The sequence below is a fragment of the Acidobacteriota bacterium genome, from assembly GCA_019347945.1.
Classification (GTDB): Bacteria; Acidobacteriota; Thermoanaerobaculia; order Gp7-AA8; family JAHWKK01; genus JAHWKK01.
Genome location: JAHWKK010000012.1, coordinates 1 through 115,343 on the forward strand (window position 1 = coordinate 1; position 115,343 = coordinate 115,343).

Genomic DNA, 115,343 nt, shown 5'->3' on the forward strand with positions numbered 1-115,343 from the left:
GCTCAGCTCTTCTGTGTTGGTTGGTGGTAGCCTACCACAATTGGACCCCCCGCGGTTTTTGACGTTTTTTCGGAGCTGTCCCACTGGGGGGGCGCGGGGGGCTTGGTACCCAATTTCTACAATAAACCTCATCCAGCTCTTTCTGGGTATACTCGGTAATTTAAGGCAACCACGCCCCCCCCGACCCCGTCTTCGAAGTCCCGCCGCTACTTCCGGGCGGCTTCCCTTTTGAAGGGATTCTTCGCGAACCCCGTGATGATCCACGTTCCCGACTTCACATCCTTCTTCATCTTGATGAAGCCCTTCTTCTCGGCATCCTCGAGCAGTTCGCTGAACGTGTCGTAGCCGTAGTATCCCTCGTTGAATGTGGGCTTTTTGCGCTGCATCGTCTGCTTGATCATCGAGCCCCAGAGAATTTCCTTGTTCTCGCGCATCAATGCCTTGATCGACTCGAGCAGCAGTTCGAAGACCTCGTTCTCCTTGTCGTCGCCGCTTCCGACCTTCATCGTGTCCTGTTTGCCGCGCACCAGATCCTCGTAGAAGATGAACTCGTCGCAGTTGGCGATGAGCAGATCGCTCGAAGAATTCTTGACGCCGACTCCGATGACGAACTTGTTGTTTTCCTTCAGCTTCGAAACGAGGGGTGAGAAGTCGGAATCTCCCGACACGATGACGAAAACGTCGATGTGTTCCTTCGACCACGCCATGTCCATCGCATCGACGGCCATCCGGATGTCGGCGGAGTTTTTTCCGGAATAGGCTCGGGCGGGGATCTCGATCATCTCGATCGCGGCTTCGTGAATGGGTCGCTTGTACTCCTGGTAGCGCTCCCAGTCACAGTACGCCTTCTTGACGATGAGTTTTCCCTTTTCGAGGATGCGCTCGAGGACGAGGTCGATCTCGAACTTCTTGTGTTTGGCGTCGCGGACTCCGAGAGCGATGTTCTCGAAGTCCATGAATAGTGCAATTTTTGCTTCGTCGTTCATTGGGTTTCATGTCTCCTGAATGGTTGGCTGATGTGCCGATGATACGGAATACGGGCTCCGACCGGAGCGATTCTCTGCGGCGTCGTGATGGCGAGACTCGGAACCTGGGCAGATTTCTTTCGCCCCTTCACTCTCATACCGCCACTTCTGGGGATCATTTCCGGTGCCGTCTGTGCGTTCGGTTCGATTCACAATCCTGATCCCGAGAGGGCGGTCACCGTGCCGGTGGTGCTGACCGTCGCCCTCGGATCGCTCTGCGCATCGCTCATGAACGCCGCGTCGAACGGTGTGAATCAGATTTACGATCTCGAGATTGACCGGATCAACAAGCCCCGCCGCCATCTCGTGACCGGACGGATCGGGATCGATGACGCCTGGAAGGTATCGTGGGCCCTCTATGCGATGGCCCTGATTCCGACCTGGCTGGTCGTCGTCCACCCCTACAACACATTTCTCGCCAAGTTGTTCGCACCGCTCGAATGGCATCAGTGTTTCTTTCTCTATCTGGCCGGCCTCCTCTTCACTTTCGTCTACTCTGCTCCGGCCCTCGGCAGGACAAAAGCGAAGGGGATGTGGGCGAACTGGACGATCGCCATCCCCCGGGGCTGCCTTCTCAAGGTTGCCGGCTGGTCGATGGTGGCCTCGATCTGGGCGACCGAGCCATGGTACATCGGTTCGATATTCATGCTGTTTCTGGTGGGGGCGGCGTCGACCAAGGACTTTTCGGATATCGCGGGGGATCGCGCCGGAGGCTGCCGAACGCCTCCGATCATTCATGGCGTTCGAAAGGCAGCGTGGATGATCTCGCCGTTCTTCATCTTTCCCTGGCTGCTGATCTCGATCGGTGCGGTCGTCCGTGATCCCTTTTCGAGGAGTGTACATCCGATTCTGACAGGAAACGCTTCGATTCTTCACGCGCTCACGATCGTACTGGTCGCCTGGGGGTCGTACACGGTCTACCTCCTGCTGCGGGACCCGGACGAGCTTGCCAGAGTCGAGAACCATCCCTCGTGGAGGCACATGTACATGATGCTGATGACCGCGCAGGTCGGGTTCGCGGTCGCCTACGTCGTCTGAGGTTCAGCGCTTCCGGCCGGCCAGGCCGGGCTCACCGGTGTCGATGTCGATGACCGCTCGTTCCGGCTCCACCAGCGAGTCCTCGATCTCGCACCGCCACTTGTCGCCGTCGATCCCCAGAATCTCGTCTCCCGGCGAAATCACGGCGCCTTTTTTCCAGGCGTACTGCGACACGGAGTAGAGGTAGTTGCCGACGTCGTGAGGGTCGTACTCTCTGGTGTGGATCTGAAAGTCGTCCAGGCCGACGGCGGTGAGCCCCAGGGTATCCATGATGATCTCGGGGGTTGGGAGAGGGCGGTCGTTCTCGTCCCGGTCGATTCGGAACAGACGGACGTTGACTGCACCGTACAGCGACTCGGGCCCCTCGTGCTCGAGCGAGCCGATGAAGGCGTCCGGCTCGACCAGCTGTTCGGTCGTGACCCAGTGGATCGCGGCGGGACGCGAGAGATTCGTCGCAGCAACGACGAACTGGTTCATCAGCCTGAGCCGCAGTCTGAAGTCGAGAGTCGTCGCGCGCAGATCCCGGATCGTGACGCGATGCCGCAGCTCGCCGGCGACTCGTCTCGCCTCAGGCCAGCTCCACGACTGTCGTACGGCGGCTCGAAGATGTCCGTCGTCGAGTCGCGATCCCGGCAGCTCGACGACCCACCTCGATTCGGCGTTCCCGAGCTCGTGCGCGCTGAACGCCGCGACCGCTCCGCGATCAGTCTCCGCAAATGTTCCCTCGCCTGAGATGCGGCTCCAGTCCGCGACCGGTGGCTCCCGATAGAGCAGCTCGACCTCGATCGAATGGGCGAACCCTTCTTTGCTACCCGGTTGCTGCGATCGATTTCGAACAAGCGTAGGCACGAACCTGAATCCTCTCACAAAATCATGGCGTTTTGTCCAGCTCGGACGACACGAAACATCTCGAGGCTCGACCAGCGATCGAGCTGCGAATGAATTCGTGTTTCGTGCGGCTCGTACACTGGCAGAGGTGATGCACGATTCGTTCTCGTGAACGACTTTTTCCACGCCCGTATGCGACATCTCACGGCTGCAGCTGCCGGAACGGTCGTCATGATCGTCTACATCTATTTCGGCATGGTCGCCTGGAACTATCGGCAAATGTCCGACGTCCTGCTCAGCGAGCAGTGGCGAAATCCGACGAAGATATTCACGAAGACCGATCAGGAGGAACCAGTCGTCGAGGTCTACGGCGCCGACTGGCGGCAGTCGGAACCTGTGTTGATCGAACAGATTCCGGATCATGTCCAGAAGGCGTTCATCACCGCGGAAGACATTCGATTCGAGCGGCATCTCGGGATTGATCCGATCGGAATGCTGCGGGCTCTGATCGTCAATGTCCGCGCGGGAGCGGTCCGGCAGGGAGGAAGCACGATCACCCAGCAACTCGTCAAGACCAAGCTCCTTTCAAATGAACGTACGTTCGCGAGAAAGCTCGTCGAGGCACCGCTGGCCGTGCATCTCGATCGGAAGCTGTCTAAGAACGCCATCCTCGAGGCGTACCTGAACGAGGTCTACCTCGGGCATTCCGACGGCCGTGCGATTCGAGGGATCGACGAGGCGGCGCCGATCTATTTCTCGACCGGGGTCGAAGATCTGAGCGTGGCGGATGCGGCTCTTCTCGCTGCCATCGTGCGGGCACCGAATCGCGACAATCCCGACAGAAATCCGGAGCTTTCGAAGACGCGCCGCGACAGGGCTCTCGAAACGATGAAAGACGAGGGATTCATCGAAGAAGCCGAGCTCGAACGAGCGAAGGAAGCAGAGGCGAAATTCCGACGAGGCGCACGAACGGAATCGAGCCAGTACCGCTGGTACCTGCGGGGGCTTCGAACAGAGGTCGAGCAGCGCGTCGGAAGGAACGCGCTCGAGCGCGGAGGCCTTCGAATCATCGCCTCGATCGATCCGTCGGCCCAGCGAAGTGCCGAAATCGCGGTTCGCCAGGGCTCGGCGCGCCTGCGAAACCAATACTCCTGGATCCGGAACCCGGAGACGGGCGGACCTCTCCAGATCGCGCTTCTCTCGATCAATCCCTTCGACGGCGGCGTTCAGGCTCTGGTCGGTGGGATCGACGGCGAGTTCGATCGAACCAGACTGATGAGGCGTCAGCCGGGATCCGCGTTCAAGCCGTTCGTCTATTACCAGGCAATTGCTTCGAAGAGGATCTCCGCTTCGACTTTGATCGAGGATCTGCCGCTCGAGGTGGACATGGGAGGTGGCGAAGTCTGGACGCCCCACAACTACGATGAGAAATTTCATGGCCGGGTGACGGTCCGGACCGCGTTCGAGCACTCGCTCAACGTCCCTGCCGTGCGAATCGCGGAGGATACGGGACGGGGCGAAGTCATTCGGACGGCGCAGCGTTTCGGACTCGATTCGGATTTTTCCGCGGTTCCCGCGCTCGCTCTCGGCGTCGAGGAGGTTAGCCCGTGGGAGCTGACGTCCGCGTACACGACGTTTCCAAATCTCGGCACCCGGGTCGAGCCGCACTTTGCTGCGCGGATCGAGAATTCGGATGGACGCGTTCTCTGGGAGCACGAGCCGAGACCCGTGAAGGTGACCGATCCGGCCCCCGCATACGTGATGCACTCGCTCCTGCGAGGCGTAGTTCAGAGAGGAACCGCTCGCCGGCTCCAGCAATACGGACTCGGGTACGTCGCGGGTAAGACCGGCACGACAAGCGATTACCGCGACGCATGGTTCGTCGGCTACACCCCGGAGATGGTGACGACCGTGTGGGTCGGATTCGACGACGGCTCGCCACTGCGACTGTCGTCATCGGAGGCGGCGCTTCCGATCTGGGGTCGATATATGAACGACTTCGAGCCGAAGCGGAGAAATATCGAGCCACCGAATGGGGTGAACATCCTGCAGGTCGATCCGGAGACCGGCTACATCTGGCAGGAGGGATGTCCGGGACCGCGGGAGGAGGTATTTCTGCCGGATACCGAGCCTGCTCGAAAGTGTCCGCGCGGGATATTCGGAAAGTACGCTCGTGACCTGATGATCAATCCGGAACTGGCCGAGGAGCCCGCGGCGATTACGCTCGACAAGTTCAGACGGTGGTCCGACGAGGCGGAGCAGGGAAGGCGAACCTTTCAGCGAAGGCTGAAGAAGTGGCGCGACCGGATCGAAGAGATTTTCGACTGAGGGTTGCGTTGCGGTACGAATGGGCGTACATTCGTGAAGTAGCTGGATTGATTTGGGGTCGCTTGCAACCAGCCTAAAAAAAGCTAAAGAGCCGAACCGAAACAACGGATCGAGCAAGCCCCACGGATGTGGGGCTTTTTTCTTTTTGGGGAGAATGTGCAGGACTTTCTGAAAGCGCTTTCGGACTCGACCGCGTACCTGTTCGACGGTGCGATGGGGTCGATGCTCTACTCGCGCGGTTTCTACATCAACCGCTGCTGGGAGGAGCTGAATCTCCGCGAGCCGCAGGCGGTTCTCGATATCCACAGGGAGTACCTGGCGGCCGGATCGGACATTCTCGAGACCAATACTTTCGGGGCGAATCGATTGAAGCTTTCCGAGTTCGGCGCCGTCGAGCAGCTCGAAGAGATCAACCGGCGTGCGGTCGCACTGGCGCGGACCGCGGCGGGCGACGAGGCGTGGATTGCCGGAGCCATCGGGCCTCTGGGTGTCCGGATCGAGCCGTACGGTCCCACAGGGGTCGATGAAGCCGAGGAGATTTTCCGGGAACAGCTCAACCCGATGGTTTCCGAGGGGATCGATCTGGTCGTGCTCGAGACCTTCGGTTCGATCGACGAGCTGGCGGCCGCAATCACGGCAGTCCGTTCGGTGAGCTCGCTGCCGATCGTCGCACAGATGACGATCGGACCGGACATGCGAACCGCGTATGGCCACACGCTCCGGCAGATTGCGGCTGCGCTGGAACAGCTTCAGGTCGACGTGATCGGTCTCAATTGCTCGGTGGGACCGGATCTGATGCTCGACGCGGTCGAGGAACTCGCCGGCCTGACCTCCCGGCGGATCTCCTGCCAGCCAAACGCGGGATTCCCTCGTGAGGTTCACGGTCGGAAAATCTACATGGCGTCTCCCGACTACATGGGGAAGTACGCGAAGCGGCTGGTCCAGAAGGGTGTGAAGCTTCTCGGCGGTTGTTGCGGCACCACGCCGGACCACATTCGGATCATGGCGGAGGCGGTACGTCCGCTCACTCCCAGGCGGCGGCCGGTCATCGTCGAGCCGGCCGAAGAGAATGGCGGTCTCGACCCGCTTCCGCTGGCGGAGCGATCGGCGTGGGGCGAAAGGCTCGCGCAGGGAGAGTTCGTCACGACGATCGAGATCGTACCGCCGAAGGGAACCGATCCTGATCGCCTGCTCGAGAAGGTCGCTGCCATCCGCGATGCTGGTGTTCACGCCGTGAATGTTCCGGATGGGCCGCGGGCGCAGAATCGGATGGGTGCCCTCGCCACGGCTGTCCTGATCCAGCAGCGCACCGGGATCGAAGCCGTCCTGCATTACTGCTGTCGCGACCGGAACCTCCTCGGAATGCATTCGGACCTCCTGGGAGCCGCGGGGCTCGGTTTGAACAATCTTCTTCTGATCACCGGCGATCCTCCGAAGATGGGCCCCTATCCGGATGCGACCGCGGTCTTCGACATCGATGCGATCGGACTGACCAACATGGTGAGTCTGATGAATCGCGGTCTCGACCTGGCCGGCAACCCGTTTGGTGATCGGAGCCGGTTCGTGATCGGTGTCGGAGTCAACCCCGGACACGTCGACCTCGATTACGAGCTCCGCCGGTTCGACTGGAAGGTCAAGGCGGGTGCCGAGTACGCGATCACCCAGCCGGTTTTCGACGTCGAGCAGCTCGAGTGTTTCCTCGGAAAGGTGGAGCACTACGGTATCCCGATCGTTGCCGGAATCTGGCCTCTGCTCTCGTACCGGAACGCGATGTTCATGAACAACGAAGTCCCGGGAGTGTCGGTTCCGGAGGAGACGATCGATCGAATGCGGCGCGCCAGCGAAGCCGGCAAAGAGCATGGGGTTCGTGAGGGGGTCGCGATCGCCCGCGAGATTCTCACCGCGGTGAGGCAGAGGGTCGCCGGGGTTCAGGTGTCGGCCCCTCTCGGCCGGGTCGATCTCGCGATCGAGGTCTTCGAAGGTCTCGTGGAGTCGTCGCAGACGAAGATCCGGTGATCCGCGGCGGCAGCCGGGCGCTCTGCTATCCGCCTCCGCAGTAGACACCTGATGAATAATCCGGGTTAGGATATGAATCCGGAGGACGCATTCATGATGACCACGACCCTCGACGCGATCGTCGACAGCAGACGTTTACTCGACCACTCCTTCTATCGGCGCTGGAGCTGCGGCGAGCTTCCGCTCGACGAGCTGCAGACCTATGCGAAGGAGTACTTTCACTACGCGCTCGCCTTTCCGACGTTTCTGTCGGCCGCACACGCACAGAGCGAGGACATCGAAGTCCGGCAGCAGATACTCGAGAATCTCATCGAAGAAGAGCGAGGGCCGGGCAACCATCCCGAGCTGTGGCTGAGATTCTGCGAGTCTCTCGGACTCGACCGCGAGGAAGTTCTCAGCCACGAGCCATCCGCAGCGACACGGGAACTGATCAGGACGGTGCGTGAGCTGGCGCTTTCGAGCACGCATGAAGGACTCGCTGCTCTGTACGCTTACGAATCTCAGGTGCCGGACGTCGCTCGAGCGAAGATCGACGGCCTGGCGGAACATTACGGAATCTCGAGACCCCGCGACATCGCATTCTTCACCGTCCACATGACGGCCGACGTCGAGCACTCCGAGACCGCGCGGCGCCTGATCGAACAGCTCTGTGATGGCGACCGGAAGCGTGAGGATGCTGCGGAGGCAGTCGAAGCGACGACGCGCGCTCTTTACGGATTTCTCGATGGAGTCGAGCAGCAGGCTCGCGCTGCCTGACGGGCCCGAGGTCGACGCTGTTCGCGAGCTCGCGGCGATTTTCGCCAGTTCCCGAAGTGTCGCGGTTCTGACGGGCGCGGGCTGCAGCACCGAGTCCGGCATCCCCGATTACCGGGGAGACGACGGGGAGTGGAAGAGACCCCGGCCGATGCTCTTCGACGAGTTTCGGCGAAGCGCAGCCAACCGGCGGCGATACTGGGCTCGCAACTATGTCGGCTGGCCTCGCGTCAGAGACGCCAGGCCCAACGGCACGCACGCTTCGCTGGCGGTGCTCGAACGGGCCGGCATCGTTTCGGTCGTCGTGACACAGAATGTCGATGGACTCCATGGCAGCGCTGGTCACCAGAGGGTGATCGAGCTTCATGGAAACGCGAACCGAGTCGTGTGCCTGGCGTGCCTCGAGCGATTCGACCGGGCAGAAGTGCAGATCTGGCTGGAGAAGCGCAATCCCGACTGGAGCTACGGAGAGGCCGCGGTCGCTCCGGACGCGGACGCGATCGTGAGCGACGCCGATGTCGCGAGTTTCGAGGTCGTCGATTGTCCGCGGTGTGGCGGTGATCTGAAACCGGATGTCGTCTTTTTCGGAGAATCGGTTCGCCGATCGATCGTGGACGAGGCCTTCGCGGAGATCGACCGGTGCGACCTTCTCGTCGTTGCGGGTTCGTCGCTGAAGGTATGGTCGGGATTTCGCTTCGTGAAGAGGGCAGCGAGTCGGGGAACCCCGGTTGCAATCATCAACAGAGGGAAAACCCGCGGCGATGATCTGGCTTTGCTCAGGCTCGGCGGCAGTTGTGGAGCCGTGCTCGCCGACGTGACTCGGGAGCTCGGGCTGAGCGAGATGCGCTGAGCGTCAGCGGGCTTTCCGCTTCGCGGACGGCTTCTTCTTCGAGGCCGCCTTTTTCGCGGGCTTCCGCTTCCGGGACGTTTTCGAAGCGGAAGCGGCAGTGGCGCCCGATGTGGCGCCGGAGCGCTCGAGGCTCCGTTTGAGAGCCTCCATCAGATCGATGACTTCGCCCTTCGGCTTATCGGGTGCAAGCGATACGTCTTTTCCCTCGATCTTCTGGGCGATGACTTCTCTGATCCGTTCACTCTCTTCGTCGCGATAGTTCTCCGGCTCGAATCTCTCGGAGGTGACCTGGTCCGCGAGCGTAATCGCGAGGTCGAGCTCTTTCTGTCTGATCTCGACGTCGGTATCGATGTCGAGCTCGCTGAACTTGCGGATTTCCGAAGCGTAGCGAAGCTGCTGCATGAGCAACCCTTCCTGATACGGACGGATGGCCACGAGGTAGCTCTTTCCTCTGGTTGCGTACCGTGCCAACGCCCATCGTGACGTTTGCTCGAGCGCCTTCGACAACAGGGCATAAGGGCGTTGACCGTGTCGGTCCGGGCCGAGGTAGAAGGGGCGATCGAAGTAGATCGGATCGACGGATTCCTCGGGTACGAACTCGACGATGTCGATTGTCTGGGTCGCGGCACTTTCGAGGGCTTTCAGTTCTTCGGCGCTGAAGAGAACGTACTGCCCTCTGGAAAACTCGTAACCCTTGACCATTTCGGTCCGGTCGACGACGACGTCTTCCTGGGGACAGATGTACTGCTGACGGACCCTGGAGCCGCACGCTTCGTGAAGCAGATTGAACGAGATCTGTTCCGATGACTTGTTTGCAGAGTAGACCTTGACCGGAATCGTCACGAGTCCGAACGAGATCGTTCCTGTTCCTACGGGCCTGACCGCCATGACCTCTCCTCTCTCACCCACCGCAAGTCGGACGGGCATTCTAGCAGACGGAACCATCCGGCCAAACCGGTCATGACGAGCGGGTTCAGCACGGAATAGGGGTGAATTCGAGGCCGTTTTTTCGGATCGAGATCGAAGCGGTCTCAATGACAGAGCGTTGCGTTCGAAGAGACAGTCAGCCGCAGTCCGCAGCAGAGACTCTCCCGGAGCAAGGCTTCAAGGAAGGGGATTCCCAGAATGAGAAGTACCGGTAAGGTCAAGTGGTTCAACGATGCGAAGGGTTTCGGGTTCATTACCCTGGATTCGGGTGAGGATGTATTCGTCCATTACTCGGCGATCCAGGCCGAAGGGTTCAGGAGCCTCGCGGAGGGTACGGCTGTCGAGTTCGATCTCGTCCAGGGGCCGAAGGGCCTCCAGGCTTCGAACGTCACCCTCGTCTGAGACCTGGTGGACGGACTGAGAAACGGGGCGGCCTCCGGGCCGCCTTTTTTTCTCGAGCACGCTCTCTCCATGATGCGACGCGGTAATATGAGATTCCGATGCGCGGAGTGAAGGGTGAGTTGATCGGATTCAGAGCGGCTGACGGTGTGGCATTGTCGGGCCTGCTCTTCGAACCGTCTCGAAGGCGCGAAAAGCCTTCCGCAGTCGTTTATCTTCACGGCAACGGTGATGCGTCGATTTTTCGATCGAGCCGCACCAACGTTCTGGCCGACATTCTGACGCGTCGCGGCATCGCATTCTTTCCGTTCGACAATCGAGGAGCGGGTCTGTGGCGATGGCTCAAACGGAAGGACGGCGACACCACCGAATATCTCGACGGAGGCACCGCACACGAGCGGATCGGCGACTCCGTATCCGACATTGATGGAGCGCTCCGGACGGTGAGGAGCCGGGGATATCGCCGAGTCTTTCTCGCCGGCCACTCGACGGGAGCGAACAAGGTGGTGATCTACGACTCCCGGAAACCCGGAAACAGAGTCTCCGGGTACGCACTTCTGGCAGGTGGAGACGACACCGGGATTTATTATCGAGAGCTCGGAGATCGGCGCTTCCGGCAGGCGCTCGAGCGAGCGCGTGAAGCCGTCGCCTCCGGACGGTCGAAGCAGCTCGCTCCGCGGTCGTGGTCGCCGTTTCCGCTCAGCTATGGAGCTTTGTTCGATACGTTGAATCCCGATGGTGATTACAATGTTTTTCCCTTTGGTGAAGCGATCTCCGGAAAGCGAATCTCTTCCCGGCCGCTTTTCGAGCGCTTCTCGAGAATCCGGAAGCGAATGTTCATCTCTTATGGGAGCGAAGACGAGTACGCAGCCGCGGACATCCCTACGGTGATCGAGATCCTCAGACGACATCAGCATCCGAAAGCTCGTGCCCGGTACGAGATCGTGCCCGGCGCGGACCATGGCTTTTCCGGCGGGCAGGAGCAGCTGGCATCCTCGCTCGCGGACTGGATTCAGGCAGCGACACGATGAGAGTTCGGAACAGATGAATCTGGTCGTGGCCGGATACGTGCTCGCAGCGGTGATGGTGTTCGCCGCGGCGGTCAGGGTTGCATCAAGCGAGCGCGTGCGCGCGATTGTCCCTCAATTTCTCACGCTCAGCTGCCTGATGATCATCTGGCTGATGGGGACCGCGGCGATGCTCGGAGCAGACACGGCTGCGAGCGCAAGTCGCTGGAGCTCGGCCGCAATGATCGGCCTCTGTCTGATCCCACCTGCCTTCTGGTCGTTCTACACAGTACTGGGTGACTTTCGAGAGCGGCACTGGCTCCTTCCGTATATCTGGCTTCCGGGGCTCGCTCTGGCCGTTCTCTCGGTCGGAACATCGTTCTTTCTGGGGGAACCGCTCGATACCCCCTGGGGCTACTACCACGACGCGAACATCGGGGTTCTCCTTCCCGTGATGCACGTCTTCATCGTTGGTCTCGCAGCCTTTCGCGGTAATGCCAGAGTGCCACGCCGGTCGGAGAGCCTGAGGTACCGGCACGTCGCGCTTGCGGCGATCTTCGGTGCGGGATTTCTGCTCGACCTGCTCCCCTGGGCTGGCGTCGTCTTTCCGCCTTCCGGCTGGCTGTTCGCCGCGGTGTCGTGGTACGCACTGGACCGGGCGCTGCGGAAGTATCCGAGAGGAAGGTCCTCGCTGGCCTTCGCGAGCCGGAAGATTCTGACGACGATCCAGGATGCCGTGATCGTGATCGATCTCGAGGGACGGATCGAGATCGCGAATCCTGCAGCAGGGGAGCTCCTCGAGCTGCCTTCCGAGCGCCTCGTCGGTATGCGGATCAGCGATGTGATCGAAAGTCCTTTCAATGTCGGCCCGGCGTCCGACACGCTGATGAATGGCCGTTCCTTCACTGACCGGCCGATGATCTGGAGACGGAAGGGAGCCGAAACGATCGAGGTGAGCGTGTCCGGATCGATGCTGCGCGATGATGAGGGATTTCCGGCGGGTATGCTTTATGTCGCGCGCCCGATCAGCGATTCACGGCACGCCGAGCAGATCGAATACCAGGCGCATCATGACGCACTCACTGGTCTTCCCAATCGGCTTGCGCTGCGCCGACGGACCGCGCAGCTTCTGGCCGAGCTTCCCCGTAAGAGCCGTGTCGCCGCGATCATTGCCCTCAGCGTCGAAGGGTTCAGTCTCGTCAACGATTCGAAGGGGCAGGCGACGGGTGACCGGTTGATTCAGCTCGTCGCGGGTCGATTGAGGCGAGCCCTTCGCGGAGGCGACGTCGTGGCGAGGGTCGGTGGCGATGAGTTCTCATTTCTGGTCGACCTGCGCGACAACGAGGACATCGAGATCGTGGTCGAGAAACTTCATGCCGCGTTCGAGGGTCCGTTCGTCGTCGACGGAAATGAGATTTATCTCGGATCCCGCGTCGGGATCGCCTGCTGGCCGGATCACGGGCGAACCGCGGTGAACCTGATGCAGAACGCCGAGACGGCATTGCGTCGTGCGAGAAAGAGCGAGCGGAGAACTCACGAGGTCTATGGAACCGAGATCACGCAGGAGGCCACCGAACGGATGGATCTCGAGAGGAGACTTCGCAAGGCGGTCGACAATGGGGACTTCATTCTCGAATATCAGCCCGTCATGAGCCTCGGCACCAGCGAGATCGTCGGATGCGAAGCACTGGTCAGGTGGGTCGATGGAGAGAGAACGATTCCACCCGGGGGCTTCATCGGAATCGCCGAAGAGACCGGATTGATCCGACCGCTGGGCGATTGGGTTCTCGCCGAAGCGGGACGCCAGGCCTCGACCTGGGCAGGCCAGGGTCACGATCTCCGCGTCGCAGTCAACCTGTCGCTGACCCAGCTGACGAGTCCGACGGTGGTCGACGACATCACCCGGATTCTCGAGAGCTGTTCGGTCGACCCGTCGCTTCTCGAAATCGAGATCACGGAGTCCGCGGCGATGGACGACGTCGAACGCACGATTCGCATTCTCGAGGCGATTCGCGATATCGGGATGACTCTCTCCATCGATGACTTCGGCACCGGGTATGCCTCGCTCGCTTATCTTCACCGGCTCCCCATCGACAAGGTCAAGATCGACCAGTCGTTCATTCGGGAGCTTTCATCGGAACGGCGGGAATCCGCGATCGTCGCTGCGACCATCGCCATGGCCGGCGCGCTTGGACTTCAGGTGACGGCCGAAGGCGTCGAGAATCGCTATCAGTATGCGTTTCTCCACATGGCCAGGTGCGACTTCGCTCAGGGATTCGTCATCAGCGAGGCGCTTCCGGCGGCTTCATTTTCCAAATTCCTGCGGAAACCTCCCCAATTGCGCAACTACATCGCGTGAGTTTCGCGGAAAGTTTCAAATCTAATGCGGGATGTCGAATGTTCGCCGCCGTGTCCAACGTTTGTTTTACGACGAGCCTTGGGGCTCCGGCATCCATGTCCAGATCGGGAACCAGCGAATGAGGTCGCACCGGGAAGGGCGCGGCGAGGTCGAAGCAGTGACGACCGGTTGAGCCCTGGTGGTGTAGCATCCGGGCAATGGCGGACGAGCTCGTCTACGTGTACGGCATTCTCGCCGGACTGCCGGGGGAGCCCCCGAAGGACCTGAGTGGAGTCGACGGCGAGCCGATCGAATCGGTCGAAGAGGGAGGATTGCACGCGATCGTGAGTCGGGTATCGCATGCGGACTTCAACGAGGAAGCCCTCGAACAGAGGACGGCCGACACCGATTGGCTGGCGGATCTCGCTTTGAGGCACCAGGGAGTCGTTGCATGGTTGCACGAGAAGGGCGACGTCGTTCCGATGAGGCTCCTTGCAGTTTTCAACTCGGTCGACAGCGTTGAAGACTGGCTCAGATCGGATCGATCGAGGCTGCAGCGGATCGTGGGTGATCTGGCCGGGCGCGAAGAGTGGACGATCAGAATCCATTTCGACGACGAGCGATGGAAGGGATGGGTCGACGAGCGAGCGGCCGAGAAGGATGGGGCGCTCGCCGGGGGTGGGGAGGGCGGCCCGGGTCGTGAATTTCTCCTTCGCAGGAAGGTCGAGATGCGGAGAGCCGAGATGGCCGAAGAGGTAGAAAACGAAATGCTGGGCTCGATTGCCGCGTCGATGCCGGATTCGTGGAAAGTCCTGGTGGAGGACCGTGTGTCGCGTGGCGGCGCCGATCCCCAGATCACGGTACTCGTCGCGAGAGAAGCGGCCGACGGGATCGACGAGCAGATCCGATCCATCGAGGCGAACTGGCGCGAGCGAGGAGTCACCCTCGCGCTGAGCGGCCCATGGCCGCCGTATTCGTTCGTTTCGGGAGGTGAGGGTGTCTGAGAGGAGGGATCTTTCGCTGCTCGACACTCTCGACCATCTGCTCGACCGCGGTGTGGTGATCGCGGGGGAGGCGACGATCTCGATTGCCGAGGTCGATCTCATCGCTCTGAGTCTGAGCATCGTTCTCGGCAATGTCGATCGCGTTCTCGATCTCGGTACCGGGGAGAGGCGAGGTTAGCGTTGTCGCGTCTGATGCCGCTCGGCGTTCATCGTTCCGCAGATGAGATCAGTGCGGAAGGGATCGCCCGGATCGACGTCGGTCCGGTGGTCGTCAGCGCTCTGGAGATCGGAGAGGGGGAGAATCCGGCGACGACCTCGGTTCTCACGCGAGCGCTCGAGCTGCGAACGGCGCTCCTTCAAGGCGGCTCGTACATCGCGATCCGTTACGGCGTGGTGCTCGACTCGGCGGCCGAGGTCGTTCGCGTCTGCGAGCCGAAAGCTTCCGCGTGGGCGAAAACGCTCGACGAAACCCGGGGGCTCGTCGAGCTGACTCTGAAGATCGCACCCGATCAGAAGCCGGAACGTCCGGATCGGAGCTCGGTTTCGGGGGGGAGCGAATATCTGAGGAAGCTGAGGCTGATGCAGGGGTCCTCTCTCTCGCCGGAACGCAAGGGGGAGATCGAGGCGATTCTTGCAGAGGGCGCCAGCCGCACGGTCTGGCGCGATCGGGAGGGAGGAGGAACCGAGCTCGTGATGCTCGTTCCGGCCGAGCGTGTGGCGGAATTCCGAGAGAGAGGGCGGCGTCTGGCTCAGAGCGACCGCCGGCTTCCGTTCATTCTTTCCGGACCATGGCCGATCGAGGTGTTCGCCGATGAATGAGGATCGGGTTCTGGTCGTCAACGCCGAGGACGAGCTGAGGGAGCGGCTGGATTTCAGTGACACCGTGATCCCTGAACGCATCTCGGCCGATCCGGAGGCTGTTGAGAACGGGCTGGCAAAGCTCGTTCTGTCGATCATCGAGCTTGTCCGGAAACTGCTCGAGCGGCAGGCTTTGAGACGGATGGACCGGGGAACGCTCTCCGAGGAGGAAATCGAGCGGATCGGTCTGGCGCTGATGAAGCTGGAAGAGAAGATGGAAGAGCTGCGAAAGGTTTTCGGGCTGAGCGAAGAGGATCTCAATCTGACACTCGGGCCGATCCGCCTGCTTTGACACCGTACGGATTCGGTAGATAATCACGGCTCGATGACTGGTATAGAGCGAAGGCAATCCCAGGGACTGGTCGACATCCTGGACAAGATTCTCGACAAGGGGCTCGTTGTGGCAGGCGATGTGAAGGTTTCGCTCGCGAACGTCGAGCTGCTCACGATTCGGTTGAGACTGATCGTTTGTTCGATCGACAAGGCCGAGCAGATCGGTCTCGACTGGTGGCGTGGCGACAGGTATTTTTCAGCACCGTCCGAAGTCGCGACGGCGGGAGAGCTCGAGGCGATGCGGAAACGTCTCGAAGCGCTCGAACGCCGGTCGCTGCAGGGTGGGGAGTCTACGGTAAAGGGTGGGGCAAAAAAGAAAGCGGAAGACAGAGTGTCTCCCAGAAAAAGGAAGGGTTAGTGCATGGCCGTTGAAAGAGCACCGGGCGGAAGCAGTCTCATCGATGTGCTCGATCGGATCCTCGACAAGGGCATCGTGATCGACGCGTGGGTGCGCATCTCGCTGGTCGGAATCGATCTGATCACTGTTGAAGCGCGTGTCGTGATCGCATCGATCGATACCTACCTCAAGTACGCCGAGGCGGTGGGCAGCATCGGAGCGGTTGCACGTCCGGGTATCGAGGAAGGGAGCAGCGTGCCGATCTCGAGTCCGGCGTCTTCGACGAAATCGAAGGCTTGAGCTCCGCACCCGGTGGCGGCTGATCGGCTGACACGTCAGTGCAGCATGATCGAGGCGATCCCGATCATTGCCGATGCGACGAAGCCGATGAGCAGCGCGATGTAGGCGTATCGGATGTAGAGATATTTGCCCAGGAGATAGATGTCATTGGCCAGGGCGGCGTAGACGGCAGCGTCGGTCTCGAGTGTCCTTGCCACGTCGGCATCGAACACGTCCTTTTCGAGCGCCTGGAAGTGTCCGAAGAAAAGAAGGTTGTAACCCTCTCCCAGCCGTCCGTCCGTCAGCTCGACCCGCTGAAGCTTCGGAAGAATCGCGATGATTGCGAGCAACAGAGCGAGCAGCGAGAAGGCCGTGAGCGTGACGAAGGCCCCCTTCAGCTCGTCGTCGGTCAGCCGCGAAATGGCGAGAGTCAGAACGATCGAGGAAACGGTGATCAGGATGTTCGCCTTGGTGTCGGCCATCGCGCTGATCTGAACGTGGTGCTGCTGCACCGTCCGCATCAGATAGTCAGCGGTGTTTCTTCCTTCGATGCGCTGGAAAACGGATTCGTCTGGCACTGTCGGAAGTCTGCCTCCGCTCGGTCAAAAACGCAAACCTCTCCGGACGGCGCGGCTGGGATCGGGTGCGGACCCGGCTACCTCAGGTTTGGGGTGAATCCGCCGGGGCAGCGACCACCAGGCAGAAAGTGGACCCCTCCCCTGGCACCGCCTCGACTTCGATTCTCCCGCGGTGAATCTCCGCGATCCGCCTGGCGAGAAAGAGTCCGTATCCGGGGCCTTCGCCCACTTCTCGATCCAGCTTGATTCCGGGATTGAAGATCTGGTCGAAATAGCCCTCCTCGATTCCGATCCCGTCGTCGCTGACACAGATGTGAACCTCGTCGCCCTCACGCCGGGCGGTCAGCGAGATCCGGGTTTGATCCCCGTCCGGTTTACGAAAGGTCATCGCGTTGCTCAGAAGAGCTTCGAGCGCCGCAGAGATCTTCTCCCGATCGGCATTGATTGACGGCAGGTTCTCGGCGATCTCGACAGACACGCCATTCTCCTCGGCGTCGGCGCGCATCCTGAACCAGAGCTGGGAGACGACCTCATTGAGATCGGTCGGCTCGATCTGTGCGGGCTTGGTGAGAATTTTTACGATCCGGTTCATCCCGTCAATCGTCTGCTTCATGTGCCTGGCCGAGACGCGGATGCGCTCCAGAAAATCCCGATTTTCCTCGGAGAGAGATTTGCCGATGTCGTCGATCAGCAAAGTCGAAAACCCATCGATCGCGAAAAGCGGTGACCGGAGATCGTGGGTCAGGACCGAAAAAATCTTGCGAAGCTCATCGATCGAGAGAACCTCGGAACCGCTTGTCTCGGACGTCGCCATGTACTGGCGTCACCGTGCAAGAGTTCGGCCCGTGCCGCTCCTCTTTCGATGGTCGAAATCAGCCGAATCGCCAGGGAGCGTCCGGGTCGATCGCCCGGATCAGCCACTGGTCCCTGATATGCGTGTGATCTTCGGTTTCCTCCGCACCGGTCCGATGCGCAACAAGGACATTCTCGACGGCGGCACTTTCCGGCAGATGAACCCCATGCGAGAGAATGCTCGCTTTGACGTGACATCCAGCCGGTACAAGGCAGTCCTCCCACACGACCGCTTCGCTCAATGAGGCGCTCGAATCGATCGAGCATCCTGCGCCGATCACGCTCTTCGAAGTGATGCCGGCGGCCCGGGCCGTCTCGTGGACGAGCGAGTCCTCCTGCTGCAACCTGCATCGCGGTGTGACCGCGATCTCACCGCGATGCATCGCCGAAAGAAGTCCGGCGGTGGCTTCCATGTAGCGCTGCGGCGTTCCGACGTCGAACCAGATCCCGTCGTGAACGACCCCGGCCAGAACCTCCTCCTTCGTCTGCAGTACCGGAATGTAGACGTCCTCGGTCAGCCCGGAAAAATCGCGATCCGGCAGGCGCTCGAAAATTCGGTTCGACATCGCATGAGCGCCGGCGAACATGAGCGGCTCGCCATTTCCATCACTTCCGAAATGATTGATGAGGCCGTCGGCGTACCAGACGCGGGTGAAGGACTCGCCAACGGGGGGATGGCGAAGCAGAAGTGCCGCGAGCGAACCGGCATTCTGCTGAGCCGCGACCAGGTCGTCGAAGGGCGGGAACTGGATCGTATCTCCGTTCATCAGTACGAAGCTTTCGTCGCCTTCGAAAAAGGATCGCACTTTCCGGACCCCGCCCCCCGTCCCGAGAATTCGTTCCTCGTACGAGTAGCGGATCTCGGCGCGACCTCGTGTGAATTCGGACAGCCATCTCTCGATGGGCTCGGGCAGATGATGAAGATTGACGACGATTTCCCCGATCCCGGAGGCGATCATGGAATCGGTTGCCCATCCGATCAGCGGGAGGTTGCAGACCGGGATCACCGGCTTGGGTACCGACCAGGTAATCGGTCGGAATCGCGTGCCGAAACCCGCGGCGAGAATCATCCCCTTCACGGGGAGGGCATCTCCTCGGGACTGAACACCATGTTCTCGGTCAGGTCCGAGCGGACTCGCCGCTGTTGGCGGTATAGCTCCGCGTAGCTCATCCGGATTGCGTCTTCCATTCGAAGTCCCAGAATCCCGGCGATCCTCTCGATGACGTCCGTCTGACCCTCGATCTCGAGATAGTCGCCGATCGGGGTATGGTCGAGGACGATCTCCGCCTGATCGAGTCTCCAGACCTCACGCATCTTCTGATAGCGGAAGACCGGCTTGTAGCCGAGCATCTCGAACAGAGCGATGGCGGACTCGAAGCTTTCGATCCCGGTCTGCACTTCATCACGGGTCTTGACGCCGCCCGTAAACGTAACGGGACCTTTGGATGTGACCAGGACGTAGCGGCCGAATTTTCTGATCCGGAGAAGCGCTCCCCGCGTCTTCAGCTCTCCCCTCCGGTCGAGAATGATGTTGTCCTCGAAGGTCTCCGGATAGAGGCGCTCGGCCCCGGCGTTGAGAAGTTTCTCGGTGATGACCTTGCGGTCGAACAGGGGGAACTTTGCTTCGATCTCTCTCGGCATGATCAGTCGGTCAGTGCCGCCACGCCCGGGAGAACGGCACCCGAGATCAGCTCGAGCGACGCTCCGCCTCCTGTCGAGATGTGGGAGATCCGGGAGGCCACTCCGGCGGCTCCGACCGCTTCGACAGACTCGCCGCCTCCGACGATGGAAACGGCGTCGGATCCCGCAACGGCTTCAGCTGCCGCGAAGGTCCCTTTTGCGAACTCAGGGACCTCGAAGACTCCCATTGGCCCGTTCCAGAAGATCGTACCGGCACCGGCGAGGCGAAGTCCGTACTCGCTCGAGGTCGCGGATCCGATGTCGACGGCCATGAGCTCGTCGTCGACGCCCTCCTCGACCCGGATCTCGCGCATCTGCGAGGGCTCGTCGACCGACATTGAGACAATCAGATCTTTCGGTAGAACGATTTTCGAATCGAACCTTTCGAGAAGCTCCCCGGCAAAGTCGATCGAGTCCCGATCGACCAGAGACCGGCCCATCTTCACGCCCTTCGCGGCGAGAAAAGTATTTGCCATTCCGCCGCCGATGAGCAGCGTATCGGCTTTGGCAGCGAGAGCCTCGAGAGGCTCGATCTTCCCTTTGATCTTTGCTCCTCCGAGAAGGGCAACGAAGGGGCGCGCCTCTTCCCCGACGTCGATGACCTTCCCGAGATACTCCAGCTCGCGCAGGAGAAGAAGCCCCGCGGCGGAATTCCGGGACCCGAGGATGCGCGGGAGCGCGTCGATCGAGGCGTGAGCCCGGTGACTCGCGCCGAAGGCATCGTTGACGTAGAGGCCGGCCAGGCCGGCCAGCTCGCGCGCGAAATCCGAATCGTTTTGCTCCTCTCCATCGTGGAAGCGGAGATTTTCGAGCAGCAGCAATTCTCCGCCCTTCAGATTCCCGGATTGCTCCTTCGCCGACGCCCCGACGCAATCATCGGCGAACAATACCTTCGTCCCGATTTTCTCGGCGAGTGCATCGCGGACCGGCCCGAGCGAATATTGTGGATCGGGCGCGCCCTTTGGCCGGCCGAGGTGGCTGGCGAGGATCACCGCCGCATTCCGCTCGAGGAGGTGGCGAATCGTCGGAATGGTCGCGTCGATTCTGGTGGCGTCGGTGATTGAGCCATCGGCCATCGGAACATTCAGATCCGCGCGCAGAAAGACTCTGCTGCCTTCGACGTCGAGGTGCTCGACGGACCTCGGCAGCTTCACCCGAGCTTTCTCCCGATGAGAGCCACCAGGTCCACCATCCGGCTCGAGTAACCGAACTCGTTGTCGTACCAGGAGAGAACCTTGTGCATCGTAGGACTGATGGACCGCGTGAATACGGTGTCGACGATCGAAGAATGAGTCGTGTGATTGAAATCGACCGAAACGAGCTCTTCGTCGCTGAAAGAGAGAATTCCTTCGAGCTCGCCGGCAGACTTCGAACGGACCAGCTCGTTGATTTCCTCGGCGCTGGTCGGTTTTTCCGTGACGAACGTGAAATCGATGAGGGAGACATTCGGTGTCGGAACGCGTACCGAGATCCCGTCGAGCTTTCCCTCGAGCTCGGGCAGGACGACGCCGACCGCTTTGGCTGCACCGGTCGTCGTCGGAATGATCGACAGCGCGGCGGCTCGGCCTCTTCTGAAATCCTTCTGGTGGGGGAGGTCGAGGATCCGCTGATCGTTCGTGTAGGAATGGACCGTCGTCATCAGGCCCTGCTCGATTGTCCAGGCTTCGTGGAAGATCCTGGCCAGAGGAGCGAGACAGTTCGTCGTGCACGACGCGTTCGAAATGACCACATGGCGGTCGAGATCGAGCTCACTCTCGTTCACTCCGAGACAGACCGTGAGGTCGGCATCCTTGGAGGGAGCGGAGACCACCACGTGAGTGACCCCATCCCGGATGTGTGCCGACGCCTTTTCCTTGGAGGTAAACCGGCCGGTGGACTCGATGACGAGGTCGACTCCGTCGTCGCCCCACGGAATCTCGGCGGGATCCGGGCTCGAATGAATCCGGATCGAGTGCCCGTCCACCAGGATCGAATCCTCGGTGTGGCTGACTTCATGCCGGAGCACCCCGTGGATCGAGTCGTACTTGAGCATGTACGCAAGCACGTCCGAGTCGGACAGATCGTTGACCGCGACGATCTCGAACTGATCCTCCTTTTCGAGCACGGCGCGAAGGATGTTTCTTCCGATTCGACCAAATCCGTTGATTCCGACACGTAGCATTTCTTCCAGCTCCTCAGCTTTCTTCCAGCGGCGTTCCGTCGAGTTGATAATTCCGGACCGGCCGGCCCAATTGCTTCACGGCTTCTGCGAGTTCACTACCAGCACCGACGATGACGATGACCGATCCATCGGGATCGAGGTACTTCCGGGCCACCCTCTCGACGTCTTCCCGGGTCACTTCCATGATCCGCTCGCGATACGTGCGGAGAAAATCCCGAGGCAGCTCGTAGAGCTCCACTTCCTGCAACTGCACCGCCAGCCCCCCGGCGGTCTCGACAGTCGAAGGGAAGCTTCCTGCGATGTAACTCTTCGCATGCTCCAGCTCTTCCGGCGAGACCTGCGAGTTTCGCATCGTTCCGATCTCGGAGAGGAGCTCGCTCACCGCGGGAGCGGTCACGTCGTTTCTCACGGCGGTCGAGACCACGAACGGCCCCGCATGACGGCGAAAAAGAAACGACGATTGAGCTCCGTAGGTCCAGCCGTGCCGTTCGCGCAGGTTGATCATGATTCGCGAATTGAAGGCATCGCCCAGAATTCCGTTCATCACCAGCAGAGGAAAATAGTCTTCGGTGCGGCGGCTGACCCCGGGGTGACCGACGCGGATCTCCGACTGCACCGAACCCGGCCGGTCGATGACGTGAATGAAGCCGGAGGGAACCGGACCGGGCTGCAACGACACGGCGGGGCCCGTCGTCGAAGGTTTCCATCCGGCGAAGGCCCTCTCGGTTGCCTGATGAAGGCGCTCGCCCGCGCTCGCGCCGACGGCAACGACTGAAATGTTGGCGGGAACGTAATAGTCCGCGTGAAACTCTTCGAGTGTTTCCCGGCCGATCGAGCGAAGCGATCCTTCAGTCCCGATCGCGGGCGTTCCGTAACGGCCGGGACCATAGACGAATCGGGAGAAGAATCGGCTCGCGACGTGGGCCGGGTCGTCCAGCGACTGGTGAATCATCGTGATCCGTTCTTCCCGAACGCGCTCGAGATCGTCCGGATCGAAGTTCGGCTCGCACGTCACCTGTCGGAGGATCGTCATTGCCGGATCGAGATTCTCCGCCAACACATCGAGGTGAATCTGCGAAGAATCCCAGTCGGCTCCCGCATCGATCGAAGCTCCGAGCAACCCGAGCTGGTGATCGAGATCGGCACCCGACTGCCCGCCGGCACCTTCATCCAGAAGGCTGGCCGTCATCCCCGCGAGACCTTCGAGTCCCTCCGGATCATGGTCCGATCCCGCGCGCACCACGACTCGGACGGCGTCAATCGGCGCCGCTCCGTGTGACGCGGAGACGATCCGGATTCCGCTCTCGAGCGTCACGACCGAGATTTCGGGTAGGTCCCACGGCCTCGCCGTACGAGGTTCGGGTGCCGTGGTCCGCCAGCTCTTTGTCGTTCCGGTCATCGCTTCTGCTCCGGCTCGAATCCGACGGTGACGCGATTTCCGGGAGAAAAGATCCGTTGCGCGAGGCCGACGAGCTCGTCCGCGTCCAGGGCGTCATATCGCTCGGGCCAGAGATTGATCAGGTCGGGATCGCCGAAAAAGGTCTGCATGAGCCCGATTGCGTCGGCACGCGACTCGAGGGATTCGATCTGTCTCGCGTGATCGACTCGCAGCTGGCTTTGCACTCGGCGTTCCTCGTCCCGGGAGATCCCGTCCCCCACCCTTCGAAGTTCCTCGTCGATGGCGTCCTCGAGCTCGTCGAGCGTCACGCCGTCGCGAGGTGTGGACGTCAGGAGGAGCATCCCCGTCACCTCGGTGGGGAGAACGAAAAGCCCAACGTCCTGCGCGATCCGGGACTCGAGTGTGAGACTTCGAACGAGGCGGCTCGACTTTCCGGACGCGAAAAGCGTCGCGAGAAACTCTGCCCCGATCCATCCGGCGTCGCCCATCGGCGGAAGGTGGTAGAGGCGAAAGAGCCTCGGAGAGTGAACGTTTGCGCGGATGATTTTCCGGGCGTCCGGCTCTCCTCGGGCTGGGTCGAATGAAGGTCTCGATGGGCTCTGTCGTCCCGGAATCTCGGCGAAGTACGCTTCGACCAGCTCTCGTGCCTCACCGAAGTCGAAATCGCCAGCAATCGTCAGAACGGCATTCTGCGGTCCATACCAGTCGAGAAAGAACTCCCGCACGTCGTCGAGTGTGGCCGCCTCGATGTCATCCATCGATCCGATGGTCGGCCAGCTGTACGGAAAGTCGTGCCGGTACGCGAGTGCGAGAAGCTCCTCGAGCCAGGTTCCGTAGGGAGCGTTGTCGTAGCGGAGACGCCTTTCCTCCTTGACGACATTTTTCTGAACGTCGAGTTTTTCCTGCGTCAGGGCCGGAACGAACCAGCCCATCCGATCGGATTCGAGCCAGAGTGCGAGTGCGAGGTAATGCGACGGAAGGGTCTCGTAATAGTTTGTCCGATCGAAAAAGGTGCTCCCGTTGAGATTGCCGCCGACGGACTGGATGTAGCGAAAGTGCTCGTTGTTGCCTACGTGCAGCGAGCCGGAGAAAAGCATGTGCTCGAAGAGATGCGCAAACCCGGTTTTTCCAGGCACCTCGTCCTTCGATCCGACGTGATACCAGAGGTTGACGGCGACCAGTGGTGCGGTCTGATCCCGATTCAGGCAGACGCTCAGCCCGTTCGGCAGCGAATAGCGCTCGATCTCAAGCATGGAAGATTCCGGAGGTGGCCAAATCCCGTGCCCGTATCGAATCGCCCGTACAGAACACTTAGAATGTCGCCGTGATCCGGTCCGCAATCGTAACCCTGGAGATGATCAAGATCCAACATACGATTTTTGCCCTCCCGTTCGCCTTCCTTGCGGCCGTGGCGGCCGCCTGGGGGATTCCGGATTGGCGAACGATCATCTGGATTCTGGTCGCGATGGTGGGGGCACGGTCGGCCGCGATGGCGTTCAACCGGCTGGTCGACGCCGAGATCGACGGCCGCAATCCACGGACTCGAGGGCGGGCCCTCCCCGCCGGCCTCGTGAGCAGACGCTTCGTTGCGCTCTTCGCGATCGCCTCTTCGGGCCTTTTCCTCGTCGCGGCCTGGAATCTCAATCGGCTCGCCTTCCTCCTCGCTCCGGTTGCTCTCGCCATCATCCTCGGATATTCCTATACCAAGCGGTTTACGAGCTGGAGCCATCTCGTCCTGGGATTGGCTCTGGCGGTCGCCCCGGTGGGCGCTGCGATCGCCGTGACCGGTCGTTTCGAGCACGAGATCTGGTTCCTGGCGGGGGCCGTCCTTTGCTGGACCGCAGGATTCGACATTCTCTATTCGATGCAGGACGTCGAATTCGACCGGAGCGAGGGGCTGCATTCTCTCCCCTCCCGGCTCGGCGTCGGGAGAGCCCTCGCCCTCTCGCGGGTGCTGCATACCGCGACCGTGGGGCTTCTCGTGGCTTTCGGAATCGCAGCAGAGCTCGGCTGGATCTACTACGCCGGTGTGGGGGCAGCTGCCGCTCTCCTGATCTGGCAGCAGTCGCTGGTGTCTCCCGATGATCTGTCGAAGATCGACACGGCGTTTTTCACGGCCAACGGGATCCTTTCGATCATCGTTTTCGTCGCGGGGGCGTGTGATATTCTCCGCGGCGCCGGCGGACAGCTTTGAGAGCCGTCGACCCCCGGTGATGAGCGACTCTCCTCTGCCATTTCGATATATCGCCGTCGAAGGGCCGATCGGAGCCGGAAAGACATCCCTGGTCAAGAGGCTGGCCGAGCGATTCCGGGGGACCCGGGTGCTCGAGGACGTCGACAATCCTTTCCTTCCGGAGTTCTACAAGGACAAGAAGGGAGCGGCGTTCCAGTGCCAGCTCTTTTTTCTCCTCTCCCGGTACGACCAGCAGCGGAAGATCGCGCAGCGGGATCTCTTTTCCGATCTCGTCGTTGCTGATTACTCCTTCCAGAAGGACAAGATTTACGCCTATCTCACGCTCGACGACTCCGAGCTCCTGATCTACAACAAGCTTTTCGACGTACTGGCCGAGCAGGTCCCGGTGCCCGACCTGGTGATCTATCTCCAGGGAAACATCGACACCCTGATCAAGCGGCTCCGAAAACGGGGGAAAGACTACGAGAAATCAGTCACCACGGCCTACGTTCAGGAAGTCAGCGAGGCCTACGCTCACTATTTCTACCACTACGCGGGTACGCCCCTCCTGGTGGTGAATACATCTGAGATCGACTTTGTTCACGACGATGCCCATTTCGAAGACCTCGTCGATCAGATTCGACAGGTGACGAAGGGGACGAAGTATTACGTACCGCTTGGATCCTGAGCGTCGGACCGAGACGGAAGAGAGCCGCTGCACCGGACCGCGATCGTGATGCGGTCGGCCGGTTTCCGTCCCGACTTCAGGTGTTTGATGAAGGAGGGAGCCGGATGAGTGGAAAAACGGTCAGCGCGCCCGACGTCAGGGCGATGAAGGGCGTTCGTCCCATCGCCATGCTGACGGCCTACGACTATCCGAGCGCGAGGCTCGTGGACCGTTCCGGGGCCGACATCATCCTGGTTGGCGATTCGCTCGGAATGGTCATTCTCGGTTATCCCGACACCCTCTCGGTCACGATGGACACGATGATTCACCACACCGCCGCCGTCGCAAGGGGAGTCGAGCACGCCCTTCTGGTGGGTGACATGCCGTGGATGTCGTATCACACGTCTCCCGATGAGGCCGTCGAGAACGCCGCCCGCTTCATTCGAGCGGGTGCTCGCGGGGTCAAGATCGAAGGGGGACGACCTTCGCGCATCGAAGCCGTTCGTGCCATTCTCGACGCCGAGATTCCCGTCATGGGCCATGTCGGTCTGACCCCCCAGTCGGTCATGGCGATGGGGGGATTCAAAGTTCAGGGAAAGGGGGAGGCGCAGGCCCGGAAGCTCGTCGACGAAGCGAAGGCTCTCGACGAAGCGGGCTGCTTCTCGCTCGTTCTCGAATGTGTTCCGACCGAGCTCGCCGAGCTCATCACCGCGTCGGTATCGATACCGACCATCGGCATCGGCGCCGGTCCGGCGTGCGATGGTCAGGTCCTCGTCTTCCACGACCTTCTCGGACTTTACGACGGCCATCAGCCGAAATTCGTTCGAAGATATGCTGAGATCGGCAACGCCATTGGGGATGCCCTCAGCCGCTACGTCTCGGATGTCCGAGAGGGAAACTTCCCCGATGAGCTCACCGAGTCGTTCCATGTGTCTGCAGAGGCCGGGATGGGCGCGCTTTACGCGGGGCGGGAAGGCTGATGGAGAAGGCGACCACGATCGAAGCCGTGCGGAAGGCGGTCGATGCGGCCCGGAAGGAAGGGAAAACGATCGCCTTCGTGCCGACCATGGGCTACCTGCACGAGGGCCATCTCGCGCTGGTCGATGCGGCTCGCAGGGAGACGCAGGCCTTCGTGGTGATCTCGATTTTCGTCAATCCCCGGCAGTTCGGTGATGCCGGCGATCTCGAGGCGTATCCACGCGACGAGGCGCGGGATTGCCGGATGCTCGATGAACGAAAGGTCGACCTGGTCTTCCTTCCGGATGGCGCGACGATCTATCCCCCGGGATTCGTGACGCGCGTGTCCGTCGAAGGGGTGGCGGTGCCGCTCGAGGGCGAGCTCCGTCCGGGTCATTTCGATGGCGTGGCGACCGTGGTGACGAAACTCTTCAACATCGTCAGCCCCGATGTCGCGTTCTTCGGTGAAAAGGATGCGCAGCAGTGTGCGGTCGTCAGACGACTCGTCCGGGATCTCGATTTTCCCGTTCGGATCGAGACGATCCCGACTGTTCGTGACGACGACGGTCTGGCGATGTCATCGCGAAACGTCAGACTGAGCTCGGAATCGAGAGCGAGGTCGCTCTCCCTCTTCCGAGCTCTCCGCCATGGCCGCAGCCTTCTCGAGCAGGGTGCTTCCGAGGAAGACGTCGAGAACGGGATGCGAACGCTGGCCGAGAGCGGGGGTGCGGAGGTCGAGTATCTGAGAGTGGTCGATCCGGAGACATTCGAATCCCCGACAGACCGAAGCGACCTGCTGCTCGTCGGTGCTGTCCGGGTCGACGAAGTGCGGCTGATCGACAACATGCCGGCGGAACGGCAATTGAATTCAGGAATTTCATGATGCGGTCATTTCTTCGAAGCAAGATCCATCGTGCGACGGTGACGCACGCGGATGTCGACTATGAGGGATCGATCACGATTGATCGGCACCTGATGAATGCTGCTGATCTGCTCCCCTACGAGAGAGTCGAGATCTACAACGTGACCAACGGGGAGCGGTTCGCAACCTATGTGATCGAAGGAGCAGAGGGGTCGGGCACCATCGGGGTCAACGGAGCCGCCGCTCACCTCGCATCGCCCGGCGACAAGGTGATCATCGCGTGTTACGCGTGGCTGCACGAGGGTCAGATGCTGAACCATCAGCCGAAGCTGGTGTTCGTTGACGAAGCGAACCGCATCCACACGGTCAAACAGGCCGAAAAACCTCAAACGATTGCCGTCTGAAAAACAGGGGTCAGGAATCAGGGATCAGGGGTCAGGTTGAAAGCCCGGAAACATCAGACGTGTCGGACCTGTCGGACGTGTCGCCGCTCGCGTCCCGCGGCCGACTCACGCCCTGCCTTTCCTGACGCTGAATTCGGGCCTGCGCTTCCGTCAGCCGGTCGAATCCTTCCGGTAGTGAGCGCCGCGTGAGGTCGGATTCCGGATCGCGGCAGCCGCCACGATTGCGGCGGCTCGCTGTCCGTGAAAGAGCTCGAGAATCTCGCGCGTGATCGAGGTCTCGCGATAGAACTTCGCCAGACGATCCCCGAGATGCTGGATGTCAGCCATTGCCCGTTCGAGCCGCTCGCCGGAACGAATGATTCCGACGTAGTTCCACATCGTGTTCTGCAGCGTCGTCCAGTCCTGCAGAATCAGGGCTGGATCCTCGAGCGACTCGCCTTGCGGCTGTACCCAGTCGGGCATCGAGTTGTACATGGACCGCTCGAGAGGGCCGGCGCCTGGAGGGCGCGAGGAGCGGGCACGCCGGACGGCGGCGGAGGCTCTCGCCTCGAGCCGCTGAGGGCGTTTCGATTTCGACATTGTCCGCTCGACGGGTCCGGTCAGTCTCGAACGGATGGATTGAGCCGCAAAGAAGCCCCACGTGAGCCCTTCGAGCAGGGACGTCGAAGCAAGGCGGTTGGCTCCGTGAAGGCCGGAGCAGGCGGTCTCGCCGATCGCATAAAGCCGAGGCAGGGTGGTCTGGCCGAAGTTGTCGACCAGTACGCCGCCGCAGAAATAGTGCGCCGCAGGGACGACCGGGATCGGATCCTCCTCGATATTGATCCCGAGCTCGGCGCATTCCTTGTGAATCGTCGGAAATCGTTCCGCGATCGACTCTTCACCCTCGTAAAACCTCGCCAGGTCGAGGAACACGAAATCGTCGTGATTAACCGTCATCTCTTCGACGATCGCGCGGGTCACGACATCGCGCGGCGCCAGGTCGCGCAGCGGAGAGTACCGATCCATGAAGTACTCGCCCCGCTGGTTCATCAGGCGAGCGCCCTCGCCTCGAAGCGATTCAGAGATCAGAAAATGATTCGCCCTCTTGATCGCCAGGGCCGTCGGGTGAAACTGTATGAACTCGGAGTTCATGATCGTCGCGCCCGCCCGGAACGCCATGACGATGCCGTCTCCGACCGAGCTCCGAGTGTTCGTCGTATGGAGATAGAGCCTGCCGAGCCCACCGGTTGCGAGAACCGTGAAGTCGGAAAACACCGTATAGACCTCGTGGGTTCGGTTGTCGAGGAGGTACGCTCCTGCACATTCGTTCTCCAACCGGTATCGAATCTGGATGTCGCTGGGGTGATGATGCGTGGTCAGGAGATCGATGGCGGTGAAATCGGTGACCAGCCGGATGTTCTTCTCCGACTTCACGCGGTTCAGCATCGCGATCTCGATTGCCCTCCCGGTGGCGTCCGCCGCGTGAATGATCCGCGGAACCGAGTGAGCCCCCTCTCTCGTCAGATCGAGCTCACCCTCGTCATTGTGCGCGAATGGGACGCCGATCTCGTCGATGAGGATTCTCTTGACGACGTCGGGTCCTTCCTCCGCCAGAAATCGGACGGCCGACTCGTTGCATAGACCCCCGCCCGCGTCGAGAATGTCGTCGACGAGCTTGCGGGTGCTGTCCGATTCCCCCCGATAGATCACACCCCCCTGGGCCCAGAAGGTGTTGCAATCCGCAGGATCGCTCGTCTTCGTGACGAGCAGTACCTGCACCCCTGCTCGGGCGAGGGAAAAGGCGACCGTGAGTCCCGAGATCCCGGTGCCGAGTACGAGCACCTGATGGTGGGAGCGATTGCGCAGACGGCTCATCCGTACGGCTCAGTATCTGGCAAAAGCACCCTTCGTGTACTCCTCCGGGTTGGCGAGGAACGTGCGCCGATTGGCTTCCGAGCCGAAGTAATAGATCCTGTCGTCATACTCGGCGATCGGGGTCTCCCGGCGAATCTGAATCTTTTCCCCGTTCACCGGATCCATGGCGATGAGGGGAGAGAAGGGTAGATTCTCGGTAAAGCGGTACGGATCGGGCTCGGTGTTGCCCCGGCGATCCCGTTTCTCGACGGTCGATGAGTCGAACGCAAGGGTTTCGACCTCGCTGACGGGGCGGAGCTCCGTCGGGGTATTCTCGAGCGTCCTGACCTCGGTGGCCTCCACCGTCGTTTCCGCGTCACAGCCCGCTACCAGAAGGACGAGCAGAGTCAGAATCGTGATGTCAGTTCGAAAGGTCATGATCGGAGATGAATTCGGATATCGCATCGTTGAATAGAGCCGGTTCCTCGATTGCCGGGAGGTGACCGGTTCCCGGAATGACCGTCAGTTTCGCCTGAGGGAGGAGATGAGCCATCCGTTCCGCATCCTCCCTCGGAATCAGCTGATCATGCTCCCCTGCAAGAATCAGGGCGGGTTTCGAGAATGATCGCAGCACATCCGAAGAGTCCGGTCTCCGGGCCATGGCTCCGAGCGCAAACACGACCCCCGCGATCGACGAGGCCTGAATCATCCCCGAAACGAGCTCGATCATCGACTGGTCGGACTGCGATCCCGGCCCGAGGAGCTTCGGAATCATGTCGTTGGCGAGATCCGAAACATCGCCTGCTTCCTCGGTTGCGCGGATCGTTTCGGCTCGTGCGTTACGGCTCGACGGAGAATCCTCCGTCTCCCTCGTATTGGCGAGGATGACCGCGTCGACACGTTCCGGCGCGGAGCGAAGAATGTCGAACGCCACGTACCCTCCCATCGAGCATCCCGCCAGAATTGCAGACCCGATCTCGAGCTCATCCAGGAGCGCGAGCAGGTCGCTCCCGTAGCGTGCCATCGACGGCTCCGCCGGGTCGGGAAACGCATCCGACTGGCCGAATCCGGCGAGATCGGGAAGGAGGTGGAGAACACCGGGGAGATCGAGCTGCCACTTCCACATCTCGCCTGTCAGTGGAAACCCGTGAATCCAGAGGACCGTCTTTCCAGCGCCTTGCTGGAAGTAGTGCAGCTTTCGCTGATCGATGGTGATGAAACTCACACGATCTCCCTGTTCAGCACGTCCCGACACGCTTTGAGGCGCTCCCACACCAGGCCTTCGAGCGCTCCCGGCTCCGTGACGATCGAAAGAAAGTAGCCGTCCGCAAGCGAACAGTTGTAGAAGACGGAGTCTTCGAATCCGACCTTGAAAAGCCGAAGCTCGCCGAGGTTGCCCTTCGAGACCATTCGGCGGAACTGGTGAAGAAAGATTCCCTGATAGGCGCCCACCAGATGCAGATCGTATCGCGGCGGCTCGCCGACGATCTGAACTGCTTCACCATCCCAGTCGAGGAACATCGCTCCGACGGCGCCGTCGATCCCGTCGAGAAGGGAGTTGAGTGTCGATTCGAACGTCATCAGTTCGCGCCGATGCCGTCGTAATCCTCGGGAACGATGTCTCCGGCTTCCGACGCACCGAGAAATGCTTCCACGACGTTCGGGTCGAACCGGGTGTTCGCGAAGCTCCGGATCTTCTCCAGAACGTATTCGAGTGCCATTGCTTTCTGGTAGGGGCGGTTGGTCGTCATCGCGTCGAAGGTGTCGGCGACCGAGACGATTCGCGCCTGGAGTGGAATGTCTTCTCCTTTGAGACCTTCCGGATAACCGCCGCCCTCCCATCGTTCGTGGTGGTACTTCATCCCGGGAATCATGTCCATGAGTTGCGGAACGCCCGCCATGATGAACTCTCCCTTTTTCGGGTGGGTCTTCATCACCTCGAACTCCTCCTCGGTGAGGGCACCCGGCTTGCGAAGAATGCGGTCGTCGATGCCGATCTTGCCGACGTCGTGGAGGAGCGCGCCAACCCGGAGATCCGAAAGTTCCTTCTGGCCGAGATTCATGCGACGTCCGATGGCCAGAGAATAACGGGCGACGCGCTCGGAGTGGCCTCTGGTATACGTATCCTTCGCGTCGATTGCCGCGGCGAGCATGCGGACCGAGTTGATGAAGAGGAGATGATTCTCGTGAGCGGCCTTCTTCAGTCCTTCGACTGCTTTCTGAATCTCGGCCGACATCGTGTTGAAGCTCTGACCGAGATCGGCGACCTCGGCACTGCCTTTCACATCGACCCGCTGGGAGTAGTTTCCGGCGGCGATCTCCTTCGATCGTGTTGCCAGAGCGCGAATCGGTTTCGAGATCGACGTCGCGAAAAGCACACCGACGATTGATGCGAGAAGCGCCGCCCCGATCACCCAGTTGACCGTTGCTGCCTTCATGCTGTCGACCGAGGTGAATGCGAGTGAGGTTTCACGCTCGACTACGACGCCCCAGTCGACGGTTTGAACGGGAGCCACGGTGCCGAGCACTTCGATGGTCTTTCCCGTGATCTCTCGGTCGTAGGTCCGGGTGAGGCGCATCGGTTGCCTAGTGAACTCGGCGACCACGCCGACTCCCGAGAGGTCGGGCTGTCGCAGCGCGACCGCGGGCTCACTGTGCATGAGCACCTGCCCTTCGGCATTCACGACGAAAGCAGTCGCTTCGGCCGATTCCTCCTCCTCGAGTCGCGCCGCGATCGGACTCAGATCAGCGAGCTCGACCACCGCTCCGATCGTCTCGCCCCGGGTGTTGGTCACCGGCACGGCGATCACCATTGCCGGCCGGTTGACCTGTTGAAGGTAGAGAAAGTGACCCATGTAGGGCTCGCCTGCGATGGCCGAGCGGACTCCGGCGTTCATGGCCTGCAGCGCCTCGTCGGAAATGTCGGGGGGTTGGGCGGTCGCGCCTCTTCCCTCACGGTTGACCAGCCAAAGCGCGAGCGCGCCCGAACCGAGATAGTTCGAGATCGTCCCCTCCGAGGCGGCGTGAGCGAAGGGGTCGGCGTCGGCGGGAAGTGTCGTTGCCGTCGCGTTGATTCCGGCAGCGATCGTTCGGAGCCGGTCGAGCTCGCCCGATGTGAAATTGTTGATGTCGTTGGCGATCCCGACCGCGGAGCGCGTCAGGTACTTGCTCTCCAGGGTCTCGAGCGATTGGCGATTGATTCCAGTCAGAAAATAGTGGGAAACGACCAGCGGGATGACGGCGACGAGAATCAGAGCGCCGAGGAGAGTCCAGAGAAGTCGCGGGCGCGCGAGTCCGACCGTTCCTGCCATGCGACGATTATATTCGCGATCAACCGATCGGAATCGTCAGGAGGCCGTGCGGCCTGGTCTGCCGGATCAGGTTGTACAGACCTTCGATCGCGATGTCGGCCGTGAAACGCTCGTTGAGATGCAGAATCGACTCGCTGCTCCAGCTCTCGCCATTCCACCGGCGGAACCGGATGAGCGTGCCATCGGGGTCGAGCGTCCAGGCGATGATGTCATTCGGTCCGGATCCGAAAATGAAATCGGAACGGATTGAGTAGTTCGCGCTGAAGAGCGGAGCCGGGATCATGTCCGGCAGATCCGGCGCGGGCCGCACGCCGATCGGAATCGTGAGAACTCCGTTCGCGACCGGGATGATGTCGATCGTACGAAGCGCCTGAGCCGTGTGGTCACCGAATACGATGCGCACTGAAGCGCCGTCCGGGGCCGTCTGGACACTCGGATGGCGCAGCGCATGACTGCTCAGATTCTCGTCTCCGAGAAAGCTCTCCGATTGCGGCGGGACGATGTCGATCAACGCCGCCGTCTCGATTGCGGCAACGGCGCCATCCAGGATCGTCAGCTGCGCATAATGCGCTTCGGACCTCGAGCCGTCGTCGTCCCACCAGACCGCATGAACGCGAAGCCCTGGTACCTGTTCGCCCGGATTGCCGTCTTCATCGAAAACGGTCGTCGAGTGAGTCGTCGTGATTCGGAGGTTCTCCCGATAATGAAACACTCCTCCCTCGATGCTCGTCGCCTCGCTCCACCCCTCACTGCTCTTCGATGTGAAGAGCAGCTCGGTCGAGACAAGCGAGCGGATGTTGAGCCAGAAGACGAATACGGTATCGGTCTCGTAGTCCCACGCGATCGCGGGAAGAACGTGCAGGCTGCCGTCGAGCGTGGCGGGGATCGGTTCGACCGTCACCTCGGCGCCTTTCTGGGTCGTCAGGTTCAGGATCGTTTTGACGGGGATCGAGTCGGGATCGACGATCTCCAGGTCGACCGAGTAAACCACGCCCTCGGGTGTCACGGCCACGTTGTCTCTCAGCCCTCCGAAAGAGGGGAGCGACCATCCGACCAGGCCGATGACGATTGCGATGAGAGCGAGCCGGCGCATCACAGTTTCCAGTTGATCACCTTTCTCAGGTCGAGCGCATACAGCAGATTCTTCAGCTGCGGAAACTCCGGATACCAGCTGCAGAGATGATCGAAGTGTTCCTCCGCTTTCTCATAGTTGCCGAGATGCACATTCGCCTCTCCGAGAAGGTAGTGGGCGTTTCGCAGCAGCCGGTCCTCGGAGGTCGACTCCAGCCCGAGCATTCCCCATCGCACGGCGGTCGCGGGCTCACCGATGTCGAGGTACCCGAGACAGAGGTCGACATAGGATTCGGCGACCCAGCCCTCGGCTTCCTCTCCGCGGGCGAGCGCGATCGCCTCGTGAAGGAGCGGGATCCCCGCCTTCGGATTTCCGCCGACGATCTCGGTGTAACCGAGGTTCTGCAGCAGAAAGTATCGCTGGAAAAGATTTTCCTCAGGCGTGATCGCGAGAAGCTCGCGGTAGTGAGCGGAAGCAGCCTCGAACTCCGAGTCGAGCATCTCGAGGTTGGCCAGCTCGTTGAGCGCCGGTACACGCCAGTCTTCGCGGCCTGCGACGGCCGACGATTCGAGAGCGATTGCGGCGTAGCTGCGCGCTCGCTCGATGTTGCCCTCCGTGCGGAAGCGGAGCGCGAGCCAATAGGCCGCCTGAGCCACATGCTCGTCATTCTGACGGCGGAGCACGATTGAGGGAAGTGCCTTCACCTCGGGTGCACCGATCTCCCCCAGCTGGATCAGGGAGAATGCCTTGTTGATCGACACCAGGGTCTTCGACGATTCGTCCGGTGCCTGCCTGTGAGCCAGGTCGAACGCTGCGAGCGCTGCATCATGTTCGTTCGCGCGCTGTCTGGCGAGTCCTTCACTTCTGTGCTCCTCGAATCGATTCACCTCACTCCTCCCCATCCCCATCGACTCCGGTCTGCTGGCGGTGCTTGAACTCGATGAAACTCTGGACTTCCTTCTGGGCATCGCGGCTCAGCATGCGGAACTTGTCGAGCGCCAGATCCTTGTCCGGCTGCTCCTCGAAGAATTCCCCGATCCCCATGTTGAACGTCTGGAGGATTCTCAGCAGCGTGTCGAGTCCGACCTTGTACTCCCCCTGCTCCATCCTCGAAAGATCCGACTGGCAGATCCCGATCTTCTGGGACAGCTCGACCTGGGTCAGCTTCCGCTGACGACGAAGTTGTCGTATCTTACGGCCGACGAGCTCGACCTGTGCGGGTGCGTTCTTCGACATGTATGCCTCAACGGGATAAACTCCCGGCCAACGCTCTAATTTAGGCGTCCTATCATATGATTGTCAAGGATAGAGTGGGGAACCTTGCCGGAAGTTTGCACGTGCTGAGGGCCCTCGTACGGCGCGATTTCCGCCTTCGTTTCACCGGCTCCGCCCTCGGGTTCGCCTGGGCCGTCCTGCAACCCCTCCTGATGGTGCTCTGCTACTGGTTCGTCTTCACAAAAATCTTCACGAGGGGGGACACCAGCGATCCGGACTACGTTCCATTTCTGATCTCCGGGCTGCTCGCCTGGATGGGCTTCGCCGACGGCATCACCCGGGGCATGACGGCCATCGTCGAAAACGGCGCGATGATCCGGAAGCTCACCTTCCGGAGCGATGTCCTCGTGATCGTCCCGAACGTGACGGCGCTCATCTTCGAATGCATCGGATTCGGGCTGTTCATCATCTATATGGCGTTTCGGGGCGGGGATCTGAGCGGTCTCTGGCTCCTTCCATTCGCGCTCCTGCTCCAGGCACAACTGCAGATCGGGCTCGGCTGGATTCTGTCGGTCCTGAACGTCCTCTTCCGCGACGTCTCCCAGGTGATCGGCTTCGCGCTGACGCTCGGGCTGTTCCTCAGCCCCATCTTTTACGAGGTCCCGAGCGAGTACGAGAATTGGTTCCGATGGAATCCGATGACCCCCCTGCTCGGTTTGTTCCGGAGTGCTCTGACCGGAGCTCCGTTACCCGACGCACTCTCGATCGTATTCCTGTTGGTGGTTTCGGCCGGGCTGTTCTTCGCCGGACTGAAGTTTTTCCGGCGTGCGCAACCGACGCTGGCCGATCTTCTCTGAACCGCCAAATTCCAAACCATGGAGTGTTTCCTGAAAATGTTTCGTCCGCACAATCTCGTGATTCCGGCCGTGCTGATCGTCTTCACGGCGATCGGCTGCAGCCATACAGCCACCGATCCGGCAGCCGAAGTCTCCAGGGATCTTCCGCTTTCATCCAATGACGCCGAAGCGCTCGCCCGGGCAGAGTGGGCCGAGTATAAGGCGAGCATGACCCGCGCCGAGCGGCTCGAGAAACTCGGTCTCGATGAGGACCCCGGCTTCGATCCCGATCCGGAACGGATCTGGGAAAGGCACGGCGCTGCCTGGAAGATCGAAAAATTCGACAAGAAGACCGCGGTCTTCAGAGCCAATCCCGTCGGGGTCCTTCGACCATTTCAACACGTATCGGCTGCAGGGGAGATCTACGACGACAATGAGGAGTACGTCTGGGTGTTCCGGCGTGTCCGAGAGACTCGCGATCCCTTCCAGTACGATCCGGACGTCTACCATCTCCGCGATCTCTCGCCTGAAGCGATCGAAGAATTCGAGACTCTCAAGAAGGAATTCGTTCGGGTGAGTCCGCCAGAGTCGACCGAAGTGATCCGCTTCGTCGAGTCGTCCAGCGGGCTTCCACAGGATGGTTCATGGCGAAACTCGCCGGGTGTGGGCGACCTGAACGGGGACGGTCATCTCGATATCGTCGCTCCGCCCGAGCGCGGAACTCCGTCGGGTGTGCCCGCGATCTTTCTCGGCGACGGCCGGGGCGGATGGCGTGGCTGGGCGGAGGCCCGTTACCCGAGACGCCTCGACTACGGATCGGCCGTGGTCGCCGACGTTGACCAGGACGGTCATCAGGACATCGTGTTCGGCGTCCACCTCAATGGACTCGCCGTGTGGCTGGGCGATTCGAAGGGCAACTTCACCGAGTCGAGCGGAGGGCTCCCGAAGCAGAGCTTCCCGACCCGCCGCGTCAACGTCGCCGACATGGACGGAGATGGCGATCTCGATCTGGTGGCGCTGACCGAGGGCCCCACGCCGTTGTCCCCGACGTCCATCCAGGGGAGCAAGCTCCGAATTTTCTTCAATGAGGGACGGGCGAGGAGCTGGAAGCAATTCGAGGTCGGTGAGCCCGGACGTCTTCTCGGCGGCGACTGGATGAAGCTCGGCGACCTCGACGGCGACGGCAATGTCGACATCATCACCTCCAGCATCTACTACCACGGCACCGACGTCGTCTGGCTCGGCGACGGGAGTGGTACCGGGTGGGAGGTTTTCGGGCGGGGATTTTTTCCGTGGTATTCGTACATCGGCGCTCTCGCCGTCGGAGACTTCGATCGTGCGCGCCCCGGAGACGAAGCGCTGGTCTCCTACGCGCGAACGTTTCCCGCGGAGGTCCATCCGCTCGAGGTCGAGCATCCTGAGTTCCGGGAGGTCGCCGGCATCGACTACGTCGCCATCAGCGGCGACGAATCGGTCCGGGAACGCATCGTCACGTGGGCCGACAGACACTCGATGAATGCGATGGCCGCAGCGGACTTCGATGGTGACGGGAACATCGACGTCGCGTACTCCCGGACGCGTCCGCGCGTCGCGGGGATTCTGATGGGCGATGGCCGGGGCGGCTTTTCTGATGCGGTCGTCGAGGGATGGGAAGTTCCGGAGAACACCGCGTACGATCTGACCGTCGCCGACTTCGACGGGGACGGCCGACCGGATATCCTGATGATGTTCGAGGACTCGGGGAGGTCGTTGGCGGACAAGGATGGCGCGATCCGTGTATGGTTGAACAGGACTCCCTGAAAATGGACGCTTGCTCTCGGGGAGGATCTGGATATAATGGCGAAACACGCCGAGGTTTTATGGTGCTGTCGCATAAAAATCGGCGGCGGGTATTGACATTCGGGATATTTGGACTTAAGTTTAGGCGAGAAATCGCGTAAAAGACTCACGTATGCAAAGTGAAAATATGGGACAGGGAGGTGGTTCTATCGTTCGGGGACGATGAGCAGTTTCACTCTGAAAGAGAAGTAGAACTCAATACAAACATGTGTAGGAGACACAACCAAATGAGAAAAGTTTCGATACTGGTCGCGATCCTCGCTCTGGTGTCGGTAGGCGCGTTTGCACAGCAGTCGCGCTTCCCGAATTCCATCGGCGCGGGTACGACCCTAAATGACGACTCGTGCGACATCGGCGTCACGCCGGCCGCGACCCTGCTTCTGCCGTACTTCGAAGTCGGTCTCGGTCCGGACAGCAACGTCGAGCCGAACACGTTTTTCACCATCACCAACGTTTCGCGTCTTCCGCAGGTCGCGCACATCACGGTCTGGACCGACTGGTCCGTTCCGGTGCTCGACTTCAACATCTTCCTCACCGGTTACGACGTTCAGTCGCTCAGCATGTACGACGTGATCACGCGTGGATTCGTTCCGGAGACGTCGATCGATCGGAACGGAAGCGGTTCGATCACCGCGGCGGACAGCGGACCTCGCTCGGCGCTGAATACGGCCAACCCGGCGTTCTTCGGCTCGGTCTCGACCGACTGTCTGAACCAGGGCGGAAACATTCCTGAGGGACTCGCGGCTGAAGTTCGCGACGCGCTCACGGGCCAGCCCTACAATTTCACCAACGCGCAGAACATCCCGACCGGTTGCGTCGTCGGTGGCGCGCACGAAAATGCCGTCGGTTACGTGACCGTGGACGTCGCACGGACGTGCTCGACCACGCTGCCGACCGATCCGACGTACTACTCGCCCACGGGCGACATCGCGCACGACAACGTGCTGATCGGTGACTACTTCCACATCGGACCCGACGCTGCTACCGGCAACTTCGCTGGTGGTAACACGATGGTCCACATCCGCGCCATTCCGGAAGGAACGCTCACTCCGGTGGTTGACGCGGACGTCACCTTCCCCTACACCTTCTACGATCGTTACACGACTGTCGCCGAGTCCGGTGGCGAGCGTGCCGACCGTCGTCAGCCGCTGCCCGGACTGTGGGCCGCTCGGTACGTCGAGGACGTTCTCGGCGCCGACACCGACTACCGGATCTGGCGTGAAGGTGTGACTCAGGGTGCACCGACCTGCACGGGAGCTCAGGCTGCCTCGCAGAACGCAGTGGTTCCGCTGACCGAGATTGTTCGGTTCGACGAATCGGAGAACCCGAACATCGGCGCAACGGGCGTCTGCACATTCTCGCCCTGCCCGGTTGAAGCCGGCGTATCGTTCCCAGAGACCGGCTCGTTCGCCTCGGATGGCTCGAGATTCCCCGCGGACACGACTGCATCGACGGATCCTGGTGGTTGGACGTACATGAACCTCAATCACGCCGAGCAGCCGGGACGCAACATCACGTCGAACTGGGTCACCATCAACATCACGGCCGACGGTCGTTACTCGGTCGACTACGACGCAGCGTGGCTCGGCAACGGTTGCTCGCCGAACCCGGGTGTCACCTCGACGGATGGAACAAATCCGATCGGACCCGCAGAGAACGACAATGAAGGCTTGTTTTGATTGAGCCGCTGGACCTATCTGGTCTGACGGACTGAAGTAGCCAGCACGATTCGGGCGGGCGGGTCTCACGACCAGCCCGCCCGATTCATCTGCGGGCGCTGGAATGTTTCTGGTGAACGGATGCTTGCAAGTTCCCGAAAGTCGCTTAAAATAAGTCTGGAGCAGGTCCTACTCATGATGAAGTTTTCAAGGTTCAATCGGGGGTGGAGTGTGGTGTCGATCAAAAGATTCATTGCCGCGTCAACGGTCCTTCTGGCTCTCAGTCCTTCGCTGTTCGCTCAGAATTGGCCAATGCCGACGAAAAAGGATGTCGAACCGCTGGCCACGGTCAACGGTGTAGCAACTTTTCCTTATTCGTCGCCATTCGCTGATCACGTCGGACGCTTCGTCGATTCTTCCGAGACGAAAGACTTTCTCGGCAATCCGAGAACCTTCCGGGCCAAGGCGTTCGCTGTGTCCCGACAGAATGGCTCCGTATACGTTCGTCTCGGGGAGCGGTTCGCCGTCTACAACCTGCAGGGGTTCTTCACCGAGAAGCTCGGATCGCCGCTCACTGACAGCGCAACCTCGATCGCATCACCACCACGATCCTCGACACCCGAAAAATATCTCCAGTACAACGACCAGGTCGATCCCGAGGACCCCTCGCAGAAGCTCTGGACGGAAGTCAAGGATGGCCAGTCCCGTCTGTGGGAGGTCGCTGCGGACGACCGTGGCTATGTCTACGTCGCCTATGATCTGTGGGGATGGCTCATCCTGAAGGATCACGGGGGTTCCGTCGATGTCATCAGACAGCTCACCGGTCCGGAGGCAGGCAGCGCAAAGTTTCTGAAAGCCATCAAGACGGGCGGTAAGTACTACGTTCTCACGGGCGACGGAACCGAGGGCGTAAAAATCTGGGACGTGACCACTCCGGCCAGCCCTCAGTTCGTCCGGGAGATGCATCCCGGTGGATCATCCGGGTCCTACCACGCCGTCGCCGTCTCGGATACGCACGTCGCGCTCGTCGGAGAGCGGAACGTGGGAACACGCGAGGATCCGATATACGAGCAGGTATTCAACGTCTACACGCACGCGGGGGTCGTCGGCGGCCAGGCTCCTGTGTACACCAAGATCGACCCGAAGAGTGCCGTCGAGAGCTACATCAGCGCCGCATCAGACGGTCAGACTTTTTATCTGCTTTGGAGAACGCGGTCAGGCGACTCGGGAATCTACGCGGCTGCTCCTGCGGCCGGTGGGTTCAATGGATCTCAACTGCCGCAGCTGCAGTTTCCCGGTCAGTCCCTGGGAGGGCTGGCCTACCATGATGGCCATCTCACACTCTGGGGGACGGGCATCGACAAATACCAGAGGGGGTGGTTGTTTCGCGGTCAGGGGACGAGCTTCGAGGAGAGAGAGCTCGGCGACTTCCTGACTCTTTACTACTCGAACCCTCTTTCCGGCTGGGCGGTTGCCTTCAAGGCCGGGCCCTTGTGGGAAATCCTCTTCGTTCAAGAGGGGGGGAAGGACTATCTGGTCGTTTCCTCGCACGGACTCGGTGACGTTTACGAGCTCGAGGCACTCGACCGTCTGAGCGCAGAGCTCATGCCTGGATTCGGGACCCCCAATCCCAATGCACCCGCCTCGCAGCAACCCTTCTACGGCGATCCGATGACTTTCCGAAGCACGTTCGCAGAAGGGACCATCAGCGTCAGCTGGAACTTCGGAAACCCCGAATCGCTCGACAACATCGTCTCTTCGACTTCCGGCTCCGAGGTCGTTCACCAATACGCCGGTCTGACGACGGCGAGCGAGATCTCGACGCCGAAGACCGCGACGGTGACCGCGAATTCGGATCCCACAAACAAGGGCACGACCTCCGTGACGCTCGGCGTGCCGCAGGCTCGCCTGCTCCTGGGGGGAACGCTCGATTCGCTGACGAGTGAGGCCGGAGCTTCGAACGACGTCGTTCTCGGCGGCACCTTCGTCGACGGCTCCGATGGAAGCGTCGAGAGCCATTACTCGGTCTGGACCCAGGACGGAACCGAGATCCAGAAACTCCCGAACGAGTCGGTCGAGGCGGGAACCTGCGGTTCGCATACGATCCACCTGACGAGCAGATACGTTCCCTATGACGTTATCGGTGGGATCATCACGCCGGCGCTTTCTTCGCCGGGACACTTCGTCGTCGAGACGCCGCAGTATTCGTACTCGGTGAAGCCTTTCGTCGCGCGGATCTCCGCATCCAAATCGGGTGGAACGATCACATTCAAAAATGATGCGATCGTCGCCGACAACACGCAGTTCGCCGATGGTGCCGCGACGCCGTGGACCGAAACGTGGGAGCTGCGCGATTCCAGCGGTGGCGTCATCACCAACGGGCTCGTATCAGCGACGGTCGGAAGCCCCGGTACCTTCGCGGTCCAGGAAAGCCTGATTCAGCCGAACAGCAAGATGACGCTGACGATCAAGATGGATCCTGCTCTGATTGTCGATACCGGATGCCAGACGACTTCTGCGGCTCAGAGTCAGGCAACGATGAAGGCGAGCCCTCCCGATCCAATGATCACGGTTGTGGGCTGCGAAAACGCGGGATCGAGCTGCAACCTCACCGCGACGTCAGTCTCGGCGCAGGACACCAGCGACTGGACGTTCTCATGGACGATCAACGGCGCCAACGCCGGAAGCGGAAGCGAGATCGCGCCATCGATCACGACGGCCGGGACCTATAAGTTCGATGTGACGGCGACGAGCGTGTTCGGACAGGCGACAGCCACGAAGACGATCACTGTCGAGGAGCCGGTGTGCTCGGGCGCTCCCCCCGCGGGAGGCATCTCGATCAACCATCACGGCGCCAACACCAACTGCACGACGTGCGCGACCAACGAGCCGATCAAGTTCAGCCCGAAAGCATGGGGCGGCTACCAATTCCAGGAGTGCGACACCTTCAGCTGGAACTTCGGCGACAACTCGCCGGCATCGACCGAGATGAACCCCACTCACACTTTCCCCGGAAATGGACCGTACAACGTGACGCTGACGGTCACCAACACCGAGGGAAGCGCAACGGCCAACACCACGATCCAATTCGGATCTGGTGACGGCAGTGGCAGTGGCACCTGCAACGCACCGTCTGGTGCCGCGAGCCCGAGCTTCACCGGGCTCACGAGCGGCTGCAAGATCAACGGCGGTCCGTGTGCGACCAATGAAACGATCCGGTTCACCGGCGGCACCTGGCAGTACACCGTCCAGTCGTGCGACACATTCCTGTGGGAGTTCGGTGATGGATCGACCTCGACACAGAGAAATCCGAACAAGGCGTATGCGCAGTCGGGTACCTACAACGTGACGTTCACGATCCGGAACTCGAAGGGGCAGATCTCTCAGACGATTCAGGTGCCGGTGTCCGGGTCAGGCGGCGATGCGAGCTGCTCGAAGCCGCCACCGCAGCCCTCGATCAACTATACGGGAGCGAGCAGCGGATGCACGCAGAGCGGATCGACCGGATGTCTCCCGAGCGAGCCGATCAAATTCACGGCGGACTTCTGGCAGTACAAAGTTCAGACCTGTGACCAGTTCACCTGGAACTTCGGCGACGGAGGAACCTCGACGGAGAAAGAGCCGACGCACAGCTTTGGTCCGGGTGAGCACATCGTCACGCTGACGGTGAGCAACCAGAACGGCCAGGCGGTTGGGCAGACGACGGTCAACACCGGCCCTCCGGCCCAGGCTCCGGCCTCCGCGAGCTTCACCACGAGCACCACGCGACCGAAACCGGGCGAGCCGGTCAGCTTCTCGGCGACGACCTCGGGAGGCGATCCCGCAACCAAGTGGGATTGGAACTTCGGCGACGGAACGACCGGGACCGGCCAGAACGTCACCCACACCTTCAACGGTGAGGGCTCGTTCAACGTCACAATGACCGCGAGCAACAGCGGCGGCTCGGCCATCGCGTCGTCGGTGGTTCGCGTTACCGACTCGCTCATCTACGTACTCCCGGTCGTGGTCCACGCCGACGGTCAGAACGACAGCAAATGGCGAACCGATGTCGTCATCCACGTGCCCGAGGTCGACCCCAACGGAATCGAGATCGAGGCCAACTTCAGAGGCAACGTGAAGACGATTCTTCTCGACTCCTCCACGAAGGTGTTCGAAGATTTCCTGACCTTCTTTACGGACGAGCCGGGTGCTGGTCCCGTCTCGCTCAGCACGCCGGCGCCGCTCCAGATCTGGACGCGAACGTACAACGTCAGCGCGAGTGGAGTCGGAACTCTCGGCCAGCTCATTCCAGTCATCGACATGGAAGAGCGAAGCGGTTCGATGGGAGTGCCGAAATGGCACAGCATCGGATCGATCCGTAACGGCGACCGTCACAGGGTCGACTTCGGAGTCGTCAATCCGAACGATCAGAGACTCGACCTCACCGTCCACATGTACGACGAGACGTTTGGCCTGGAGGTGGAGACATTCAACGTATCGGTGCCTCCGTTCGAGTTCCAGCAGAAGAAGCTGCATCAGTGGGTGCCGGACTTCGATCTCGCTGGCGGGACGTACAGCCTTCGGATCGATAATCCCGCCGGACTTCCGATGACCGCATATGCGTCGGTGGTGGACAACATCAGCAACGATCCGGTGTTCGTCGAGGCGATCGAGGATTCGGCCGTCATGGGCGAAGCCGCGAGAGTCCAGATCGTGCCTGGCGTCGGAAACATCGGCGCATGGCGCACGGATCTGACGATCTTCAACCCCGATACGCAGGCCGTGATGATGGACGTCACCTACTTCGATCGGAGCGGCGCGGTCAATGCGACCGTACCGGGCGTGGTCATTCCGGGCAAGGGGTCGGTTGCGGTCACGGACGTAGTCAATTCTCAGTACATCCAGCAGCCCAACACTGCGGGTATTCTCCAGATCGAGACGAGAGGGCCGAACGCGCTCTACCCGATCATCTTCAGCAGCACCTACAACGACCAGCAGGCGGCCGGAACGTATGGCCACGGGATCCCGGCGTTCTCGAGAGGCGAACCGAACGTCACGAAGGAGCGCGGCGGAATCATCCCCGGAGTTCGTCAGGACTCGCGGTACAAGACGAATCTCGGTCTTGTCGCCCTCCATGCAACCGAAACCACAGTCGTTTCCGTGGAGCTTCTGGATCCGGTAACGGGCCAGACCCGGTCGATGCGGGAGGAAGCACTCGCGCCCAACGCATCGGTGATCATCAATGAGGTCATTTCGGGCTTCCTCGGCTCAGTCGCCGATCACGGCTCGCTCCGAATCAGGGTCATCTCCGGAGGCCCGGTCTGGGCATTCGCGACGGTTGCCGACCAGTTGACGAAGGATCCGGAGTACGTGCCGGCATTCCCCGAGATCGAGTAGGGGCCATAAGAGCGATCAATCCAAACAGGGCGAGACCAGGCGGTCTCGCCCTGTTTTTCGTTGAGTGCCTGGAGTTAGAATCAGTTCGATGCTTCCCGCCATTCGAGCCGTCGACTGCAGCAAGTCCTACAGACTCTACGAACGGCCTGCAGACCGGCTTTTCGAGCTGATCACCGGAAGGACGCGCCATCGCAGGTACGATGCCCTCAGCTCGGTCGATCTCGTCGTCGAGCAGGGGGAGACCCTGGGAATCATCGGACAGAACGGCGCGGGAAAAAGCACCCTTCTCAAGCTGGTCTGCGGAGTGACGACTCCGACCAGTGGCACACTCTCGACACGAGGCACGATTGCCTCGATCCTCGAGCTGGGGACTGGCTTCCATCCCGACTTTTCGGGCCGCGAGAACGCCTCGCTGAATGCCGCCATCATCGGCCTGACCCCCGCCGAGATCCGGGAACGTCTGCCTCGGATTCTCGAGTTCTCGGAGCTGGGCTCGTTTCTCGATCAGCCAGTCAAAACGTACTCGTCCGGCATGTACATGAGACTCGCTTTTTCGGTCGCGGTGAATGTGGATCCGGATGTTCTGGTGATCGATGAAGCACTGGCGGTGGGTGACGGACACTTTCAGAAGAAGTGCGTCGACAAGATCCGGGAGTTTCAGGATCGAGGGAAGACGATTCTCTTTTGCTCTCACGCGCTCTATTTCGTCTCGACGCTCTGCAGAAGGACGTTGTGGCTCGAGGGTGGGAAGGTTCGCAGGCTGGGAAAGACGATCGATGTGGTGCACGAGTACGAGGAGTTTCTTCTCGAACAGAACCGGACGACTCCCGAGGATTCGGCGGAGAAGACGCCGGCAGTCAGTCCCGTTCGAATCCGTTCAGTCGAGCTCGGCCCGCCGTCGGGGGGTGAAACGACAGTCTTTTCCACCGGCGACGATCTCGTCGTCAGGGTCGTCATCGAATCCGATGACGCGAGTACGCCGATCCACATACTCGCCGCCTTCGATCGATCCGCGGACGAGATTCAGTGTTTCGCGGTCGGCACGCATTTCGACGAGATGGCGCCGTTGAGTGGACGGAATCTCTACACGATCGAGCTGCGAATCGATTCGCTTCCTCTGGTACGAGGCGATTACGATGTCGTCGTCTTCGCGGGTGACGAGCACGGTGTGCACATTTACGATCGCGTCGATCTCAGGCCGGCGTTCTCGGTCGGCGGCGACCGTTACGAGATCGGATTGATTCGTCCAGTTCATCAGTGGTCGACCGGTACCGCTCTGAGGAAAACTGCAACATGATCGCGGTCGAGACCTCCCGGCAGCCGCTCGACGAGTGTGTTTTGTTCGCACTGGCCGTTGCCGAGTCTTCGGGAACGACCGAACAGGTGCGACAGCGTGAAGACCTCGACCCGTCCTGCGTCGAGGTGCACGGAGATGCCGAACAGCTCAGCTTCCGGTGGTCGCCCGAAAGGAGCCGATTCGAATCGACGACGGCACCGGCGATGAATCTGGTGGTCCCATTCTCGGTGGATGAGCCGTCGACCTCGCGGGTTCGAAGGATTCTGTACGAGGAAATCTCTCCGAGACAGCTACGGATGACGGCGCGCGTGATCGAGAGCGTGAAGAGTGACGACGTCATCTTCGCGTGCCTTGGCGGTGAGCGGGCCGGATCGGCAGGAGCAACGGAGGTCTGGCCCGATCTCGATGTCGTGGAACTGGTCCGGCTCGTGACGGCGAGCTTCGCGGTACTCGAAACGGTCGACGACTTCGAGCCTCACGGGCGAGTCTCGAGGCTTGCGAGGGCGCTCGGGATCGCCATCATCGATTTCGCCGGAGATCCGGTCCGAAGAGAGGACGATCCAGGGGTGAGCGTCGGCACGTGGGATCCCATGGCCTTCGCGAGAGCGATCACCGAGTTGACGGTCGCCGAAAGAACCCCTGTTCCGCGGCTGCCTCGTGGCTTCGCTTCGGATCTCGCCGGGGCTGTCAGGAGTTGACCGAGCCCGTCACGCTGCTGATCGTCAACTACAGATCTGCAGAGCTGACCTCGAGAGCGATCCTGAGCGCCCGGAAAACCACCCGGACTCCGCTCCGGGTCGTGATCGTCGACAATTCGGTGGATCCGGAAGAGGTGGTCAAACTTCGCGCGCTCGAAGCCGTCGAGGTGGTCGCTTCTCCTGACAATGTCGGATATGCGGCGGCGATCAACCGCGCGGTCGCCACTTTCAGGGGCGGCATTGTCGTGGCCAGCAATCCGGATGTCGAATTCGGTCCCGGTTGTATCGACGAGCTCGTGAAAAACCTCGGGTCGTCGATCGCCGCGAGTGGCCCACGGTTCTGGTGGGACCGAGATCGGAGCTGGCTTCTTCCACCACCCGAGACGATGAGCTTTCTTCAGCAGCTCGGTACGAATCTGGAGAATCGCTGGCTCTTCCGCCTTACGGATCGCGCGCGGAGGCGGGCTCGACTCCGGTTCTGGAGGAGAACTTCGACGGCAAGCGTTCCGGTGCTCTCAGGTGCCGTGCTGGCCTTCGATGTGGAGACGTTTCAACGCCTCGGCGGGATGGACGAGCGATTCAGGCTCTACTTCGAGGAAGTCGACTTCGCGAGGAGGGCGGCGGAGGCGGGTTTGTCACTGCGTCATGTGCCGACCGCCGGGTGCCGCCACCTTTACGGACAGTCGTCGTCAACCGAACCGCAATCGGCCGCATGGTTCGAGGAGTCCCGCCAGCTTTTCAATCGTAAATCGTTCGGCAGAATTGGAGCACGGATCCTTCGGGCTCGCCTGGGCCCGGTCCCCGACCGGAGCGAACGATGGTACGGGGAGCTTCCTCGAATCGAGTCGCCCGACTCGACGGTGATCGAGCTCGCAGCGGAGCCAGCGTTCCGAATGGCGGCGGGATTCTTCCCCCGAGAGTCGGAAATCGAGATTCCGAAGAAGGCGCTGGAGTCGAGCGGGTTCGAAAGGGTATGGTTTCGGGCTGTGAGTATCGCCGATCTCAAAACGCTCTGGACAGTCTCCCTGAACAGAGAAGACGGATGGTGAGAGAAAGCGTTCAGATGTCGGTCGTCACGATCGGTTCCTCTTCGGAGGATCTCGGTGAAGCTCTCGAGGCGCTTCGCGAGTGGCTCGATTCGACGAAATTGTCGTGGGAAGCGATCGTGATCGACGGGGGAGTGGACTCTCCGGAGGTCCGGCTCGAGGGCTGGCGTGTCATCAGGCCGGAAACCCGGGGGAAGGGCCGAGGGATCGCCGAGGCGGTGATGGAGACGAAGGGCGAGGTCGTCGTGGTCGTGGAGGATCTGATTGCCACCGAGCCGGGATCTCTGGGGCCTGCGATCACGCTCGTCCAGTCGGACGCTACGGACATCGCGCTGGTCGACCTGCAGAATCGTCAGCGCCAGAATACGTCGATCTTCGCGGCCCTCATCGGCTGGATCGTGGGAACCTTTCTCGTGTCCGATCCTCCTCCGACCGGTCATGGAGCGACGGTGTTCAGTCGAGCAGTCGGCCGCGACCTTTTCTCTCAGGCTCGAATCGATGGAGCGGGTGTCTGGAACGAATTTCTCTACCTGGCCCGCAAATACGGCTATCGGATCGAACGGCTGGCTGCTGAACGAGTACCTTCGGCGCCGATCCGACCGGGCCGATCGTGGGGTGAGGTTCTCGACATCGTCCGAACCCGGCTCAACGACAGGCGAATGCGATACCGGATTCCGAGACGCTGTCCGGTATGCATGTCAGCGGAGACCGGGACGAGGCTGCAAATCGACGGCGAGATCGTTAGGGCGTGCCGGCGATGTAAATGCCGTTACCTTTCAGTGCTGCATCGGAACGACGACACCGACGAACCAACCGGGACCATGAAGAGGGATGAGGTCGATTCCGAGGGGGCTACCGAGACCAGGGCCGCCATGATGACCGCCCGGCGTCGTCTGCAACTCGTCTGCAGGTTCGTTCCGTTCGGCTCGCGGGTTCTCGAGCTCGGGTGCGGCGCTGGGATATTCGGCAGCGTCGCCAGAGAGGATTTCGGCTACTCCGGCGTCGACGAGTCCTCGATCGCAGTGCGTCGAGCCCGGCAGAAGGGACTCAACGTCGTGAGAGGAGAATTGAATGGATATGTGAGCCTTAACGGGCCATTCGACTGCCTGCTGGCCTTCGACGTGATGGAGAGGTTTCCGGATCCTCATTTGGCGTTCGAGCAGATTCGTCGGCTGATCAAACCTGGTGGCGTACTGATTGTGACAACGCCGGATACCGAAAGTCTGATCGCAGAAATATCGGGCGATCGGTGGCTCAGGAGGCGTTTTCCGCAAAATCGCATTCTCTACTCTCGCACGGCTCTTCTCGAGCTTCTGGACAACGAGGGCTTCGACGTCGAATCAGCGGCCTCGGAGCTGGAGCTCCGCGAAGCCGACGAATTGGAGCCGGGCGTATTCAGGTCGCTCGGCAGAATCGTTCAGATGATCACGCGGCGACCTCTGCTCTGTCCGTGCGGAACTGTTCGCATCGTTGCGCGGCGTCGAGCCGGCTCGGCACTCGGGGAGCGTTATGAGAAGAGAGTTGCCGCGGAGCGTGCCTTCTGAGACGCCCTGGCTTTCGCGTACGGAAAGCAACGCCCGACGACATCGATGCGCTCGGAAGGCTGTTCCAGCTCGTTTTCGGCGAGCAGCGTCTCCCGGAGGTCTGGAGATGGAAGTACTTTGCAAACGAGCAGGGTACCCACAGTTGGGTGGCCGATGCCGGAGATCGTCTCGTCTTTCATTGCGGAGCCACGCCCGTCCCATTCCGGACTCATGGAACGCTCGGGACGGCGCTGCAGCTGACGGATTTCATGAAGGATCCCGGCTATGCCGATGGAATCGGACCTGGCGGGGCCTTCGTGCGGACGACGTCTGCCTTTTTCGCCGACGTCGTCGAGCGTCGATCGGCAGACCTGATGTACGGTTTTCCCGGCGAACGTCACCGACTTGCAGGTGAAAAGGTACTCGACTACAAGACTGCCTTTCCGGTTCATGAGGCGCGCCTCGAGCCAGCGGGATCGATCTCCGGACAGCAGCTTCGAGCGCTGGACCCCGATGTTCTCGAGCGGTTCGATCAGGGCAGCGGATCTGATGTACGAATGGTTCGTTCACCGCGGCTTCTGAGGTGGCGGTACCTCGATCGACCCGGAGCCGATTACCGGTATCTCGGCGCGGAGTCCGGAGCCTGCGCGATCGTTCGTCCGGTTCAGGACGAATTTCGGTTGATGGAGGTCGGAGGGGAGATTTCGGTTGAAAGCATCGAAGGGCTGGCCCGGCGTCTCGCAGAGCTCGGGCGTCCCGTCGTCGGGTGGTTTTCTCCCTTTCACCCGGTGGGAGTTGCCCTCGCGAAAGCCGGATTCGTATTCGGAGCTCGCGATCATTCGCTGGCAGCCGCCTGGTTCAGCAGCGAGGCGGATACTCGCCGCAGGAAGTATTTCGATTCGAGGGTTCTGAGCAAATCAGACTTCTACTACACGCTGGGTGATTACGACGTATGGTGAAAGCGTGCCGCGAGAATCGGCTCGATCTCGGCGGGGGGGAGGGGTCTCGCAAAGAAATACCCTTGAAGATGTTCGCAATGTTCAGCACGAAGAAACCGGCTCTGGACCTCGGTCTCGACTCCTTCGGCAACGACATCGAGCCCGAGTTGCCGCGCCAAGGCCAAAACGGCGGAAATGATCGCTGAGCTCTGCGTCTGTTCCCTGACCTCCTCGATGAACACCCGATCGATTTTGATGCGATCCACGGGAAAGCGACTGAGATAACTCAGCGAGGAGTAGCCGGTGCCAAAGTCGTCGAGCGCGATCCGAACGCCCATTTTCTTGAATTCGTGCAGATTTTCGAGAGCGAGCTCGGGATTCTGCATCGCGACGTTCTCGGTGATCTCGAGCTCGAGACAGGATGCGTCGATACCGTATTTGCCCAGCAGGCCCTGGACACGGCGGGGAAGCGTCGTGTCGTGGAACTGACGTGGAGAAAGATTGACGCTCACCCTGGTCCGAATGCCGACGGAGATCCAGAAGTGGAGCTGTTTCAGAGCTTCAGACATGACCCAGTCGCCGATTGCGTTGATGAGGCCTGAACGTTCTGCAAGGGGGATGAAATCGGTGGGCAGAAGCTCTCCTCTTTCCGGATGGTTCCAGCGTACCAGAGCTTCCACGCTCACGATCTCTTCGGTTGCAGCGTGAATCAGCGGCTGATAGTGAAGGTGGAGCTGTTGCATTTCGACGGCCCGATGAAGATCGGCCTCCAATTTCATCTTGTCCACTGCTTTGTCATTTTCCAGCTGGGACGAGAAAGAAAACGTGTTCTTGCCGATGTCTTTTGCCGTGTGCATCGCGATATCCGCGGACTTGAGAAGCGACTGACAATCGATACCGTTTTCTCCCGACAAGGCGACCCCCGCGCTTGCCGAGATCAGCACCGTTCGGTTTTTCAGAAGGTAAGGTCTGGATACGGCCTGGACTACTTTCGTCGCGATAGCCTGGGCACCTTCGCGATTTTCGACGATGGCCGCGATTGAAAACTCGTCGCCGCCCAGACGGGAAACGATGTCGTCATTTCGGAGGGCCTTCTGTATTCGGAAGGCAACGAGCTGGAGCAACTCGTTACCGACGCTGTGGCCGAGCGTGTCGTTGATGACTTTGAAATCGTCGAGACCTACCAGCAGCACCGTTACGAATCCCTTTGTCCCGGCGCGCGATATGGCTTCGGTGACGTGCTGCTCGAAAAGTGCAGCGGAAGGGAGACCGGTCAAAGTGTCGTGAAAAGTCTGATACTCGGATTTTTCCTCGGCGAGTCGCCGATCGGTGATGTCGAATGCCGTTCCCTCAATGACGCTCGACTCGCTTGCTGGTGTCTCCAGCAGGGAGAGGTTTTGCACCGTCCATATCGGCGTTCCGTCTTTCTTCCTGAGCGCGAGCTCGATCCCTGTAACGAACCCTGTGCGCCGGAGAGCTTCGAATGCACTTTCACGATCCCGCGAGTCGACGTAGAGGTCGCCGCCGCTGCGAATCAGCTCCTGCCTCGAGTCGTACCCGAGGAGCCTGGCAAACGCATCGTTGCACTCGAAGACGCGGCCATCCTCCACCCGCGCCCGAAAGATCCCCGCCAGGCTGCGATCGAACAGCATGCGGTATCGGCGGTCGAGCTGGTCGTGTTCGCGCTTTCTTTCGCGCGCTTCGGTGACGTCGATCATGGAGCCCCGCGTACCGTGCAGCCGGCCGTCGCGGAGAACAGGAGAGTCGGAAACGATCACCCGTCGGATCGATCCATCCGGCCGCTGGATTTCGTACTCCAGGTCCGCCACACTCAATCCTGCGTGGAGAGACTCGAAATGACGTCGGAATACGGGACGGTAATCGCTGACCAGATTCTCTTCGAACGGTTTGTTGACGATCTGGCTTCGTGATCGACCCAGAATTATCGCCTCGGAATCGTTCAGCTCGACGTATCGGCCCTCTGCATCGAGACTGTGCAGGCCGACGGGCGCCGAGCGAAAAAGATCGGCATAGCAATCCGCATCGGTGGGGGACGGGCATGATGCGTTCCTCATGACCCCGACGAATCCTCGCGGAATCTCGGACGGGAAGGAGCCGAACGAGACTTCTGCGTCGATGACCCGATTGGTGCTGTCCAGAACGGGAAACCGGACGGCGGTCCATGGGGTGGCAGGCCGGCCTTCCGAGCTGGCGAACCGCTCGAGGGCACTCTGGTAGAGAAGCTGATGGTCTCCGGGAATGAGGGCGTTGAGGGTTCGGCCTACCAGATCGGCGGGATCGTAGCCGAGGATGGACTCGGCCCCGGGGTTGATCGAAAGGATGCGGCCCGCGGAGTCGATGATGCCGATCACGTCGCTGGTACCGACGGTCTCTTCCGGACCCACCGTTTTCGAGGACTTCCTCACCCGATCATTCCCCTCCCCACACCGCTCCTCGAGTCCTGCCCATCCTACCTCACCTTTCCTCCGTTGGCCACCCCGGATCGGCCGGTTTCTGCTAATATCCGGAGCGGTTCAAACCGGAGGAAAATATGAGGAAAGATGTCTCCAGATTTTGGGTATTGGTTATGGCTTTCGCGGTCGTCATGGCGTCTCCGATCCATGCGAATGGAGTCGATGAGGAGGATCTCGAAGACGAAGGACGCGGCATCATCGAGAACTACGAGGAGATGGTCGAGGGCGACGGCATCAACTGGATCTGGGTCGCGCCGGGCATCACTCTGCGAGATTACAGAATCGACGTCGGCAGATTCGAGAATCTGTCGGGCGAGAATGATGACGACATGGAAGAAGCGCTCAACGACGGCTTTCAGCAGGGTTTCGGGGAGCTGTCCCGGCGCGCCGACCGAAAGGGAACGCTGACGACTCAGAATGCCATCCACTGGGCGGAGGAGGCCAGCGAGGGCAAGCGATGGATTCCTTTTGCCGGCCATCATCTTGCTCAGGCCGGGGTTGGAATCGAGATGATTTTCCGCAACTCGAGCGGAGAGGTCGTCGCGATGGTCCGCCATTCCGGCCGTGAGGGGAACGAGCTCGAGGACGCGGCGGAAGAGCTCGTCGACGACCTGATTGATTGGGTCAACGACAACTAGTTCCCGTCAGCCGAGGGCGGTGGCAAAGGTCGAACGCAGCTCGGAAAACACATTCTCCGCGGGGATACCTTTGTCACGGTATCCCCCGGCTTTTCTGATCAGCGAAGCCAGCTTCGAGTCGTCGAGCTTCTTCGAATCGAGGGTTTTGCCGTTGATCTCGCAGAACGTCAGGGCTGCAGCGAGTGCAAGGCGCTGGTTGTGGCTTCCGAACGGCTGGTTCTGCAGCAGAGCGAATGTGAAAGCTGCTGCTTTCTCGGCGATCGTCGAATAGGCATCCCTTCCGAAGATGGACGCCCGAGGCCTTTCTACCGCGTTGAGCAGGCCGTAGCGCGAGACGACATCTCCTCCCACCGCCGTCTTCGGTCCGAGCTCCTCGGCCAGCGCCCGGTGCATCCCGATGAGGTCCTCTTCAGTGAGGTACAGGGTTTCCGCTGCCGGCCTATTCGCGGAGCTTCCCGAGAACACCAGCATACTTCTTGACAACTTTCTGGAAACCGGCGGCAACGTCGGGCGACTGGAAGGTGTCCTTCCCTTTTTTGCTTTTGCCGGAGCTTTTTTTGGGGCTGGCTTTTTTCGGGCTGCGGGTTTTTTTGGAGCCGCCTTTTTTTTGGCTGCTTTTTTTGCCGGAGCTTTTTTTGGGGCTGGTTTTTTTCGAGCTGCTGGCTTTTTTCGAGCTGCTGGTTTTTTTCGAGCCGCTGGTTTTTTTCGAGCCGCTGGCTTTTTTCGAGCCGGTGGCTTTTTTTTGGCTGCTTTTTTTGCCGGAGCTTTTTTTGGGGCTGGCCTTTTTCGGGCTGCGGGTTTTTTTGGAGCCGCCTTTTTTTGGGCTGCCTTTTTTGCTGCCTGCGGCTTTTTTACCTTTTTTCGCGCTACTTTTTTTTGACTTTTTTTTGCCATTCATAAGCCCCCCGAAGTCGTATCATAAACATGATAAAGCGTTGAGTCAACGTATTTTAACTCGTGAGGGCGGTAAGAATCCCCCGAAATGGCTTGATCACTTCCTAATCGATTGATCCGACGCGGCTTAAACTCGTAAATATTCACGATAAAGATTCATATCAATCAGGACGCATCTGGCATTCGGGACACCAGTAGGTCGAGCGGGACGAGCTTCCCTGCCTGGCCATCCTGACCGCCGTTCCGCATCGCCGGCAGGGCTTGTCCTTGCGTTTGTAAACCCAGAGGCTCGCCCTCGGGTCGAGCGCCGTGCGGGTCGTACGAATGCCCGACGCAGCCGGCGAGACGTTGGCCAGAAGGAGGCGACGCGCGATGCGGAGAAGCTCTCGGCGCTTGCCTGTCGATATGAGCTGCACAGGGAGGAAGGGATCGACTCCTGCGAGAAACATGATCTCGGATTTGAAAACGTTACCGACACCGCCGGCGATCCTCTGATCGAGAAGTACCTCACCGATTTCCCGGCCAGGTAAAGCTGCCATCTGTGCCAGGGCAGCATCTTCGTCAAACTCCTCCGAGAGAAGGTCGACGGAGGAGCGGACGGTGGAGGACTCGATCTGCTCGCACGCCACCAGGGCCGCATCGGGAACCGAAAAGCCGATCGCGGTCCACTCGTCGGTCTCGAGAACGATTCTGGCGCTGGACCGGCTGCGGCGCCATTTCTCGCCGCGCCGGTAGATGTGCCAGCTTCCGGACATCCGCATGTGTGTCCTGAGGCAGAGGTCGCCGCTGAATCGGATGATCAGGTGTTTGCCACGGGAAAACACGTCGGCGATGGTCCGTCCGCGGATTGGCGTTTCTGACTCCTCGAGTCGCGTCAGGGCGGGATAGACCGAGTCGATTCGGAGGACGCGCTGACCCGAGAGCGCTCGCGCGAGGGTCTTCGCCGCCCGGTGGATGGTGTCTCCTTCAGGCACGGCCGGAATGTCGTTTCTGAATCCCGAGCGAGGTCGAGGTCCAGCCGAAATCATGGACGAGTCTTTCTCCGAAAGGGTGTTCGGCGGGCGCTGTGCCATCAATGGTCTCGATGAAAGCGGCCCTGCGGGAGCGGTTTTCGGGCTCGAGCGCCTCAGCGAGACGGGAGCCAATGCGGGTCTGTTCCGGCTCCTGATCGGGAAGCCAGGTGATGATGTGGCGACTTCCTCTTGCGATCCATGCCGCGAGATGTCCGTCAATGATCACGACCCTGGTGCCTACGGAGCGGGAGGGCCTGCGAGAATCGGAGGTATCGGGCCAGCGGAGGGCAGAGCCGAACGGGTTGGCCGGATCGGTCGATGAAATGACCGACGTTTGCTTTGATCTTTCGGTCGCGCCGCGGAAGCTTCGAAGCCGCTCGATGGCCCCGGGCTGAGCGAACTGGGAACCGCCGAGGCCGTCGACGAACAATCCTCGTCGCAGCCGGCCCGCTTCCTCGAGCGAACGGAAAGTCGGGTAGATGCCGGAGAAACCCCCCTCCAGCTCGAAGGCGGCGGTATCACGCGTCACGATTCCATAGCGCTGAAGAAGCTGGGTGGCCCGGGCAAGCGAGCGTTCCTCGGCGGTTGCCGACGGCGGCGGAACCAGGGACCAGCGTCCTTCACTTCCCCGCAGACCCTGACGACGGGAGCGGAAGGACGTCGATCTCGAGCGGCGACGTTCGCGACCGGAACCGAGCAGACTCCTGAGAGGATGGAACGAGTCGTTCCGTACGACGCTCTTCCAGACCAGCCGCCAGAGAATCTCGAGCAGCTCCCCCGGGTAGCCGTGGCCCGCCCTCGCGTGAATATCGGCGAAAAAGGATGGGCCGTTCTCGCTGAGGATGTCGACCACGGCACTTTCGTCCGCCGGGAGCTCGGCTTCGGGTCGGGGAGAAAAAACAGGGAGGTGATCAGTTAGAAAGAGCGCGACCCGCCCGTCGTTGTGGCCGAGTGGCTCGAGCCCGACCCAGGTGATCTCGCCTGCCGCCGCGAGCGTGTCGAGCTCCGAGGACCTGAAGTCGGCTACTCGTGCCGGGAAGATCTCGGTTTCGAGGATCGAAACGGGGAGGGGAAAGCCCTCGAGCTTCTCGACGGCATCGAGGAGTGCATCGAGGCCTCCCGAAGGGCGGGCGATCCCCTGCCAGTCCTGAAGAAAACGGACGAAAACCTCCTGCTCGGCCGGTTCGACTTCCGAGCGCAGCTTTGCGAGGGACCGCCTGCGGATCGTCTTCATGACATCGGCATCGCACCACTCGCGCTCGAGCCCGAAGGGGCTCAGCTCTCCCTCGACCAGACGTCCTTTTCGTGCGAGGTTTTCGAGGAGAGGCTCGATCGCTCCCCGAGTGAATCCGTATCTCGTTTTGAGGGCTCGTAGCTCGAATGGCCCGTGAGTGCGGGCGTAGCGCATCACGAGATCGGCCAGGGGATCGCGATCTGATTCGAGCATCCGGTCCGGCAGGCCTGAGGGAAGAGGAATCCCGAGTGCATCGCGATAACGACTCGCGTACTCTGCGGGAATCAGCCGTTCTTCGCCTCGAATCCGGACAGGGATGACGCGCTGCTGTTTCAACAACGGGTCGAGAAAACCCGACCAGGAAGCGCCGGCGATTCTCTGTTCGAGCTCTGGGCGCGAAAGATCGCCCAGGCGAAGCAAGAGATCGTGGAGATCGTCCTGTGATGCGGCTGCGGCCTGCGGTGCGAGAAACTGAAGCTGATGCTCGAGCTCGGAGAGGACGTTCGGGTCGAGAAGCTCGCGGAGCTCGACCTCTCCGATGAGCTCGCGGAGTTGAGCGGGGTCGATCGAGAGCGCCTGAGCGCGTCTTTCGGCGAGAGGGGCGTCTCCGTCGTAGATGAAATTCGCTACGTAGCGGAACAGGATGGCACCGGCGAACGGGCTGGGCCTGGTCGTATCGACGACCGAAACCGAGATGGCCCGGGAGCGGATCTCTCGAAGGATCTCGCTGAGCGACCCCAGATCGAAGACGTCTGTGAGGCATTCGCGGTAGGTCTCGAGGATGAGCGGAAATGAGTGGAAGTCGGATGCTGCGCGGAGCAGATCCGATGCGCGCTTGCGTTGTTGCCAGAGGGGGGTTCTGACCCCGGGTCGTTTTCTCGGCAGCAGAAGAGCCCTGGCGGCGTTCTCGCGGAACCTCGCGGCAAAGAGCGCCGTATTTGCCAGGTGCCGAACGATGAGATCGCGAAGTTCGTCGGGGTCGGGAAGGAAGAGCTCCGGATCGGGAGATTCCTCGATGTCAGGGATGCGGATGACGAAACCGTCATCGGTCCACATCGATTCGACCTCGAGTCCCATCCGATCCTGGATCGTGCCGACGACCGCAATCGCCCATGGAGCGTGAACCCGGCCCCCGAATGGCGAGAGGACGCAGATTCGCCAGTCTCCGAGCTCGTCGCGGTAGCGTTCGATGACGATTGTCCTGTCTGTCGGGATTTCCGCTTCGTTTCGCTGGTCATCGATGTACTGAACCAGATTTTCGGCTGCCAACTCATCGAGATCGTGATCTCGTCTCAATTGGCTCTTGGCGTCTTCCCGGCTCGACTGAACGATTTGTCTGAGAAGCTGGCCGATCTCTCTGCCGAGCTCGGCGCTCCGGCCCGCACTTTCCCCTTTCCAGAACGGCATCTTTCCTGGCTCACCCGGTGCGGGGGAGACGATGATTCGATCGAAGGTGATTTCCTCGATTCTCCAGGTCGATGCACCGAGCACGAACGTTTCGCCTTCGCGTGATTCGAAGACCATTTCCTCGTCGAGCTCTCCGACGCGGGTGGTCTTTCCGTCGGCACCGGGAAGAAAAACGCCATAGAGGCCGCGGTCGGGGATGGTCCCGGCATTCGCAATGGCAACCCTTGCCGCACCTCGACGAGGCGCCAGGAGGTCGGTCACGCGATTCCAGGTGAGACGCGGGCGCAATTCGGCAAAGTCGTCGGACGGGTAAACACCGGTCATGACGTCGAGGATGCCGTCGAAGGCTCCGCGGCTCAGCTCTGCGTACGACGCGGCGCGGGTGACGAGGGTATAAAGCTCTGCCGAGGTCATCTCGTCCATCGCGATGGTCGCGACGATCTGCTGGGCGAGAACGTCGAGCGGGTTTCGAGGAAAGCGGACCGGTTCGACCTGGCCTCGTTTCATCGCCGACGTGATCGCCGCACATGCCACGAGGTCGCCTCGATACTTCGGGAAGATGATTCCGCGGCTCCGCGCCCCGACCTGATGACCGGCCCGGCCGATCCGCTGGAGTGCGCTGGCAATCGTGGCGGGCGATTCGATCTGGATGACGAGATCGATCGCTCCCATGTCGATTCCGAGCTCGAGAGACGAAGTGGCGACGAGTGCCGGAAGCTTTCCGGTCTTGAGCATGTCTTCGATCTCGGTTCGTCGGGCCCTCGACATCGATCCGTGATGGGCGTACGCCAGCGTGGTCTCGCCGAGCTCGTTCAACGCGCCAGCGAGCCGTTCGGCCAGCCGGCGCGAGTTGACGAAAATCAATGTCGAACGGTGGCTGCGGATGAGCTCGAGAAGGCGCGGGTGAATCGAGGGCCAGATCGAATGCCGGGTTTCAGGTTGGGCAGCGGCACCGCTCGGGATGTCGACGGGCTCACCGAGCCGAGCCATGTCCTCGACGGGCACCTCGACCAGAAGGTCGAGCTTCTTCTGTTCCCTGGTGTGAATGATGGTGACCGGCCGGGGGGTCCAGACGTCGCCCTCCCGTGTGCCTCCGCCGAGAAAACGTGCGACCTCTTCGAGGGGTCTTTGAGTGGCGGACAGGCCGATACGCTGAAGTGTTCTTCCCGCGAGCGATTCGAGCCGCTCCAGAGAGAGCGCGAGATGGGCTCCCCGTTTCGTTCCGACAACCGCGTGAATTTCGTCGATGATGACGGTTTCGACGTTCTCGAGCGCTGCACGCGCCCGGGAGGTGAGCATGAGAAAGAGCGACTCGGGAGTGGTGATGAGAATCTCCGATGGGGTCCGGGAGAATGATCGGCGTTCGCTCGAGCTGGTGTCGCCGGTTCGAATGAAAAAAGTGGGCGGCTCGACATCGAGACCCATATTGATGGCGGCGTTTCGAATACCGACCACCGGAGCTCTGAGGTTTCGTTCGACGTCGACGGCGAGAGCTTTCAATGGGGAGATGTAGAGAACCCTGCAGATGCCACGGTGGGGTGCGAACATCAGCCGGTCGATCGAAGCGAGGAAAGCGGTGAGGGTTTTACCGCTTCCGGTCGGGGCGCAGACGAGCGTCGATTCGCCTCTCAGTATTGCCGGCCAGGCGGTGGATTGCGCCATGGTGGGCGCAGAGAAAACGTCCCGGAACCAGCTGGCGACTGCGACATGGAAACCATCGAGCACCTGATCCGGGATCGCTTGTTCGGCATTCGGAGACATCGGCTGGGCTCTCGTGGAATCGCTGGACATCGACGCGACTCATTGCAAGAATAGGGGCCACGATCGGGCAGGATCACCTCGACAATGCGGCTTAAAGTACTCGGAGCATACGGCACCACGGATGCAACCCACAATCTGACCGGGTATCTGGTCGATGATCGGGTTGCCGTCGATGCGGGAACGATCTCTTCGAGGCTGACTCTGGCCCAGCAGTCCAAGATCGAGATGGTCTACATCACCCATGCACACGCCGATCACACGAGGGACCTCCCCCACCTGATCCTCAACCGGTTTCATCAGGATGCTCCACCGCTGACTGTGCTGGCCGCGGAGGAGGTGATGGCTGAGCTCGAGGCGCTTTACTTCAACGGTCGGACGTGGCCGAACTTCACGGAATTTCCCTCCCCCGTGACCGGCAAGGTTTGTGTGAATTACCGCCCGCTTAAATCGGGGAAGAAGGCCACCGTCGGCGGCGTCTCCTTCACCGTGGTTCCGGTGGATCACACGGTCCCCGCGGCAGGAGCCATCGTCCAGATCGATTCCCAGGCAATCGTCTTCACCGGCGATACGGGACCGACCAAAGCGATCTGGCAGCGGGCGGCGCGCAGCAATAGCGTGGTCGCAATCGTCACAGAGGCATCTTTCCCGAACGATTACGAGCAGATGTCGAAGGACAGTGGCCACCTGACCCCGGCGCTGCTCGAGCGAGAGCTCACGAAGATCAAAAATGATGCTCCGGTGTACGCAAGTCACAGGAAGCTTCCGTACGAGATGAAGATCGAGTCAGAGATTCGGAATATCAGAGACCGTCGCGCACGGATACTCGTCGAAAAGCAGTACACATTTTGACCGGCTCCGATCAACGGCTGGAGCTGTCGGTTCTGATCCACACGTTCAATGAGGCCGATCAGATTCGCGACTGTCTCCGGTCGGTCGCCTTCGCATCAGAGATTTACCTGCTCGATGCGCACTCCACCGATGGTACGGCGGAGATTGTCCGAAATGAGTTCCCGGAAGTCCGGCTCGAGCAACGAGAGGCACGGGGATCTGCGGCACAGAAAAATTACGGGATCGAGCGGGTGAACAACGAATGGGTCCTCGTGGTCGATGCCGACGAAAGGGTCACCCCGGAGTTGCAGACCGAGATCCGCGACGCCCTGAACTCGACGACCGACCTCCACGCGTGGTCGATCCCCAGGAAAAACTTCATGCTGGGAGAGTGGGTTCGCTACTCCGGTTTACAGCATGATCGGGTGACGCGGCTGTTTCACCGTGATCATGCTCGATATCCCAACCGACGGGTTCATGCGGACATGATCGTCAACGGCCCGGTGGGCCGGCTCGATGCCCCTTTTCTTCACTATTACGTCCGCTCTCTCGACCATCTCTCGGAAAAGATGAAGCGGTACGGTATCTGGGGCGGCGCGCAGCTCTTTCGCGATGGGAAGAGACCCGGGTTCGCAGAGCTCGTTCTACGACCCGCCTGGAGGTTCTCCCGTGATCTCGTTCTGATGGGTGGCTTCCTCGACGGATGGCGGGGGTTCATCCTGTCGTGGTTCCATGGCTACTACACGTTTCTGAAGTACGCAAAGGCATGGGAGTACTTCGAGATGAGCGACCGGGGAGAGGATCCACGTCTGCCAGCCTTTGATGATGAGGATGAGCGGTGGGAACTGCCGTGGGAAAGGGGTGCTCAGTCGTCAGGGGGCTCTCCCGAGCCCGAAATGTAGGTCTCGATCATCCGACGCCCGGATCCTCGTGCGACCTTCTTCCGGGAGAGGATCGTTGCCACGAGGTCTGCAACCGCCCAGGCCGAAAAGCTACAGACGGCGACCGTGATGATTTCACCCGGCGTCCGGAGGCCGAGCAGAAAGGCAATGAGCAGGGGCGTGGCGATCCCCATCGCGACCAGACCGACTACGAGCCGAATCCCCACCATCCTGAAAATTCTATCGCGGCAGGGTTACCTGCCGCGATAGGCGATACTCGTATCTGTTGGCCTGCGCTTACCGCGCCGCCATCTCCGCAAGCAGCGGGTTCTGCTGAGCGATGTAGTCCGCGGCAGCCTCCGCAACCTTGTTCTCGTAGTCGGCCCGGTATTTCGTGACCTTTTTGACGTACTGCCGGGTCTCGCTGAACGGCGGGACTCCACCGTACTTTTTCACGTTGCCCTCGCCACCGTTGTAAGCGGCGATGATTTTCGTCTGATCACCATCGAACCTGCCTTCGAGGTAGCGCAGATACTTGGTCCCGGCGCGAACGTTGTCAGTCGGGTCATAGAGATTCGTCGCACCCATCCATTTACCGGTACGAGGCATCAGCTGCATCAGCCCCATTGCGCCGACGGGTGATCTCGCCCGTGGCTTGAATCGGGACTCCTGTTGCATGACTGCGGCAACCAGCTCCGGATCGATCTCGTTCTTCTGTGCTTCCTCCCAGATCAGAGATCCGAAGGGAACCTGATTCCGGAAGTAATCTTCGCGCGCTTTCTCGGTGAGCGTCGCGATCTGTTCGGCGGCCTCAGCGGGGTTGATGGCATTGCCGAGGTCACCGGCCGCCATTTCGACGCCTGCAGCGACCGCGCTCAGTGAACGGACCGTCGCTCGCGTCGTATCCGCGGGAGATTGAGCCGCATCCCGTGCAGCCTTCATCGGAATCCCGATACCACCGGCGATGAGCGATGCTCCGAGCAGGAGCGTGGAGTATCGTTTCTTCAGACGTCCCCTGCGGGACGCTCGAGCGCGGCGAGTATGTTCACGCGTGGTCGATCGCGCTGGTGAATCGATCACGCGATGTTTGAACTTTCTGGCTTCATTCATATTTGGCATCCTCACGGTCACAATAACTTGCAATCGTGATTCCACGTACCAAATAACTTTACATAGTATTCCTGGGGCATCCTCGTCAGGACTGTACATTTTAACCGACTAATAGTCATTCAGTGAGATAGGCTGATCAATATTACCGTTTGCGAGGCAGTAAATTCTGGCAACCAGGATCGCCTGATCGACACTTTTCGTCGGTATCTCGGGATGCATGGTGACATCGAGTGGTCCCAATCGACCCCTCACCGGGTCCGTCATTCGGCTTCGGATCCGGGCGGTCTCATCGCGCCCGGGGCCTTCGGAACGAATTCAACCGCCACAGAAACGATGATGACGGCGCCTCCCAGTAGGGTGTGCGCCGACAGCGGCTCGGCGAAAACAAGCCAGGCCCAGAGTCCGGTGAGAACGGGTTCCGAGAGGATGGAGAGGTTCACGAAGTAGGCGGGGAAGACCCTTGTGGAGCGGTTGAGCAGGGTGTGACCGATGAGCGTCGGAATGGCGATGAGGAGGGCGAACCAGAGGAAGTCCGACGAGGTCGCGGGGAGGAAGCCAGCGCCACCGATGAGCGTAGTGACGAGCAGAAGGCTGCCGCCGGACAGATAGACGACGGTGAGGTAAGGAATCAGACGGCCGGTTCTGGACGAGCCGGTGACCAGGTAGGCTGCGGCCATCGCCGCGCTGGCGATGGCGTACAGATCGCCGACACCGGCCGAGCCTGCAGCGAGAAAATCGCCGCGGGCCAGAATGAACGCGCCGAACAAGCCTCCGCCGAGTGAGACGACGTTGCGGCCTGACACCGCAGCGGTGCCGAGGGCAAGCTGGATGAGCAGTGCGAAGAGAGGCTGGGTCGCAAGCAGGACGACCGACGAGTGGATCGTCGTGAGAAACAGGGAAGAGATCCAGAGGTAGAAGTGGAGCGCAAGGAAGAGTCCGGCGAGCAGCGCAATCCTCAGATCGTAGAGGCAGATTTGGAGTCGTTTCCTCGTGAGGATTTCCCACAAAAGAAAGACAAAGCCGGCTCCGAGCAGTCGGTACCAGGCGATCTTTCCGGGGCTCGACTCACAGAGACGGATGAAGATGGCGCTGAAAGAGACGGCGAGAAGCGCGATTGCGAGAAGACCCGCGTCGAGTGAGCGCGGCTTGAGAAGCATCTCCGGGTCCGATCAGTGACTGCTGACCGGCGCGGGAACCAGCGATGCGGACGACTGAGGGTTCGGAGAAGCGACAGAAGCAGGCGGGCTGAATTCGGGGATGAGATCGCGCAGGATACTGACGGGCTCCTCGAGATTGCTGACAAGGGATATCTCCAGGCGCTTGAGGATCTCGGCGACCTGTTCGCGGTCGGGTTGCGGCGCCCGGGTGAGGACGATCTGGGGATGCTCGGTGGGAATCGAAGTTTCGGAGTCCAGGCGAATTTCCTCGAAGAGTTTCTCGCCCGGGCGCAGTCCGGTGAACTTGATCTCGATCGCATCATCGTCGTGAGCGGTGAGCCGTATGAGATCGCGGGCGAGATCGGCGATGACGATCGGCTCGCCCATGTCGAGCATCATCATCGAGCGATCGCCTCCAAGAGCGGCAGCCTGAAGAACGAGCGAGATCGCCTCGCTCTTGCGCAGAAAGTATCGGGTGACCTCCGGATGCGTGATCGTGACCGGCCCCCCCGCAGCGATTTGCTCCATGAAGAGAGGAACCACGCTGCCCGAAGATCCGAGAACGTTTCCAAATCGCACGATGGTCACGCTCATCGCGGAACGTTCGGCATAGTCGAGAAGAGCAATTTCGCCGGCACGTTTGGTTGCGCCCATGACGCTGCTGGGATTGATGGCCTTGTCGGTCGATATGAAGACGAAACGTTCGACCTGATAGCCGCAGGCGAGCTCGGCCAGGCGGCGCGTGGCGATGGTGTTGTTGCGAACATACTCGGCTGGATTCTCTTCTCCGAGCGGGACGTGCTTGTGAGCTGCGGCATGGAGAACGATGTCGGGTTTGATTCGCTCGAGGATCGGGCGGACTGACTCCTCATCGTTGATGTCGCAAAGGTGCCTGCTGGTGATCGGAATCAACCACGGCTTTTCATTCCTGATTCGCTTGTCGACCTCGTAGAGGGCGAATTCGCTTCGTTCGAGAAGAGCGACGTGGGACGGCGAATAATCGAGAATCTGATTCGCGAGCTCGCTGCCGATACTTCCGCCGGCGCCCGTGACGAGGACGTTCTTTCCGGCGAACAGCCGCCGCACCGGATCTCCCGGCAACTCGATCCGATCCCTCCGAATCAAATCCTCGATATTGACCGGCCGCAGCTGCGAGACGTGTACTCTGCCACTGACGAGCTGGTCGACTCCCGGGATCGTCTTGAATTCGAGATCGGCGTCGTCGAGCGTTCGTACGATTTCGCGCAATCGCTTACCCGACGCCGAGGGGATCGCGAGGAGCGCTTCGACGACATCGAGATCATCCGCGCATTCCGCAGCCTTCTCGATCGGCCCGATGACGGGAACTCCGCGGATCAGAGAGCCCCATTTGGCCCTCTGGTCGTCGAGAAAGCCGACGACTTTCATGCCGAGTTGGGGGCGATGCTGGATTTCCCTCAGGAGCGCCTCCCCTGCGTCTCCGGCGCCCACAATCAGAACATTGCGGACATCGGCCGGCAGAACGCCGAGACGGGTACGGTCTCTGAAAAGGCGAACCGAAATTCTCGCGCCGAACAGAATGAGAAGGGCGAATGCCCAGTCGATCAGAAGCACGCCGCGGGATGTTCCCTCGAGTCTGGCGGTCCATCCGAGCCCGGGCCCGACGAACCAGAGCGCGAAGATGACGGCCTGGGCGGTGGAAAGCCCTGCAACGAGACGAACGACGTCCGTGATGCCGACGTAACGCCACCAACCGCGATAGAAGCCGAAGAGGAATCCGACGACGAGCTGAACTCCGACGACAAGCGGAAGGCTGGTTTCGAGGGAGGCCAGCTGGTCGGGAGGCATTTCGAATTCGAAGCGAACCAGAGCGGCGAAGACATAGCTGCCCCAGAAAACCAGGGCATGAAAGGCAATCAGAATCAGAACGCGCGCCGGGGCGAGTTGTTCGACGAGCTTTTCGATGGAATTTCGCACGGTTCTGTCCAACCCCTGACTCTCGTAAAAATAGGATTATACGCCGTGAAGGGCTGTCATGGTCCAGGCCGATCGGCAGTTCCGCTTCGACCGGTCCGCGATGATGCTCACCAGGGCAGGACAGCGGTAGCGTGGACCGCGCACCGGATATGATGATTCGTGATGTCGCGGAGACTCGATCGAGCGCGTGCGGCCCTGGTCGTGATTGACGTCCAGGAGAAGCTCGCGCGCCACATTCACGAGATGCCGGCGGTTCAGCTGAATATCGAGCGGATGGCTCGGGGTGCCAGGGCGCTGGGAGTTCCGATCGTGGCGACCGAACAGTACCCGCAGGGGATCGGCTCAACGGTGGCCGGAGTCGCCGACGCGGTGAAACAGGGCGCAGAGTTCGACCCTATACAGAAGATGACCTTTTCCTGCCAGGATTGTGAAGAGTTTCGCGCCGCGCTCGGTTTGGCGGACCAGATCCTTCTCTGTGGAATCGAAGCACACGTGTGTGTCTACCAGACGGGGCTCGACCTTCTCGACGCCGGACTCTCGGTTCATCTCGTCACCGATGCGACCTCGTCACGAGATCCCCGGAATCGCCAGGTGGCAATCGATCGTCTATCGAGCGAGGGAGCGAAACTGACATCGACCGAAATGGCGCTGTTCGAGCTGACGCGGTCGGCAGGGACCGACGAGTTTCGAATGATTTCGCGGCTGGTGAAATGAAGTTCTCTCCGTACGAGCTACTCGACCGCCGCAGGGAGGGAGACTCGTGGTCGCTCGAGGAACTGGAGGCGTTCCTGGAGGCGTGGATGGCAGCGGAGATCGGCGACGAGCAGATGGCGGCGTTTCTCATGGCGACGGCGATCCACGGAATGAAACCCGAGGAGGCGATGGGGTTGACGCAATCGATGATCGCCTCGGGGGAATCATGGAATCTCCGGGATGAATTCGATTTCCTGGCGGACAAGCATTCGACCGGCGGGGTAGGAGACAAGGTTTCGATCATTCTGGCTCCGTGGCTTGCCAGCTGTGGGGTGAAGGTCGCGATGTTGTCGGGGCGCGGTCTTGGTCATACGGGCGGAACTCTCGACAAGCTCGAGTCGATCCCGGGTTTCAGGGCGGGACTGGACCGAGCCGAGATCATCGCGTGCGTGGAGGCGGCCGGATGTGCGATCGCCACCTCGACCGCGGCGATCGCGCCTGCCGACCGGAGAATGTATGCGCTGAGAGACGTGACGGGAACCGTTCGATCGATCCCGCTCATCACGGCATCGATCATGTCGAAAAAGCTCGCGATGGGAGCGTCGGCGCTTCTGCTCGACGTGAAGTTCGGTCGAGGTGCCTTCATGAGAGATCTGGAGGAGTCGAGGCAGCTCGCGCGAAGCCTCATTCGGGCCGCGGAGGGTTCGGGGACGGCGGTGGAAGCGATTGTGTCCGACATGTCGGTCCCTCTGGGCCGGGCGATCGGCAATGCTCTGGAGATCGTCGAGTGCGTGGAAACGCTGCGGGGTGGGGGGCCGGACGACCTCTACGAGCTCACCCGTGAGCAGGCAGCCCGGTTGATGGTGATGTCGGGAGAGTGGAGTATCGAACCGGCGCGGGCCCGGCTCGACGACGCGATCCGCAGCGGCGCGGCTCTCGACTCGATGCGGAAATGGATCGAGGCCCAGGAGGGGGACGCGCGATTCATCGATGATCCCGGCCGCCTGGAGCGCGCCGCCCGGGTGGAGGAGGTTCGAGCCGGCGAGAGCGGGTGGGTCAGCGGAATCGATCCGCTCGAGCTCGGCCTGATCGGCGTCGAGATTGGAGCCGGGCGAAAACGACAGTCGGATCCGGTCGACCATGCCGCCGGTATCGTGATTCACCGTCGATACGGAGACGAGGTCGAGCGCGGCGACGTCCTGGCGGAGTTGCACCTGCCGCAGAACGTCGATGTGAACGCTGTGAGCCGAAGACTTGCCGCAGCGTGGACCATCAGCGAAGAGCGACCGCCCGAGCGCAATCTGATCCGCGCGATAGAATCCTGATCAGTGAGCCGGCGCGCCATTGTCATCGTTTGCGACTCGCTGGGAGTCGGAGAGCTTCCGGATGCCGGAGAGTTCGGCGACGTCGGGTCGAACACACTGGGGCACGTCATTCGCGATGGCCGGCCGCACATACCCCGGCTCGAGCGATTCGGTCTGCTCGCGACACTCCCCGGCGGATCACCGCCGTCCGGCGGCGCGGGATGGGGAAGAATGGCGGAGAAGTCCGCCGGGAAGGACACGATCACGGGGCATTGGGAAATGATGGGTCTGATCACGTCCGAGCCGTTTCGAACCTATCCGGATGGCTTTCCTCGCGATGTCATCGCCGAATTCGAGCGGAGAATCGGCCGGTCCACGATCGGAAACGTGGCAGCATCGGGGACGGTCATCCTGGAGCAACTCGGGGAGGAACACATCCGCACCGGCTCTCCAATCGTTTACACGTCGGGAGACTCGGTGTTTCAGGTTGCGGCCTGCGAGGAGGTCATTCCGGTCGAGGAACTGTGGGACATCTGCAGGGTCGCGAGAGAGCTGATGAGAGGAGAGCACAACATCGGTCGCGTGATTGCGAGACCGTTTGTGCGAGACGCGAGTGGAGGATTTCGGAGGACGGCAAACCGTCGGGATTTTTCGGTCACTCCTCCCGCCGAAACACATCTCGACAGACTGCAGGCTGGCGGAATCCGCACGGTCGGAATCGGCAAGATCTCGGACATCTTCGATGGCAGAGGCATCGAGGTCGACATCAGGAGCGAGTCGAACGAGGATGGCATGGACAAGACGATGGAGCAGATGAAACGTGGCGAGGCCGGATTGGTTTTCACGAATCTCGTGGATTTCGATTCCAAGTATGGCCACAGGAATGATCCGATCGGGTATGCGCGCGCGCTCGAGCACTTCGACGAGCGGCTCGGAGAGCTGGTCGACGAGGCGCCGGAAGATGTCCTGATATTCGTCACCGCCGACCACGGATGCGATCCTTCCGATGAATCGACCGATCATACGAGAGAGTACGTCCCGGTGCTGGTCGTGGGGAAAGGGATCGAAAGAGCCACCGAGCTCGGTACCCGCTCCACGTTCGCGGATCTCGGTGCCACCGTCGCCGATTATCTCGGCGTCTCCTCGGATGGATTGCCCGGTGAGAGCTTTCTGAGTCTGTTGCCAGTTGCCTGAAACGGGTAGAGAATGGGGTCGATGAGGATCAAAAAAGCTGGATGGGTGGCGGCCGCGATGATGGCCTTGCCGCTCTCAGGGGCGGTGCCTCCGGAGGACCAGGCGGCTCTGAAGGCGGTCCGGCTCGACGCGGCGGTGGTGAGGCGCGTCGCGGAGGTAGCCCGCCGGGATCTCCCGAAGGACATCCTGCTCAGAATCATCGAGGAAGACATCCATCTCCTTCGTGGCCGAATCGACGAGTCCAGCTACCGATACGCCCACTTCGAGCCGATCGAGGCCGGTCGGGTGTCGGAAGGGTACAGCGTGCGAGCCGAGGAGGAGGGGCAGTTCGACCGATCGGAGTTTCGTGCGCGCAACGTCTTTGCGCTGGAGATCTCGATCCCCTCCCGGCGGATGCTGGTGACGCGAAATGCCGATGTGTGGGTCGAGCGCGTGACGCTCTCCTGGACGGATGCCGAGGGGCTCGAAAAAAACGAGTCGTTTCTGGTGGAGCGGCGTATCGAAGCCGGAGAGAGTCACCGGATCGACTTTCCCGAGGTTGCGCTCGATGCGCTCGTCATCGTGTTCGCTCGCGGTGAGGGGAAGACCGCGAATATGGAGCTCGAGCTGATCAAGGCGGATCTGGTGGACGATGCGGACAGCCCTTACTTCGGATCGGTGCAGAACGCGAAGCTCCTGAGGGAAGCTGTCGATCGGCGGGATCTGACGGCGGTCCAGAACCTCGCGTCGACGCTCGAGGAGCGACTGGGATCTCTGATCGGTGACGAGATGGCGGTTGTTGCCGGGACCGAGGTCGCGAGCGGGAATAATGACGATCTGGACTTTCTAGAGCTCTACCTGCAGTTAGAGACTATCGAGGACCTTCTCCAGGGTAGTCCGGGCGAGAGGGACGAAGCACTCGAGCGGTTACGGGAACTTGCGCGCGGCGTGCGCGAGCTTGCGCTCGAACGACGGGAAGCGGGGCGATGATCGCGCAATTTTCCGTTGAGACGAGACGAGCTTTCTGCTAAAATGGCGACTCGCCCCTTCCGAGGGGCAGATCCGAAGACGCCCACGCCAGACGGACTCGTGGCCGTATCCCGTAATGGATTTCGAGGCGTGGTCTCTCCTGTCTTCGGCTCCGGGTGTGAGGGCGGAAAAATCTCAGCGCGAAAGGAGTGTCAGTTGTCCCTGTCATTCAAGGTAGGAGAGAAAGTCGTTTACCCTCAACACGGTGTCACGGTCGTCGAGCACGTCGGCGAAACGAGTATCGATGGAGTCCAGAGTGATTTTTATCACCTTCGTCTCCTCGCCAATGATTCACGCCTGATGGTCCCCGTTGCGAACACCGAGCGGGTTGGTCTTCGGAAGCTCTACAAGATGAAAGATATCAAAGCGCTTCTGACTCAGCTCGAGTTGACCGAGAAGCGAAAGGCGCGGGACTGGAAAGACCGCTACCGCGAAAACATGGAGAAGATGAAGAGCGGAAGGCTCGAGGACGTGGCCGACGTTCTGAAAAATCTGACCGAGATCGCGCGACGCAAGACTCTGTCGTTCCGTGAGAAAAAGATGTACGAGCGGGCGAAACATCTGGTCGTTTCCGAGGTCGCGATCGTCAAGGGAATCGACGACGTCGCTGCCGAAACCCTGATCGAGGGTTCACTGGACAAAGGACTCGGTACCTCCACCGGACACTGAGACCCTGACGACATTGGAACAAAGGACGGGCGATCGAAAGGTCGCCCGTTCTGTTTTTGCGGCCTGCGGGGAGTGATTTCGATCGCTCGGAGGTTTGAATAGACCGTGAAGAACACGACGATTCTCCTTTCCGGCGCGCTTGCGGTTTCGCTCGGAGCGGTGGGAGCCTACGGCGAGCTGGTCACACTCAGCTCGGGACGGACGATCAAGGCGACGGACGTCGTCGTCGAGGACGATTCGGTCAGACTCCTGCTCTCATTCGGAGCCGTGATGGAGGTGCCACTCGCGGTCGTCGATCGGATCGTGGACGACGAAGTGGAAGACCTCGAGCCGGTCGAGATTCAGGTCAGCGGAGAACGTCTCTATCGGTTCGATCCGTCCAGAGGGCCGTTGTTCGACACCGCCTGGAATGGCTGGATCATTCACGTCGCCCGGGAGTACGACGTCGATGCGGCGCTGATCTCCGCCGTCATCAAAGCCGAGAGCGACTATGACCCGCGCGTGATCTCACACAAAGGCGCGATCGGGCTGATGCAGCTCATGCCGGCTACCGCCACCAGGTTCGGCGTCTCCGACCCTCATGATCCGATTCAGAACCTCAGAGGCGGCGTTCAGTACCTCTCCTGGCTCATCGATCGATTCGATGGATCGATCGATCTCGTTCTCGCTGGCTACAACGCGGGCGAGGGTAATGTGAGAAAGTACGAAGGCGTCCCCCCCTTTCGCGAAACACGAAATTACATACGCAAGATCTCCGGCTATCTCGGAGGTTGAGCTCTCGACCTGGATGATTCATGAGACGTCTACTGCGGAGGCGGATCGCAGCGCGGCTACAGCGTTGCGCTCGATTCGGCTCCCTCGACATACCGGAAGTATGTCCCCGTCGCCGAGCTCGGCGCGCGCCTCGCATCCACACCACTTTCCACCTCCTCGCGACGACATCTCATGAATATCCGGGTTGAATTGGCGAATCGCAAGATCATTCATCTCTTCCTGAGCCTTCTGTTCCTGGCATCAAGCTCGTACGCCTACGCGGCTGAGATCAGATTTCTCGATGAGCCTGGAGGACTCCAGCACGGCATCATCGAGCTCACGTACGAGGTGGATGGGGATTTCTCTCACGTAATCCTTCTCGTGAACGACGTCGAGTATCAGCGACTCGAAGAGCGCAGGGGGACGTTTACCCTCGATGTCGGCCGATTTCTTCGTCGCCTTCGGCTTCGCGCGGAGGTGAGAGGCAGCTCGGGAGCTCTGCTCGCCGACCGTGAGATCGTGATCAACGATCCTCGCCCTCCATTTCGTGCTCGTCTACGAGGTCCGGGAAGACTTCCCGAGAGCGGGATGGTGGAGTTGCGGGTATCGGTGACGAAGCCTCCCGGGCTCGCGGTGTCGAGGGTCGAGTTTTTCGTGGACGAAGAACCGATCGGAGCCGATACCTCCGAGCCATACACGGCCAGCTTCGATGCCGCTCATTTCAGCGAGGCCCGGTTCGCCCGAGTCGCGGTGCAGCTTGCGAATGGAAGGGAAGAGGGCGACGTCTTCTACTTCGGCCAGACGAGGGGAGAATCGCTCGACGTCAGCCTCCAGCAGATTCCGGTCTCGGTGTTGGGGTCCCTCCAGGGCCACGGGCTGGAGCTCGAAGAGATCAGTTTGAAGGATGACGGTGTCGAGAAGGACGTCGTTGCGGTCACGCGGGCGATCGAAGAGCCTTTGAGTATCGTCCTGCTGATCGACTCATCGGAAAGCATGCTCGAGGAGCTCCCCCTGATCAAGCAGGCCGCCATCGAGTTCTCGGAAAAAACGCTGGAAACGGGGAATGCAAAGATCGCGGTGGTTGCCTTTCATCAGCGTCGATTCTGGCTGACGGGTTTCACCTCGAATCTGGACGCGATCGAACGTGCAGTCGACCAGTTGCACCCGGTCGGACAAACACACCTCTACGACGCGACGATCGAGATGCTTTACGAACTGCAACGAAGGCCGGGGCGGCGAGCGCTGGTCGTCCTCACCGACGGCGTGAACCAGGGGGGCGACTTCGAGCTCGACCATGTCGTTCATTACGCTCGGTACTCGGGAGTACCCATCTACCCGGTGGTCAGAAACACCCTCCTTTCCCGGCTGATGCGTTTCGGACTCCGCCGTTTCGACGCGAACCGATATGCAGAGATCGCTCGCGACAGCGGTGCCCGCTGGTTCATTGTGAGCAGGCCCGACGACCTGCCTTCCGTCTACCGCGCAATCGCTCACGAGCTTTCCCAGCAGTACCTCGTTTCCTTCTACGCCGATGACGCGGGGACGGACCGGTGGCACACCCTCGAACTTCGTACCAGCCGCGAGGGCGTTGATCTGCGGGCTCCGCGGGGCTACTTTCCGGACTGAGGCACGGGGTGTGAAGCCGGAGAGGAGCCAGTGACTCGAGATCGCACCAGATCGAGCCGAAGAAAACGTGGGTTTCCAACGGGACTCAGTCCTCGGTACGAGCGTGCCTTCCGATTTCTCGCCCTCGGGATCACAATGATCATGTTCACTGGCTGGGTGACCTCGGTGGTCGAACTGCGCCAGCAGAAGCAGATCCGAAGCGGCGCCGCCTTCGGCGAGGATGCGGCTCACAGGGAGGTGCCGTTGTCGGCCGCCGTCGAGGCCGGGGTCGAGCCCGACGCTCCGGCGGTGACGTCGAGAATCACTCAGAGCTTGTTCCGGATGGACGAAACGAATCTTTCGTTCCTCTCCGCGGCAATGACCCGTTACCGGGCACCGCTCACCGGCCACAGCGGCGATCTGCGCGCAGCTTTCTATCTCCCCGGCGCCGAGATCGGGAGATTCGTGATCGATGATGACTTTTCGGTCCGGTTCCTCAGCATGGACGGTGCGGAGGTCCCGACACCCGCCGGCAGAGCGCCGGGAGTGCCTGGCCTTTACCGGATGCAGTTCGTGCGAGGCCGTTCGGTTGCCGATCTCGAAGACTTCGTTGCGATCGTACAGGTGCCTTTCGATGCGAAGGATGACGGCAGGATCAACGGCTATCAGCTGGGTGTCTGGCCTTACGAGAACGGAGGCACGCCTCGTACGCCGGGCTATGCGAATCCCCCCGGTTTCGTCGAAGTAACCCCCCGGAATCGCAATGTCAGGATCTCCGAGCACTTCAGGCTGGGCGATTTTCTCACCAAGGGACAGGCGAACGTCTGGCCGAAGTACATGGTTCTCAGTCCGAAGCTCGTCGACAAGCTCGAGCTCGTCATCGATGGCCTGGAGAGCCGGGGGGTGGGAGTGGAGACAATGAGGATCATGAGTGGTTTTCGACACCCGTCGTACAATGCAGGCGGGGGAAACACCGCAGGAAGAGCGAGCCTGAGCCGGCATATGTATGGCGATGCTGCGGATGTCTTCGTCGACAACAACGGAGACAACTGGAGCGACGACGTCACCGGAGATGGAAGGCTGACGATCCGGGATGCCGAGCGAATTCGCGACATCGTCGATGAGATTGAACGGCGCTATCCCTCGCTGATAGGGGGAGTTGGTATCTACCCGGCATGTTGTGGCCACGGGCCGATGACTCACGTCGACGTTCGCGGGAATCGAGCCCGATGGTACTACTGAGAGGAGATTTCTGATGGAGCAAGTCACCGACTACTGCCCTGAGTGCGGGAGCGAGCGAACGGATTTCGATACCACGTGCGATGCATGCGGGGCGCCTCCTCGCTCGGATGACACATCCGGAGCGATCGTACGCAACACCGACCTGGAGCCGTACGTTGCGCTTCGATACATCGCCAGGCTTTTCAAGATTCTCGCGGTTCTCCTGATCCTGATGATGTTCGGCGAAGTCGCCGTGGGACTGACCACGCATGGCACCGGAGCGGTGCCGGACCTCTTGTCGGAGGTCACACGGCTTCTCGTTCTCGCCGGACTTCTGTGGGGTGCCGGCGACATCGCGGTTCTCTTGATCGATCTCGGGCACGATGTCCGCGTCTCGAGAATCCTTCTCGGGCGAATCAACGCCAGGATGCACATTCCAGGCGCCTCGGATGCCCTGAGCACCTTTTCGACGTCGACTCCACTATCAAAGGAGAAGGAAACACGGAGTGAAGTGAGAAGTGAGCCACGCACTTAAATCGGCCTTTACGCTCACCCTCGCAATCCTGACCTCGAGCTGCGGGAATGCCCGCCAGGTGGACAATCCTGCCGAGCACCGCCGCCAGCCGCCGACGGCGAGCTCCGAGACGGGTCAGGAGGGAGCGAGCGGCAAAACCGCGCTCGCGACGTTCGCAGGCGGGTGCTTCTGGTGCATGGAGAAGCCGTTCGATGATCTCGATGGTGTGATTTCGACGACTTCGGGCTACAGCGGTGGCACAGTACCTAACCCCAGCTACGAGCAGGTGTCCGCAGGGCGAACCGGCCACGCGGAAGTGGTTCAGGTCGTCTATGACCCCGATCGGATCAGCTATGAAGAACTGCTGTACGTGTTCTGGCGGAATGTCGACCCACTGACTTCGAATCGGCAGTTCTGTGATTCGGGATCGCAATACAGATCGGGCATTTTCGTCCACGACGATGCCCAGAGAAAAGCCGCGGAGGATTCGCTCCGCGAGCTGTCCAGCCGTTTCTCATCGCCGATCGTCACCGAGATCGTCGACTTCGATGAGTTTTATCCTGCCGAGGACTATCATCAGGATTACTACGCGACGAATCCGATCCGATACCGGTTCTACAGGTCGCGATGCGGAAGGGATCAGAGGCTCGCACAGGTCTGGGGTGACGAGGCGGGCGGTCACACCGAGTGAACATGAGGCAGGCTGCGATACGATCCAGCCGGCCCGATGACTCGCCTACTTTATCTGCATGGATTTGCGTCATCCCCGTCGTCGACGAAGGTCACGCTCATCCGGGAGCGCCTCGAGCAGGACGTACTGACCTTTGATGCGCCTGATCTGAATGTCCCTGAATTCCGGCGGCTGAGCTGGGAGGCCATCATCGGCTCGGTGGTCGATCGCGCCGACCTGAATCCGACCGTAGTCGTCGGTTCATCTCTCGGAGCGATGATTGCTCTGGAATGCTCGCGGCGGAAGCCTGACTGGGACTGCGAGCTCGTACTGATCGCCCCCGCGATCGGAATCCGGGAAGGATGGGTGGATTGGCTTCCGAACGATGGCGGATCCGAAGTCGAGATCTTTCATCATGGGACGGGAAAGGAAGAGCCGATCAATCGAAGCTTCTTCGAAGAGATCAGCCTCGCCGAAGCGGACCTTCCGACGCCGGCAAAGAGAATCCGGGTGATCATGGGCGATCAGGACGAATCGATATCGATTGCCGGGGTTAAGGAGACGTGGGAAACCTGGAAAAAGAGCGGATTGCCGCATGGCTCTTCCTTTCGCGAGATTCATGGAGGGGATCACCGGCTCGTCGATTACGTGAGCGAAGTGGTCGCGGAGATCCGGATTGCAGCCCGGCTCTGACGAAGGGGCGGCTCGAAGCGGTCTCGCGGTCGCCTCGATTGCAGGAGTCCTCTATTTTTCCGAGGGGTTTCCGTACGGAATCGTCAGCGAGATGCTTCCGATCTACCTTCGGGATTCGGGTGGCTCTCTGGCGGCGGTAGGCTCTCTGAGTCTCGTGAGCCTTGCGTGGACGCTGAAGTTCCTGTGGGCGCCGCTCGTCGATCGGCTCGGGGGTTACCGGGATTGGATCCAGTGGGCCCTCGTCTCGATCGTGGTCATTCTGTCGTTGATGGGAATCACGCGCTCGAGTGACGGGGCCGTCTTCTGGACTCTCGTGACGCTTCTCGCGATCTCCTCGGCTTCTCAGGACATTGCCGCCGACGCCCTGACGATCACGATCACACCGGACAAGTTGCTCGGGCTCGTGAACTCGGTCCGAGTGACGGCCTTCAGGATCGCTCTGATTCTGAGTGGGGGCGTCGTCGCGCTGGCGAGCCTGGGCTCGTGGTCGTTCGCGTTTCTGGCCTGCGCGGGCATCGCATTCATCGTTTTCATCGCGACGCTTTTCATGCCTCGCGGCAGTGAACGTACCACCGAAGCGGAGAAGAACGTCTTCGGTGGTGTCCGGCGTTGGCTGAATCGGCGGCATGCCGGACCTCTGCTGGCGCTGGTTCTTCTGTACAGGCTGGGCGATTCGGCACTGCTGCCGATGATCAAGACGTTCTGGCTCGACTCCGGCTTCTCGCCGGCTGAGGTCGGAGCGGTGACGATCTCGGCAGGAATGGTGCTGACGGTGCTGGGCGCCTGGCTGGGTGGATGGTTCATTGCCCGGAAGGGTTTGTGGGCCGGGCTGCTCTGGATGGGGATCGCACAGATGGCATCGAACGTGGGCTATGCGATCGTGGCGTCGACGAGCGCGACGCGTCTCGGCCTTTACTCCGCTGCCGGTATCGAGAGTTTCGCGAGCGGTCTGGGAACGGCGGCATTTCTCGCGTTTCTGATGGCGATCTGCGATCGGCGATACGCGGCGACGGAGTTCGCGCTCCTCAGCGCGCTTTTCGTGATCACCCGGTCGTTTTCGGGCGCCATGAGCGGTGTGGCGACCGAGGCTCTGGGATACGGCCCCTACTTCTGGTTGACCGTGGTGCTCGGAATTCCGGCACTTCTGCTGCTGCCCGTCCTTCGTCAGGTTCCGGAGCTCGTTCGGGGCGACCATTCGAGCTCGGCAACGACGGGTGCGTGATCACTCTGACCGACATCGGAGCGCACGACGCAGCTCGATGCGGTGGCGGCGACTGGACGGGTGGCGAGAATGTAGTCGAGTCTCCAGCCGATATTGCGCTGCCGCATGTTGCGCCAGGGCGCCCACCAGGTGAACAGGCCGTCGTCGTTCGGCGCCATCGCTCGCCCCAGATCGACGAAGTGCCGATCAATCATCGAGTTGAACAGCGTGCGTTCCTCGGGCAGCTGCCCGATGGCGTTCGGCTTCCGCTCCTTCGGATGTACGTCCTGATCCGAGCGGGTGATGTTCATATCACCGCAGAGGATGAGCTGAAGCCCGTCGGCGCGCTCCGTCTCGATCCAGTCGTCGAGCTGATGAAGGAACCGGATTTTCGCATCGAAGTCCTTTCCTCCATTCGGCAGATAGATGGAAGCGACTACGAGGTCTCCCAGTCTTGCCGCGACGACACGGTCCTCGAAATCGAGCTCGGGATGGTAAAAGCCGGGCTCCGGGCTCAGCGAGGTTCGGATGTGTAGCGCCGTCCCCGAGTAACCTCCGGAGCCATGCCAGTAGCAATGGTATCCGTCGGCGTCGCAGATCGACTCCGGCACCTTGGAACGTGGAGCTTTGGTCTCCTGCAGGCAGACGATGTCGGGCTTCTCCTCGGCCAGCCATTCGGCGTACTGAGCTTCGCGAGCGCGAATTCCGTTGACGTTCCAGGTCGCGATTTTCATGGGTCTGCTCGATCCGTTGCTTCCTCTGGTTCTGCTTGCTGCTCGTCGTTCGACCAGCGAATGAACCCCGCGTCGCGTTTATCGAGACCTTCGGGCAGCCGGAGTTGTTCAGCCAGCAGGTCGTCGATCGAACGCATCGAGACTTTGCCGTCGCGTACCGTGATCGCCCGATGTTCGAGGCCCAGCGGAGGGCAGCCGAAAAGCGCGATCAGAATGGAGATTGCTGCCAGCCCGAGAACCGGCGCCGCGAAGCGCGACGTTTTCAGCTCGGAATCGTGGACCCGCTCGAGTCCTCGAGGTGGCTGGAGGAAAAAGCGGAACGAGAGAATCAGAATGATTGCGGTTGCGGCGATCGCCCCCTCGACGTAGCCCGCGAGACTCTCGAGGACGCCGATTGCGACGTACCCTGCGCCGATTGCGAGTGCCAGCGCCATTCGCGTGCTTCTCCGTGCCGTATCGAAGGGCTGTCCGAAGGTTTTCAGCAGGTGGGTCGCGATCAGCCAGGAAGCGAGGAGTGCGGCGGCTGACGAGCCGATGGCAAAGATCGAGAGGGAGGGACCGGCGAGTGTTTTGACCGCCGGCGCGAAGGCGAACAGCCGGATGAGCTCGAAGCCTGCGACTCGGATGAAGATCTGGGAGGAGAGCCGCCCGCTGGCGGGCCAGAACCAGGTGATTCCGAGAGCGGTCGCGATTCCTGCCCCGGCGAGTACGCCGTCGATCAATTGAGAGTCGCCGACGAGAGGTGGCCAGGAGTACAGAGGGAGGGATGGGTCGGATACCGCGTTGACGAAAATCACGATCAGGCCATGCCATCCGGACCAGACGGCGAGAAGGGTCTGGACGAGCCAATATCCGATCGAGGCGAGCGCTCGGGCGATGAGAAGGAAGCCGGTCGCAACGATGATCAGAACCGGCCACGACGGGCGAGGCCGGAACTCTGAGCGCGTTTCTCCGTATCGAACCATGGTGAGTGGGAGGTCGAGCCCGGATGAGCCGAGCGCTCGAAAACCTCTGGAGTAGGATTATCTCACCCGGAGCCTTTCAACCGATGACTCGTGGAACCAGGAGGTCGCTCATTGTCTGGGCCAGCTCGATCCTGCTGGTTCCCATCCTTTCGTCCGCGGCCGATCTGTTTTCCGGTGTTCCCCTGCTGTCGGCGATGTTGAGCTTCTCTCTCGTTCTGGCGGTGCTGATCGCGACCCTTCTCACGACTTACCTCGCGATCGTTTTCGTCCGATGGGTTCTCAGCCGGTTGTTCTGGAGTGTCGGCCGTCGGCTGGCACTCAGTTATCTCCTTCTCGGACTGCTGCCTTTTCTTCTCTTTGCCGTCCTCGTCTGCGTGACCGGATACATCGGGCTGGGCGTAATGAGTCAGACCTCGTTTCGGGCGGCACGGCAACAGGAGATGGCGAGGCTCCAGCAGGCCAATCTCGAGTACGTCCTGACCGGAGAGGTACCGAAGGACCTTCCGGAAGTCACCGAGGTGTATGACAGTCGAAATCCCGGAAAAGGGGAGCTGCCGGACTGGCTCGGCCGCGGGTCCTTTGCCGGGACGGCGCTTCGAGGCGATCACGCCGTCGTCATTTCCGCGAAGACGTACCTGATGCGAGATTCCCGCAGAGTCGTGGCGCTCGTTGTTCCGATGCAGCAGGCGTGGCGCGATTCGCTGGAGAACCGCAGCGGAATCCGGTCATTCAACATGACGCTGCATCGCAACGGCGAATCGATCGAGGTCATGGAGACTGATCCGGTGATGGTGCGGCGGGCGATCAACGAGTTCGTCTTCAATGCATCGACCCTTGCGGGGGTGAGCTGGATCGACTTCACTCCCTTTCTCACCGACTGGGAAACGGGAGAAGAAACGAATCAGCAGCAATTCTTTCTGATTTCCAACCCTTACTCGAATCTTCTTTCGTTCTATCTCGGAAGCTCCTCCCGGTACCTGAACTATCTGCTTGCCGGAGTTCTGGGAGTCGCGATGATGCTGGCGCTCGTGTACCTGGCTACAGCATTGGTCGCGGTGGGGATGATTCTTTCCATTACGAGAGCGGTGAATCGCATTCAGAAGGGGACGGCTGCGGTCGAAAGCGGGGACCTGAGTTATCGGATCGGGATGAAGCAGACCAATCAGCTCGGAGACGTGGCGACCTCGTTCGACCGGATGACTGCGTCGATCTCGACGCTTCTCGAGCAGGCGGCCGAGCAGGAACGGTTGCGCAGTGAAATCGAGATCGCTGCCTCGATTCAGCAGAATCTTCTTCCCGACGAAGGACCGGAGATCGATGGGGTCGAGTTTGCTGCTTACTTCGAGCCCACCGCAGCGATCGGCGGCGACTATTACGACGTGTTCGTTCTCAGCGAGAACAAAGTGGCGGTAGCGATCGGAGATGTGGCCGGACACGGGCTCTCGACCGGAATCGTCATGGCGATGGTCAAGGCGGCGATCACGACGCTCGTGGAAGAGCAGACCGACGAAGAGGCTCTTTTCCGAAGGCTGAACGCTCTGGTCTTCCAGTCCACGGAGCGGCGAGCCTTCATGACGCTCGGGTTCACGATCTTCGATCTCGAGGCGAAGACGATTTCTCACACGAACGCCGGCCACGTCTATCCCTACATACTCCGTGCGGGTTGTCCGCCGGAGCCGATCGAGGGTCCGTCGCTGCCTCTCGGGATCCGTCCGGGCATCCGCCCGATCACTTCGCTGACGGACCTTCGCGAAGGCGACACGCTGGTCTACCTTTCCGACGGGATCATCGAAGCCGTAGGGCCATCCGGTGATCCGTTCGGCTTCGAGAGGCTCGAGACGGTTCTGGAGGGACTGGCCGGCTCGGAACCCATCGAGGTTCGGGACCGCATTCTCGCTGCGGTCGACCGCTATGGGCGGACGGAAGAGTACGACGACGACCGTACTGTGATGATCCTGCGCTTCACCCGACTCGGCGAGAGCCGGGTCTCGCCGGAGCGCGAGACTGAGGACGAGATGCTGGTTTCTTCGGCGTCATGATCTCTGCGGGACGTCAGCCCGCCGAGCCCGACCCCTTTCCATTGCTCTCTCTGCCGGGCCTGGCGCTCGGACTGGAGCGCTGTGACGTCGTGTCACGCAGAGTGGCAGGGCAGATTCCTTGCTACCAGATCCGCAAGGACGTGGGAGGCTGATGACGATTCGTACCATCCTTTTGTTTGGAGGGCTCAGCAGAGAGAGGCTCGTGTCGGTGGCTTCCGCCCAGACCCTTGCGACGATCGTGGACCAGCCGGAGCTGTGGTTCTGGAGGCGGGACGGAAGAGTTCTGCAGGTCCATCGGAAAGCGCTTGCCTTGCACTCCGACGTATTCGTTGAAGAATTCGATCCGGAGGGTCGTCTGCTGGGAGAGACGTTACCGGAGGCGTTGGATGCGAATGATCTGACCGACGCGGTGTTCGTCATCGGGCTGCATGGCGGAGCGGGGGAGAACGGAACGATCGCCGAGTGGATGGAACAGCGCACCATCGCATTCACCGGCTCCGGCTCGAAGGCCAGTCGTCTGGCTTTCGACAAGCCGGCGGCCAAGGACGCGGTGTCCGCTCACGGGGTTCGAGTGGCCCGTTCGATCGTGTGGACCAGGGACGACGGAGATTCCGACGAGATCCGTGCTCTGCTGAAAGAAGCGGGCCGGCTCGTGCTCAAGCCCGCGCAGGAAGGATCCAGCTACGGCATGCGAATCGTCGACAGCCCCCGGGAGCTCGATGAGTTTCTCTCGGCTTCCAGGGAAGATGAATACGACGCATGGCTCATCGAGGAGTTCGTCGATGGGGTCGAGCTGACGGGAGGGGTAATCGAGAGCGGCGGGCAGTTGATCACGCTTCCAACGGTCGAGATCCGCGCGGAGAAAGGGCGCGTCTTCGATTACCAGGGGAAGTATCTCGGCTCCGGAATTCGGGAGATCTGCCCGGCTGAGGTTCCGGAGACCGTCGAGCAGGCGAGCCGCGACTTTGCGAAAAAGGCTCACGAGGTTCTCGAATGCTATGGGTATTCGAGGAGCGATTTCATCGTGGGAGCCGAGGGACCGGTATATCTCGAGACCAATACCCTGCCGGGGCTGACGAAGAGCTCGCTGCTCCCGCAGGAGCTGCGCGCTGCCCGAATCGGATTTCGGGATTTCATCGATGAGCAGATCAGGCTCGCGCGATTGAGGTACGACTGAGGCGTGCGCGGCCCGATGCCGACCTCGGGCCGCATGCACGAGCTGGCGAGATCGTCGCGACCGCTTTCTCTGACTGTGGAAAAATGAAGTGAACGGGAGGGCTCGATCGGCCCTCCCTCCCCTGTTCAGGCCGTAGCCGTGGTCGGGCAGTACCGGTCGAAAGCGGCAGTCAGTTCCGCAGCGATGTCGTGGGCTTCACGACCTTCGATCTGGTGCCGCTCGATCATCTTGACGACCTGCCCATCCTTGAGCAGGGCGATCGAGGGGGACGAAGGGCGGTAGCCGACGAAGTAAGAGCGAGCCTTCATCGTGGCGTCTCGATCATTTCCCGCAAAAACCGTGATCTTCCGATCGGGTTGCACAGGATGATCGGCGGCGAGGCGGATCGCAGGCCTCGCATTTGCCGCCGCACAGCCACATACCGAATTGACGACGACCAGAACGGTACCCTCCTTCTCGACGGCGGCCGCTACGTCTTCCGCGGTTCTCGCCTCCGAAAGCCCGACACCCGTCAGCTCCTCGCGCATCGGTTTGATCAGCATTTCGTCATACATATCAATCCTCCTTCGGCTGGAAAGAACCCGGTGCCGTCTCGAATAATTCGGGCCCGCGCTTGATCGGGGAATCCGAAAGATGCCGGACCCCGCTGACCGTAAGCCAGACGAGGAGCAGCCACAGCGGAATCGCCAGCCAGTTCACAATCCACCCGCCCCGAGCTTCCCACAGAGCGTTCGCGTAGTACCACGTCAGCTCGCGACACCAGATCGTGTAGGTCACGTAGAGGTAAAGCGAGACGCTTGCGACCAGCAGGAGCGTCTGTCGGAAGGTCAGCGTAAAGATTGCGAAGGGGATCAGCCAGGAGAGGTACTGGACTCCGAAGCCGGGGCTCAGACAGAGAAAAATCGACAGGCTCAGATGAATTGCCGCCGGAAGCTTCTCGAGGGAAATTCCGCTCCGGAAGCATACCAGCGCAAACGCACCGACAACGACCAGAATCAGCCATTTTCCGAGTCCGTGGTAGAGGTCGGCGGCCTCGACGATCCCGTATCGCAATGCGCCTTCGGGAGTCAGACTGAGCTCCTGGAGTATTCCGGTGATTCCCCAGCCGCCTCCGGCCGGCGTGTATCCGAAGACGTTGTGAAGATACCGGGGCGAGCCCGCGAGAACGGGTGGTATGAACGCGACCACGAAGGTGACGGTAAATGCAGCGAGGAAGCGAGCAGCGGGTCCGAACCGCCAGGGGCCTTGCGCCTTCCCGGCGAGGAACGCGAGGATCACCGGTACCAGAACGATCGGTACGAGCTTGATCGATGCGGCGAGAGCCAGAGTGACTCCGGCAAGCCATTGTGCGTTTCCGCGAACCAGAAGCCAGAGCGAGGCGGCAATGAGCATCAGCATCGTCGGGTCGGTATTTCCGTGGAATCCCGAGACGAAAATCGATGCCGGTGCGATCAGTACGATCGCGGGCGCCAGGAGCGTGTACCTGGGTGCCACCCGGATTGCGATCAGGCAGAGGAAGCCAGCGGTCGCAGCGTCCGCGAGCGTCTGGACGAGCCGCAGCACATCGCCTCCGGCGAGCCCGATCGCTTCCCCGAGCCGGGCATAGAGAATCATCAGCGCGAGGGATAAGGGAGGATGATTGATCGCGGAGTGGACGCTGTAGGCCCCCGCTATGCCGAACTCGCGGGCAATCGACGTCCAGAGCTCGATTGCGAGGACATCGTTGGTGCCGAGAGTCGTAGCGACCAGGAGAAGTCGGAGGGCGAGTCCCGCTACGAACGCGACGAGGAAAAACCTCGACTCACTTGCCGACCCGAGGTCCTTCAGGCTCCCCCCGCGCTGACCGGGCCGAGGCTGCCTGACGCATCATCCTGCCGCTTCGGACCGTAGAGCTCGCGAACCAGTCGACCGATGGAGTTGTCCTGAAGGCCGTCGGAACGGCACGTATCGAGAAAATGGAAGAGGTCGCTGATGGCGCGTTGCGGCCGATCGTTCTCATCATAGCGAGGAATGAGTCTCGCACCGCCTTCGATCGCATCGACGACTTCCTCGATGCGAATCCGATCCGGATCGCAGGCGGGGAGCCAGCCTCGCCATTCACCGCCGATTTCCTTGGCCAGGTGGGCGCGCTCGAGCTTGATGAGAATGTCTGCCATCTGCTGATCGGTCGCGCGGAACATTTCAGCGAGGCGGTAGGACGACGGTGGCTCCTCCCGCTGATCGAATCGTCGTGCAATCTCGATCAGCGCGCGTATCGCAAAATAGAGCTCGTATTCGGGTCGCTCCTCCAGCGACATCTCACTGGCCCTGACGATTCCCTGGAGGTTCTGGTGAACGTAGCTGACGACGACGCCGAGCAGAATGACGACCCACAAAATCTCGATCGCGAGAAGAAAAAGGATGATCAGTCCGAGAGCCCCGTAGATCACGTTGAGCCGGCCGGCAAAGAGTGATTCCGCATAAACCCCGAATCCGAATCTGACGAGCTCGAACAGAACAGTCGTCATGACGGCGCCGAAAAATGCCGACCGGAGACTGACCTTGGTCGCGGGAACCAGCCAGAAAAGCATGGTGAAGGCAATGAAGAGCACCAGCATCGGCAGAATGCTCGGAAGCGGTGTTCTCCTGATGACGACGTCGAGATATTCGCTCCCCGCCAGAGATGCAGAGGTCGTCAGCGAAATACCGATCAGTATGGGACCCCAGAAGAGGAGCATCGTGAACGCACGCAGCCGCTGACGGTAGCTCCGGGTCTTCTTGATGTGCCAGATTTGATTGAAGCCCACCTCGACGGCCATGAAGAGGCGGAAGGAAATGACCAGAAACACGATGGCACCGAAGGCGGAAGCGGTGGAAGCCTGATCGGCAAAACGTGTCAGATGGGAAGCGATCTGCGGTGCCTGATAGGGAAGAATGACGTTGAGAAGTGAATCGAGCTGAGATCGCATATCGGGCAGGATTCGCGCGAAATAGCTCTCGATGACGATGGAAAAGGCGACGATCAGAGGAACGAGAGACAGAAGCGTCGTATAGGCGAGCGAAGCTGCTCGCAGCGAGCCCTCGTTCGACCAGAATTCGCGAATCACCTCGCGAGCGAAGAGCAGTGTCTCGACGAGAGCGGCACGCCCTCGCTTCTTACCGATGGCATTTTTCGAGTAGATCTCGCGGGCCTCGAGCGTCCAGTAGTTCCAGAACGAGGTCCGGGCCGCCCGCAGCCGATCGGTGAGTCGTCGCGGTTCCTTCTCGTCGGTCTGGCCCGTCATGAGGATCTCGGTTATGGCGCAGAAGACTGCGCACCCCGAACAGATTGTACAGAATGGGGCACCTCAACTCCTCATCACCGACTGATGAATCGTGTCGAACAGGTAGATGAAGCCGACGATCGCCGAGAACGCCAGAATGACGGCGATCAGCAGAATCGTGGTGAGGATGACGAGGGCGATCAAGGCGATTTCCGTATTGGTTCGAGGAGGGCGGCTGATATCTCGATGTCTGAAGAGAAGCTCGACGTTTCCGAGATTCTCATGAAAGAAGAAGTCGAAGATGTCGCCGAGAAGCGGGATCGAGCCAATCCACACATCGATGAGTATGTTGACGACCATCTTCAGCAGAACTCGTGTCGGCACGCGGTGACGCAGGGCTCCGATGATGATCCAGCTCGAGAAGACGGCGCTCACGACGTCCCCGAAACCGGGAACCAGGCCGACGATCGGAGCGAGGCCAACCTTGCGACGTGTGCCGGGAATCTCGATGGCGGCGTCGAGCAGCTGTGCGAGCCGTCTCAGTGCCAGGAGATCGGACGGCAGCCGTTCGTCGGGTTCGAGTATCTCCGGCTCGATTACGTTCTCGTTCACGGCTCGGGGCTCTGCAATTGCCGGGCAATCTCGAAAAGCGACCCCTCAGGGGCGGTTGTCGGGGTCGAATGCCTCGACGGGAACGTCGAATCGTTTTCTGGCAGGTTTCAGAGTAATGTAGACGGTGGATCCTTCTCCGGGCCTCGACTCGGCAAAGATCTCGCCGCCGTGGCTCTCGACGATCTGTCTGGCAACGGCGAGTCCGAGACCGGTCGCGTTTCTTTTAGTCGAGAACATCGGCTCGAAGGCCCGGGCGAGAACGTCCCGGGGCATCCCCGTCCCCGTGTCGGTCACGGAGATCATGACCCAGCTGCGCGCATATGAGTGAGCTTCCGGCAGCGAGTCTGTACTCCCCGCTGTCGTGAGCCGCACTTCGATCCGGCCTCCCTGCGGCATGGCCTCGGTGGAGTTTGACATAACGTTCAGCAGCACCTGCTGCAACTGCTTTTCGTCGACTGAGAGGTCGATGTCCGGTTGGTCGTATCTGAACATCAGGCGGATGTCGGGCGTGAGTGTCGGCTCGAGCACAGCGATCACGGATTCGATGAGCTCGCAGGCTCGAATCGTCTTTCTCACGGGCTCTTCAGGATGGACGCACTGAAGGATCTGCCGCGTGATCTGGTGTCCGCGCTCGACGGCCGCGTGGATGAATCGTGTCGCGTCCTTCGATCCGGGATCCTGTTCCTCGTTTCGCATGAGAATTTCCGCAAACGGGAGAATCCCCATCAGGACGTTGTTGAACTCGTGGGCGATCTTTTCAGTGAGCAGGCCGAGATTTTCGAGACGCCCGAACTGCTCGATCTGCCGGTGCAGGCGCTTTTGTTCCGCGACATCGCTGAAAACGATCACTGTCCATCGCTCGGACTCGGCACCGAGAATGGGCAGCGAGGTGAAGATGGCCTGAAACGGCTGGCCGTCGATTCGGGTAAATTGCGTCAAGCGGTATCGGACGATCTGCCGCGAGTGGAGAGCCCGAAGCAGCGGGCAGGTTCCTTCGTCGTCGCATCGCGGGTGCACGAGGGTGTGAAAATCGACTCCCTCAGCATCCTCGGAACCGAGAGCCCGGGCTGCAGCCGAATTCATGAAGATGCTCTTCCCTGCGGAGTCGACCGCGCAGATGCCGTCCAGGGTGGACTGCAGAATCGTCTCGCTGAGCGCGGTCGCTCGCAGATTCCGTCGTTCGCTTTCCCTTCTTTCGCTGATATCGGTCATGACTTCGCTGTAGAAGAGAATCTGGCCATCGTCGTCGCGAACGGGTGAAATCGAGCTGGCGAACCACCGAATCGAGCCGTCCGGGAGATCGAGCCTCCGCTCTCCTTCCCAGGCATCCAGCTGGCCGCGTGCAATCGCATCGATGGCCAGGCCGAAGTCAGGCTCGCCGGGATAAACCTCGGCCCAGCTCTTTCCGATGATCTCCACCGTGTCCCGTCCGACCATCTCGGCGTAGCTGTGGTTCACCTGGGAGAATGCGAGCGAGGGTGTGATGTGAGCGATTCCGACCGCGGATTGAAGGAAACTTGCCGAAAACCTCAGCTCCGAGCTGCGCAGAGCCGTGTTGAATGCCGAAATTCGTTGCCGGAGGTCTCGTTTGTCGAGCTCCTTCTTGATCGTGCCGGCCAGCTCCGGAACACGTGCCCTGTTCAAAACGCAGCGGGCACCGAACTTCATCAGCCGCATCGAGGTCTCGACGTCACGTTCATCCGAGAGGAGGATCAGCGGCAGGTCGGGGAGCTCTTCGGAAAGCCGGGAAACGAGGTCGGTCACCTGAGTCGGGGCCACAGCAGGGTTTGCGAGGACGAGGTCGAAAACCGCGCATGAGCCGAGTGCTTTCAGCTCGCTGCGGCTGGTCACCTCGACGATTTCGACTGAGCGAGAGAGCTTTAGGATCTCCCGGCGCACCAGGAGAGCGTTTTCCCGCCCGTTCTCGATGAGCAGCAATCGAATCATCAGTCGCTCGGAAGTTTGCCCGCAGTTGAACGTTATCGGGTTCCGGACAGAGAGACCCGCCCACTACGCTCGCTACGCCGCGACTATTCTATTGCTTTCAGCATCCCGATCACCACAGATCCTGCGGAGCACGAACGGAAGGTCGTCGGACCGTTGAGCCGGGCTGCCGAGAATGAGCAGGTAAAACAGCCACTGATGAGGATCACCAGCGAAGACGGCCTCGAGGATCAGGGTCTGGACTTCGTTGTGCAGTCGGGCTTGGCCGGACCGGTTGTATGATGTCATCGATCAAGGAGAGTATCGGTGTTTGATTTTCATACCCCCGAGCGGGCCGGAGGAGCTTCCGATGGCCGTCCTCCAGGGGCCGTCGACGACATCGTTCGCGACGCCCTGCCGCTGCTCCGGGGTCTGGCGCGGAGCCGTTTCAGCCTCCCCGACGACGAAGTGGATTCACTCGTGCAGAACGTTCTCGTGAGGTACCTCGTCCGTGCAGAGAAGGTGAGGGACCCCCGGGCGTATCTGGTCGCAAGCCTGATGAATGGAGCGCGCCGGCTCCGCGCGGCGGGGCCGAGCTTCGAAGTGTCTTTCGACGAGATCCGGGATGAGCCGCGACAGGAACAGGACGACGAGATTCGACAGCACCTGGCGGGGCAGATCCTCGACAGGCTCGACGAGCGTTGTCGCGGGATTCTGAAAATGCGCTATTACAGCGGACAGACCACCCGGGAAATGGCGGTCGAGCTCGAGACCACGCCAGGTTACGCCCAGAAACTCGTTCACAAGTGTCTTGCGCGCGCCCTGGAGATCTGTCATAAACTGGAAAACACACGTGCATTGCGAGATTGACGAAATCCTGGAAGTCCTCGAAGGCCGGGGAGAGAGCAGCGTCGAGCACATCGAGAGCTGCGCGAGTTGCTCCTCTACGCTTCGCGATCTCCGTTGGCTGACGCGCGCGCTCAGTGACCGGCTGAGTTGGAATCGCGGCCGGACGACTGAGGAAAGGGTCGAGGCGCTCACCCGTCTCGCGGCCGAGATCGATGATGCCGATACTCCTCTCGGGAAAGTCCACGCCGACTGCCGGCGCTCGAGAGCAGTGATGAGCGACGATCCGACGCTCGCACTCGAGCTTGCCACCCGGGCGAGAAATGACGTCCTCGCCCTTTGCGGTCGCTACGAGGAAGAGGCCGTACGCGCGGCTCTCGGTATGGCGCAGAAGGAACGCGCCAATGCTCTGCGGGTTCTCGGCCGGTATGATGAAGCGCTCGCGGCCACTCGGGGAGCGCGAACGGTGGCCAGGGAGAGCGCTGCGGCGGATTTCGATCTGGCGATTCTGGATTACATCGATGCAACGATCTATCGCGAGATCGGGGAGCTCGATGAAGCTCTCGAGATGATCGACCGATGCAGCCCGATCTTCGAGGAGTTCGGCGAGAGCGTCAGGGTGATCCATACAGACGTTCTCCGAGGCGCAGTTCTTTTCAGCGCGGGACGTAACGCCGAGGCGTGCATGATCTTTCGTCGGTTGCTTCCGATCGTGCAGGACCTCGAGGATGCGGAGCTCGAGGCGAGGGTCTGGATGAACCTGGCCGGGGCCTCGAGCGGCCTCGGCGAGTACGACGAGGCATCGATCGCATTGGTCCATGCCAGGGAAGGCTGGAAACGCCTCGGTGCGCGGGCGGAGTCCATCAGGGCGGAGTGGTCGCTTGCAAACCTGACGGCCCGACGGGGTGATTTCGAATCGAGCGAGAAGAGATTGCGTCTGGTTGTGGATGAGCTCTCCTCTCTGTCGATGGTGCAAGATTTCACGCTCGCGGCTCTCGATCTGGTCGAGATTCTCCTCGTTCAGAACAAAATCGACGAGGCCCGTCGCTTGCTCGAGCGGGCAATATCCGAAATGTCGCTTCGTCCCGTGCCGACCCGGAAGAAACTGCTTGCGGCGATGCGGGAGCTTGCCCGGGTCCAGCCGCTCGAGGCGAGCGGACTCCAGTCGCTCCGAGCCGAGGTGGCACTCGTGATACCCGCCGCGGGCCCGGCAATTTCGTTCCAGGCGCCCACCATCAACTGAACGTCAGGCGCGGAAGCGCTTTCTCTCGACGAGCAGCGCCACGACGACCGAATCGTAAGTCTTTTAGATTGTTGGGATTCACCCTCCTCGATCGCCCGCCCTTCCATTTTTGCGAAAAAATCTTTGGGTCAGGGGGTATGAAAATCCTGCCGGCTGACTCTCCTTTTTCAGAGGGCGCCCTCTCTCTGGTCAATCAACCACGCGGAACGCGTGAAAAGGAGAGGGATTATGAAAGGTCTGTACAAATTCGGACGAAGCAGTGCGTTTGTCTTCACCTTTGGCTTTTTCGGTAGTCACTTCCAGCCGGAGGAGATCGGAACCCGGCTGGGCGACGTGATGGTCATCGTGAGCCAGTGGCTACCGGTGGCGTACGACGTGATGTCGGTACCTGGCGGCTGAACAGCAGCGAAGGCCGTCCGTATCTCCGGGCGGCCTTCGCGTTTCAATACGTCAGGGTTTCCCGGGCAGTTCGGAGGAGCCTCTCCAGGCTCGGCAGATAGTGTTTTTCGAGATTTGGCGAGTACGGGACGGGTGTATCGAGTGCTGCCACCCTGGAGATCGGAGCATCGAGCCAGTCGAAAGCATGTTCTGCCACACACGCGGCGATCTCCGCTCCGAATCCTCCGGTCAGCGGAGCCTCCTGCAGAACGACCAGGCGGTTCGTTTTACGGACCGACGCGAGAACTGCGTCGCGGTCGTAGGGTTTGATCGTGCGCAGGTCGATGACCTCGGTGCGGACCCCGTCCCGGTCGAGGTGCTCCGCGGCCTCTTCGGCAAGCGGGACCATGCCGCCGAAAGTGAGAATCGTGATGTCCGAGCCCTCCCGGACGAGCCGGGCCTTGCCGATCGGTACGGTGTATTCGTCCTTCGGCAGGACCTCGCGGACGCGCCGGTAGAGCATTTTGTGCTCGAGAAACAGGACCGGATCCTCGTCACGTATCGCTGATTTCAGCAAACCCTTGGCGTCGTGAGACGTCGAGGGATAGACGATTTTCAGCCCCGGTACGTTCACGAAATAGTTTTCGCCGCTCAGAGAGTGAAACGGTCCGGCGTGAACCCCACCGCCCGAGGGTCCGCGAACGACGATCGGACACGCCACGCCGACGCGGTAACGGAGTTTGGCAGCGTAGTTGACGAGCGAATTGAAGGCGACCGACACAAAGTCGATGAACTGCATCTCCGCGATCGGTCGCATCCCCATCATCGCCGCGCCGGCGGCAGCACCGACGATCGCTACTTCCGAGATCGGGGTGTCGATGACGCGGCCGGGACCGAATCGCTCCATCAGGCCGGCGCTCGTTTTGAAGGCGCCGCCGTATGCGCCGACATCCTCGCCGATCAGAAAAACCCGTTCGTCCCGCTCCATCTCCTCGAACATCGCTTCCCGGATCGCGTCGACGTACAGTGTGCCTTCACTGTCGGTGCTCATTGTCGAGTCACCGGAGCTCTCTCCCAGAATCCATCATTGAAAGTCCCGAGCTCGGCCTCGGAGCCCTCCGGCATTGGCGAAGCCTCGGCTTCGTCGGTTGCCTGGTCGACTTCGGTTTTCGCACGCTGATCGAGCTCTTCCAGATCCTGCAGGCTGATTCGTCCGTTGGCTTCGATGTGAGACATCAGACTCACGAAAGGATCTTTCGCGGCCCATCTGGAGATCTCTTCCTTCGGTACGTACGACTGGTTGTCATGCTCCGCGTGTCCTTTGATCCGGAATGTCACGACCTCGATGAGGGAAACGCCGCCTCCTTCGCGGCCTCGTGAGACGGCCCGGCGGGCAGCCTCGTGAACGGCGACCGGATCGTTACCGTCGACGGTTTCTCCATGGCAGCCGAAACCGATCGCTTTGTCTGCAAGGCGAAGGAGTGCGGACTGCTGACGAGTCGGGGTGGAGTAGGCGTAGCCGTTGTTCTCCAGGATCACGACGAGCGGGAGCTTCTGCACGGTTGCGAAGTTCATCCCTTCGGCGAATGCGCCCGTAGACGCGCCACCGTCACCGATGAACGCCATTGCCACGATGGGACGGTTTTGCATTCGCGCCGCCAGCAGTGCTCCGGCCATGACCGGGATCATGTCGCCCAGAGGAGAAATCGGACCGATGAATCCTCTCTCGAGATCGGCGAAGTGAATATTCAGGTCGCGACCGCGCGACGGGGAATCGCCCTTGCCCATGTACTGACGGATGATCTCGACGGGTTTTGCGCCGGCCACGAGCATGGAACCGAGGTTTCTGATCAGCGGTGCGACGAGGTCGCCATTCTTGAAATCGAGTGCGTAGGCCGCCCCGACCGCCTCCCCCTCCTGCCCGAGCGACCGGTAGAGGCCGCCGATGACCCTCGATTGGCGAAAAAGGGCGACGAGACGCTCCTCCAGCGTCCGAGTCAGACGCATGTAGTAGTAGAGATCGAGCAGAACCTTGCGATCGGGGGTCATGGAGAGTGCGGCGCGGGCGGGATTATAACTCCGGAACGGTCAGCAACCGGGTCAACCGGGCGGCCACTTGAGCGTGCGGCCTCCGAGGATGTGAGCATGGATGTGGTAGACGGTCTGCCCCGCTGAAGGACCGCAATTGATCACGACTCTGTAGCCCTCGGCCTCGAGCATCTGTTCGCGAGCGATCGCGGCAACGTCGGATATGAGGATTCCCATCTCGGCCGAATTCGATTCATCGATCTCGGCCAGCGATGCAATGTGTTTTTTCGGGATCACCAGAATGTGCGTCGGAGCCTGTGGATTGATGTCCTCGAACGCGAAGGTCGCCTCGGTTTCATTCACCTTCTTTGCGGGGATTTCCCCACGGAGGATCCTGCAGAACAGGCAGGAAGCTTCGCGCGGCATCAGTGATTGTCCTCGACTTCGACCGGAGCGCTCTCCTCTTCCTCCCTGTCAGAGAAAGTTTCGTAACCGGGGATGGGGGTCACGACTCCGTCGACCATCCGGAAGTCCACATGGTGCGGCGGGATCTCGACGTTGCGAATGAGCAGTTCCGAAAGCTCGTCTTCGATATGACGCTGGATCGCTCGCCTCAAGGGTCTCGCACCGGAGTTGGATTCCTCGGAAGCCCGATCGATGAGCCATTCGACGACTTCGGAATCGACTTCCACGGTGATGGCTCTTGCGGAAATCGCCTGGTTGACGTCCGCGATGAGCAACTTACAGATCTCGGTCATCTCAGTACGACCGAGCGAGCGGAACACGACGACGTCGTCGATCCGGTTGATGAATTCGGGCGAAAACGCACGCTTCAGCTCAGCGGTGATCGTCTGCTCGACATCCCGCAATTGATTGTCGGAAGTGGATTCGCGGAAGCCGAGGGTTCCCTTGGTGGCCAGAAGCCGAGTGCCGAGATTCGAGGTCATGATGATCAGGCTGTTCCTGAAATCGACCTGGTTGCCGAGCGAGTCGGTGAGGGTCCCATCCTCGAGAATCTGCAGGAGGATGTTTGCAATGTCGGGATGTGCTTTTTCGATCTCGTCGAGCAGAACGACCGAGTAGGGATTGCGGCGAACCCGCTCGGTAAGTTGACCCCCTTCTTCATGACCGACGTATCCCGGAGGGGACCCGATCAGTTTCGAGATGGCGTGCTTTTCCATGTACTCCGACATGTCGAACCGAACGAGATGCTTGACCGAGCCGAAGAGAAACTCCGCGAGGCGTTTGGCGACTTCGGTCTTGCCGACGCCCGAGCTTCCGAGAAAGATGAAGGAGCCTACGGGCCTGTTTGGTGACGATACCCCCAGGCGGGAGCGGCGGATCGCTCTCGAGATCGCCTCGATGGCGGCATCCTGACCGACTACTCTCCGCTTGAGCGTCTCTTCCATCTTGATCAGTCGGGCCGCCTCGTCGGCCTCGATGGTGGCGACCGGGATGTCAGTCCACGACGAAATGATCTCTTCGATGTCCCGCTGGGTCACCTCGACTGTTTCTTCGGCGAGGTCCTCGCGCTCGTTCTTGAACGTCTCGACTTCCTCTTTGAGCTCGATCTCGCGTTCTCGCAGGAAGACGGCCTTTTCGAAGTCCTTGTCCGAGATCGCCTTCTTCATTTCCTTGACGACCTCCCGCACCTCGGTTTCGAGCCGCCGCAGGTTCTGGGTGTCGGCGACGCGACGAAGTTTCACGCGAGCGCCTGCCTCGTCGAGAATGTCGATGGCCTTGTCGGGGAAGAAGCGATCGGTGATGTAACGGTTGGACTGAAATACGGCGGATCTGATCGCCTGATCGGAGTATCTGACCTTGTGAAAGCTTTCGTAGCGACCCTTCACGCCGTCCAGAATCTCGAGCGTTTCGTATTCGCTGGGCGGGGCCACGTTAATTGCCTGAAAACGGCGCAGCAGAGATCGGTCCTTTTCGATGTAGCGCCGGTACTCTCGAATCGTCGTGGCGCCGACGCAGGAAATCTCTCCGCGGGAGAGGGCCGGCTTGAGAATGTTCGCAGCGTCGAGAGAACCTTCTGCCGAACCGGCACCGATCAGCGAGTGAATCTCGTCAATGAAAACGATGATGTCGGTGTTCTCGCGGAGCTCCTTGATGACGCCCTTCAGCCGTTCTTCGAACTGACCTCGATACTTCGTCCCTGCGACAATCAGCGAGAGATCGAGTGAAAGAATCCTCTTGTTGGCGATGAACAGAGGAACATCGCCGTCGACGATTCTCTGGGCCAGGCCCTCGACGATCGCCGTCTTTCCGACGCCGGGCTCCCCCAGAAGGATCGGATTGTTCTTCGTCCGTCGCGACAAAATCTGGATGATCCGGTCAACTTCCTTCTCGCGGCCGATCAGAGGATCGAAGATGCGCTGGGAGGCGAGTTGGGTCAGGTCGCGCGAGTATTCCGCGAGAAAGGGAAGCTCCTTCTTCTGTTTGTCGACTTCCTTCTCCTTGAGTATGGCAATGGTCTCCTCACGGATGCCGTAAACGTTGAGACCCTTGGAGAGCAGAATCCGGGCGGCGGTCGAGCTCTCCACTCGAAGAATCCCGATCAGGAGATGTTCCGTCCCGACGTAGGAGTGGAGCATCGATTCGGCCTCGTGCGAGGCGTAAGCGAGAATCTTTTTCGACTCCTCGGAGAGAGGGAGCTCGGCCGATGATGAAATTCTGTCGACGAACAGACGGTCTCCTTCGACTTCGCGACGGATCTGTTCGGGCTTGACGTTGAAGCGAGCGAAGATGTCCTTGATGATCTCTTCGCCTTCTCGAAGGATTCCGAGCAGAACATGCTCGCTCTCGATCACTCGCGAGCCGAGCTTGGACGCTTCGTAGCGTGCGAAGAAAAGTGCTCTTCGTGCCTTCTCGTTGTATTTTTCGAACATACTCATCGCACCTCTCTCGGTTCGAGCTCGAGCACGCGATCACAACGCGATGCAAGCTCCCGGTTGTGCGTCACGATGATCGACGTCAAACCCCGCTTCCGGTGACATTGTCGCATGAGTTCGAAGACTCTTTCACTGGTCTCGTAATCGAGGTTGCCGGTTGGCTCGTCTGCGAGCAGCATCGCCGGCTCCGGAGCAAGCGCTCTGGCGATTGCGACCCGTTGCTGCTCTCCGCCGGATAACTGACTGGGGAGATGGGCTTTCCGCTCGCCAAGCCCCAGTTCCTCGAGAAGCTCGTCGGCGTCGTCCAGAGCTTCATTCCGGTTTCTTCCGGCGATCCATCCGGGCATCGCTACATTCTCTCTCGCTGTGAATTCCGGCAGAAGATGATGGAACTGAAAGATGAAGCCGACCTCCCGGTTTCTCCAGCGGGCCAGACGATCCGTCGACAGGTTCTCGATTGCGACGCCGCCTACCTCGATGGTTCCCGAATCGACCCGGTCGAGACCGCCGACGAGATGCAAAAGCGTCGATTTTCCAATCCCGGACGGGCCGACAATGGCGACCATCTCTCCTTTTTCGACGTGCAGGTCGAGCGAACGAAGTACCTCCACTGGAACCGCGAGCTCGCGATAACTCTTCGAAACGCCCTTCACTTCGATGAAGGTCATATTCGAGAGAATACATCGGGGGACCGTCAGTATTCGAAACGGGAGTCGCCGCTGAGATTGTCGACCACGCTAACCCAGCTCTGAAGCGACCCTTCGCCAGAAGACCGAACGACGACCGAACCGCTCGTCAATCCCTCGAGGTTGAGGTCTCGGAGGAATGCGTTCCAGCGGAATGCCTCCAGCGGACCGATGGAAACGGTCCGGGTGCCCACGAGCTCGCCGCGTTGATCCATCACGTCGATGAATGCGGTTGCGCCGAGTCCGGTGGTTTCGACGACTCCGAGGTTCGCTCTGAACCGTTCGGTATGCTCGATTCCGTGCATCGCGCCTGCTACGTCGGTTTCCTCGCGCATCGGTACGAACTGGCCGAATGTCCCGAGCGGCCCCTCGTTGTAGACCCTCGCCCAACCGGAGAGCGGCTGGTCGCTTCCGATGATTAGCGTGCCGGCCGCGATCGCATCGGTTTCCGTGTCGAATAGCTCGGCGATCAGATCGGGTACAGACCAGGTTTCACCTCCACCGAGAGTCAGGGTCGTGGTTGCCGGCTGAGAATCACCCGCCTGCGGAAGGTACACGACCGATATGGCGGTGGGCTGGGCAGCCGTCAGACTGAGCTCGGTTTTCCAGAACGAAAGATTCGCGCCTGGAGTGGAGCCGACCGGATCGATGACGTAGCGGTAGCGGGCCATTTCGTTCTCGACCCCGGAGGGATAGAGGAAAAGGGCATCACCAGTCTGTTGATCTACTCTCGTGGCGTAAACGACGACGCCGGGATCGGACGAAACAGCGAGAATGCCGTTCTCGACCCCGGACTCCAGCGACAGAGCTGACCGGAGCGATTGCTGCCCGCTCTGCAGCGGCTCGAGGTCGAACGATCGCGTGGCGATCGGAATGTTGCCCGAAAGCAGAGAGAGGTGAAGCCGCTTCGGTTGCGTGCTCGAGTTCACGATTCCTACATTGACCCGGTATCGGTCCCCATCACTGAGCCCGGTGATTCGACCGCCTGTTGCGGGCGCTACAGGAATCCGTTGGCCGAACTCTCCACTCGAGGAGCCGGAGTTGTAAGTCCAGGCATGAGCAGAAACATCTCCCGTCGTGCGGACGTCCAGCCATCCGGAAGAGTTGCTTTGTGAAAAAAGCTCTCCGATGACATCTGCGACGACTAGAGTTTCATGGTGATCCAGCGCGAGCGTCACGATCGACGGGGCGCTCGAACCATACGGAAAGTAGAGAAGGTCGGTAGAACATGAGGGAGAGAAGCAGTGAAGATGGAGATCCGATTTCCAGTTGGTGTTGCGAGCTCCAGGAGTCGAACCGACGCCGGGAAGGATTTTTCCAGTCGTGCCGGCGGTGCCGGGCCCCGCAGGTGGCTTCGAGACCGTGAGCCGGTATTCGTCCGACGAATCGCCGGCGGTGGAAAAGAGATCGATGTTCGATTCGCTGCTGTCGAGTGCGGCAGCGTCGATCGTCACGGTGAAGCTCCTGGTCGAGGATGGTGGAATCTCAACAGATGCCGGGATCTGCACCAGCGGCGAGCTTCCCGAAAGTTCCGCGATTGCGGTGGCTTCGGAGCGATTTCTGAGAGTGACTGCGGTCGAAACCGTGGAGTCTCCGACGAGGCGTGTTCCGGAGCCGACGAAGGTCACGAGACGGGATGGGGACACGGCGATCGGTTCGCTCCAGGATCCTGTCTGACAGCTGCGGATGAAACGAGAGCGCACCGAGACCGCTCCGGAATCGTCAACGAGGATCCGTGCATCGTTGGCCCTCGTGACCGACGTGCCTCCGGGAAGCGTCAGCTCCAGCTCGACATGTGCGGGATTGATCCCGGGGATCTCGATGACGACCGTACCCGACTCGATTCGCCGCACCGCGAGCTCGGGAGCTCCGGCCTCGAGCGAGCCTCGCGGATCGAATACGCTGCGAACCTCCCACCGATCGGCGATGGCGGCTCCATAGGGAGTCGCGGCGACCTGCGTGGGGCTGAGCAGACCGGAGGCGATCGGTTCGGCGAGTGCCTGCGAAGGGATCGAGAAGGCGACTTTGTACAGACGGCCGTCGGAGGTGATAGCCCAGGCCTCTGTCCCGAGGATTCCGAAGTCGACGATGCCCGGGATGTTGATTGTGGAGGCAAGGTTCGGAGAGTAGGGTTCGGAGACGTCCCAGATCTTCAGCGTGTCCAGATCCTGAACAAAGAGGAGGTCGCCGGCAGGGGTGGCCGCCGCCTCGATCTCGCGGGCACCTCCCAACGGGATGAAATCCACGATCAGGGGTTTGTCCGGCGCTCGAATGTCGACGATTTTGACCCCTGCCGAAACAGACCCGTAGGCGACACCCGGAAGTCCGGTCACGCGTCGCCATTGGCCCCGGCCGTCGTTGATGAGCCCACCGACCTGAGCCGGCCTGGAGGGATCGGAGATGTCGACGACGTGAAATCCGCTCGCGTGATTGGCTTCGATGAGGTACTCCCCGGCGAGGTCCGCGCTTCCCCCCGCGAGACCGAGGGTCTCCCAGCTTCCGAGCCGGAGCGGTGTCGACGGATCGGAGATATCGACCAGGTGAACCCACCGGCCGCCGTAGAGAACGGCTCTGTCGCCACGCACCCTGACCCGGTCGAAGTCTTCTTCGAATCGCAGCGATGCGACGACGGCCCGGGATGAGGATGTCGACGTGTCGAGGATATGAAGATGCGGAGATGCTGCGACGAGCAGGTACTTCCCCGATGCACCGACTCCGGTGATCGGGCCGGATGTTCGCGTAACGACGTGAACAGGATCTCGAAGCGAAGCGAGGGAGCGTATCTCGAAGGCAACTCCGTCATCGCTCTCGATTCCGAAGGGGTCGACCCGATTCTGAATCGTGTAAAGCCGACTCTGGTCGGCAGTGAGATCGGAAGCCCCGCTCGAGATCTGCTCGACGAGAATCGGATGAAGAGGATCCGAAGCATCGAATCGAGCGATCCCTCCCGCTCCCCACCCGTAAATGGTGGAGCCGATGACCCGTACGCCTTCGAGTGGGAAGTCCGCGCGGATCGACTCCAGCTGCAGCGGGCGGTCGGAGCTCAGCGAGATCACTCCGAGTCCAAAGTTGGAGCGTGCGAGGTAGATGACACCGGGACGTGAGGCGTCGATTGCCACACCGGTCGTCGGCACCCGTTCTTTCAGTTCTCCGGAAGAGGAGCTGAGGATCTGCAGACCGATCCCGGGAGTGATCGTAACCAGGCGATCGGCAGCGAGAGCCGAGGCATCGATCGGCCCCGCTTTCCGGAATCGAAGAGCCGGCTGGTCGCCGGAAAGATCCCACAATTCGAGAGAGGAACCTGAGACGACGAGGGTCGAGTCGTCGAAGTGAATCTCTTCGTGTCCCGGACTCGCTCTGTTTGCGAGTCTGACGGGAGGGTTCGCCGAGATGTTCCAGACTTCGAAACCCGCCGTCGTGAGAACCACGAGGCGGTCCTGATCGATCTCGAGATCGATCGCAAGCGCCGAGACCGGAATCGTCGTGAGGAGCCGGGAGGCGAGTGGGGTCGAGACATCCCAGGAAGAGATGGTGGGACCATTGGCCATCCAGACGACGCCGCCCGGTGCGACGTCGATGGCGCTCGGCACTCCGCGCTGAAGATGAACGCCGGCATCCAGGCATTCCGGCTGGATTGCCGCCAGGGGAGGCGCCAGCAGCACGATCAGGAGAGAGAAAACGGTGAAACTCGGAGCCTTTGCCGTCATTCGTGGAACCTCCGGAGGCGAGGGGACTGCAAAGGGCGTGCGTTGCCGAATCGCGGGGGTTGTCAGCCGTCGATCCCGACCCGGTGAGAGTCAGGGTGGGGTGGGAGTGTGCCCGGGCCGGGCCGACGACGAACAACCCCCGCGATTCCGCATCTAGTTGGGTGAAACCAGCATTGCCCAGTCCGCGTCATCACGAACCTCGAAATTCGTACGAAACTCTTCGCTGCGCTTGAGGCTCGCGCCCCGTAGAACCGAGCGCATCCAGGGAACGATCTCTTCTTTGACGCTGGTGGGGAGGCTGCGGACTTCTTCGAAAAACTTCTCGGTCTGGTGATCGCCATCCCACGGGAACAGAAGCGAGTCGAGGTGTGTGCTGAAAAACTGCTCCAGATTCAAGCCGTAGACGCCGACCAGGCGCTCGAGCTGGGAGAGCTTCATGGCGCCTACACGGTTTCCGGTCTCGAACGAGCTGATCGTTTTGGATCCCAGCCCGGCTGCCGAGGCGACCTGCTGCTGAGTCAGTCCGCTGCGATGTCGCAGCTCGCGAAGTTTCAGGCCTACGGTGCTCATCGTCGTCTCCCTTCCTCAGAATCGGCGCATCAGGCCGACCACGATTCCCTGAATACGAACGTCGTCGGGCAAGGCGTAGATCGGGGCCATGGTGTGATTTGCGGGTTGAAGTCGGATCCGGCTCTTCTCCCGGTAAAAGCGCTTCAGCGTGACTTCTCCGGCGACCATCGCAACCGCCATCTGGCCGTTCTCAGCGGTCTGCCTCGGAGAGATGATGACGAAGTCGCCATCGTGAATGCCGTCCTCGATCATCGAATCGCCACGAACCTTCAGAACGTAGTTGTCGTTGCGGTGCGTCAGATAGTCTGGAACCGAGATCGTCTCGTCGGAGGCTACGACCTCGAGGGGCTGCCCGGCCGCGATCGTTCCCAGAAGAGGAAGCTGCCGCAGGTCGTCGGCAGGCAAAGAGCGATCGACGATCTCGACTCCCCGCTTCTGGTTGGGATCCTTCCGGATGAGCCCCTTTTTCTCGAGAAGGGAGAGGTGCTTGTAGACGGTGCCGTAGGAGGTGTAACCGAACGCATCGCAGATCTCCCTGTGCGTCGGGGCGATCCCCTTCCGGCCTTTGAATCGGCGGATGAACTCGAGGATCTCCTGCTGGCGCTCTGTGAGGTATGTCATTTCTGCCTCGCTTTCGCTTCTAGGCGTAATATAGGCGGTAATGACGCGAAAGTCAAGCGGTATGGAGGCGGTCGTCCGGCGAGATCTCGAACCCGGCGCGCCTAAGCCGGCCGATGATGGCTTCGGCTCTGCCGACGGCTCCGGGCATGTCCGAGTGGATGCAGATCGTGTCGCAGTCGATCCGGATACTCTTCCCCTCGATTGACCGGACGGTGCGGGTGGAGGCGATGGCGACAGCCTGATCGGCTGCCTCCTCGAAATCGCTGATCAGCGAGCGCGGCTCGCTGCGGGGAACGAGAAGGCCGGACGAATCGTAGGCCCGGTCTGCGAAGGCTTCCCTCACCACGGGAAGTCGTTCGGGGGTGGCGAGTCGCAAAGGTATCGAGCCGGGAAGGGCGACGAGCGCGAGGTGAGCGCCGGCCCGCCGGACTGCCCTGACGAGGATCGATGCGAGAGCCTCGTCGGTCATCGAGTCGTTGTACAGGGCGCCATGAGGTTTGACGTGCCGAAGCTTCACGCCGCGCTGCTCCGCGAGACGCGACAGATCGCCGAGCTGTTGCGCGATCGAGTCTTCCAGCAGAGTCGGATCGATGTCGATCCGGCGCCTGCCGAAACCCTCCCGATCGGGATAGGAAGGATGCGCGCCGAGCGCGACGCCGTGTCGGGACGCCATCTCGATCGCATGAATCATCGAGGCGTCATCCCCGGCATGGCCTCCACATGCGACGTTTGCCGACGAGATCATCGGCCACAACTGATCCTCGAGATGCTGATCGTCTGGATTGCCGGCTTCTCCGAGGTCGCAGCTCAGATCGATCCGTTTCACGAATGAATTCTAACTTGCGGGAGCTCGGGGTCAGAGAAAGGGATCCGGTCGATTAACATTGGGACCATGAAGAGACTCGGGAGAACTTTCGGGACGTTGCTCGTCGGATTCGTCGCCGGTCTGGTCACGGCGTGGATCGTGATCGGGCCACGGGCCGATGCCGGCGAAGGGACGGTCGCATTCGCGAGAAATGTCGAAGCGGTATCCGACAGCGTAATGACGCTCGAGCTGATGGAGCGTTCGGGTTGCGAAGCCGTTCGCGATCACCATATCGAGCGTCTCCGCTCAGGCATTGTCGGGGCAGACGGGATCCTCGACGAGATCCCCCGGCTTCGGATCGACGACCTCCCATCGGCGCGGGCTGCTTTCGAGAAGGCGAGATCGTGGTCGGAGGAGCATGGACTCGACGAGCTCGGAGAGCGGAGCAGGGAACTGATTGACGATATGATCCAAAGGTGAACTTCGACCGAAACGTCACGCCGATCCGGATGATCCGGTTTCCCTGGAAGACAGCCGTCTACGCGGTTGCCGGTCTCATCGCTCTCGTTCTTCTCTTCTCGATGTGGTTCACAGTGGAGCCGGAGGAGGTGGGCGTGATCACCCGTTTCGGCAAATTCACGCGGGTGGTTTCTTCGGGGCTGCACCTGAAAGCGCCGTTCCCGATCGAGAGGGTCACGAAGGTACCGGTCGAACGGCAGCTCAAGGAAGAGTTCGGATTCCGAACCGAAGAAGCGGGCGTTCGGACGAGGTACTCCGAGGAGCAGTTAGAGGGCGAGTCCCTGATGCTGACCGGAGATCTCAATGTGGCGGTCGTAGAGTGGACGACGCAGTTCCGTGTGAGGGATCCCTACGACTATCTCTTCAAGGTCCGCAACCTGCGCCAGACGTTTCGCGACATGAACGAGACGATCATGCGGGAAGTGATCGGGGATCGCAGCGTCAACGAAGTACTGACGATCGGACGGCAGGCCGTCGCCTCGGAAGTCGAACGGCGGCTTCAGGAACTTTGCAACGCCTACGAGATGGGGCTCGCGATCGAACAGGTCGTGCTGCAGAACGTCGATCCGCCCGACCCGGTCCGCCCTTCCTTCAACGAAGTGAACCAGGCGCAGCAGGAGCGCGAGCGGATGATCAACGAGGCCCGGGCGGAGTACAACTCGATCATTCCCCGGGCACGGGGACGAGCGCTGCAGACAATCGCCCAGGCGGAGGGATTCGCGACCGACCGGGTCAACAGGGCAGAGGGGGATGCCGAGCTCTTCAATCAGCTGTACGCGGAGTACCGCCTGGCTCCCGACGTGACCCGGCGGAGGATCTATCTCGAGACCATGGCCGAGATCTACCCCCGCGTGAAACAGAAGATCGTCGTCGAAGAGGGAGTCGGGAGTCTCGTCCCTCTGCTGAATCTTCAGGACGGGGGGGCGGGACAGTGAAGAAGATGATTGGTCTCGTGGCCGGCGCCATTCTGCTGCTGGTCGTTCTCGCTGCGCTGTCCAGTGCCCTCTACACGGTTCACGAGACCCAGCAGGTCGTGATCACTCAGTTCGGCAAGCCGGTAGGCCTCCCGATCTCGACTCCCGGGTTGAAGATCAAGCTGCCGTTCGTCCAGCAGACGAATGTTTTCGAAAAGCGTTTCCTGGAGTGGGACGGCGAGGCCAACGAGGTTCCGACGCGCGACAAGCGATTCATCCGGGTCGATGCCTACGCCCGCTGGCACATCACCGAGCCGCTTCTCTTCTTTCAACGGCTGAGGGACGAGCGGGGAGCGCAGAGCAGGCTCGACGACATCATCGACGGCGAAACTCGCAATACGGTGGCGAACCACGACCTCATCGAGCTCGTCCGGTCGACCAACCGGGAGTTCGAGAGAAGCGAAGGTCTTCCGGGCGAAGAGGAGTACGAAGACATCGGAACGATTCGCTTCGGCCGCCAGCAGCTGACCGCGGAGGTTCTCGCTGCTGCGAGGGGTCGGACCAGAGATCTCGGGATCGAGATTCTCGATTTCAGGTTCAAGCGGATCGATTACGTGGCCGAGGTGCAGCAGGAGGTCTACTCCCGAATGATCTCGGAGCGGAAGCGGATTGCCGAACAGTTCCGGTCGGAGGGAGCGGGGGAGGCAGCCGAGATACAAGGGGAAAAAGAACGCGATCTGCAGGTGATCCAGTCGGAGGCGTACCGGCGCGCGCAGGAGATTCGGGGGGCGGCGGAAGGGGAATCGACCAGGATTTACGCACAGGCCTACGGGCGGGATCCCGATTTTTATCGGTTTCTCCAGTCGATGGAGACTCTGAAGAAGACATTCGACGAGAATACGACGCTGCTGCTGTCGACCGAGGGCGAACTGCTGAGACATCTCGACTCGGCCCGCTGAGGACTCGTTTCGACCAGGATTCTGCTGGCCCGCGATATGCAATCGGTGCGGTGTATGGAAAGACGGGTTTTGGAACGAACCGAAACCTCGACGCGGATCCCACCCAACCATCCGCGCACGACCGCTGCGGTCCCTTCTCGAATTGGACCGATTTGGACGACTTGGACGTACACCGCATCATCCGCCTCCGCAGCCTGACGCCGCAGCGGTCTTTCCTTTTCCTTCTCAGGGATTCGCAGTCTCGAACAGCGCCAGGACCTCGACGTTTCCCTCCGCTCCCCTGATCGGGCTCTCCTCCCGCGCGGAGCAACTCAGCCCCAGACTCTCAGCGAACGCGATGATCGCGGAGACCGCCTGCTCACGAGCGTCGGCGTCTCTGACGATTCCTCCCTTCCCGACGTGCTCGCGTCCGACTTCGAATTGCGGCTTGATCAGCGTCACGATCCGGGCACCGGGTGAGGAGATCCTGAGAGCCGCGGGGAGAATGTGGCGGAGCGAGATGAACGAGACGTCGATACTGACGAGAGAGACGGGCTCCGGGAGGGATTGCTCGTCGAGATAGCGGGCGTTCACCCGCTCCATCACCACGACTCGCGGGTCATTGCGGAGATGGATGTCGAGCTGGCCGTAGCCGACGTCGATGGCGTACACCCTCGCGGCACCTTTTTCCAGCAGGACGTGAGTGAATCCGCCGGTGGACGCCCCGATGTCGGCACAGACGAGACCGCCCGGATCGACCGAGAACCGTTCGAGAGCGTGAGCGAGCTTCACTCCGCCCCGGCCCACCCACGGATGCTCCGGTTCGGCGACCGCGATCTCGTCGGATTGGCGAACCTGGAAGCCGGCCTTTGCGACGATTTCGTCGTTGACCGATACGCGTCGGGACATGATGAGCGCCTGTCCCTTCGAACGATTTTCGGCCAGCCCTCGCGCGACGAGCTCGGCGTCGAGTCTTCTCTTGTTCACCGTGCGATCATCGGTTGGGACCGGCCTTGATGAGCCGATCAGTCCCGCGTCGATATCTCCGCCATCACGCGGATGAGGTTGCGCTCCTCCTCCGAGCCTTCCTCGTAGGACTTCCTCAGCTTGTCGATCTCATCCTGGCTCATGCTCGAGCGAACCGTGAATCCGTCTCTGGGCTGGACGGGCTTCATGATCATCGAGGACTGCCAGACTCCGGAAGGGAGAAGCCGACTGCTCGCGAAGACCTGGGGCAGGGTCGCCTCCGGATCGGGCTCGGAAGCCTTGATCGCGTCGCTCCAGTGCTCCCCCCTCGCGTTTGCCTTCTGTGCGGCGAGCATCCCGCTGACGAGGGAGAGCATGATCCGTCTGAGGTCGGTCTGCGCCCCCATGTCGAGGTCGGTGAACTCCAGCCCGATGTCGTACCGGAGCTCTCCCAGCGCCTCGCTGATCTGTTCGCGAAGGAGGCAGCGTGCGACATGAGCGTCGAAGCTGTGCCACGTCTCGTCGAACTGGAATCGAAGAGGTAGGTGGGTCCCCTGGTCGATTTCATTGGACCCTTCGACTCGCGCGCCGGCGAGGCCGATCTCCTGGAGGGTGACGTCGTGCTCACCGAGAACGGCGGGCATTTTAGAGTCGAGGGTCACACGCTGGGCGCGACGGCGGTCCGAACCTTCAGCTGTCATTAATCCTTCTCCTCCCCCTCAGTTCGCTTCGCAACGATATCCGAAAGGCGCAGGTCAGGCGAGAGTTTCGGCGAGAAGGGCTCGTACCCGGGCGCCTTCATCGCCGGTTCGCCGCGCGTAGTCTTCGAGCTGATCTTCGCCGATCTTCCCCACCGCGAAGTAGCGAGACTCCGGATGCGAGAAATAGAAGCCGGAGACCGCGGACGGAGGAACCATCGCGAGTGTTTCGGTCAGTTCGATACCGATCCGATCGGGCTGAAGCAGCCGGAAGATGACGGTTTTCAAATCGTGATTCGGGCATGCGGGGTAGCCTGGTGCAGGCCGGATTCCCTGGTAACGCTCCCGGATGATCTCGTCGATCGAGAGCTCCTTCTCGATCCCCCACGCTTTCCTCGCTTCGGCGTGAAGCATCTCGGCAAAAGCTTCGGCGAGGCGATCTGCGATCACCTTCACCATGATCGCGCGATAATCATCATGATCCCGCTCGAGCTCGCGGACGATCGGTTCGATTCCGAATCCGGTCGCGACGGCGAACATCCCGATCCAGTCGGGTGGTCCGGAGCTCTCCTGGACGAAGTCGGCGAGACAGAGGTGCGTGTCACCGGCCCGTTTCTTCTGCTGCTGGCGGAGCATCGGGAGCAGATGCCTCTCCTCTTCGGCGGAGACGATGATGTCATCGACCTCGGAATGGGCAGGGAAGAAGCCGTAGACACCTCGCGGCTCGAATGCGTGTTCCGGAACCGACTGGAGCATCGAGAGTGCGTCGTCGTGGAGCTCTCTGGCCCGTGAGCCGGCCCGGGCGTCCTCGAAGATCGCCGGGTACGTCCCGCGCAATTCCCACGCGTGGAAAAAAGGAGTCCAATCGATCCAGGGAACGAGCTCGCGCACCGAAGGGGTGACGATGCGAGTTCCTTCGAAGGACGGGCGGGGTGGCTCTGTCCGGTCGGAGCCTTTCCATCGGCGGGCTCGTGCGGTCTCGAGCGGGACGATCTCGATTTCCCCTCTCCGCGCCTCGTATTCGGTGCGCCATTTCTGCTGATCGTCGGCATTCCTGCTGAGAAAGGCTTCGCGGTCGTTTCCGATCAGCGCTCCGACCACACCCACCGAGCGTGAGGCATCGCTCACGTGGATGACGGGCTCTTCGCGGGCCGGAGCGATCTTCAGCGCGGTGTGGAGACGGGAAGTGGTCGCACCGCCGATCAGAAGGGGAACCTCCAGCTGGCTGCTCTTCATCTCGCGGGCCACGTGGACCATTTCATCGAGCGATGGAGTGATGAGTCCGCTGAGGCCCACCAGATGAGCACCCTCTTTTTTCGCGGTTTCGATGATCTTCGAAGCGGGAACCATGACGCCGAGGTCGATCACTTCGTATCCGTTGCAAGCGAGAACGACACCGACGATGTTCTTGCCGATGTCGTGGACGTCGCCTTTGACGGTAGCCATGACGATCCGCCCGCGGCTCGAGCTCGCCGCTTTTCGCTCTTCCAGAAAGGGCTGAAGATAGGCAACTGCCTTTTTCATCACGCGAGCACTCTTGACGACCTGAGGGAGAAACATCTTTCCGGAGCCGAAAAGATCGCCGACTACGTTCATCCCGTCCATCAGAGGACCCTCGATGACCTCGAGGGGATCACTGGCTTTCGCCCGGGCCTCTTCGGTATCGGTCTCGATGAACTCGACGATTCCATGAACGAGCGAGTGAGTGAGGCGGTCTTCGACCGGCGCCTCGCGCCATTCGAGCCCGGTGCGCTCCCGTTCGGTCTGGGTCTTTTCACTGCCGAGCTCCGCGCTCAGCTCGAGGAGCCGGTCGGTGGCGTCTTCGCGTCGGTTGAAGATCAGGTCCTCGACCAGATCTCTCAGCACCGGATCGATCTCGTCGTAGATTGCGAGCTGCCCCGCGTTGACGATTCCCATGTCGAGTCCGGCGTTGATGGCGTGGTAGAGGAACGCTGCGTGAAGTGCTTCCCGAATGACGTCCTGCCCCCGGAATGCGAAAGAAAGATTGCTCACACCGCCGCTGATAAGACATCGGGGAAAACGCTCCGAAAGAATACGTACGGTCTCGAGGAACGAGACGGCGTAATCGGCGTGCTCGTCGATGCCGGTACCGATCGTCAGAATGTTCGGATCGAAAATGATGTCCTCGTCATTGAAGCCGCATTCCTCGGTGAGGATCTGGTGGGAGCGTGAAAGGATCTCGATCCGTCGATCGGTTGTGGTTGCCTGCCCCAGTTCATCGAAGGCCATCACGACCACTGCAGCTCCGAGCCGTCGAACGGTTCGGGCCTGCGAGACGAACGGGTCTTCCCCCTCCTTGAGGGAGATGGAGTTCACGATCCCTTTCCCCTGGATATTCTCGAGGCCGGCCTCCAGGACGCTCCATCGAGAACTGTCGACCATGATCGGGACGGTTGCGATGTCCGGTTCGGCGGCAATGAGCCTGAGAAAGTCGACCATCATCTGCTCCGAGTCGAGCAGGCCCTCGTCCATGTTGATGTCGATGATGTTTGCGCCCCCTTCGATCTGCTGGCGGGCGATTGCAAGCGCGCTGTCCAGGTCGCCTTCGCGAATGAGGCGCGCGAATTTCCTCGATCCGGTCACGTTGGTGCGTTCCCCGACCATGATGAAGTTCGAGTCGGGGCGGATCGTGAGCGCCTCGAGCCCGCTGAGCCTCGTGAAAGGGAGACGCTCGGGTACCGCGCGCGGCGTGACTCCGGACACTGCTCCGGCGATCGCGGCAATGTGCTCGGGGGTTGTCCCGCAGCAGCCACCGACGATGTTGAGCCATCCGTTGCGGGCAAACTCGCCGAGAAATTCCGCCATCGACGCGGGTGTCTCGTCGTAGTCACCGAGCTCGTTAGGAAGACCGGCGTTGGGGTAGCAGGCGAGGTGCACCGGCGCGATTCTCGACAGCTCCTCGACATGCGGGCGCATCTCGCGCGGCCCGAGAGCGCAGTTGATGCTGACCGCCAGGAGATCGGCATGGGAGATCGAGTTCCAGAAGGCCTCGACGGTCTGGCCCGAGAGGGTGCGTCCCGAGGCGTCGGTGATCGTCACGGAGGCGATGAGTGGAACGCGTCGCCCGAGCTTCGCGAACGCTCGGGAAATGCCCGACAGAGAGGCCTTCAGATTGAGAGTGTCGAAGGTGGTCTCCGCCATCAGCAGATCGACACCCCCTTCGAGGAGTGCTTCGGCCTGCTCCTGATAGGAAGTCTCGAGATCTCTGAAGCTGACGGCGCGAAAACCGGGGCGATTCACATCGGGCGACAGAGAGGCGGTCCGGTTCGTCGGCCCCATCGAACCAGCAACGAATCGCGGGCGGGACGGGTCATCGGCGGTGGCGGCATCCGCCGCTTCCCTCGCGATTCTGGCTGCGGCGAGATTGATGTCCCGCACGGCGGCTTCCAGTGCGTAGTCCGCCATCGAGATCGAGGTCGCATTGAAGGTGTTGGTCTCGACGATATCGGCGCCGGCGGCGAGAAAATCCCGATGAATCTCCCGGATGACATCCGGGCGGGTGATCGAGAGGAGATCATTCGCTCCTCTGAGGTCCCGCGAATGATCGCGAAAGGCCTCACCGCGGTAATCCTCTTCGGTGAGGCGGTAACGCTGGATCATGGTTCCCATCGCTCCGTCGAGGATGAGGATGCGGCCTTCGAGAAGAATCTCCGGTGTCGTCTCCATCGGGTTCATTTCGCTCCAATCGAGACGGCTCGGGCCCGTTTTGGGGGCCAGAAGACTGGGAAAATCCGCGCCGGCTCTTTAGCTTTTTTTATGCTGGTTGCAAGCGTCCCCAAATCAATCCAGCGAAGTCGAGGTTAGCACATTCGCGGAAAATCGGCAGAGCTGCTCGACAGGATCCGATCTCTGTCCGTTTCCACCCGGCGGACGAGCGTCGAGACGTGGCCGTAGCTCCGCAGGCCGGGAAGCGCCGCGATGTCGCGGAGCCGGCTGAGCGACTCAATCCTGGCCAGATCCGCGATGATCGCCCGCCGGGGATGCCCGCGCGTCGTGCGGGGCTTCGCCTCGGTTTTGTTCAGACGATGTGCGCATAGCTATCGCGACGAAGCCGGCGGCACGCCGATGGCGCCCGCGAGCACGCCCTTCAGGATGGATGGCCGCTTCTTTCTTCTTCGCCCGAACCTCATCGATCCCTCCGGTGGGAACTTAGAGGAAGGAACCTAACGGGCCCGGGGCATCATTGGATCGCCGGGCTCTGCCTGTGAGAAACCGAGCCGGGCTGTGAATCCACATTTTTCACGACCGAGGGTAGGAAAACGTTCCTCTCGCCCACTGAGGTAGGTGAAAGCCACAACATAGGAGCAAGGATGCCCTTCACCCGGATGCTCGCAATTCGCGCGGTACTTTTGATGGTTTTTCTGTTGCTACTCGCGACTCCGCTCGCGGCTCAATGCGAATCGGTGCCGTATCCCAGTATCAGCCTCGTACCTACGAACCCTGTCCCCGATTCCGAGGGATTGATTGAGTACACCGTCACCTGGCAGTTTCCTTCAGAGCTCGAAGAGCTCGATTCTTCGAACCGGGTCTTGAAGTTGTGGGTTGATGGTGTCGAGCTCGAGTCGTGGGGCTCCAACAACGCAGCGATGTCGGGCACGAAACAGTACATTGACGATGTCTCCTGCAAAGATCCGGCAACGCGGGTGGTCAAGGTTGCAGCAATTGGCTGCGGTAAGGCCACGTACGCTGAGCACTCGTTCCAAGTACCGGAAAAGACACCGATCTTTCATGCGGTGAATGTCAGCGAGCCAGAAACCGCCGTTTACCAGATTGCCGCCACGATCGAATTCCCAAACACCAAAGAGGTAACTCTCGACGCCGATTACCGTTATACGGTTTTCGGGGTTGAGGGCGTCGCCACGACATCGGAGCAGTGGTGGGCGCCCAAGTACGGGACGACCGCAATAAATTTCCAGACTTTATGCGAGCCCGGAGGGAGCTATCCGTTTTTCGTTCGGGCGTACACGTGTGCCTCGCTCATGAGGGCCACGGTGGCCGAGTATGAGGGCAGCTTGAATATCCCCGACAAGACGCCGACGGTCGACCTCTCCGTTTACAGGGAGCCGGACGGAGAGGTCATCATGACACAGAACTATCACTTTCCGGTCTGGAAGAGGGACAACGCTGATACGTGGTGGGTTCACATCTACCGCAACGACGAACAGGAGGAGTTCAGTCCCGATTACTGGTGGGCAGAACAGAGCGGCACGCGAGTGATGGGGAAGTACTTCCCGAAGGACAAAGAGGATGTCAATCTGCTTCGAGCGGTCGCCAGGTTCTGTGCCGGAAGCGCGGAGGACGTAAAGTCGGTTCCGCCGGTGGAGGCTTCCTGCGAGATCGGCCCGAAGAAAGTTTCAGGCGCCACCGCGCTCGGTTCCGCGGTGCCACCGCAGCCCGTGAGCTCGTGCCCCGACTGCGTCGGCGCACCCATTCACCTCGGGTCCGGCAACATGCGGATGAATGACCTCGATCCCGTGGCTGGCGAGATCCAGCTCGACCGGACCTACGACAGCCAGGATTCCGGTACGCACTGGTTCGGCCGCGGCTGGTGGTCGCTTTTCGATTCGAAGATCACATCGGTCAGGAGCGGGCAGTATCTCGTCGTTTCCGACCTGGCGGGCGATCAGTTCACCTTCGAAGATCGCGACGGCGCCCTCGTTCAGATTGATCCATCGCCTCGCATTCATCGCGTCGTACTCGAACATGACGCCGCGAACGCTGTATGGCGGTTCGGCAGCGCCGATTCCGAGGTCCGCCAGGTCTATCGGACGATGGACGGCAAGCTCGTCGGATTCGATCTCGTCGGAGGGCGCTCGTACACGGTCGGCTGGAGCGCGGATGTTCCCACCTCCGTCAGCGACTCCTGGGGCAACTGGAACCTGACCGTCAACAGCAATGCGGAGGGAAGGATCAGCTCGATCGTTTCTCCCAACGGTACGTGGAGTTACGAGTACACCACCACGGGCCACCTGACGCGCGTCGCGCTCGACGCTGTCACCTGGCGAACCTACACGTATTCGAGCACGTACGCGAGCGCCGTGATGACTGCCGCCCATGATGCCGCAGGCAAGCTCATCGAGTCGCATGCGTACGATTCGGCCGGTCGCGCGATTTCATCGATCTCCGAGGAGAACGCCGTGACCAACATTACCTGGGTGACTGGCCGCGTACCGGGCGAGTTTGCTGCTCGGATCACCGACGGATCCGGTAAGGTCACGACGTATTACACGCGCCAGGTAGGTGGACGGACGCGGACGGTCGAGATCGACGGGATCTGCGACTGCGGCACCGATGACACCGTCTTCGGGTTCGAGGAAGACGGCGATCTCGTCCGAGAGCAGAACGCGCGCGGTTACATCACCGAGCGTACCTTCGATGGATTTGGCAAGGTTCTCTCGGAAACGACCGCACTGAAGCCGACCGGATGCGATCCGGAGACCGATGCGAACCATTGTCGTCTCAGTCCCGATTCTATTCTCACGGCGGCGCTCGAGACGAGCGCCGCCTCGCGCACCGTCAACTATGAATATGGCGATCCCAGCTGGCCGACCGCGGTCACGCGAATCTCGCGGTCGAGCATTCTCGCGCCGGGACAGGAGACTTCGACGACTTTCACCTACGACGCCGAGACCGGCCAGATTCTCGTCCAGAACGACTCCGGCTGGACCGGGTCGCCCGCCGAGCTCGAAACCCGGACGACGACCACGACTCTTTACGACGGCACCGAAGGGGCTGTTTTCAATCCCGGAGGAGTTTTCCAGAGCTCATGGCTCACGCTCGCGCAGCCCGCCGGGTTCCGCAGGCGCGTCGACGGGCCGCGCACGGATGTCGCCGACGCGACCGACTTCGTTTATTACCCGGTCGACGCTTCGGTACCATCCGGATCGCGTGGCAAGCTGGCCGCCGTTCGCAACGCCGCCGGACACATCACACGCTACGAGAACTACGACGCCCTCGGGAACGCGCAGAGAATCGTCGATGCGAATGGCGTTGTCACCGAGAGGACCTTCGATACGCTCGGCCGGCTCGTTTCGACGACGACGCTCGGGGTCTCCGGATGCGACACGACGCTCGATCCTCTCTGTTCGACGGACATCACGACTACGCGCACCTACGCCGGCCTCGGTCCGCTGCAGTCCGACACCAGCGCGGACGGCGCCGTCACGGCTTACACGCTCGACGATCGCGGACGGACCACCACGCTCGAACGAGGCCCCTCGGCTGGAACGATGCTCGAACGAATGAGCTACGACTACGATCCCGCAACCGGACTGAAGTCGGCTGACCGCACCCTCGGCTGGAATGGCAGCGCGTGGGTCGAGACCCGATCCCAGACCTTCGACTATGACAGCCGCGGCCAGCTCCTCTTCACGACGTTCCCCACCGGGGACACCGTCAGCTATGAGTACGACGCCGCGCGCAATCTCGTCGCGACGACCGATGAGAACCACACGAGCGCCAACACGCTTTACGTCTACGATCCGGCCGATCATCTTACGGAAATCCGCCAGCTTCTCGACGGCGCGTGGATTACGACGAGGTACGGTTACGACGGCGACGGAAATCTCGTCTCGGTCACCGACCCGAACGGGAACATCACGACCTATGTCTACGACGATTTCGGGCAGATGATCCAGCAGTCGAGCCCGGTCACCGGGACGACGACTTACGACTACGACACCGCGGGCAGTCTCGTCACGACGACCGACTCCCGCGGCGCCACGACAGGCCGAGCCTACGACGTCCTCGGTCGGACGCTGTCGAGCACGACCACCCTGGGAGCCGAGACCGAGCAGGTCGGCTGGACCTGGGACAGCGGCACGTTCGGCATCGGGCGGCTTGCGAGCATGTCCGACGAGCTCGGCACGGTCGATTACACGTACACGCGGCTCGGCCAGCTCGCCCGCGAGCAGCGCTCGATTTACGGTTCGGTCTACACCACTGCTTACGCTTACGACGAGGAGGGCAACCGAACGCGGCTGAACTACCCATCCGGGCTCATCGTCGAGACCGGTCACGACTACGCGGGGCGGCCGGTCTCGGCCTCGACCCCTGGTGGCACCGTCTATGTGACGAGCGCCGAATACGAACCATTCGGCCCGATGAAGTCGCTCGTCTACGGGAACGGGACGCAGAAGGTTGTGAGTCACGACACCCGATACCGGCCGCGGACGATCGACGTTGCCGGACCCGCGGGGCCGGTCGCCGAATGGGGTTACTCCTACGACGGCGTTGGCAACATCACGGGCATCGCCGACGCGCTCGACCCGAAATTCAGCCGGACGTTCGGTTACGACGAACTGAACCGGATCACGCAGGCGAACACGGGCGTCGCGCTCTGGGGCACGGGCAGCTACACCTACGACGCGATGGGGAACATGCTCTCGGCCTCGCTCGGTACCGCACAGCGATCGTTCGCCTACCAGGGAACGACGCCGAAGCTCGCGACGTCAACGGACTTCTCCGGTGGGACGACGCCGGTATCGTACGACAGCGCGGGCAATGAGGTCGCGCGCTCCGCGACAACGTTCGATTACTCGTCGAGAAACAACCTGGTCGAAACCGCCGGTCTGTCGTACCGCTACGATGGCCGGGGCCTGCGCCTCGTCACGGCAGGTTCGACCGGTTCGATCGCCATGGTGGCCTCCTCGCTCGTCGAGATCGAAGGGGGTGAGGCGGCGACTGGAACAGTGACGCTCACGCAGCCTGCGCCTGCTGGGGGAGCGGTCGTAGACCTCATCAGCTCGTCATCCGACCTGACGGTTCCTTCGTCAGTGACGGTTCCCGAGGGAGCAACCACCGCACTCTTCACGATCTCGGCGGCGTACACCGCGGAAACCCTTCCCGCCGTCGTCACCGCCCGCTGGGGTTCAACCGCATCGGTCGCCGTCTCGGTTCGAGCGATGCCGGCGGTGACTGGCATCCAGCTCACACCCAACGACGTCGGGGGTGGCAGTTCATCGACCGGCACGGTCACCCTCGACCGTCCCGCTCCTTCGATCGGAACCGAGGTCACGTTGACCAGTTCGGATGTAAACGCGGCGACTGTTCCCGCTTCGGTGATGGTGACGGATGGTCAGAGTACGGCGATCTTCACTGTCGACACGAGTGTGGTCGAGAACACGACCACTTCGTCGATCCGCGGAACGACACTTTCGGGGACGAGCTCCGCGACGCTCACCATCCGCAGGAGCACGGCGGATCTCGCGAGCATCGACCTGGGAAGCGGCACTGTCGTCA

The 115,343-nt window shown here is 61.0% G+C and carries 99 protein-coding genes (1 of these 99 running past the window's edge); 52 read left to right on the forward strand and 47 right to left on the reverse strand.

Annotation, left to right across the window (positions count from 1 at the left end; all coding sequences use genetic code 11):
* Positions 1–206: 206 nt before the first annotated feature.
* Positions 207–986 (reverse strand): NYN domain-containing protein, encoded by a 780-nt coding sequence (locus KY459_09295; GenBank protein ID MBW3564905.1) that lies wholly within the window; start codon positions 984–986, stop codon positions 207–209.
* 87 nt (positions 987–1,073) lie between these two features.
* Here KY459_09295 and KY459_09300 point away from each other — a divergent pair, with 87 nt between their 5' ends.
* A complete protein-coding gene (locus tag KY459_09300; protein ID MBW3564906.1) occupies positions 1,074–2,063 on the forward strand; it encodes a UbiA family prenyltransferase in 990 nt (329 codons plus the stop codon).
* A 3-nt stretch (positions 2,064–2,066) separates the two neighbouring features.
* On the opposite strand, the gene KY459_09305 is transcribed toward KY459_09300, so the two are convergent.
* Entirely contained in the window at positions 2,067–2,912 is an 846-nt protein-coding gene (locus KY459_09305; protein MBW3564907.1) for a DUF4261 domain-containing protein, read from the reverse strand.
* Between the two features lie 171 nt (positions 2,913–3,083).
* Here KY459_09305 and KY459_09310 point away from each other — a divergent pair, with 171 nt between their 5' ends.
* From KY459_09310 to KY459_09325, 4 genes are all read left to right on the forward strand, one after another.
* On the forward strand, positions 3,084–5,219 hold the full coding sequence (locus KY459_09310) for a PBP1A family penicillin-binding protein (protein MBW3564908.1): 2,136 nt from the start codon (positions 3,084–3,086) through the stop codon (positions 5,217–5,219).
* A 126-nt stretch (positions 5,220–5,345) separates the two neighbouring features.
* Positions 5,346–7,235, forward strand: a complete 1,890-nt coding sequence (locus tag KY459_09315; protein MBW3564909.1) for a bifunctional homocysteine S-methyltransferase/methylenetetrahydrofolate reductase — start codon at positions 5,346–5,348, stop codon at positions 7,233–7,235.
* Positions 7,236–7,331: 96 nt separating this feature from the next.
* Positions 7,332–7,991, forward strand: a complete 660-nt coding sequence (locus KY459_09320; GenBank protein ID MBW3564910.1) for a CADD family putative folate metabolism protein — start codon at positions 7,332–7,334, stop codon at positions 7,989–7,991.
* On the forward strand, positions 7,960–8,838 hold the full coding sequence (locus KY459_09325; protein MBW3564911.1) for an NAD-dependent protein deacetylase: 879 nt from the start codon (positions 7,960–7,962) through the stop codon (positions 8,836–8,838). Before KY459_09320 ends, KY459_09325 begins: the two co-directional genes overlap by 32 nt.
* 3 nt (positions 8,839–8,841) lie before the next feature.
* On the opposite strand, the gene KY459_09330 is transcribed toward KY459_09325, so the two are convergent.
* Entirely contained in the window at positions 8,842–9,726 is an 885-nt protein-coding gene (locus tag KY459_09330; protein ID MBW3564912.1) for a Ku protein, read from the reverse strand.
* Positions 9,727–9,963: 237 nt separating this feature from the next.
* Between KY459_09330 and KY459_09335 the strand changes: the two genes are divergently transcribed.
* From KY459_09335 to gvpA, 9 genes are all read left to right on the forward strand, one after another.
* Complete coding sequence (locus KY459_09335; protein MBW3564913.1) at positions 9,964–10,167, forward strand: cold-shock protein; 204 nt, start codon at positions 9,964–9,966, stop codon at positions 10,165–10,167.
* Between the two features lie 98 nt (positions 10,168–10,265).
* Complete coding sequence (locus KY459_09340) at positions 10,266–11,195, forward strand: alpha/beta fold hydrolase (GenBank protein MBW3564914.1); 930 nt, start codon at positions 10,266–10,268, stop codon at positions 11,193–11,195.
* Between the two features lie 13 nt (positions 11,196–11,208).
* Complete coding sequence (locus KY459_09345) at positions 11,209–13,530, forward strand: EAL domain-containing protein (protein ID MBW3564915.1); 2,322 nt, start codon at positions 11,209–11,211, stop codon at positions 13,528–13,530.
* A 197-nt stretch (positions 13,531–13,727) separates the two neighbouring features.
* On the forward strand, positions 13,728–14,513 hold the full coding sequence (locus KY459_09350) for a GvpL/GvpF family gas vesicle protein (protein ID MBW3564916.1): 786 nt from the start codon (positions 13,728–13,730) through the stop codon (positions 14,511–14,513).
* On the forward strand, positions 14,500–14,691 hold the full coding sequence (locus tag KY459_09355; GenBank protein ID MBW3564917.1) for a gas vesicle protein: 192 nt from the start codon (positions 14,500–14,502) through the stop codon (positions 14,689–14,691). The genes KY459_09350 and KY459_09355 overlap by 14 nt, the downstream gene beginning before the upstream one ends.
* A gap of 2 nt (positions 14,692–14,693) precedes the next feature.
* The gene (locus KY459_09360) at positions 14,694–15,332 is read left to right on the forward strand and encodes a GvpL/GvpF family gas vesicle protein (protein MBW3564918.1); all 639 of its coding nucleotides are present in this window, start codon (positions 14,694–14,696) and stop codon (positions 15,330–15,332) included.
* The gene (locus KY459_09365) at positions 15,325–15,663 is read left to right on the forward strand and encodes a gas vesicle protein K (protein MBW3564919.1); all 339 of its coding nucleotides are present in this window, start codon (positions 15,325–15,327) and stop codon (positions 15,661–15,663) included. The genes KY459_09360 and KY459_09365 overlap by 8 nt, the downstream gene beginning before the upstream one ends.
* Positions 15,664–15,696: 33 nt before the next feature.
* Entirely contained in the window at positions 15,697–16,062 is a 366-nt protein-coding gene (locus KY459_09370; GenBank protein ID MBW3564920.1) for a gas vesicle protein, read from the forward strand.
* Positions 16,063–16,065: 3 nt separating this feature from the next.
* Positions 16,066–16,341, forward strand: a complete 276-nt coding sequence (gene gvpA, locus KY459_09375) for a gas vesicle structural protein GvpA (GenBank protein MBW3564921.1) — start codon at positions 16,066–16,068, stop codon at positions 16,339–16,341.
* 35 nt (positions 16,342–16,376) lie between these two features.
* Here gvpA and KY459_09380 read toward each other — a convergent pair whose 3' ends face one another.
* From KY459_09380 to KY459_09415, 8 genes are all read right to left on the reverse strand, one after another.
* Complete coding sequence (locus KY459_09380; protein MBW3564922.1) at positions 16,377–16,898, reverse strand: hypothetical protein; 522 nt, start codon at positions 16,896–16,898, stop codon at positions 16,377–16,379.
* A gap of 82 nt (positions 16,899–16,980) precedes the next feature.
* Entirely contained in the window at positions 16,981–17,712 is a 732-nt protein-coding gene (locus KY459_09385; protein ID MBW3564923.1) for a hypothetical protein, read from the reverse strand.
* 58 nt (positions 17,713–17,770) lie between these two features.
* On the reverse strand, positions 17,771–18,829 hold the full coding sequence (locus KY459_09390) for an NDP-sugar synthase (GenBank protein MBW3564924.1): 1,059 nt from the start codon (positions 18,827–18,829) through the stop codon (positions 17,771–17,773).
* The gene (gene cyaB / locus KY459_09395) at positions 18,826–19,392 is read right to left on the reverse strand and encodes a class IV adenylate cyclase (GenBank protein MBW3564925.1); all 567 of its coding nucleotides are present in this window, start codon (positions 19,390–19,392) and stop codon (positions 18,826–18,828) included. The genes KY459_09390 and cyaB overlap by 4 nt, the downstream gene beginning before the upstream one ends.
* A 2-nt stretch (positions 19,393–19,394) precedes the next feature.
* Complete coding sequence (locus tag KY459_09400) at positions 19,395–20,585, reverse strand: phosphoglycerate kinase (GenBank protein ID MBW3564926.1); 1,191 nt, start codon at positions 20,583–20,585, stop codon at positions 19,395–19,397.
* Positions 20,582–21,592 (reverse strand): type I glyceraldehyde-3-phosphate dehydrogenase, encoded by a 1,011-nt coding sequence (gene gap, locus KY459_09405; GenBank protein ID MBW3564927.1) that lies wholly within the window; start codon positions 21,590–21,592, stop codon positions 20,582–20,584. Before gap ends, KY459_09400 begins: the two co-directional genes overlap by 4 nt.
* 13 nt (positions 21,593–21,605) lie before the next feature.
* Entirely contained in the window at positions 21,606–22,991 is a 1,386-nt protein-coding gene (locus tag KY459_09410) for an insulinase family protein (protein MBW3564928.1), read from the reverse strand.
* Positions 22,988–24,244: an insulinase family protein gene (locus tag KY459_09415; protein ID MBW3564929.1), complete on the reverse strand. Its 1,257-nt coding sequence runs from the start codon at positions 24,242–24,244 to the stop codon at positions 22,988–22,990. Before KY459_09415 ends, KY459_09410 begins: the two co-directional genes overlap by 4 nt.
* Positions 24,245–24,345: 101 nt before the next feature.
* Here KY459_09415 and ubiA point away from each other — a divergent pair, with 101 nt between their 5' ends.
* The 5 genes from ubiA to KY459_09440 all read left to right on the forward strand — a co-directional run bounded on the left by ubiA (position 24,346) and on the right by KY459_09440 (position 28,054).
* A complete protein-coding gene (ubiA, locus tag KY459_09420; GenBank protein ID MBW3564930.1) occupies positions 24,346–25,185 on the forward strand; it encodes a putative 4-hydroxybenzoate polyprenyltransferase in 840 nt (279 codons plus the stop codon).
* Between the two features lie 19 nt (positions 25,186–25,204).
* Entirely contained in the window at positions 25,205–25,852 is a 648-nt protein-coding gene (locus KY459_09425; GenBank protein MBW3564931.1) for a deoxynucleoside kinase, read from the forward strand.
* A 104-nt stretch (positions 25,853–25,956) separates the two neighbouring features.
* Positions 25,957–26,811 carry a 3-methyl-2-oxobutanoate hydroxymethyltransferase gene (panB, locus tag KY459_09430; GenBank protein MBW3564932.1) on the forward strand — a complete coding sequence of 285 codons (855 nt, stop codon included), beginning with the start codon at positions 25,957–25,959 and terminating at the stop codon, positions 26,809–26,811.
* Positions 26,811–27,671 (forward strand): pantoate--beta-alanine ligase, encoded by an 861-nt coding sequence (panC, locus tag KY459_09435; protein ID MBW3564933.1) that lies wholly within the window; start codon positions 26,811–26,813, stop codon positions 27,669–27,671. The genes panB and panC overlap by 1 nt, the downstream gene beginning before the upstream one ends.
* Positions 27,671–28,054: an aspartate 1-decarboxylase gene (locus KY459_09440; GenBank protein ID MBW3564934.1), complete on the forward strand. Its 384-nt coding sequence runs from the start codon at positions 27,671–27,673 to the stop codon at positions 28,052–28,054. Before panC ends, KY459_09440 begins: the two co-directional genes overlap by 1 nt.
* 150 nt (positions 28,055–28,204) lie before the next feature.
* Here KY459_09440 and KY459_09445 read toward each other — a convergent pair whose 3' ends face one another.
* From KY459_09445 to KY459_09480, 8 genes are all read right to left on the reverse strand, one after another.
* A complete protein-coding gene (locus tag KY459_09445) occupies positions 28,205–29,908 on the reverse strand; it encodes an FAD-dependent oxidoreductase (protein ID MBW3564935.1) in 1,704 nt (567 codons plus the stop codon).
* A gap of 9 nt (positions 29,909–29,917) precedes the next feature.
* A complete protein-coding gene (locus tag KY459_09450; GenBank protein MBW3564936.1) occupies positions 29,918–30,073 on the reverse strand; it encodes a YHS domain-containing protein in 156 nt (51 codons plus the stop codon).
* Positions 30,074–30,308: 235 nt separating this feature from the next.
* Entirely contained in the window at positions 30,309–31,112 is an 804-nt protein-coding gene (locus tag KY459_09455; protein MBW3564937.1) for an alpha/beta hydrolase, read from the reverse strand.
* A complete protein-coding gene (locus KY459_09460) occupies positions 31,109–31,468 on the reverse strand; it encodes a hypothetical protein (GenBank protein ID MBW3564938.1) in 360 nt (119 codons plus the stop codon). The genes KY459_09455 and KY459_09460 overlap by 4 nt, the downstream gene beginning before the upstream one ends.
* A complete protein-coding gene (locus KY459_09465) occupies positions 31,468–33,198 on the reverse strand; it encodes an HD domain-containing protein (protein MBW3564939.1) in 1,731 nt (576 codons plus the stop codon). The genes KY459_09460 and KY459_09465 overlap by 1 nt, the downstream gene beginning before the upstream one ends.
* A 19-nt stretch (positions 33,199–33,217) precedes the next feature.
* Entirely contained in the window at positions 33,218–34,291 is a 1,074-nt protein-coding gene (locus KY459_09470) for a hypothetical protein (protein ID MBW3564940.1), read from the reverse strand.
* A complete protein-coding gene (locus KY459_09475) occupies positions 34,291–35,157 on the reverse strand; it encodes a tetratricopeptide repeat protein (protein ID MBW3564941.1) in 867 nt (288 codons plus the stop codon). The genes KY459_09470 and KY459_09475 overlap by 1 nt, the downstream gene beginning before the upstream one ends.
* Before the next feature lies 1 nt (position 35,158).
* Positions 35,159–35,506 (reverse strand): helix-turn-helix domain-containing protein, encoded by a 348-nt coding sequence (locus KY459_09480; protein ID MBW3564942.1) that lies wholly within the window; start codon positions 35,504–35,506, stop codon positions 35,159–35,161.
* Between the two features lie 101 nt (positions 35,507–35,607).
* Here KY459_09480 and KY459_09485 point away from each other — a divergent pair, with 101 nt between their 5' ends.
* The 9 genes from KY459_09485 (at position 35,608) to KY459_09525 (ending at position 50,717) form a co-directional block, all read left to right on the forward strand.
* Positions 35,608–36,342: an ABC transporter permease gene (locus KY459_09485; GenBank protein ID MBW3564943.1), complete on the forward strand. Its 735-nt coding sequence runs from the start codon at positions 35,608–35,610 to the stop codon at positions 36,340–36,342.
* A gap of 36 nt (positions 36,343–36,378) precedes the next feature.
* Positions 36,379–38,121 (forward strand): VCBS repeat-containing protein, encoded by a 1,743-nt coding sequence (locus tag KY459_09490; protein MBW3564944.1) that lies wholly within the window; start codon positions 36,379–36,381, stop codon positions 38,119–38,121.
* A gap of 266 nt (positions 38,122–38,387) precedes the next feature.
* A complete protein-coding gene (locus tag KY459_09495; GenBank protein MBW3564945.1) occupies positions 38,388–39,839 on the forward strand; it encodes a hypothetical protein in 1,452 nt (483 codons plus the stop codon).
* A gap of 291 nt (positions 39,840–40,130) precedes the next feature.
* Positions 40,131–45,194, forward strand: a complete 5,064-nt coding sequence (locus KY459_09500; GenBank protein MBW3564946.1) for a PKD domain-containing protein — start codon at positions 40,131–40,133, stop codon at positions 45,192–45,194.
* A gap of 88 nt (positions 45,195–45,282) precedes the next feature.
* The gene (locus tag KY459_09505; GenBank protein MBW3564947.1) at positions 45,283–46,491 is read left to right on the forward strand and encodes an ABC transporter ATP-binding protein; all 1,209 of its coding nucleotides are present in this window, start codon (positions 45,283–45,285) and stop codon (positions 46,489–46,491) included.
* Positions 46,488–47,189, forward strand: coding sequence for a hypothetical protein (locus tag KY459_09510; protein ID MBW3564948.1), 702 nt, complete (start codon positions 46,488–46,490; stop codon positions 47,187–47,189). The genes KY459_09505 and KY459_09510 overlap by 4 nt, the downstream gene beginning before the upstream one ends.
* On the forward strand, positions 47,186–48,238 hold the full coding sequence (locus KY459_09515) for a glycosyltransferase (GenBank protein MBW3564949.1): 1,053 nt from the start codon (positions 47,186–47,188) through the stop codon (positions 48,236–48,238). Before KY459_09510 ends, KY459_09515 begins: the two co-directional genes overlap by 4 nt.
* Positions 48,235–49,779 (forward strand): methyltransferase domain-containing protein, encoded by a 1,545-nt coding sequence (locus KY459_09520; GenBank protein MBW3564950.1) that lies wholly within the window; start codon positions 48,235–48,237, stop codon positions 49,777–49,779. The genes KY459_09515 and KY459_09520 overlap by 4 nt, the downstream gene beginning before the upstream one ends.
* Positions 49,776–50,717: a GNAT family N-acetyltransferase gene (locus KY459_09525; GenBank protein ID MBW3564951.1), complete on the forward strand. Its 942-nt coding sequence runs from the start codon at positions 49,776–49,778 to the stop codon at positions 50,715–50,717. The genes KY459_09520 and KY459_09525 overlap by 4 nt, the downstream gene beginning before the upstream one ends.
* On the opposite strand, the gene KY459_09530 is transcribed toward KY459_09525, so the two are convergent.
* The gene (locus KY459_09530) at positions 50,702–53,122 is read right to left on the reverse strand and encodes an EAL domain-containing protein (protein ID MBW3564952.1); all 2,421 of its coding nucleotides are present in this window, start codon (positions 53,120–53,122) and stop codon (positions 50,702–50,704) included. The genes KY459_09525 and KY459_09530 overlap by 16 nt on opposite strands.
* Positions 53,123–53,301: 179 nt before the next feature.
* On the opposite strand from KY459_09530, the gene KY459_09535 reads away from it, so the two are divergent.
* Complete coding sequence (locus KY459_09535; protein MBW3564953.1) at positions 53,302–53,808, forward strand: hypothetical protein; 507 nt, start codon at positions 53,302–53,304, stop codon at positions 53,806–53,808.
* A gap of 6 nt (positions 53,809–53,814) precedes the next feature.
* Here the strand turns inward: KY459_09535 and KY459_09540 are convergent, their stop codons facing one another.
* From KY459_09540 to KY459_09555, 4 genes are all read right to left on the reverse strand, one after another.
* Positions 53,815–54,201 carry a Fic family protein gene (locus tag KY459_09540; GenBank protein MBW3564954.1) on the reverse strand — a complete coding sequence of 129 codons (387 nt, stop codon included), beginning with the start codon at positions 54,199–54,201 and terminating at the stop codon, positions 53,815–53,817.
* Positions 54,202–54,247: 46 nt separating this feature from the next.
* The gene (locus tag KY459_09545) at positions 54,248–54,706 is read right to left on the reverse strand and encodes a hypothetical protein (GenBank protein ID MBW3564955.1); all 459 of its coding nucleotides are present in this window, start codon (positions 54,704–54,706) and stop codon (positions 54,248–54,250) included.
* A gap of 157 nt (positions 54,707–54,863) precedes the next feature.
* Entirely contained in the window at positions 54,864–55,676 is an 813-nt protein-coding gene (locus tag KY459_09550) for an Fpg/Nei family DNA glycosylase (protein ID MBW3564956.1), read from the reverse strand.
* Positions 55,669–60,147, reverse strand: coding sequence for a DEAD/DEAH box helicase (locus tag KY459_09555; GenBank protein MBW3564957.1), 4,479 nt, complete (start codon positions 60,145–60,147; stop codon positions 55,669–55,671). The genes KY459_09550 and KY459_09555 overlap by 8 nt, the downstream gene beginning before the upstream one ends.
* Before the next feature lie 54 nt (positions 60,148–60,201).
* On the opposite strand from KY459_09555, the gene KY459_09560 reads away from it, so the two are divergent.
* Positions 60,202–60,966: a 3',5'-cyclic-nucleotide phosphodiesterase gene (locus KY459_09560; protein MBW3564958.1), complete on the forward strand. Its 765-nt coding sequence runs from the start codon at positions 60,202–60,204 to the stop codon at positions 60,964–60,966.
* Positions 60,963–61,847, forward strand: coding sequence for a glycosyltransferase family 2 protein (locus tag KY459_09565; protein ID MBW3564959.1), 885 nt, complete (start codon positions 60,963–60,965; stop codon positions 61,845–61,847). Before KY459_09560 ends, KY459_09565 begins: the two co-directional genes overlap by 4 nt.
* Here the strand turns inward: KY459_09565 and KY459_09570 are convergent.
* The 4 genes from KY459_09570 to KY459_09585 form a co-directional block, all read right to left on the reverse strand.
* Positions 61,811–62,056, reverse strand: a complete 246-nt coding sequence (locus KY459_09570) for a hypothetical protein (GenBank protein ID MBW3564960.1) — start codon at positions 62,054–62,056, stop codon at positions 61,811–61,813. The genes KY459_09565 and KY459_09570 overlap by 37 nt on opposite strands.
* Before the next feature lie 67 nt (positions 62,057–62,123).
* The gene (locus KY459_09575) at positions 62,124–63,035 is read right to left on the reverse strand and encodes a lytic transglycosylase domain-containing protein (GenBank protein ID MBW3564961.1); all 912 of its coding nucleotides are present in this window, start codon (positions 63,033–63,035) and stop codon (positions 62,124–62,126) included.
* 161 nt (positions 63,036–63,196) lie between these two features.
* A complete protein-coding gene (locus KY459_09580; GenBank protein MBW3564962.1) occupies positions 63,197–64,093 on the reverse strand; it encodes a DMT family transporter in 897 nt (298 codons plus the stop codon).
* Positions 64,094–64,105: 12 nt separating this feature from the next.
* Positions 64,106–66,049 (reverse strand): polysaccharide biosynthesis protein, encoded by a 1,944-nt coding sequence (locus KY459_09585; protein ID MBW3564963.1) that lies wholly within the window; start codon positions 66,047–66,049, stop codon positions 64,106–64,108.
* Between the two features lie 162 nt (positions 66,050–66,211).
* Between KY459_09585 and KY459_09590 the strand changes: the two genes are divergently transcribed.
* From KY459_09590 to KY459_09645, 12 genes are all read left to right on the forward strand, one after another.
* The gene (locus KY459_09590) at positions 66,212–66,763 is read left to right on the forward strand and encodes a hydrolase (GenBank protein ID MBW3564964.1); all 552 of its coding nucleotides are present in this window, start codon (positions 66,212–66,214) and stop codon (positions 66,761–66,763) included.
* Positions 66,760–68,067, forward strand: coding sequence for a thymidine phosphorylase (locus KY459_09595; GenBank protein ID MBW3564965.1), 1,308 nt, complete (start codon positions 66,760–66,762; stop codon positions 68,065–68,067). The genes KY459_09590 and KY459_09595 overlap by 4 nt, the downstream gene beginning before the upstream one ends.
* 3 nt (positions 68,068–68,070) lie before the next feature.
* Complete coding sequence (locus KY459_09600) at positions 68,071–69,240, forward strand: phosphopentomutase (GenBank protein ID MBW3564966.1); 1,170 nt, start codon at positions 68,071–68,073, stop codon at positions 69,238–69,240.
* Between the two features lie 21 nt (positions 69,241–69,261).
* Entirely contained in the window at positions 69,262–70,209 is a 948-nt protein-coding gene (locus tag KY459_09605) for a hypothetical protein (GenBank protein ID MBW3564967.1), read from the forward strand.
* A gap of 195 nt (positions 70,210–70,404) precedes the next feature.
* Positions 70,405–70,917, forward strand: coding sequence for a CarD family transcriptional regulator (locus tag KY459_09610; protein MBW3564968.1), 513 nt, complete (start codon positions 70,405–70,407; stop codon positions 70,915–70,917).
* A 270-nt stretch (positions 70,918–71,187) separates the two neighbouring features.
* Complete coding sequence (locus tag KY459_09615) at positions 71,188–71,691, forward strand: lytic transglycosylase domain-containing protein (protein ID MBW3564969.1); 504 nt, start codon at positions 71,188–71,190, stop codon at positions 71,689–71,691.
* A gap of 189 nt (positions 71,692–71,880) precedes the next feature.
* Positions 71,881–73,296, forward strand: a complete 1,416-nt coding sequence (locus KY459_09620) for a VWA domain-containing protein (GenBank protein ID MBW3564970.1) — start codon at positions 71,881–71,883, stop codon at positions 73,294–73,296.
* 30 nt (positions 73,297–73,326) lie between these two features.
* A complete protein-coding gene (locus KY459_09625) occupies positions 73,327–74,517 on the forward strand; it encodes a hypothetical protein (protein MBW3564971.1) in 1,191 nt (396 codons plus the stop codon).
* 13 nt (positions 74,518–74,530) lie between these two features.
* Complete coding sequence (locus KY459_09630; protein ID MBW3564972.1) at positions 74,531–75,031, forward strand: zinc ribbon domain-containing protein; 501 nt, start codon at positions 74,531–74,533, stop codon at positions 75,029–75,031.
* Positions 75,015–75,701 carry a peptide-methionine (S)-S-oxide reductase MsrA gene (gene msrA, locus KY459_09635; GenBank protein MBW3564973.1) on the forward strand — a complete coding sequence of 229 codons (687 nt, stop codon included), beginning with the start codon at positions 75,015–75,017 and terminating at the stop codon, positions 75,699–75,701. Before KY459_09630 ends, msrA begins: the two co-directional genes overlap by 17 nt.
* Positions 75,702–75,737: 36 nt before the next feature.
* The gene (locus tag KY459_09640) at positions 75,738–76,373 is read left to right on the forward strand and encodes an alpha/beta fold hydrolase (GenBank protein MBW3564974.1); all 636 of its coding nucleotides are present in this window, start codon (positions 75,738–75,740) and stop codon (positions 76,371–76,373) included.
* On the forward strand, positions 76,357–77,595 hold the full coding sequence (locus KY459_09645; GenBank protein MBW3564975.1) for an MFS transporter: 1,239 nt from the start codon (positions 76,357–76,359) through the stop codon (positions 77,593–77,595). The genes KY459_09640 and KY459_09645 overlap by 17 nt, the downstream gene beginning before the upstream one ends.
* Here the strand turns inward: KY459_09645 and xth are convergent.
* Positions 77,538–78,308, reverse strand: coding sequence for an exodeoxyribonuclease III (gene xth, locus KY459_09650; protein MBW3564976.1), 771 nt, complete (start codon positions 78,306–78,308; stop codon positions 77,538–77,540). The two genes, KY459_09645 and xth, sit on opposite strands and share 58 nt — an antisense overlap.
* Positions 78,305–79,273, reverse strand: coding sequence for a hypothetical protein (locus KY459_09655; GenBank protein ID MBW3564977.1), 969 nt, complete (start codon positions 79,271–79,273; stop codon positions 78,305–78,307). The genes xth and KY459_09655 overlap by 4 nt, the downstream gene beginning before the upstream one ends.
* A gap of 83 nt (positions 79,274–79,356) precedes the next feature.
* On the opposite strand from KY459_09655, the gene KY459_09660 reads away from it, so the two are divergent.
* Positions 79,357–81,312, forward strand: a complete 1,956-nt coding sequence (locus KY459_09660) for a SpoIIE family protein phosphatase (GenBank protein ID MBW3564978.1) — start codon at positions 79,357–79,359, stop codon at positions 81,310–81,312.
* Between the two features lie 157 nt (positions 81,313–81,469).
* Entirely contained in the window at positions 81,470–82,489 is a 1,020-nt protein-coding gene (locus tag KY459_09665; GenBank protein MBW3564979.1) for an ATP-grasp domain-containing protein, read from the forward strand.
* A 125-nt stretch (positions 82,490–82,614) separates the two neighbouring features.
* On the opposite strand, the gene KY459_09670 is transcribed toward KY459_09665, so the two are convergent.
* The 5 genes from KY459_09670 to KY459_09690 all read right to left on the reverse strand — a co-directional run bounded on the left by KY459_09670 (position 82,615) and on the right by KY459_09690 (position 88,290).
* Complete coding sequence (locus tag KY459_09670) at positions 82,615–83,043, reverse strand: BrxA/BrxB family bacilliredoxin (protein ID MBW3564980.1); 429 nt, start codon at positions 83,041–83,043, stop codon at positions 82,615–82,617.
* Between the two features lies 1 nt (position 83,044).
* Positions 83,045–84,103, reverse strand: a complete 1,059-nt coding sequence (locus KY459_09675; GenBank protein ID MBW3564981.1) for a DUF2029 domain-containing protein — start codon at positions 84,101–84,103, stop codon at positions 83,045–83,047.
* A gap of 209 nt (positions 84,104–84,312) precedes the next feature.
* Positions 84,313–85,752: a YihY family inner membrane protein gene (locus KY459_09680; protein MBW3564982.1), complete on the reverse strand. Its 1,440-nt coding sequence runs from the start codon at positions 85,750–85,752 to the stop codon at positions 84,313–84,315.
* 63 nt (positions 85,753–85,815) lie between these two features.
* Positions 85,816–86,343 carry a DUF4112 domain-containing protein gene (locus tag KY459_09685; protein ID MBW3564983.1) on the reverse strand — a complete coding sequence of 176 codons (528 nt, stop codon included), beginning with the start codon at positions 86,341–86,343 and terminating at the stop codon, positions 85,816–85,818.
* A gap of 45 nt (positions 86,344–86,388) precedes the next feature.
* Positions 86,389–88,290, reverse strand: a complete 1,902-nt coding sequence (locus KY459_09690) for a PAS domain S-box protein (protein MBW3564984.1) — start codon at positions 88,288–88,290, stop codon at positions 86,389–86,391.
* Positions 88,291–88,593: 303 nt separating this feature from the next.
* Between KY459_09690 and KY459_09695 the strand changes: the two genes are divergently transcribed.
* From KY459_09695 to KY459_09705, 3 genes are all read left to right on the forward strand, one after another.
* Positions 88,594–89,136, forward strand: coding sequence for a sigma-70 family RNA polymerase sigma factor (locus KY459_09695; protein MBW3564985.1), 543 nt, complete (start codon positions 88,594–88,596; stop codon positions 89,134–89,136).
* A complete protein-coding gene (locus KY459_09700; protein ID MBW3564986.1) occupies positions 89,120–90,355 on the forward strand; it encodes a tetratricopeptide repeat protein in 1,236 nt (411 codons plus the stop codon). The genes KY459_09695 and KY459_09700 overlap by 17 nt, the downstream gene beginning before the upstream one ends.
* Before the next feature lie 228 nt (positions 90,356–90,583).
* Complete coding sequence (locus KY459_09705) at positions 90,584–90,754, forward strand: hypothetical protein (GenBank protein ID MBW3564987.1); 171 nt, start codon at positions 90,584–90,586, stop codon at positions 90,752–90,754.
* A gap of 43 nt (positions 90,755–90,797) precedes the next feature.
* Here the strand turns inward: KY459_09705 and KY459_09710 are convergent, their stop codons facing one another.
* The 9 genes from KY459_09710 to KY459_09750 all read right to left on the reverse strand — a co-directional run bounded on the left by KY459_09710 (position 90,798) and on the right by KY459_09750 (position 102,068).
* Entirely contained in the window at positions 90,798–91,784 is a 987-nt protein-coding gene (locus tag KY459_09710; protein ID MBW3564988.1) for an alpha-ketoacid dehydrogenase subunit beta, read from the reverse strand.
* Complete coding sequence (locus tag KY459_09715; GenBank protein MBW3564989.1) at positions 91,781–92,782, reverse strand: thiamine pyrophosphate-dependent dehydrogenase E1 component subunit alpha; 1,002 nt, start codon at positions 92,780–92,782, stop codon at positions 91,781–91,783. The genes KY459_09710 and KY459_09715 overlap by 4 nt, the downstream gene beginning before the upstream one ends.
* A 51-nt stretch (positions 92,783–92,833) precedes the next feature.
* Complete coding sequence (locus KY459_09720; GenBank protein ID MBW3564990.1) at positions 92,834–93,187, reverse strand: histidine triad nucleotide-binding protein; 354 nt, start codon at positions 93,185–93,187, stop codon at positions 92,834–92,836.
* Entirely contained in the window at positions 93,187–95,655 is a 2,469-nt protein-coding gene (locus KY459_09725; protein ID MBW3564991.1) for an ATP-dependent Clp protease ATP-binding subunit, read from the reverse strand. The genes KY459_09720 and KY459_09725 overlap by 1 nt, the downstream gene beginning before the upstream one ends.
* A 2-nt stretch (positions 95,656–95,657) precedes the next feature.
* A complete protein-coding gene (locus KY459_09730; GenBank protein MBW3564992.1) occupies positions 95,658–96,326 on the reverse strand; it encodes an ABC transporter ATP-binding protein in 669 nt (222 codons plus the stop codon).
* 26 nt (positions 96,327–96,352) lie between these two features.
* Positions 96,353–100,051 carry a hypothetical protein gene (locus tag KY459_09735; GenBank protein ID MBW3564993.1) on the reverse strand — a complete coding sequence of 1,233 codons (3,699 nt, stop codon included), beginning with the start codon at positions 100,049–100,051 and terminating at the stop codon, positions 96,353–96,355.
* Positions 100,052–100,204: 153 nt separating this feature from the next.
* Positions 100,205–100,621 (reverse strand): helix-turn-helix domain-containing protein, encoded by a 417-nt coding sequence (locus KY459_09740; GenBank protein MBW3564994.1) that lies wholly within the window; start codon positions 100,619–100,621, stop codon positions 100,205–100,207.
* Between the two features lie 15 nt (positions 100,622–100,636).
* A complete protein-coding gene (gene lexA, locus KY459_09745) occupies positions 100,637–101,242 on the reverse strand; it encodes a transcriptional repressor LexA (GenBank protein ID MBW3564995.1) in 606 nt (201 codons plus the stop codon).
* 52 nt (positions 101,243–101,294) lie between these two features.
* On the reverse strand, positions 101,295–102,068 hold the full coding sequence (locus KY459_09750; protein ID MBW3564996.1) for a LamB/YcsF family protein: 774 nt from the start codon (positions 102,066–102,068) through the stop codon (positions 101,295–101,297).
* Between the two features lie 66 nt (positions 102,069–102,134).
* Between KY459_09750 and KY459_09755 the strand changes: the two genes are divergently transcribed.
* Genes KY459_09755 through hflC form a run of 3 tightly spaced genes read left to right on the forward strand, consistent with a single transcriptional unit; the run spans position 102,135 to position 104,439 of the window.
* Complete coding sequence (locus KY459_09755; GenBank protein MBW3564997.1) at positions 102,135–102,527, forward strand: hypothetical protein; 393 nt, start codon at positions 102,135–102,137, stop codon at positions 102,525–102,527.
* Between the two features lie 29 nt (positions 102,528–102,556).
* Entirely contained in the window at positions 102,557–103,501 is a 945-nt protein-coding gene (gene hflK / locus KY459_09760) for an FtsH protease activity modulator HflK (protein ID MBW3564998.1), read from the forward strand.
* A 5-nt stretch (positions 103,502–103,506) separates the two neighbouring features.
* A complete protein-coding gene (gene hflC / locus KY459_09765; protein ID MBW3564999.1) occupies positions 103,507–104,439 on the forward strand; it encodes a protease modulator HflC in 933 nt (310 codons plus the stop codon).
* Between the two features lie 225 nt (positions 104,440–104,664).
* Here hflC and KY459_09770 read toward each other — a convergent pair whose 3' ends face one another.
* The 3 genes from KY459_09770 to metH are packed head-to-tail and all read right to left on the reverse strand — an operon-like array spanning position 104,665 to position 109,778.
* Entirely contained in the window at positions 104,665–105,405 is a 741-nt protein-coding gene (locus KY459_09770; protein ID MBW3565000.1) for a TlyA family RNA methyltransferase, read from the reverse strand.
* Between the two features lie 38 nt (positions 105,406–105,443).
* Complete coding sequence (locus KY459_09775) at positions 105,444–106,085, reverse strand: PilZ domain-containing protein (GenBank protein MBW3565001.1); 642 nt, start codon at positions 106,083–106,085, stop codon at positions 105,444–105,446.
* Positions 106,086–106,139: 54 nt separating this feature from the next.
* A complete protein-coding gene (metH, locus tag KY459_09780) occupies positions 106,140–109,778 on the reverse strand; it encodes a methionine synthase (GenBank protein MBW3565002.1) in 3,639 nt (1,212 codons plus the stop codon).
* 635 nt (positions 109,779–110,413) lie between these two features.
* On the opposite strand from metH, the gene KY459_09785 reads away from it, so the two are divergent.
* On the forward strand, positions 110,414–115,343 hold part of the coding region annotated (locus tag KY459_09785; GenBank protein ID MBW3565003.1) for a hypothetical protein (this coding region is incomplete at its 3' end). 1,693 nt of the annotated region lie beyond the right edge of the window; 4,930 of 6,623 annotated nt are visible.

Excerpts from the sequence above, each read along its gene's own strand:
- KY459_09365 (MBW3564919.1), top strand. The coding sequence starts at position 15,325 with ATGAATGAGGATCGGGTTCTGGTCGTCAACGCCGAGGACGAGCTGAGG.
- KY459_09345 (MBW3564915.1), top strand. The coding sequence starts at position 11,209 with ATGAATCTGGTCGTGGCCGGATACGTGCTCGCAGCGGTGATGGTGTTC.
- KY459_09325 (MBW3564911.1), top strand. The coding sequence starts at position 7,960 with ATGGAGTCGAGCAGCAGGCTCGCGCTGCCTGACGGGCCCGAGGTCGAC.
- KY459_09505 (MBW3564947.1), top strand. The coding sequence starts at position 45,283 with ATGCTTCCCGCCATTCGAGCCGTCGACTGCAGCAAGTCCTACAGACTC.
- KY459_09440 (MBW3564934.1), top strand. The coding sequence starts at position 27,671 with ATGCGGTCATTTCTTCGAAGCAAGATCCATCGTGCGACGGTGACGCAC.
- KY459_09495 (MBW3564945.1), top strand. The coding sequence starts at position 38,388 with ATGAGAAAAGTTTCGATACTGGTCGCGATCCTCGCTCTGGTGTCGGTA.
- KY459_09510 (MBW3564948.1), top strand. The coding sequence starts at position 46,488 with ATGATCGCGGTCGAGACCTCCCGGCAGCCGCTCGACGAGTGTGTTTTG.
- KY459_09500 (MBW3564946.1), top strand. The coding sequence starts at position 40,131 with ATGCCGACGAAAAAGGATGTCGAACCGCTGGCCACGGTCAACGGTGTA.
- KY459_09730 (MBW3564992.1), bottom strand. The coding sequence starts at position 96,326 with ATGACCTTCATCGAAGTGAAGGGCGTTTCGAAGAGTTATCGCGAGCTC.
- KY459_09640 (MBW3564974.1), top strand. The coding sequence starts at position 75,738 with ATGACTCGCCTACTTTATCTGCATGGATTTGCGTCATCCCCGTCGTCG.
- KY459_09425 (MBW3564931.1), top strand. The coding sequence starts at position 25,205 with ATGAGCGACTCTCCTCTGCCATTTCGATATATCGCCGTCGAAGGGCCG.
- KY459_09735 (MBW3564993.1), bottom strand. The coding sequence starts at position 100,051 with ATGACGGCAAAGGCTCCGAGTTTCACCGTTTTCTCTCTCCTGATCGTG.
- KY459_09535 (MBW3564953.1), top strand. The coding sequence starts at position 53,302 with ATGGCGTCTCCGATCCATGCGAATGGAGTCGATGAGGAGGATCTCGAA.
- KY459_09595 (MBW3564965.1), top strand. The coding sequence starts at position 66,760 with ATGAAGTTCTCTCCGTACGAGCTACTCGACCGCCGCAGGGAGGGAGAC.
- KY459_09340 (MBW3564914.1), top strand. The coding sequence starts at position 10,266 with ATGCGCGGAGTGAAGGGTGAGTTGATCGGATTCAGAGCGGCTGACGGT.
- KY459_09460 (MBW3564938.1), bottom strand. The coding sequence starts at position 31,468 with ATGACGTTCGAATCGACACTCAACTCCCTTCTCGACGGGATCGACGGC.
- KY459_09370 (MBW3564920.1), top strand. The coding sequence starts at position 15,697 with ATGACTGGTATAGAGCGAAGGCAATCCCAGGGACTGGTCGACATCCTG.
- KY459_09710 (MBW3564988.1), bottom strand. The coding sequence starts at position 91,784 with ATGAGCACCGACAGTGAAGGCACACTGTACGTCGACGCGATCCGGGAA.
- KY459_09310 (MBW3564908.1), top strand. The coding sequence starts at position 3,084 with ATGCGACATCTCACGGCTGCAGCTGCCGGAACGGTCGTCATGATCGTC.
- KY459_09775 (MBW3565001.1), bottom strand. The coding sequence starts at position 106,085 with ATGACAGCTGAAGGTTCGGACCGCCGTCGCGCCCAGCGTGTGACCCTC.
- KY459_09655 (MBW3564977.1), bottom strand. The coding sequence starts at position 79,273 with ATGGTTCGATACGGAGAAACGCGCTCAGAGTTCCGGCCTCGCCCGTCG.
- KY459_09410 (MBW3564928.1), bottom strand. The coding sequence starts at position 22,991 with ATGACCGGAACGACAAAGAGCTGGCGGACCACGGCACCCGAACCTCGT.
- KY459_09545 (MBW3564955.1), bottom strand. The coding sequence starts at position 54,706 with ATGAATGGCAAAAAAAAGTCAAAAAAAAGTAGCGCGAAAAAAGGTAAA.
- KY459_09470 (MBW3564940.1), bottom strand. The coding sequence starts at position 34,291 with ATGCGCCGGCTCGCTCTCATCGCAATCGTCATCGGCCTGGTCGGATGG.
- KY459_09690 (MBW3564984.1), bottom strand. The coding sequence starts at position 88,290 with ATGATTCGATTGCTGCTCATCGAGAACGGGCGGGAAAACGCTCTCCTG.
- KY459_09590 (MBW3564964.1), top strand. The coding sequence starts at position 66,212 with ATGTCGCGGAGACTCGATCGAGCGCGTGCGGCCCTGGTCGTGATTGAC.
- KY459_09385 (MBW3564923.1), bottom strand. The coding sequence starts at position 17,712 with ATGGCGACGTCCGAGACAAGCGGTTCCGAGGTTCTCTCGATCGATGAG.
- KY459_09490 (MBW3564944.1), top strand. The coding sequence starts at position 36,379 with ATGTTTCGTCCGCACAATCTCGTGATTCCGGCCGTGCTGATCGTCTTC.
- panB (MBW3564932.1), top strand. The coding sequence starts at position 25,957 with ATGAGTGGAAAAACGGTCAGCGCGCCCGACGTCAGGGCGATGAAGGGC.
- KY459_09445 (MBW3564935.1), bottom strand. The coding sequence starts at position 29,908 with ATGAGCCGTCTGCGCAATCGCTCCCACCATCAGGTGCTCGTACTCGGC.
- KY459_09560 (MBW3564958.1), top strand. The coding sequence starts at position 60,202 with ATGCGGCTTAAAGTACTCGGAGCATACGGCACCACGGATGCAACCCAC.
- KY459_09555 (MBW3564957.1), bottom strand. The coding sequence starts at position 60,147 with ATGTCCAGCGATTCCACGAGAGCCCAGCCGATGTCTCCGAATGCCGAA.
- KY459_09480 (MBW3564942.1), bottom strand. The coding sequence starts at position 35,506 with ATGTCGAAGAACGCACCCGCACAGGTCGAGCTCGTCGGCCGTAAGATA.
- xth (MBW3564976.1), bottom strand. The coding sequence starts at position 78,308 with ATGAAAATCGCGACCTGGAACGTCAACGGAATTCGCGCTCGCGAAGCT.
- KY459_09540 (MBW3564954.1), bottom strand. The coding sequence starts at position 54,201 with ATGCACCGGGCGCTGGCCGAGGAGCTCGGACCGAAGACGGCGGTGGGA.
- KY459_09350 (MBW3564916.1), top strand. The coding sequence starts at position 13,728 with ATGGCGGACGAGCTCGTCTACGTGTACGGCATTCTCGCCGGACTGCCG.
- KY459_09680 (MBW3564982.1), bottom strand. The coding sequence starts at position 85,752 with ATGACGGGCCAGACCGACGAGAAGGAACCGCGACGACTCACCGATCGG.
- KY459_09630 (MBW3564972.1), top strand. The coding sequence starts at position 74,531 with ATGGAGCAAGTCACCGACTACTGCCCTGAGTGCGGGAGCGAGCGAACG.
- KY459_09755 (MBW3564997.1), top strand. The coding sequence starts at position 102,135 with ATGAAGAGACTCGGGAGAACTTTCGGGACGTTGCTCGTCGGATTCGTC.
- KY459_09570 (MBW3564960.1), bottom strand. The coding sequence starts at position 62,056 with ATGGTGGGGATTCGGCTCGTAGTCGGTCTGGTCGCGATGGGGATCGCC.
- KY459_09330 (MBW3564912.1), bottom strand. The coding sequence starts at position 9,726 with ATGGCGGTCAGGCCCGTAGGAACAGGAACGATCTCGTTCGGACTCGTG.
- KY459_09320 (MBW3564910.1), top strand. The coding sequence starts at position 7,332 with ATGACCACGACCCTCGACGCGATCGTCGACAGCAGACGTTTACTCGAC.
- KY459_09295 (MBW3564905.1), bottom strand. The coding sequence starts at position 986 with ATGAACGACGAAGCAAAAATTGCACTATTCATGGACTTCGAGAACATC.
- KY459_09715 (MBW3564989.1), bottom strand. The coding sequence starts at position 92,782 with ATGACCCCCGATCGCAAGGTTCTGCTCGATCTCTACTACTACATGCGT.
- KY459_09720 (MBW3564990.1), bottom strand. The coding sequence starts at position 93,187 with ATGCCGCGCGAAGCTTCCTGCCTGTTCTGCAGGATCCTCCGTGGGGAA.
- gvpA (MBW3564921.1), top strand. The coding sequence starts at position 16,066 with ATGGCCGTTGAAAGAGCACCGGGCGGAAGCAGTCTCATCGATGTGCTC.
- KY459_09705 (MBW3564987.1), top strand. The coding sequence starts at position 90,584 with ATGAAAGGTCTGTACAAATTCGGACGAAGCAGTGCGTTTGTCTTCACC.
- hflC (MBW3564999.1), top strand. The coding sequence starts at position 103,507 with ATGATTGGTCTCGTGGCCGGCGCCATTCTGCTGCTGGTCGTTCTCGCT.
- KY459_09450 (MBW3564936.1), bottom strand. The coding sequence starts at position 30,073 with ATGGATCCGGTGAACGGGGAAAAGATTCAGATTCGCCGGGAGACCCCG.
- KY459_09670 (MBW3564980.1), bottom strand. The coding sequence starts at position 83,043 with ATGTATGACGAAATGCTGATCAAACCGATGCGCGAGGAGCTGACGGGT.
- KY459_09335 (MBW3564913.1), top strand. The coding sequence starts at position 9,964 with ATGAGAAGTACCGGTAAGGTCAAGTGGTTCAACGATGCGAAGGGTTTC.
- KY459_09415 (MBW3564929.1), bottom strand. The coding sequence starts at position 24,244 with ATGCTTGAGATCGAGCGCTATTCGCTGCCGAACGGGCTGAGCGTCTGC.
- KY459_09300 (MBW3564906.1), top strand. The coding sequence starts at position 1,074 with ATGGCGAGACTCGGAACCTGGGCAGATTTCTTTCGCCCCTTCACTCTC.
- KY459_09605 (MBW3564967.1), top strand. The coding sequence starts at position 69,262 with ATGAGGATCAAAAAAGCTGGATGGGTGGCGGCCGCGATGATGGCCTTG.
- ubiA (MBW3564930.1), top strand. The coding sequence starts at position 24,346 with ATGATCAAGATCCAACATACGATTTTTGCCCTCCCGTTCGCCTTCCTT.
- lexA (MBW3564995.1), bottom strand. The coding sequence starts at position 101,242 with ATGACATACCTCACAGAGCGCCAGCAGGAGATCCTCGAGTTCATCCGC.
- KY459_09725 (MBW3564991.1), bottom strand. The coding sequence starts at position 95,655 with ATGTTCGAAAAATACAACGAGAAGGCACGAAGAGCACTTTTCTTCGCA.
- panC (MBW3564933.1), top strand. The coding sequence starts at position 26,811 with ATGGAGAAGGCGACCACGATCGAAGCCGTGCGGAAGGCGGTCGATGCG.
- KY459_09740 (MBW3564994.1), bottom strand. The coding sequence starts at position 100,621 with ATGAGCACCGTAGGCCTGAAACTTCGCGAGCTGCGACATCGCAGCGGA.
- KY459_09675 (MBW3564981.1), bottom strand. The coding sequence starts at position 84,103 with ATGATTCTCTATGCCCGGCTCGGGGAAGCGATCGGGCTCGCCGGAGGC.
- KY459_09575 (MBW3564961.1), bottom strand. The coding sequence starts at position 63,035 with ATGTACAGTCCTGACGAGGATGCCCCAGGAATACTATGTAAAGTTATT.
- metH (MBW3565002.1), bottom strand. The coding sequence starts at position 109,778 with ATGAACCCGATGGAGACGACACCGGAGATTCTTCTCGAAGGCCGCATC.
- KY459_09615 (MBW3564969.1), top strand. The coding sequence starts at position 71,188 with ATGGAGGTGCCACTCGCGGTCGTCGATCGGATCGTGGACGACGAAGTG.
- KY459_09315 (MBW3564909.1), top strand. The coding sequence starts at position 5,346 with ATGTGGGGCTTTTTTCTTTTTGGGGAGAATGTGCAGGACTTTCTGAAA.
- KY459_09580 (MBW3564962.1), bottom strand. The coding sequence starts at position 64,093 with ATGCTTCTCAAGCCGCGCTCACTCGACGCGGGTCTTCTCGCAATCGCG.
- KY459_09465 (MBW3564939.1), bottom strand. The coding sequence starts at position 33,198 with ATGGCAGGAACGGTCGGACTCGCGCGCCCGCGACTTCTCTGGACTCTC.
- hflK (MBW3564998.1), top strand. The coding sequence starts at position 102,557 with ATGATCCGGTTTCCCTGGAAGACAGCCGTCTACGCGGTTGCCGGTCTC.
- cyaB (MBW3564925.1), bottom strand. The coding sequence starts at position 19,392 with ATGCCGAGAGAGATCGAAGCAAAGTTCCCCCTGTTCGACCGCAAGGTC.
- KY459_09660 (MBW3564978.1), top strand. The coding sequence starts at position 79,357 with ATGACTCGTGGAACCAGGAGGTCGCTCATTGTCTGGGCCAGCTCGATC.
- gap (MBW3564927.1), bottom strand. The coding sequence starts at position 21,592 with ATGCTACGTGTCGGAATCAACGGATTTGGTCGAATCGGAAGAAACATC.